The 113708-nt window shown below is 74.2% G+C and carries 99 protein-coding genes (2 of these 99 cut by a window edge); 51 read left to right on the forward strand and 48 right to left on the reverse strand.

All coding sequences use genetic code 11. The annotated features are described in order from the left end of the window. A protein-coding gene (locus tag ABZ576_RS09730; RefSeq protein ID WP_360738070.1) for a VWA domain-containing protein crosses the window boundary here: on the forward strand, positions 1–481 show its final stretch. The gene continues 872 nt to the left of window position 1, outside the view; only the last 481 of its 1353 coding nucleotides appear in the window; its start codon lies off the left edge, out of view; it ends in the stop codon at positions 479–481. Positions 482–538: 57 nt separating this feature from the next. Then, a complete protein-coding gene (locus tag ABZ576_RS09735; RefSeq protein WP_360738072.1) occupies positions 539–1513 on the forward strand; it encodes a pyridoxal-phosphate dependent enzyme in 975 nt (324 codons plus the stop codon). Positions 1514–1783: 270 nt separating this feature from the next. Here the strand turns inward: ABZ576_RS09735 and ABZ576_RS09740 are convergent, their stop codons facing one another. Beyond that, positions 1784–2149 (reverse strand): cupin domain-containing protein, encoded by a 366-nt coding sequence (locus ABZ576_RS09740; RefSeq protein ID WP_360738075.1) that lies wholly within the window; start codon positions 2147–2149, stop codon positions 1784–1786. Between the two features lie 160 nt (positions 2150–2309). Beyond that, complete coding sequence (locus ABZ576_RS09745; RefSeq protein WP_360738078.1) at positions 2310–2945, reverse strand: hypothetical protein; 636 nt, start codon at positions 2943–2945, stop codon at positions 2310–2312. Between the two features lie 53 nt (positions 2946–2998). On the opposite strand from ABZ576_RS09745, the gene ABZ576_RS09750 reads away from it, so the two are divergent. Further along, a complete protein-coding gene (locus ABZ576_RS09750; protein WP_360738080.1) occupies positions 2999–3595 on the forward strand; it encodes an HD domain-containing protein in 597 nt (198 codons plus the stop codon). Positions 3596–3597: 2 nt separating this feature from the next. After that, positions 3598–4164 carry a GNAT family protein gene (locus ABZ576_RS09755; RefSeq protein WP_360738082.1) on the forward strand — a complete coding sequence of 189 codons (567 nt, stop codon included), beginning with the start codon at positions 3598–3600 and terminating at the stop codon, positions 4162–4164. A 280-nt stretch (positions 4165–4444) separates the two neighbouring features. On the opposite strand, the gene ABZ576_RS09760 is transcribed toward ABZ576_RS09755, so the two are convergent. Both ABZ576_RS09760 and ABZ576_RS09765 read right to left on the reverse strand, forming a co-directional pair. Then, positions 4445–4732, reverse strand: coding sequence for an SHOCT domain-containing protein (locus ABZ576_RS09760; RefSeq protein ID WP_360738084.1), 288 nt, complete (start codon positions 4730–4732; stop codon positions 4445–4447). A 157-nt stretch (positions 4733–4889) separates the two neighbouring features. Beyond that, entirely contained in the window at positions 4890–5795 is a 906-nt protein-coding gene (locus tag ABZ576_RS09765; RefSeq protein WP_360738086.1) for a universal stress protein, read from the reverse strand. A 402-nt stretch (positions 5796–6197) separates the two neighbouring features. On the opposite strand from ABZ576_RS09765, the gene ABZ576_RS09770 reads away from it, so the two are divergent. Further along, complete coding sequence (locus ABZ576_RS09770; protein ID WP_360738088.1) at positions 6198–7187, forward strand: nitroreductase; 990 nt, start codon at positions 6198–6200, stop codon at positions 7185–7187. A gap of 259 nt (positions 7188–7446) precedes the next feature. Beyond that, the gene (locus tag ABZ576_RS09775) at positions 7447–8283 is read left to right on the forward strand and encodes a GNAT family N-acetyltransferase (protein WP_360738090.1); all 837 of its coding nucleotides are present in this window, start codon (positions 7447–7449) and stop codon (positions 8281–8283) included. 211 nt (positions 8284–8494) lie between these two features. On the opposite strand, the gene ABZ576_RS09780 is transcribed toward ABZ576_RS09775, so the two are convergent. From ABZ576_RS09780 to ABZ576_RS09790, 3 genes are all read right to left on the reverse strand, one after another. After that, positions 8495–10249, reverse strand: a complete 1755-nt coding sequence (locus tag ABZ576_RS09780; protein ID WP_360738092.1) for a SpoIIE family protein phosphatase — start codon at positions 10247–10249, stop codon at positions 8495–8497. Between the two features lie 424 nt (positions 10250–10673). After that, positions 10674–11291, reverse strand: a complete 618-nt coding sequence (locus ABZ576_RS09785; RefSeq protein ID WP_360738094.1) for a hemerythrin domain-containing protein — start codon at positions 11289–11291, stop codon at positions 10674–10676. Between the two features lie 114 nt (positions 11292–11405). Then, positions 11406–11948, reverse strand: coding sequence for a DUF1360 domain-containing protein (locus tag ABZ576_RS09790; protein ID WP_360738096.1), 543 nt, complete (start codon positions 11946–11948; stop codon positions 11406–11408). 200 nt (positions 11949–12148) lie between these two features. On the opposite strand from ABZ576_RS09790, the gene ABZ576_RS09795 reads away from it, so the two are divergent. The 3 genes from ABZ576_RS09795 (at position 12149) to ABZ576_RS09805 (ending at position 15403) form a co-directional block, all read left to right on the forward strand. Beyond that, the gene (locus ABZ576_RS09795; protein WP_360738098.1) at positions 12149–12637 is read left to right on the forward strand and encodes an SPW repeat protein; all 489 of its coding nucleotides are present in this window, start codon (positions 12149–12151) and stop codon (positions 12635–12637) included. 467 nt (positions 12638–13104) lie between these two features. Next, positions 13105–14319 carry a cytochrome P450 gene (locus ABZ576_RS09800; protein ID WP_360738100.1) on the forward strand — a complete coding sequence of 405 codons (1215 nt, stop codon included), beginning with the start codon at positions 13105–13107 and terminating at the stop codon, positions 14317–14319. A 94-nt stretch (positions 14320–14413) separates the two neighbouring features. Continuing rightward, positions 14414–15403, forward strand: coding sequence for an NAD-dependent epimerase/dehydratase family protein (locus ABZ576_RS09805; protein ID WP_360738102.1), 990 nt, complete (start codon positions 14414–14416; stop codon positions 15401–15403). 6 nt (positions 15404–15409) lie between these two features. Here the strand turns inward: ABZ576_RS09805 and ABZ576_RS09810 are convergent, their stop codons facing one another. Then, positions 15410–16519 carry a HAMP domain-containing sensor histidine kinase gene (locus tag ABZ576_RS09810; protein WP_360738104.1) on the reverse strand — a complete coding sequence of 370 codons (1110 nt, stop codon included), beginning with the start codon at positions 16517–16519 and terminating at the stop codon, positions 15410–15412. Position 16520: 1 nt separating this feature from the next. Then, positions 16521–17201: a response regulator transcription factor gene (locus ABZ576_RS09815; protein WP_360738415.1), complete on the reverse strand. Its 681-nt coding sequence runs from the start codon at positions 17199–17201 to the stop codon at positions 16521–16523. Positions 17202–17743: 542 nt separating this feature from the next. Here ABZ576_RS09815 and ABZ576_RS09820 point away from each other — a divergent pair. Genes ABZ576_RS09820 through ABZ576_RS09830 form a run of 3 tightly spaced genes read left to right on the forward strand, consistent with a single transcriptional unit; the run spans position 17744 to position 19901 of the window. Beyond that, complete coding sequence (locus tag ABZ576_RS09820) at positions 17744–18457, forward strand: glycosyltransferase family 2 protein (protein WP_360738106.1); 714 nt, start codon at positions 17744–17746, stop codon at positions 18455–18457. After that, positions 18454–19077, forward strand: coding sequence for a DUF2064 domain-containing protein (locus tag ABZ576_RS09825; RefSeq protein WP_360738109.1), 624 nt, complete (start codon positions 18454–18456; stop codon positions 19075–19077). The genes ABZ576_RS09820 and ABZ576_RS09825 overlap by 4 nt, the downstream gene beginning before the upstream one ends. Continuing rightward, positions 19074–19901 (forward strand): class I SAM-dependent methyltransferase, encoded by an 828-nt coding sequence (locus ABZ576_RS09830; RefSeq protein WP_360738111.1) that lies wholly within the window; start codon positions 19074–19076, stop codon positions 19899–19901. Before ABZ576_RS09825 ends, ABZ576_RS09830 begins: the two co-directional genes overlap by 4 nt. A 313-nt stretch (positions 19902–20214) precedes the next feature. On the opposite strand, the gene ABZ576_RS09835 is transcribed toward ABZ576_RS09830, so the two are convergent. Next, the gene (locus ABZ576_RS09835) at positions 20215–21450 is read right to left on the reverse strand and encodes a molybdopterin-dependent oxidoreductase (protein ID WP_360738114.1); all 1236 of its coding nucleotides are present in this window, start codon (positions 21448–21450) and stop codon (positions 20215–20217) included. A 114-nt stretch (positions 21451–21564) separates the two neighbouring features. On the opposite strand from ABZ576_RS09835, the gene ABZ576_RS09840 reads away from it, so the two are divergent. Continuing rightward, on the forward strand, positions 21565–23073 hold the full coding sequence (locus ABZ576_RS09840; RefSeq protein WP_360738116.1) for a hypothetical protein: 1509 nt from the start codon (positions 21565–21567) through the stop codon (positions 23071–23073). A 186-nt stretch (positions 23074–23259) separates the two neighbouring features. On the opposite strand, the gene ABZ576_RS09845 is transcribed toward ABZ576_RS09840, so the two are convergent. Beyond that, the gene (locus ABZ576_RS09845; RefSeq protein WP_360738119.1) at positions 23260–24024 is read right to left on the reverse strand and encodes a chaplin; all 765 of its coding nucleotides are present in this window, start codon (positions 24022–24024) and stop codon (positions 23260–23262) included. A 245-nt stretch (positions 24025–24269) separates the two neighbouring features. On the opposite strand from ABZ576_RS09845, the gene ABZ576_RS09850 reads away from it, so the two are divergent. Genes ABZ576_RS09850 through ABZ576_RS09860 form a run of 3 tightly spaced genes read left to right on the forward strand, consistent with a single transcriptional unit; the run spans position 24270 to position 26084 of the window. Continuing rightward, complete coding sequence (locus ABZ576_RS09850; protein ID WP_360738121.1) at positions 24270–24830, forward strand: DUF2243 domain-containing protein; 561 nt, start codon at positions 24270–24272, stop codon at positions 24828–24830. Next, entirely contained in the window at positions 24830–25666 is an 837-nt protein-coding gene (locus ABZ576_RS09855; RefSeq protein WP_360738123.1) for a cytochrome c oxidase assembly protein, read from the forward strand. Before ABZ576_RS09850 ends, ABZ576_RS09855 begins: the two co-directional genes overlap by 1 nt. 58 nt (positions 25667–25724) lie before the next feature. After that, positions 25725–26084, forward strand: a complete 360-nt coding sequence (locus ABZ576_RS09860) for a tetratricopeptide repeat protein (RefSeq protein ID WP_360738126.1) — start codon at positions 25725–25727, stop codon at positions 26082–26084. Between the two features lie 135 nt (positions 26085–26219). Here ABZ576_RS09860 and ABZ576_RS09865 read toward each other — a convergent pair whose 3' ends face one another. Then, complete coding sequence (locus ABZ576_RS09865) at positions 26220–27617, reverse strand: PepSY domain-containing protein (RefSeq protein WP_360738128.1); 1398 nt, start codon at positions 27615–27617, stop codon at positions 26220–26222. Positions 27618–27769: 152 nt separating this feature from the next. Here ABZ576_RS09865 and ABZ576_RS09870 point away from each other — a divergent pair, with 152 nt between their 5' ends. Next, positions 27770–28414 (forward strand): peptide deformylase, encoded by a 645-nt coding sequence (locus tag ABZ576_RS09870; RefSeq protein ID WP_360738130.1) that lies wholly within the window; start codon positions 27770–27772, stop codon positions 28412–28414. Between the two features lie 25 nt (positions 28415–28439). Here ABZ576_RS09870 and ABZ576_RS09875 read toward each other — a convergent pair whose 3' ends face one another. Continuing rightward, entirely contained in the window at positions 28440–29870 is a 1431-nt protein-coding gene (locus tag ABZ576_RS09875) for an NAD(P)/FAD-dependent oxidoreductase (RefSeq protein WP_360738132.1), read from the reverse strand. A gap of 141 nt (positions 29871–30011) precedes the next feature. On the opposite strand from ABZ576_RS09875, the gene ABZ576_RS09880 reads away from it, so the two are divergent. Continuing rightward, the gene (locus ABZ576_RS09880; protein ID WP_360738134.1) at positions 30012–30389 is read left to right on the forward strand and encodes a thioredoxin family protein; all 378 of its coding nucleotides are present in this window, start codon (positions 30012–30014) and stop codon (positions 30387–30389) included. A 25-nt stretch (positions 30390–30414) separates the two neighbouring features. Here the strand turns inward: ABZ576_RS09880 and ABZ576_RS09885 are convergent, their stop codons facing one another. After that, complete coding sequence (locus tag ABZ576_RS09885; protein WP_360738136.1) at positions 30415–31428, reverse strand: LacI family DNA-binding transcriptional regulator; 1014 nt, start codon at positions 31426–31428, stop codon at positions 30415–30417. 279 nt (positions 31429–31707) lie between these two features. Then, positions 31708–32388, reverse strand: a complete 681-nt coding sequence (locus ABZ576_RS09890) for a helix-turn-helix domain-containing protein (RefSeq protein ID WP_360738139.1) — start codon at positions 32386–32388, stop codon at positions 31708–31710. A 101-nt stretch (positions 32389–32489) separates the two neighbouring features. Between ABZ576_RS09890 and ABZ576_RS09895 the strand changes: the two genes are divergently transcribed. From ABZ576_RS09895 to ABZ576_RS09910, 4 genes are all read left to right on the forward strand, one after another. Then, positions 32490–33053 carry an NAD(P)H-dependent oxidoreductase gene (locus ABZ576_RS09895; RefSeq protein WP_360738141.1) on the forward strand — a complete coding sequence of 188 codons (564 nt, stop codon included), beginning with the start codon at positions 32490–32492 and terminating at the stop codon, positions 33051–33053. A gap of 329 nt (positions 33054–33382) precedes the next feature. Then, a complete protein-coding gene (locus ABZ576_RS09900) occupies positions 33383–34345 on the forward strand; it encodes an alpha/beta hydrolase (protein WP_360738143.1) in 963 nt (320 codons plus the stop codon). 107 nt (positions 34346–34452) lie between these two features. Beyond that, positions 34453–35898, forward strand: coding sequence for an amidase (locus ABZ576_RS09905; RefSeq protein WP_360738146.1), 1446 nt, complete (start codon positions 34453–34455; stop codon positions 35896–35898). A 145-nt stretch (positions 35899–36043) separates the two neighbouring features. Continuing rightward, on the forward strand, positions 36044–36490 hold the full coding sequence (locus ABZ576_RS09910; RefSeq protein WP_360738148.1) for a type II toxin-antitoxin system PemK/MazF family toxin: 447 nt from the start codon (positions 36044–36046) through the stop codon (positions 36488–36490). 105 nt (positions 36491–36595) lie between these two features. Here ABZ576_RS09910 and ABZ576_RS09915 read toward each other — a convergent pair whose 3' ends face one another. After that, complete coding sequence (locus ABZ576_RS09915; protein WP_360738418.1) at positions 36596–37438, reverse strand: TIGR02452 family protein; 843 nt, start codon at positions 37436–37438, stop codon at positions 36596–36598. 361 nt (positions 37439–37799) lie between these two features. On the opposite strand from ABZ576_RS09915, the gene egtA reads away from it, so the two are divergent. The 4 genes from egtA to egtD are packed head-to-tail and all read left to right on the forward strand — an operon-like array spanning position 37800 to position 42257. Continuing rightward, entirely contained in the window at positions 37800–39149 is a 1350-nt protein-coding gene (egtA, locus tag ABZ576_RS09920) for an ergothioneine biosynthesis glutamate--cysteine ligase EgtA (RefSeq protein WP_360738151.1), read from the forward strand. Then, positions 39146–40483, forward strand: coding sequence for an ergothioneine biosynthesis protein EgtB (gene egtB, locus ABZ576_RS09925; RefSeq protein WP_360738153.1), 1338 nt, complete (start codon positions 39146–39148; stop codon positions 40481–40483). The genes egtA and egtB overlap by 4 nt, the downstream gene beginning before the upstream one ends. Further along, on the forward strand, positions 40483–41298 hold the full coding sequence (gene egtC, locus ABZ576_RS09930) for an ergothioneine biosynthesis protein EgtC (RefSeq protein ID WP_360738156.1): 816 nt from the start codon (positions 40483–40485) through the stop codon (positions 41296–41298). The genes egtB and egtC overlap by 1 nt, the downstream gene beginning before the upstream one ends. Continuing rightward, a complete protein-coding gene (egtD, locus tag ABZ576_RS09935; RefSeq protein WP_360738158.1) occupies positions 41295–42257 on the forward strand; it encodes an L-histidine N(alpha)-methyltransferase in 963 nt (320 codons plus the stop codon). The genes egtC and egtD overlap by 4 nt, the downstream gene beginning before the upstream one ends. A 36-nt stretch (positions 42258–42293) precedes the next feature. Here the strand turns inward: egtD and ABZ576_RS09940 are convergent, their stop codons facing one another. Continuing rightward, positions 42294–43550 (reverse strand): extracellular solute-binding protein, encoded by a 1257-nt coding sequence (locus tag ABZ576_RS09940; protein WP_360738161.1) that lies wholly within the window; start codon positions 43548–43550, stop codon positions 42294–42296. 211 nt (positions 43551–43761) lie between these two features. On the opposite strand from ABZ576_RS09940, the gene ABZ576_RS09945 reads away from it, so the two are divergent. Further along, positions 43762–43977 (forward strand): dodecin, encoded by a 216-nt coding sequence (locus ABZ576_RS09945; protein ID WP_360738164.1) that lies wholly within the window; start codon positions 43762–43764, stop codon positions 43975–43977. A gap of 34 nt (positions 43978–44011) precedes the next feature. On the opposite strand, the gene ABZ576_RS09950 is transcribed toward ABZ576_RS09945, so the two are convergent. Beyond that, on the reverse strand, positions 44012–44503 hold the full coding sequence (locus tag ABZ576_RS09950; protein ID WP_360738166.1) for a hypothetical protein: 492 nt from the start codon (positions 44501–44503) through the stop codon (positions 44012–44014). Positions 44504–44770: 267 nt separating this feature from the next. On the opposite strand from ABZ576_RS09950, the gene ABZ576_RS09955 reads away from it, so the two are divergent. From ABZ576_RS09955 to ABZ576_RS09990, 8 genes are all read left to right on the forward strand, one after another. Continuing rightward, complete coding sequence (locus ABZ576_RS09955) at positions 44771–45211, forward strand: (2Fe-2S) ferredoxin domain-containing protein (RefSeq protein ID WP_360738169.1); 441 nt, start codon at positions 44771–44773, stop codon at positions 45209–45211. An 88-nt stretch (positions 45212–45299) separates the two neighbouring features. After that, positions 45300–46307, forward strand: a complete 1008-nt coding sequence (locus ABZ576_RS09960) for an LLM class flavin-dependent oxidoreductase (protein ID WP_360738172.1) — start codon at positions 45300–45302, stop codon at positions 46305–46307. Positions 46308–46382: 75 nt separating this feature from the next. Next, the gene (locus ABZ576_RS09965) at positions 46383–46577 is read left to right on the forward strand and encodes an antitoxin (protein ID WP_360738174.1); all 195 of its coding nucleotides are present in this window, start codon (positions 46383–46385) and stop codon (positions 46575–46577) included. A 26-nt stretch (positions 46578–46603) separates the two neighbouring features. Next, entirely contained in the window at positions 46604–48937 is a 2334-nt protein-coding gene (locus ABZ576_RS09970; RefSeq protein WP_360738176.1) for an excinuclease ABC subunit UvrA, read from the forward strand. Between the two features lie 94 nt (positions 48938–49031). Next, positions 49032–49433, forward strand: a complete 402-nt coding sequence (locus tag ABZ576_RS09975; RefSeq protein WP_360738178.1) for a CU044_2847 family protein — start codon at positions 49032–49034, stop codon at positions 49431–49433. Between the two features lie 3 nt (positions 49434–49436). After that, positions 49437–51584 (forward strand): trypsin-like peptidase domain-containing protein, encoded by a 2148-nt coding sequence (locus ABZ576_RS09980; protein WP_360738181.1) that lies wholly within the window; start codon positions 49437–49439, stop codon positions 51582–51584. After that, positions 51581–52525, forward strand: a complete 945-nt coding sequence (locus tag ABZ576_RS09985; protein ID WP_360738184.1) for a MoxR family ATPase — start codon at positions 51581–51583, stop codon at positions 52523–52525. Before ABZ576_RS09980 ends, ABZ576_RS09985 begins: the two co-directional genes overlap by 4 nt. Continuing rightward, complete coding sequence (locus tag ABZ576_RS09990; protein ID WP_360738187.1) at positions 52522–55851, forward strand: SAV_2336 N-terminal domain-related protein; 3330 nt, start codon at positions 52522–52524, stop codon at positions 55849–55851. Before ABZ576_RS09985 ends, ABZ576_RS09990 begins: the two co-directional genes overlap by 4 nt. Here ABZ576_RS09990 and ABZ576_RS09995 read toward each other — a convergent pair. The 5 genes from ABZ576_RS09995 to ABZ576_RS10015 all read right to left on the reverse strand — a co-directional run bounded on the left by ABZ576_RS09995 (position 55765) and on the right by ABZ576_RS10015 (position 61121). After that, positions 55765–56661, reverse strand: coding sequence for a lysophospholipid acyltransferase family protein (locus tag ABZ576_RS09995; protein WP_360738189.1), 897 nt, complete (start codon positions 56659–56661; stop codon positions 55765–55767). The two genes, ABZ576_RS09990 and ABZ576_RS09995, sit on opposite strands and share 87 nt — an antisense overlap. Then, positions 56661–57431 (reverse strand): GNAT family N-acyltransferase, encoded by a 771-nt coding sequence (locus tag ABZ576_RS10000; protein WP_360738192.1) that lies wholly within the window; start codon positions 57429–57431, stop codon positions 56661–56663. The genes ABZ576_RS09995 and ABZ576_RS10000 overlap by 1 nt, the downstream gene beginning before the upstream one ends. A 321-nt stretch (positions 57432–57752) precedes the next feature. Continuing rightward, positions 57753–58502, reverse strand: coding sequence for a succinate dehydrogenase/fumarate reductase iron-sulfur subunit (locus ABZ576_RS10005; RefSeq protein WP_360738194.1), 750 nt, complete (start codon positions 58500–58502; stop codon positions 57753–57755). Beyond that, positions 58499–60448: a fumarate reductase/succinate dehydrogenase flavoprotein subunit gene (locus ABZ576_RS10010; protein ID WP_360738196.1), complete on the reverse strand. Its 1950-nt coding sequence runs from the start codon at positions 60446–60448 to the stop codon at positions 58499–58501. Before ABZ576_RS10010 ends, ABZ576_RS10005 begins: the two co-directional genes overlap by 4 nt. A 1-nt stretch (position 60449) precedes the next feature. Continuing rightward, positions 60450–61121, reverse strand: a complete 672-nt coding sequence (locus ABZ576_RS10015; protein WP_360738421.1) for a succinate dehydrogenase — start codon at positions 61119–61121, stop codon at positions 60450–60452. A gap of 120 nt (positions 61122–61241) precedes the next feature. Here ABZ576_RS10015 and ABZ576_RS10020 point away from each other — a divergent pair, with 120 nt between their 5' ends. Then, the gene (locus tag ABZ576_RS10020) at positions 61242–62126 is read left to right on the forward strand and encodes a LysR substrate-binding domain-containing protein (RefSeq protein ID WP_360738198.1); all 885 of its coding nucleotides are present in this window, start codon (positions 61242–61244) and stop codon (positions 62124–62126) included. 225 nt (positions 62127–62351) lie between these two features. Here the strand turns inward: ABZ576_RS10020 and ABZ576_RS10025 are convergent, their stop codons facing one another. The 4 genes from ABZ576_RS10025 to ABZ576_RS10040 form a co-directional block, all read right to left on the reverse strand. After that, positions 62352–64496 carry an EAL domain-containing protein gene (locus tag ABZ576_RS10025; protein WP_360738201.1) on the reverse strand — a complete coding sequence of 715 codons (2145 nt, stop codon included), beginning with the start codon at positions 64494–64496 and terminating at the stop codon, positions 62352–62354. Beyond that, entirely contained in the window at positions 64493–65305 is an 813-nt protein-coding gene (locus tag ABZ576_RS10030; protein WP_360738204.1) for an SAM-dependent methyltransferase, read from the reverse strand. Before ABZ576_RS10030 ends, ABZ576_RS10025 begins: the two co-directional genes overlap by 4 nt. 273 nt (positions 65306–65578) lie before the next feature. Further along, the gene (locus ABZ576_RS10035) at positions 65579–66544 is read right to left on the reverse strand and encodes an SCO0930 family lipoprotein (protein ID WP_360738423.1); all 966 of its coding nucleotides are present in this window, start codon (positions 66542–66544) and stop codon (positions 65579–65581) included. Positions 66545–66976: 432 nt separating this feature from the next. After that, positions 66977–67162, reverse strand: a complete 186-nt coding sequence (locus ABZ576_RS10040) for a hypothetical protein (protein ID WP_360738206.1) — start codon at positions 67160–67162, stop codon at positions 66977–66979. A 115-nt stretch (positions 67163–67277) separates the two neighbouring features. Between ABZ576_RS10040 and ABZ576_RS10045 the strand changes: the two genes are divergently transcribed. Then, positions 67278–67472 (forward strand): hypothetical protein, encoded by a 195-nt coding sequence (locus ABZ576_RS10045; protein ID WP_360738208.1) that lies wholly within the window; start codon positions 67278–67280, stop codon positions 67470–67472. Between the two features lie 33 nt (positions 67473–67505). After that, positions 67506–68270 (forward strand): hypothetical protein, encoded by a 765-nt coding sequence (locus tag ABZ576_RS10050; protein ID WP_360738211.1) that lies wholly within the window; start codon positions 67506–67508, stop codon positions 68268–68270. Between the two features lie 138 nt (positions 68271–68408). On the opposite strand, the gene ABZ576_RS10055 is transcribed toward ABZ576_RS10050, so the two are convergent. Further along, complete coding sequence (locus tag ABZ576_RS10055; protein ID WP_360738214.1) at positions 68409–69248, reverse strand: hypothetical protein; 840 nt, start codon at positions 69246–69248, stop codon at positions 68409–68411. Between the two features lie 335 nt (positions 69249–69583). Between ABZ576_RS10055 and ABZ576_RS10060 the strand changes: the two genes are divergently transcribed. Then, positions 69584–70255, forward strand: coding sequence for a class F sortase (locus ABZ576_RS10060; RefSeq protein WP_360738216.1), 672 nt, complete (start codon positions 69584–69586; stop codon positions 70253–70255). A 72-nt stretch (positions 70256–70327) separates the two neighbouring features. On the opposite strand, the gene ABZ576_RS10065 is transcribed toward ABZ576_RS10060, so the two are convergent. After that, complete coding sequence (locus ABZ576_RS10065) at positions 70328–71164, reverse strand: polysaccharide deacetylase family protein (RefSeq protein WP_360738219.1); 837 nt, start codon at positions 71162–71164, stop codon at positions 70328–70330. A gap of 541 nt (positions 71165–71705) precedes the next feature. On the opposite strand from ABZ576_RS10065, the gene ABZ576_RS10070 reads away from it, so the two are divergent. Together ABZ576_RS10070 and ABZ576_RS10075 are read left to right on the forward strand one after the other, a co-directional pair. Next, on the forward strand, positions 71706–72182 hold the full coding sequence (locus ABZ576_RS10070; protein ID WP_360738221.1) for a universal stress protein: 477 nt from the start codon (positions 71706–71708) through the stop codon (positions 72180–72182). Between the two features lie 173 nt (positions 72183–72355). Further along, on the forward strand, positions 72356–73780 hold the full coding sequence (locus tag ABZ576_RS10075) for an amino acid permease (RefSeq protein ID WP_360738223.1): 1425 nt from the start codon (positions 72356–72358) through the stop codon (positions 73778–73780). Positions 73781–73791: 11 nt separating this feature from the next. Here the strand turns inward: ABZ576_RS10075 and ABZ576_RS10080 are convergent, their stop codons facing one another. Then, on the reverse strand, positions 73792–74943 hold the full coding sequence (locus ABZ576_RS10080) for a CapA family protein (protein ID WP_360738226.1): 1152 nt from the start codon (positions 74941–74943) through the stop codon (positions 73792–73794). Positions 74944–75159: 216 nt separating this feature from the next. Between ABZ576_RS10080 and ABZ576_RS10085 the strand changes: the two genes are divergently transcribed. From ABZ576_RS10085 to ABZ576_RS10095, 3 genes are all read left to right on the forward strand, one after another. Then, a complete protein-coding gene (locus tag ABZ576_RS10085; RefSeq protein ID WP_360738230.1) occupies positions 75160–75708 on the forward strand; it encodes a sigma-70 family RNA polymerase sigma factor in 549 nt (182 codons plus the stop codon). Between the two features lie 145 nt (positions 75709–75853). Further along, the gene (locus ABZ576_RS10090) at positions 75854–76369 is read left to right on the forward strand and encodes a hypothetical protein (RefSeq protein WP_360738232.1); all 516 of its coding nucleotides are present in this window, start codon (positions 75854–75856) and stop codon (positions 76367–76369) included. Positions 76370–76531: 162 nt separating this feature from the next. Next, entirely contained in the window at positions 76532–77185 is a 654-nt protein-coding gene (locus ABZ576_RS10095; RefSeq protein ID WP_360738234.1) for a zf-HC2 domain-containing protein, read from the forward strand. A 189-nt stretch (positions 77186–77374) separates the two neighbouring features. Here the strand turns inward: ABZ576_RS10095 and ABZ576_RS10100 are convergent, their stop codons facing one another. From ABZ576_RS10100 to ABZ576_RS10110, 3 genes are all read right to left on the reverse strand, one after another. Then, on the reverse strand, positions 77375–78238 hold the full coding sequence (locus tag ABZ576_RS10100) for a DNA-formamidopyrimidine glycosylase family protein (RefSeq protein ID WP_360738237.1): 864 nt from the start codon (positions 78236–78238) through the stop codon (positions 77375–77377). Positions 78239–78293: 55 nt separating this feature from the next. Beyond that, positions 78294–80360, reverse strand: a complete 2067-nt coding sequence (locus tag ABZ576_RS10105) for a SpoIIE family protein phosphatase (RefSeq protein WP_360738240.1) — start codon at positions 80358–80360, stop codon at positions 78294–78296. Between the two features lie 96 nt (positions 80361–80456). Next, positions 80457–81881 carry a DUF6777 domain-containing protein gene (locus ABZ576_RS10110; RefSeq protein WP_360738242.1) on the reverse strand — a complete coding sequence of 475 codons (1425 nt, stop codon included), beginning with the start codon at positions 81879–81881 and terminating at the stop codon, positions 80457–80459. A 126-nt stretch (positions 81882–82007) separates the two neighbouring features. On the opposite strand from ABZ576_RS10110, the gene ABZ576_RS10115 reads away from it, so the two are divergent. Beyond that, positions 82008–83429 carry a lipase maturation factor family protein gene (locus tag ABZ576_RS10115; protein WP_360738245.1) on the forward strand — a complete coding sequence of 474 codons (1422 nt, stop codon included), beginning with the start codon at positions 82008–82010 and terminating at the stop codon, positions 83427–83429. A gap of 30 nt (positions 83430–83459) precedes the next feature. Here the strand turns inward: ABZ576_RS10115 and ABZ576_RS10120 are convergent, their stop codons facing one another. The 3 genes from ABZ576_RS10120 to ABZ576_RS10130 all read right to left on the reverse strand — a co-directional run bounded on the left by ABZ576_RS10120 (position 83460) and on the right by ABZ576_RS10130 (position 87062). Beyond that, positions 83460–84443 carry an aldo/keto reductase gene (locus ABZ576_RS10120; protein WP_360738247.1) on the reverse strand — a complete coding sequence of 328 codons (984 nt, stop codon included), beginning with the start codon at positions 84441–84443 and terminating at the stop codon, positions 83460–83462. Between the two features lie 615 nt (positions 84444–85058). Then, complete coding sequence (gene gap, locus ABZ576_RS10125; RefSeq protein ID WP_360738249.1) at positions 85059–86069, reverse strand: type I glyceraldehyde-3-phosphate dehydrogenase; 1011 nt, start codon at positions 86067–86069, stop codon at positions 85059–85061. Positions 86070–86135: 66 nt separating this feature from the next. Beyond that, positions 86136–87062, reverse strand: a complete 927-nt coding sequence (locus tag ABZ576_RS10130; RefSeq protein WP_360738252.1) for a DMT family transporter — start codon at positions 87060–87062, stop codon at positions 86136–86138. A gap of 142 nt (positions 87063–87204) precedes the next feature. Here ABZ576_RS10130 and ABZ576_RS10135 point away from each other — a divergent pair, with 142 nt between their 5' ends. Next, positions 87205–87738: an ABATE domain-containing protein gene (locus ABZ576_RS10135; RefSeq protein ID WP_360738255.1), complete on the forward strand. Its 534-nt coding sequence runs from the start codon at positions 87205–87207 to the stop codon at positions 87736–87738. A 186-nt stretch (positions 87739–87924) separates the two neighbouring features. Here the strand turns inward: ABZ576_RS10135 and ABZ576_RS10140 are convergent, their stop codons facing one another. From ABZ576_RS10140 to ABZ576_RS10165, 6 genes are read right to left on the reverse strand one after another with little or no spacing between them, the layout of a single operon-like run. Then, the gene (locus tag ABZ576_RS10140; RefSeq protein ID WP_360738258.1) at positions 87925–90942 is read right to left on the reverse strand and encodes a glycoside hydrolase family 38 C-terminal domain-containing protein; all 3018 of its coding nucleotides are present in this window, start codon (positions 90940–90942) and stop codon (positions 87925–87927) included. Between the two features lie 29 nt (positions 90943–90971). Beyond that, the gene (locus ABZ576_RS10145) at positions 90972–93020 is read right to left on the reverse strand and encodes an endo-beta-N-acetylglucosaminidase (RefSeq protein WP_360738261.1); all 2049 of its coding nucleotides are present in this window, start codon (positions 93018–93020) and stop codon (positions 90972–90974) included. Continuing rightward, entirely contained in the window at positions 93017–93736 is a 720-nt protein-coding gene (locus tag ABZ576_RS10150; protein ID WP_360738263.1) for a hypothetical protein, read from the reverse strand. Before ABZ576_RS10150 ends, ABZ576_RS10145 begins: the two co-directional genes overlap by 4 nt. 29 nt (positions 93737–93765) lie before the next feature. After that, entirely contained in the window at positions 93766–94671 is a 906-nt protein-coding gene (locus ABZ576_RS10155) for a carbohydrate ABC transporter permease (RefSeq protein WP_360738265.1), read from the reverse strand. Further along, entirely contained in the window at positions 94668–95555 is an 888-nt protein-coding gene (locus tag ABZ576_RS10160) for a sugar ABC transporter permease (protein WP_360738267.1), read from the reverse strand. The genes ABZ576_RS10155 and ABZ576_RS10160 overlap by 4 nt, the downstream gene beginning before the upstream one ends. 6 nt (positions 95556–95561) lie before the next feature. Further along, on the reverse strand, positions 95562–96848 hold the full coding sequence (locus ABZ576_RS10165) for a sugar ABC transporter substrate-binding protein (protein ID WP_360738270.1): 1287 nt from the start codon (positions 96846–96848) through the stop codon (positions 95562–95564). Between the two features lie 221 nt (positions 96849–97069). Between ABZ576_RS10165 and ABZ576_RS10170 the strand changes: the two genes are divergently transcribed. From ABZ576_RS10170 to ABZ576_RS10185, 4 genes are all read left to right on the forward strand, one after another. After that, complete coding sequence (locus ABZ576_RS10170; RefSeq protein WP_360738272.1) at positions 97070–98137, forward strand: LacI family DNA-binding transcriptional regulator; 1068 nt, start codon at positions 97070–97072, stop codon at positions 98135–98137. Between the two features lie 58 nt (positions 98138–98195). Next, complete coding sequence (locus ABZ576_RS10175) at positions 98196–98552, forward strand: CU044_2847 family protein (protein ID WP_360738274.1); 357 nt, start codon at positions 98196–98198, stop codon at positions 98550–98552. 2 nt (positions 98553–98554) lie between these two features. Continuing rightward, on the forward strand, positions 98555–103276 hold the full coding sequence (locus tag ABZ576_RS10180; protein WP_360738277.1) for a trypsin-like peptidase domain-containing protein: 4722 nt from the start codon (positions 98555–98557) through the stop codon (positions 103274–103276). Between the two features lie 205 nt (positions 103277–103481). Then, entirely contained in the window at positions 103482–104834 is a 1353-nt protein-coding gene (locus tag ABZ576_RS10185) for an amidase family protein (protein WP_360738280.1), read from the forward strand. Positions 104835–105122: 288 nt separating this feature from the next. On the opposite strand, the gene ABZ576_RS10190 is transcribed toward ABZ576_RS10185, so the two are convergent. Further along, positions 105123–105296: a hypothetical protein gene (locus ABZ576_RS10190; RefSeq protein ID WP_107118423.1), complete on the reverse strand. Its 174-nt coding sequence runs from the start codon at positions 105294–105296 to the stop codon at positions 105123–105125. Between the two features lie 494 nt (positions 105297–105790). On the opposite strand from ABZ576_RS10190, the gene ABZ576_RS10195 reads away from it, so the two are divergent. Next, positions 105791–106186, forward strand: coding sequence for a hypothetical protein (locus tag ABZ576_RS10195; protein WP_360738283.1), 396 nt, complete (start codon positions 105791–105793; stop codon positions 106184–106186). A 39-nt stretch (positions 106187–106225) separates the two neighbouring features. Here ABZ576_RS10195 and ABZ576_RS10200 read toward each other — a convergent pair whose 3' ends face one another. The 5 genes from ABZ576_RS10200 to glgA all read right to left on the reverse strand — a co-directional run. After that, positions 106226–107752: an SDR family NAD(P)-dependent oxidoreductase gene (locus ABZ576_RS10200; RefSeq protein WP_360738285.1), complete on the reverse strand. Its 1527-nt coding sequence runs from the start codon at positions 107750–107752 to the stop codon at positions 106226–106228. A gap of 218 nt (positions 107753–107970) precedes the next feature. After that, positions 107971–109302, reverse strand: a complete 1332-nt coding sequence (locus ABZ576_RS10205; RefSeq protein ID WP_360738288.1) for a wax ester/triacylglycerol synthase family O-acyltransferase — start codon at positions 109300–109302, stop codon at positions 107971–107973. A 148-nt stretch (positions 109303–109450) separates the two neighbouring features. After that, on the reverse strand, positions 109451–111772 hold the full coding sequence (locus ABZ576_RS10210; protein ID WP_360738291.1) for a GH92 family glycosyl hydrolase: 2322 nt from the start codon (positions 111770–111772) through the stop codon (positions 109451–109453). Between the two features lie 259 nt (positions 111773–112031). Continuing rightward, positions 112032–113252, reverse strand: a complete 1221-nt coding sequence (glgC, locus tag ABZ576_RS10215) for a glucose-1-phosphate adenylyltransferase (protein ID WP_360738293.1) — start codon at positions 113250–113252, stop codon at positions 112032–112034. 51 nt (positions 113253–113303) lie between these two features. Beyond that, positions 113304–113708, reverse strand: partial view of a glycogen synthase gene (gene glgA, locus ABZ576_RS10220; protein ID WP_360738295.1) — the final stretch only. 747 nt of this gene lie beyond the right edge of the window; only the last 405 of its 1152 coding nucleotides appear in the window; the start codon falls outside the window, past its right edge; it ends in the stop codon at positions 113304–113306.

Here is a 113708-nt window from a genome sequence, read left to right on the forward strand (position 1 = left end):
TTTCTCGGACTTCACCATGCTCCTCGTGCAGGCCCTGCACGACCAGTTCGGCAAGGTCCGCGTGTTCGCCTTCGTCAACCGGCTCGACGAGGTGACCGGCCTGCTCGACCACGGCCGCGCCGACCCGGACGGACTCGGCGCCCGGATCCGGGCCGAGGCCACGCTCACCGGCTGGCACGGCAGCAGCGACTACGGCATGGCGCTGGGCGAGTTCACCGAGCGCTACGGCGGCGCGGTCGGCGCGCGCACCACGGTGTTCGTGCTCGGGGACGCGCGAACCAACATGAGCGACCCCAACCTGCCCGCCGTACGCGACATCGCCCGCCGCGCCCGGCGCGTGTACTGGCTGAACCCCGAGCCGCGCGCCCAGTGGGGCACCGGTGACTCGGCGGCGCCCGCCTACGCCGACGTGGTGGAGATGCACGAGTGCCGGACGGCCCGGCAGCTCGGCGCGCTGATCGCCGGTCTGCTCCCGGTGTGACGCGGGAGGGCCGGCCGTGATCGACTGGTCCGTCGTCCCCGCACCAGGAGGTCCGCGATGAGCCACGCGCCCGTACCGCTCGGCACGTTCCCCACCCCCGTCGAACCGGCGCCCCGGCTGGCCGCCGCGTTGGGGCTCGGCCCGGACGACCTGTGGGTGAAACGGGACGACCTGACCGGCCTGGGCGGCGGCGGGAACAAGATCCGCAAGCTGGAATGGGCGGCGGGCGCGGCCCTCGCCGAGGGCGCCGACACGCTGGTGACGACCGGTGCGCCGCAGAGCAACCACGCCCGGCTGACCGCCGCCGCGGGCGCCCGGCTCGGGCTGGACGTCGTCCTCGTGCTGCGCGGCTCGCCGGGCGTGTCGCGGTCCGGGAACCTCGCCCTGGACGGTCTGCTCGGGGCCCGGCTGCACTGGGCGGGAGAGGTGGACCGGGCGGGCCTGGACGCGGCGGCGGCCGAGGTCTGCGCCCGGTTGCGGGAGCAGGGCTCCCGGCCGGCCCTGATCCCGTTCGGCGGGTCCAGCACGCTGGGTGCGCGGGGGTACGTGCGGTGCGGTGAGGAGCTGCGGGCGCAGGTGCCGCAGGTGCGCACCGCGGTGGTCGCGCTCGGCTCGGGCGGCACCATGGCGGGGCTGGTCGCGGCCCTCGGCACCGGGTCGGTGCTCGGCGTCGACGTGGGCGCGCTGGCCGACCCGGCGGCCGCGGTCGCCCGGTTCGCCGCTCCGCTCACCGCGGAGACGGTCACGGCGGACCGGCTGCGGGTGCGCCGGGACCAGGTGGGCGACGGGTACGCGACGCTGACACCGGCGGCCGCCGAAGCGCTGCGCACGGCTGCGCGCACGGAGGGGATCATCCTGGACCCGGTGTACACGGGCCGCGCCCTGGCCGGTCTGGCCGCCGCCGTCCGGGACGGCGAGGTACGGCCGGGCGAGCGGACCGTGTTCGTGCACACCGGCGGCCTGCCCGGCCTGTTCGGCCACGCGCAGGCCGTCGCGGCGGCCGAGGAGGCGGCCGTCACCGGCACCTGGTGAGGACCGCCGCGCGCCTTCGCAGGACCGGCCGAAGCCCGTGGACGCGGAGGTGCCGGCGCGGGTGAGCGCGCCCGCCGCGGACGTGGCCGGGCGGCCGGGCCGAACGCGTGCGACCGGCACCCCGTGCGCGGCGACCCGGTACCCGGAGGAGGAACACGCGCGCGGCAAGGCCGTCGTCACCGTCCGGCCGGGCGCCGCTCCACCGGCCGGGACCGGCTCACCGCGCGGGTGCCCCGCGGTGGCGCGCACCGCGGGGCACCCGTGCGTGATTCAGCTTCCCCGGGGCTTGGCGTAGTCCTGTGCCATACCTCCCGCGAAGTCGTAGACCACGACCTGCTCGTCACCGACCACCCAGGCGTCGTGACCGGGCGGGCAGACGAAGACGTCACCCGGGCCGACCTCGCTCTCGCCACCGTCGTCCATGCGGATGCGCAGCCGTCCCTGCACCATGAACCCGTTGTGGTGCACCATGCAGCTCTCCGTGCCCGCGAGCGGTGCCACGCACTCCGACCAGCGCCAGCCAGGTTCGAAGGTGGCCACCGCGAAGTCGAGTCCGGTCAGGTGGAGGGCTTCGAGGTGACCGCGGGGGAAGTCGCGCCGTTCGTCCGGCTTTTCGACCGTCTTCACTTCCAGCATGACGGTGTCCTCCCTTCCAGCCGCCGACCGCGGCCGGGGCCGGCCTCCGTCTCCCGGTTGCCTCCGGCGGCACCGGCGCCACGGCGGCGGCCGTACCCTTCGTTCCCATCGTCGGCCCGGCGCGTCGGCCCCGCCAACGCGCCGGGCGCGGACAACGATGTCAGGCCCGGACCTCCGCACGGCGCACGGCGTGCAGGGCGGCGAGATAGGCGAGGTCGAGCAGGAAGCAGGCGCCGTAGAGGTAGTACATGAGGGCGCTTTCGTAGCGGGGCGCCGGATCGGCGGTCGTCAGCATCGCCAGCGAGGCGCAGGCCGTGCCCAGCAGTTTGGCCAGCGCGATGCCGGCCGACTGGCCGCGGGTGCCCCGGCGGGCGGCGAGCATGGCGAGGAACATGGCCGACATCGCCAGGTTGCTGCCGAACGCGGTGATGGTGCCGGCGCCGTCGTCGAACTGCTCGGAGGCGTAGTGCATCCCCGGGTAGGCGAGGGCGAGCAGCACGGCGAGGGCGGGCAGGAAGAACCGGTCGGGCAGGTACGGGAATTCCGGGCGGCCGTGGCGCACGACCGTGTAGCCGATGGCCAGGTCGAAGCAGAACCAGACGATGTTGACGACGTGCATGACGCCGGACGGGGGCCGCACGAACGCGAACATGAACTCCCAGCTGAGGTTGGTGGCGAAGGCGACGACCGGCATCCCGAACGTCCGCTCCCGCACCCCGGTGCGGATGAGCAGCACATAGGCCGCCGTCCAGAACACACCCGTGCCGAGCAGCAGGGCCGTGTGCACCGATTCCATCCGCGCTCCCGTCAGCCGGCCGTCCGCCGTGCGCCGGTGATTACTCTGGCACGGTGACAGCCGGAGACACAGCGTCCTGCGCGACGGACGACACCGACGATCCGCCCCTGCGCCCGCTGCCCCGACGGGCCGCCGTACTGCTGGAACAGGTGGCCGCCCCGCCCCGGCTCGTGGCCCACCTCCGGGCGGTGCACGATGTCGCGGCGCAGCTGGCGGAGTGGGTCCGACAGCATTGCCCGGCGCTGGAGTTCGACGCCGACGCGGTGCTGTTCGGCGCCGCCACGCACGACATCGGCAAGGCACTGCACCCGGCGGAGCTGTCCGGCCCCGGCGCGCGGCACGAGGCGGCCGGGCGGGAGTTGCTGCTGGCCCACGGGGTGCCGGACCGGCTCGCCCGGTTCGCCGGCACCCATGCGTCCTGGTCCGCGGCGGCCGGCGTCGAGGACCTGCTGGTGAGCCTCGCCGACAAGGTCTGGAAGAACAAGCGGGTCCCGGAGCTGGAGGATCTGGTGGTGGCGCGGCTTGCCGGTGCGGACGGGCGGGAGCGCTGGGCGTGGTTCATGGAACTGGACGAGGCCCTCACGGCCATCGGGGAGGGGGCCGACCGTAGGCTGGCGTACCAGATGTCCCACCCCCTCACCCGAAGGTGACCATGTTCGCGACCCCTCTCGGTGACGACGGTGCCGAGCTGTGTCCTCTCCAGCCCTGGCAGGCCGCGGAGTTCCTCGCCCACGTGGACCGGGGCCGGGAGTTCATCGGGCGGTTCAACGGGCTGCCCGACGTGGTCACGGACCTGTCCTCCAGCCGGGCCTTCCTGGAGGCGTACGCCCGGAAGGAGGCGGCCGACGCGGGGCTCATCCGGGCGATCCGGCTCGACGGCACGCTGGTCGGCGCGGTGATCCTGCGCCGACTGGACGTGCCCCAGGGCACGGCGGAGGCGGGCTGCTGGCTGGAGCCCGCCGCGGTGGGCCGGGGTCTGGTGACCCGGGCGGCACGGCTGCTGATCGACTGGGCGATCCGCACGCGGGGCGTCCACCGCGTGGAGTGGTGGGTGTCGGCGGGCAACGCGCCCAGCATCGCCGTCGCCCGCCGGCTCGGCATGCGCAGGGAGGCCGTGCTGCGGGAGAGCCACCTGTACCGGGGCGAGCGGCACGACGAGGAGATCTGGTCGGTGCTGGCCCCGGAGTGGACGCCGGTCCCCGGCACGCCCGCGGCCTGAACGCCCGCGGCCCGAACGGCGGGGCCTGCCCGAACGCCGACCGCACCCACTGCCGGCCCGGGGCCGACCGCACCCGCTGCCGGCCGGCAGCGCCGCTCAAGGCCCGAGAACAGCCGCGCGGGCCCGGGGCCGGCAGCGCCGCCCAAGGCCCGAGAACAGCCGCGGCGGCCCGGGGCCGGCAGCGCTCGGGGCCCGGGGACGGACGGCGCGGCGGCCGTCTCCTGCGGCGCGGCCCACGGCCGGCCCTGCCGTACGGCAGTCGGCCGCCCAGCGCTCCGGCTCAGCGCCGGCCGGGCCCTGGGCCGTCGCGGCTGCCTTCCCGCAGGACGGTCAGCCGGCGCCGGTACTCATCCTCGTCGATCTCGCCGCGGGCGAAGCGTTCGGCGAGTACCTGCTCGGGGGCGGTACCCCGGAGCCCGCTGCCGGCACGGTCGCCGTTCTCGCCCGTCCTGGCCAGTGAGCGGTACAGGAGAACACCGGCGACGATGATCAGGGCCCAGAAGAGGATCATGCCCATGGACATGGCGAACCAGCCCCATCCGCCGACGTCGTGGCCGTACCAGAACATCACGGTGACTCACCTCCCGGAGGCCGCCGGGAGCAGACGGGCCGCCGCCTGTCGCTCCGGGAGTCTCCGCTGCTCACGCTGCCACCGAGCTTCCGGCACGTCATGAGCCGGTCGGGCCAACGCGTGGGGCCGTTGGGCCCCATGGCCGGTCTGCCGGTCAGGCGTGTGCGACGACTGCGACGGGAGCGGCGATGTGGTGGAGGGCGGAGTGGGTGACGTGCCCGATATGGGCCCCGAACGAGCCGGTGCGGACGCGCCGGCCGACGACCACGAGCGAGGCATCACGCGACACGCTGACGAGGACCTGTGCGGCGTTCCCGCAACGGCTCGCCTCCATGACCTCGACATCGGGGAACTTCTCCCGCCAGGGCCGCAGCACCTTGCCCAGGAGCGTGGCCTGCCCGCGTGCGAGTGAGTCGTGGCATGCCGCGTCCGTGGCGAAGCCGTGGAAGGAGGTCGGCGGCTCCACCCAGGCGTGGACCACCCGCAGGGCCGCTCTGCGGCGAGCGGCCGCGTCGAAGGCGAAGCCCAGCAGGGTGTCGTCCGGCTCGCCGACGTCGAGGCCGAGTACGACCGGACGGTAGGGCGCCGCGGCGGACGGCACCCCCGCCGGGTCCATCCGGTGCTCGTCGGCGGCCTGCTCGCCCGCCCGCACCAGCACCACCGGGCGCTCGGCGCGCGCCACGACGCCCAGGCTCACCGAACCGACCAGGAATCCGGCGAGCCCGCCGAGGCCCCGCGAACCCAGCACCAGCAGCTCGGCGAAACCCGCCGCCTCGGCCAGGACGTCGGCCACGGTCCCCGTGAGCTGCTCCGTCGTCACTTCGACGCCCGGGTGGCGGAGCCGGATGCCGTCCGCTGACTCGCGTGCCAGCCGCTCGGCCCAGTGCCGGTAGCCGTCGAGATCCAGCAGGGGGGTGCGGGCCACGTAGCGGGGCGTCGGCTCCTGCACGTGCACGATCCTCAGGGGCAGGCCGCGCAGCAGCGCTTCGCGCGCCGCCCACTCGGCCGCGGCACGGCTCTCGGGCGAGTCGTCGAGGCCCACGGTGACGGTACGGGACATGGTCTCCACCTTCCGGTGCGAAGTGCCCGAGTCCAGCGTGCCGGCGCTGGCGCCGCCCGCATCAGAGGCCACACGGCCCGGTCCGGGGCCGACCGGCCCTCTGTGCTGGTCCGCGGCCGGCACCGGCCGACGTGTACGCGGCGCCGGCACCGACCGACGTGTACGCGGCGCCGGCACCGACCGACGTGTAGGCGGTGCCGGCGCCGACCGACGTGTAGGCGGTGCCGGCGCCGACCGACGTGTAGGCGGTGGGGACGCAGGTCACGGCGCCCGGCCGCGGGCAGGAGGGGGTCGGCCGGCCCGCGCCGTGGGGACCAATGGCCCCTGGCGGTCCGGCGGGGCCGGGCCTTCCATGGAGTTGACGGCGGCGTCCCCCGCGCCGCCCCACGAAGGGACAGCACCGTGACCGCACAGCCCCCCGACGTGGACACCGTCACCGCGCTCGTGGCGGACGCCGCCGCGGCGCCCTCGCTGCACAACGCGCAGCCGTGGACCTTCCGCTACCTGCGGGACGTCGGCGTCCTGCGCCTCTACGCCGATCCGGAGCGCGCACTGCCGCGAACCGACCCGGAGAACCGCGGACTGCACACGGGGTGCGGCGCCGCGCTGCTCAACCTGCGCGTGTCCGCCGCGGCGGCGGGCCTGGCGCCGCTCGTCCGGCTGCTGCCCGAGTCCGCCTACCCGGAACTCCTCGCCGAGGTGCACCTGTGCGGTGGGGGACCGTCCGACGCGGTGCTCGCCCGGTTGGCCCCCGCGATCCGGCGTCGTCACTCCAGCCGTCTGCCCTTCCGCGACGAGGCGGTCCCCGCGGACGTGAGGGAGGGGCTGTGTGAGGCGGCCGGCGGCGAGGGCGCACAGCTGTTGTTCCCCGGTGCCTGGCACGTGCAGTCGATCCTGGACCTGGTGCGGGACGCCGAGGGCAGGGAAGCGGTCGACCCCGGGGTGCGCGGGGAGACGGCGCGGTGGACGCGCCCGGAGCCGTCGGGTACGGCCGGGGCGGGCGAGGGCATCCCCGGCGAGGCGTTCGGCCCGCGACAACGCGGTACCTCCGCCCCGGTACGCGACTTCGCCGTCGGCCGTCCCATGCCGGGGCGCGGTCGGGCACCGTTCGAGACGAACCCGAACATCGCTCTGCTCGGTACGGCCCGCGACGAGCCGGTGGACTGGCTGCGCGCCGGTCAGGCACTGGAGCGGGTCCTGCTCCGGGCCACCGGCGACGGACTCGTCGCTTCGGTCACGTCCCAGCCCCTGGAGTGGCCGGAGACCAGGTGGGCGGTCCGCGACCCCGTCTCGGCCATGGGGCACGTGCAGATGGTGATCCGGCTCGGCTACGGCCCTGAGGGCCCGGCGAGCCCCCGCCGGCCGGTGACCGACCTGCTCGACGTCATCTGACCCGCGTCCACCGCGGCGTTCACGAAGATGCGTCGCACTCCTCCGTCGGAGCGGGCACTCGCTCCGACCCGGTGGGACACCGGCGAGGACGGCCGGGCGGCCGATCTCAAGTCGACGTGATGTGACCTGGCTCGGACACCGGCATCCCGGCCGGGATCAGGCTCCCCCCGCACGGCGCGCCCCTGTCTTCGTGTGGCCGGGTCCTGGACGGGCAGGATCGCACGGACCGCCGCACCGCGACCTCGACAAGGACGGATTCGTGACCACTCCACGCCGTGCGACACCTGCCGACGCCGAAGCCATCGCTCGGCTGCGATCCGAGCTGATCCTCTCCGAACCGCTCGACCCGGCCTGGCTGTCCCTGTGCCGGGACCAGCTGGCCGGACGGCTCCAGCCCGGTGGCGATGCCCGGGCCTACGTCGTGGACGCACCGGGGGACCAAGTCGCCTCGTGCGCCCTGGCCCTGGTCGGCCCCGTCCTGCCCGCACCGCGCTACCCGAAGGGACTGTCCGCACGCGTCCAGGCGGTGGCCACCCGGCCCGGCCACCGACGCCGTGGCTACGCCAGGGCCGCCCTCACCGCACTCCTCGACGATCTGGAGCAGGAGGGCGTCACCCTCTTCGAACTGCACGCCAGTGACGCGTCCAGGCCCCTGTACGAGGAACTGGGGTTCGTCAGCGACCCCGCGCTCATGCGCAGAACCGCGTTGCCCCCGCGAGACCGTGGTCGTCAGGCGCCGGCCGCCACCACCGACGGGTGGGACACGATCCGGCGTCTGGCCGACACGTTCGGCGCTCTCGACACCGAGAACGGACTGCGGCCGGAGGAGCAATGGACCCTGCAAGTCCTCAAGCTCGCCGAGGAGGTGGGCGAGGCCGCACAGGCCGTCATCGGCGCCCGGGGCACGAATCCGCGAAAGGGCCACAGTCACACGTGGGCGGACGTCCAGGACGAGGTGGCCGACGCCGTCATCACCGGCATGGTCACCCTGGCACGACTGCGCCCCGACGCGCGTGAACACTTCACCGCCGTCCTGGCCCGCAAAGCCGCCACGTTCCTCAGCCTGCCCCACTTGGCCGGCGGGACGCCTCACTGACGCGGCCCGCCACCGTGCCTCCCGCGCTCCGGCAGCGCGCAGCCGCCCGCCGGCGGGCTCGACCTCGGTTCATCCGGCGGCGCACTCCCGATGCCCGCACCACGCCCACTGCCCCGTCACCGTCGGGCGCGGCAAGGAGTGACCGTGTCCCAGCGGACCGCTGAACCCGGTCCGCCCACACGTAACGGCCGGACACGTGCGGCGCGCCCGGTCACCGGGCGCGCTCGTGATCCGGCCGTCCGGGCCGGGGGCGAGAGGGTGCCCGCAGGGCGAGGAGGGCGACGTCGTCGTCGTTGTCGACGGGACGGACCCGCCGCAGGAGCTGGTCGGTGAAGGCCGCCAGGGGCCGGTGGGCGAGGGCGGCGGCGTGCCGGCGCAGCCGGTCCAGGCCCTCGTCGAGCGTACGGCCCGGTTCTTCGATCAAGCCGTCGGTGTAGAGGACCAGGGTCGATCCGGGCGGCAGCGTGACGGTGGCGTCGGAGCGGGACGAGCGCACGCCGGCCCCCAGCAGGATGCCGTGGCCGTCCGTCAGGTAGTCGGCCAGGCCGTCCTGGGTGATCAGCAGGGGTGGCGGGTGGCCGGCGTTGGTCCACCACAGTGTCCAGTGGCCGTCGTCGGCCTCCTCCACCCGGGCGAAGATCATGGTCGCCATGGTGACGTCGGTGATGTGCATGACCGCCTCGTCGAGCCGTTCGACGATCCGGCTCGGGGGTTCCTGCTGGGACCACGCGTAGGCGCGCAGCATGTTGCGGACCTGGGCCATGCCGGCCGCGGCCTCCAGGTCGTGACCGACGACGTCCCCGACGGCCAGGGCGGTCGCTCCGTCGCGGAGGGTGAAGGCGTCGTACCAGTCGCCGCCGACCTGCGAGGCGTCGGGGGCCGGCAGGTAGCGCACCGTCATCTGGAGCCCGGCCACGCGCGGCATCTGGGGCAGCAGGTGGTTCTGCATGGTCTCGGCGACCTTGCGCTGGCGCTGGTAGAGACGGGCGTTGTCCAGGGCGAGGCCGGCGCGGCGGGCGATGTCCTCCAGCAGCGGGAGGTCGGCGGTGGCGAAGTCGTCCGGCTGCTCGGCGCGTCCCAGCGTGAGGGCCCCGAGGACCTCGCGGGTGCTGCGGATGGGGGCGATCGCCGCGGAGTGGATGCCGGTGGCGTCGAACAGGCGGCGCTGTTCGACCGCGATGCCGGAATCCGGTGGCCCCTGGTAGGTCTGCGGTCCGGCCAGGGTGGAGGCGACCCCGCGCAGGGCCCGCGACAGCGGCATCGAGGACTCTTCCGGGACCGGTGGCATCGGCCCCTGGAGCTCCTCGTGCTCGACCAGGGTGTTGGTGTCGCCCTCCGCTTGGACGACGACGGTACGCCAGACCTCGTCGCGCTCGGAGATCAGATCGATGACGGCCCAGTCCGCCAGCCGGGGCACGACCAGGGCCACGAGCCGGCGCAGCGCCTCGTCGACGTCCAGGGTGGAGGTCAGCCGCGTGGTGGTCTCCGCCAGCATCGCGAGTCGTTCGAGCTCCGTCAGCCGGGTGGCCGCCGGCCCGGGTCGCGATCCGGTCGCCGACGGGCGCCGGGCGTGGAAGAGGACCAGCGTGCACGGTCCGCGGTCGTCGGCACCGTAGGGGGTGATCAGCCAGGAGACGGGCAGCACGGAGCCGTCCCCGCGTGCGAAGTGGCCGTCGTCCGCCTGGGCGGTGCGCCCGGCGTGGAAAGCATGCCGCATGCTGCATCGCGTCCTCGGTACGGGGTGGCCGTGGGCGTCCCGGTGCAGCAGGTCGTGCGCGTCGCGGCCGAGGAGGTCCCGCGCGGGCCGGGCCAGCAGTTCGGTGGCGCGGGTGTTGGCCCCGACGATGCGGCCCCGCTCGTCCACGAGGTAGGCGCCGGTCCCGATCATCTCGAGCACCCTGGCCGGCCCGTCAGTGGCCGCCGGGGACCTTTCCCCGTCGGTGTCCGGGTGCTCCGGCTCTGCCATCTCCGCGTCTCCTTCGCCTGCCGGCGGCTCGTCCGCCCGGGGAGGGATCATGTCCCGCATGCCCCGGCGCGGGTGAATCGCGCGTCCCCGTCCCGCCCGGATCCCCTTCCTGCGGTGCTCGTCGCTGCCGCACCGACTGCCGACGCGCCGGTGCCGGCCCGCGCGCCCTGCGGCGGCAACGCCATTCCACCGCCTCGCGCCCGCGGCCGCGCCCGCTGTTGGCCCGAGTGCGCGAGCCGGCGGCAGAGCTCAGGGGGCTCAAGCAGCGGGTGGGCGGGCCGGGTGGCGGTGTCGGGAGGGGCCGGACGGCGGGTGAGCCGGAGGCCGCCGCGGCATCGCCTCCCTCATCCGCCGCTGCGTCGTCTCCGGAACCGCCGGCCCGCCCCTGCGGAGACCGTCGCCTCCGGTCGGACGACCGTGGCCGTCACGGGCCGGAACGCCCGCCGCCGCTTCGTCCGGGGCTCGCGCGACCGATCACGTCCCGTATCCGGTCGTAGAGACTCAGAGGCACGCCCAGCAGCGCGTTGACCGGGGGACGCCGGGGAACCACCGGGTGCGGATGCGTGGGCGCGGTGCGGCGGACCGTCTCCCATGCGGCGCCCAGGCGCCGCCGCAGCGCGGCGTCCGTCGCGTCCTGCAGCCGCGGGAGCAGGAGGTCTTCCTCGTCCCTGATGTCCTGCCGGATGAGTGCGAACGCCCGTCGCACCTTCTCCTCGCGTTCCGGGTCACCGGGGGAGAGCCGTTCGACGTCGGCCACGAGATCGTTGATCTGCTGGTGCTCCTCCTCGACCCGGGCGGTCAGCTCCTCGCCGTCCGGTACGAAGCGCCGCACGGCCGGCCACAGCACGGTCTCCTCCGCGAAAGCGTGGCTGAAGACCAGCTGGACGACGTCCTCCCAGGCGTGTTCCCGATCCTGCCCGGTACCGCTCAGGTAGCGCTCCATGAGGCGCTCGATCTCCGCGTGGTCGCGGCGCTGCCGCGCCAGCACGCTCCCCCGACCGCCCAACTGGTCGACCGTCTGATCCCTGATGCTCTTCGGCATGGCTCTTCCCGATGCTCTTCGACGTGGCTCTGCCCGGACCGCTCGGATCACCTCGACGACGTGCCGGACACGTCTGCGGGGGCCGTCGGGACCCGCCCGCCGAGCATCCGCGGATCAGCCGCCCGTCGTCTTGTCCACCAACGCGCTGTGCAGCAGCTGGAGCGCGTCCGCTCCGGCCAGGGCGGCGAGCGTGCCCATGGCGGCGCGGGTCGCGCGCGGCCACAGCAACTGGCCGCCGGTCAGTGTCGAGGCCACCCAGACGCTCATGCAGAAGGGGCAGGTCACCAGCTCGCCCACGGTCTCCTTGCCCGCCTCGGGCTGCGCCTCCTCGTGCAGCTCCGCCGGGCCCTGCGGGCCGACGTAGCGGGTGAAGGGGGCGCGCAGCGGACTGGTCACCGACGCCTTGCTCAGCAGCCGGCTGAGGCGGAAGGTGGCCAGGGACGTCAGCGCCACGTCCCACGGTTCGGGCCGTTCCGGGAGGGGTCGCCCACTGCGCCGTACGGCCGTGGTCCAGAGCGCCGCGTACGCTCCGAAGCCCGCCATGGCCGCGAGGTAGCCGCCCAGGGGCCTGTCGTGGCCGGCCGAGTAGTCCCGGTGCATCCGGCGCAGCAACCCGTTCACACGTCGCGCCAGGCGACTCTCAGTTGCCGTAGTCATCGGCCCCGACCGTTCCTCTCGCGTGCTGTCCCTGGGACGTCGTCCTCGTGCGCCTCGGGTCCCCGTCGGTTCCGATGGCAAACGGCGGGACGGCGCCGATACAAAAAGCCGCTAAACGGGTGAAAGAGCTAAAAAGGGATAAATAACGCGTTAGGGGAACCCGGGTTCCCGTCAGACCTCGCCCCTTGAAGGGAAAGACGATGACAACCTCGCCCAGGCCGTCCATGGAGACGCACCCCGACATCGTCGACATGCGCCTCCGCCACGAGCTGGCGGAACGCACCACGAGCACGCCCCAGGGCCAGGCCATCGAGACGATGGCGCTGCTCACCGGCCTGTACCTGGCGGCATCGCCCTGGATCACCGGCTTCAACAACCTGTCGACACTGGCCATCACCAACCTGGTCACCGGTATCGCCTACGCGGTCCTGATGAGCGGCGGGTTCGGACGCGCCTACGAACGCACCCACAGCATGGCGTGGGCATGCTGCGCCCTGGGTCTGTGGGCCATCATCGCGCCCTGGGTGGTGGCGGGCGACGTCAGTACGACGAAGACGATCGTGAACAACATCATCACCGGCGCGCTGGCCCTCCTGCTGGCCCTGGCCGCCAGCGCGGCCGCCCGCGCGGCCGAGTCGTCCCCGTCGGGCGGCGGCATGGCGACGTCCTACCCGCTCGGCCGCGCCTGACCGGATCGCGTGCCGGCCGGCCGGTCACCCCGGCACCGCCGACCGGGACCCCGGAACGGCCCCGGACCTGCCGGCCGCACCCCGTCCCCACCGCCCCCCACCAGGAGGCACACCCGAACCCCCACCGGGCCCGGAACGCGTCCCAGGACGCCACCGGGCCCGCCTCTCCGTCCGCGCCCCGGAACACCCTCACCCCCACGGCCGACGAGTCGGCCCGCACGACCGATGAACTCCGTCGCGCGGCGCCGCCTCCAGCGCGCGCCCCTACCGACCGACCGGACCAACCGGACCGACCCGGCCCCGGTCGGCCCACGTGCGCCGGCAGGTCGTTGCCTGAGGCTCCTGTTCTGCGCAGTGTGCCGGTCTCCCCCATATTGAGTCATGGTGACCACCCTCAGAAGTGGGGGTGACGCCCTCGCCACGGCTCCTCGGAAGTGACGCGCCCAGCGGCGCACAAAGGAGGCTGTATGTCGTCCCCCGACACGGCAGCGCCCGAATGCCCCTTCGACTTCGCCGACGCGCTGGAATTCGACCCGTCCCTGGCCTCCTTGGCACAGCGCGGGCCGGTCAGCCGGATCCGGCTGCCCTACGGCGAGGCCGAGGCGTGGCTGGTGACCAGTTTCGCCGGCGTGCGTCAGGTGACGTGCGACCCGCGGTTCAGCCGGGCGGCGATCGTCGGGCGCGACTATCCGAGGATGACGCCGGAGCCCATCGTGTCACCCGAGTCGATCAACGTGACGGACCCGCCGCACGTCACCCGGTTGCGGCACGTGACGGCCCAGGCGTTCACCCGGGAGCGGGTGGCGGGCATGCGGCCGGCGGTGGACCGGGTGGTGGCCAGGCTGCTCTCGACGATGGCCGAGGCCGGGGCGCCCGCGGATCTGGTGACCCATCTGTCGGTCCCGTTGCCCCACCTGACGATCTGTGAGCTCCTCGCCGTACCCGAGGCCGACCGCGACGAGCTGCGGGCGTGCACCATGCGGCTGCTGGCCACCTCCCCGGACGCCCGCCAGGACGCGGCCGACGCCAAGGCCCAGCTGCGGGCCTACTTCGCCGGGCTGATCCCCGCCCGGCGGAGCACACCGGGCGAGGACCTGCTCAGCACGATGGCCACCGCCCCGGTGCCGCCGGGCGAGGAACCGCTCAGCGACGACGAGCTGGCGGTCCTGGCCGTCACCCTCATCCTCAGCGGCAACGACACCGCGACCTGCCAGATCAGCAACATCGCCTATGTGCTGCTGAGCCGGCCCGAGGAGTGCGCCGCGTTCGCCCGCGACCCCGGACGGTTCCCGGGCGCGCTGGAGGAGCTGCTGCGGTTCATCCCCTTCCGCAAGGGCGTCGGCATCCCCCGGATCGCCCTGGAGGACGCGGAGATCGAGGGAACGGCGATCAGGGCCGGCGACTACGTGCACGTGTCCTACCTGGCGGCCAACCGCGACCCGGCCGTCTTCCCCGATCCGCACCGGCTCGACCTCGAACGGCCGGTGCGCCCGCACATGACGTTCGGCTGGGGCGGGCACCACTGCCTCGCCGCGCCACTCGCCCGGGCGGAGCTGGAGAGCGCGGTCACCGGCCTGCTGACCCGCTTCCCCCGGCTGCGCCTCGCCGTCTCCCCCGACGACATCGAGTGGGACACCGGAACCATCCGCCGCTTCCCGGTGCGCCTCCCCGTCGCCTGGTAAACACGGGGCGGGCCGCGAACCCGTGTCTTACGGAGTCGTGACGTACCGGCCGCTCCCGCATGGTCCGGCGTCCCGGCGGGCCTAGCGTGGCCGTATGCGTGTACTGGTCACCGGCGGTGCCGGGTTCATCGGCTCTCATGTCGTGGCCGCGCTGGCGGCGCGCGGCCACGAGGCGGTCGTCTTCGACGTGCGTACGGATCCGGGCGCCGACGTGCGCGATCCCGCGGCGGTCGGCCGGGCCGTGGCCGGCGTGGACGCCGTGTGCCACCAGGCCGCGATGGTCGGACTCGGGACGGGCTTCGGGGACGCGGCGGAGTACGTCTCCCGCAACGACCTCGGCACCGCCGTCCTGCTCACCGCCATGGCCGAGGCCGGCGTACGGCACCTCGTGCTGGCCGGGTCGATGGTCGTCTACGGGGAGGGGCGCTACGCCTGCCCGCGCGACGGGGTGGTACGGCCGGGACCGCGGGCCGTGGCCGACCTGGACGCGGGGCGGTTCGAGCCGAGGTGTCCGGTGTGCGGGGACGACCTCGTCCCGGGGCTGGTCGACGAGGACGCGCCGGCCGACCCGCGCAACGTGTACGCCACGACCAAGCTGGCGCAGGAACACCTGGCCGCCGCGTGGGCGCGCGCGACGGGCGGGTCGGCCGTCTCGCTGCGCTACCACAACGTGTACGGCCCCCGGATGCCCCGCGACACCCCTTATGCCGGTGTCGCCTCCTTCTTCCGCTCCGCCCTGGCCCGGGGTGAGGCGCCCCGCGTGTTCGAGGACGGGCGGCAGCGCCGGGACTTCGTGCACGTGCGGGACGTGGCCGCGGCCAACGCGGTGGCGCTGGAGGCGGGATCCGCGCCGGGGGTGCTCACCGCGTACAACACCGGGAGCGGGGAGCCGCACACCGTCGGGGAGATGGCCCGTGCGCTGGCCGACGCCCACGGCGGGCCCGCGCCCGTGGTCACCGGGGAGTACCGGCTCGGGGACGTACGGCACATCACGGCCGACTCCTCGCGGCTGCGGGCCGAGCTGGGCTGGCGGCCGGAGGTCGCCTTCGCCGAGGGCGTGCGGGAGTTCGCCGGCCACGCGTGAGGCCGGCTACGGGACGGCGGGCAGCGTGACCTCGAAGCGGCAGCCGCCGGGGATGTTGCGGACGGTGGCCCGGCCCTGGTGGGCCTCGACGATCCCGCGCACGATGGCGAGGCCGAGGCCCGCCCCGGCCGGCGGGGTGCGGGCGTCGGTGCCGCGCCAGCCGGTGTCGAAGACGCGCGGCAGATCCTCCTCCGGGATGCCGCCGCAGCCGTCCGTCACCGACAGGACCACACGGTCGGCCGACCGCTCGGCGGCGACGGCGACGGTGCCGTCGGCGGGGGTCCGGCGGATGGCGTTGACCAGCAGGTTGCCCAGGACGCGGCTCATCTCCTTGGCGTCGACCTCGACCGGGACGGGCTCCACCCCGTCCCCGACCAGCCGTACGCCGTGGGCGCGGGCGAGCGGGTCGGCGCCGGCCAGGGCGTCGCCGACGAGGTCGTAGAGGGAGATCCGGGACGGGGCCAGGGGGAGGGTGCCGGCGTGGATGCGGGAGAGTTCGAAGAGGTCGCCGACCATGTCGTTGAGGCGCTCCACCTCGGTGCGGATCTGCCGCAGGTAGCGGTCGGGGTCGTCGGCGACGCCGTCCTCCAGCGCCTCCGACATGGCGCGCAGTCCGGCGAGCGGGGTGCGCAGGTCGTGGGAGATCCAGGCGACGAGTTCCCGGCGCGAGGTCTCCAGCACGCGTTCGCGCTCGCGGGATTCGGCGAGTCTCGCACTGGTGGCCGCCAGCTCACGGCTCACCTCGGCGAGTTCGGCGGTGGCGGGGGCGGCCGGGGCGGCGAAGTCGCCGGCCTCGCCGAAGGACCGGGCCGCCATGGCCAGTTCGTGGCTGCGGGCGACGACCCAGCGGCCCAGCAGCAGGGCGGTCGCCAGGGAGACCACCGCGGCCATCGCGACGACCGTCGTCACCACGGTCAGGTCGTGCGGGGACAGGAACATCGCCCAGGCGACCGCGAGGGTGCCCGCGAGGACCCCGGCCACGCCGACCGCCGCGACCACGGTGAGGGAGGCGGTGAGCGAGCGGCGCCGCAGCAGCCGCAGCGCGGCGGCGCCCGCGAGGCCCGTGGCCGCGGCCCCGGCGAAGGCGTACCCGGCGATGAGGAGGATGTCGCGCACGTCAGCCCGCCTCCGCCCGGCCGCCGGGGTCGAAGCGGTAGCCGACACCCCACACCGTCTGGATCAGGCGCGGCCGGCCGGGGTCGTCCTCCACCTTGCCGCGCAGCCGGCGGATGTGCACCGTCACGGTGGAGAGGTCCCCGAAGTCCCAGCCCCACACCTCGCGCATCAGGTCCTCCCTGCCGTACGCCCGCCCCGGGTTCCCCATGAGGAAGGCGAGCAGGTCGAACTCGCGCAGGGTGAGGGCGAGTTCGGCGCCGTTCTTGGTGGCGCGGCGGGCCCCGGGGTCGACGGTGAGACCGGCCGCGGCCAGCGGGCGGGTGCCGGTGCCGGGGCGGGCGCGGCGGAGCACCGACTGGACCCGCAGGACGAGTTCGCGGGGGCTGAACGGCTTGGTCACATAGTCGTCCGCACCGACCTCCAGGCCCAGGATGCGGTCGTCCTCGTCGCCGCGGGCGGTGAGCATGACGACGGGCACCGAGGCGCGGGCGCGCAGCCGCCGGCAGACCTCCAGGCCGTCCATGCCGGGCAGCATCAGGTCGAGCACGACCAGGTCCGGCCAGTGTGCGGCGGCGCGGCCGAGGGCGGAGGGGCCGTCGTCGGCGCGGTCCACGAGGTACCCGGCCCGGCCGAGGTATCCGGCGACGACCTCCGCGACGGTCGCGTCGTCGTCCACGACCAGGACACGGGCGGCACCGGGGCCCGGCCGACCGGGGGCGGGGTGGCCGAGGCCGGACGGGCCGGATGCCGACGGGCCGCGGGCGGACCGCCCGGAGGCGGACCGGCCGGACTCCGACGGGCCGCGGACGGACGGAACCGAGGCGGACGGGCCGGAGACGGACGGAACCGAGACGGACGGACCGGAGACGGACGGAACCGAGGCGGACGGACCGGAGGCGGACGGACCGGAGACGGACGGGCCGGAGACGGACGGACCGGTGACGGACCGGCTGGGGGCCGACGGGGAAGCCGGTCCGGCGGAACCGGAACCGGAACCGGAACCGGAACCGGGGCCGGGACCGGGGCCGGGCGCGGGCGCGTCGAGCGGCTGGGGCCCGGCGGTTCCGTCCATGGCGCTCGCCCTCGTGGGCACGTGCGGCTGCTGCATGTCCACCAGCCTCGCACCGGGCCGTGACGGCTGTCGCTCCCCGGACCGCACCCGGGCCCCGACGTCCGCGTTTCGTAAGGAGCGAGAGTCCGTTATGTCCGCTTCCCGTTCGTAAGGTGAACGGCGTGACCCCCTCGACTCCATCATCACCGGCGGGCGTGGACGTGGTGCTGCCCTGCCTCGACGAGGCCGAGGCCCTGCCCTGGGTACTCGCCCGGATCCCGGCGGGCTGGCGCGCCCTCGTGGTCGACAACGGCTCCACCGACGGCTCGGCGGACATCGCCCGCGCCCACGGTGCGACCGTCGTCCACGAGCCGCGGCGCGGTTTCGGCGCCGCCTGCCACGCCGGGCTGACCGCGGCCACCGCCGACGTCGTCTGCTTCTGCGACTGCGACGCCTCCCTCGACCCCGCGCTCCTCGTCCCGTTCGTGCGTGAAGTGCTCGACGGAGAGGCCGACCTGGTCCTGGGGCGGCGGCGGGCGCGGGGCCGGGGTGCCTGGCCCGCGCACGCCCGGGCCGGCAACCTCGCGCTCGCGCGGCTGCTGCGCCGCCGTACCGGGCTGCGCCTGCACGACCTCGGTCCGCTGCGCGCCGCCCGCCGGGAGCCGCTGCTCGCGCTCGGTCTCAGCGACCGGCGCAGCGGCTATCCGCTCCAGATGGTGGTGCGCGCGGCCGACGCGGGCTGGCGGATCGCGGAGCACGACGTGCCGTACCTGCCGCGCACCGGCGCCTCCAAGGTGACGGGCACCTGGCGGGGCACCTGGCAGGCGGTGCGGGACATGAGCCGTGTCCTGGCCGAGCCTCCGGCCGGCGGCGGGGCCGTACGGTGACCACGCTGCTCGTCATCGCCAAGGAACCGCTGCCGGGTCGGGTCAAGACGCGGCTCACCCCGCCCTTCACCCCCGTCCAGGCGGCGGCGCTCGCGGAGGCGGCGCTCGCCGACACCCTGCACGCCGTGGCGGCCGCGCCCGCCACCCGGCGCGTCCTGGTGCTCGACGGCCGCCCCGGCCCCTGGCTGCCGCCCGGCTTCGACGTCGTACCGCAGTGCACGGGCGGTCTGGACCTGCGGCTGGCCGACGCGTTCGCGCGGTGCGAGGGCCCCGCCCTGCTCATCGGCATGGACACCCCGCAGGTGACCCCGGACCTGCTCACCGTGGACTTCGCCGGGTGCGAGGCGTACTTCGGCCCCGCGGAGGACGGCGGCTTCTGGGCCCTGGGGCTGGCCGCCCCGGACCCGGCGCTGCTGCGGGGCGTGCCCATGTCCACGGCCGGCACGGGCGCGGTGCAGCGGCGGCGGCTGGTGGCCGCCGGGCTGCGGGTGCGCGATCTGCCCCGGCTGCGGGACGTGGACACCGCCGCCGACGCGGTGGCGGTCGCCGCCCTGGCGCCGCACGGCCGGTTCGCCGCCCGGCTGGCCGGGTGCGCCGCGCACACCGGGACCGGACGGTGAGCGCACCCCGGGCCGTCGCCTGGGCCGTGGCCGATCCCTATGCCGCCGCCCTGCGCACCGGGCGCGGCCCGCTGTTCCTGCGCCGCGCCGACGGCTGGCTGCTGCCCCTGGAGGTCGAGCGCTGGTGCGCGCGGGCGGACCCGGCCGACCGGACGGTGCTGGACCGCTGCGAGGGTGCCGTCCTCGACGTCGGCTGCGGTCCGGGCCGACTGGTGGCGGAACTCGCCGCCCGGGGCCGTACCGTCCTCGGCATCGACGTCAGCGAGGCCGCCGTCGACCGTACCGTGCGGCGGCTGGGGTCCGGCCCGCCCGGACCGGACCCGGCCACGGGAGGGGGCCGGGCGCTGCGGCGCTCGGTGTTCGAGCCGCTGCCCGGCGAGGGGCACTGGGGCACCGTCCTGCTCATGGACGGCAACATCGGCATCGGCGGCGACCCGGGCGCCCTGCTGGACCGGGTGGCGCGGCTCCTCAGCCCCGGCGGCCTGCTGATCGCCGAGACGGCCGCGGTGGACGTCGACGAGCTGTCCGAGGTGGAGGTCGTCGACCACACCGGCGCGCGGGCGGGCGGCGGCGCCTTCCCGTGGGCCCGGCTCGGCACCCCGGCCCTGCTGCGGTACGCGGGCCGGGCGGGCTGGCGGAGCGTCGGTCAGTGGGCGGCCGGCGGGCGCCGCTTCGCCGCCCTGCGCAGCCTCCCCGGTGCCCGGCCGCCCGAGCGGGCGACCCGCACGGCCAGCAGCAGCGCCGAGCCGCCGAAGAGGACCGCGGTGATCAGCAGCCAGCGGGCGGGGAAGCCGTCCGCCGGCAGGCCGGTGGCGGACCGGTAGCGCCGGTCCACCATGCCGCTGATCAGCGGGAACCACACGAGCAGCAGCAGCCCGGACAGGGCGGCCGGGACCCGGACGTACATGGCCCACTCCCGGCGGCCGACGGCGCCGAGGCCGCGCAGGGCCGCCCGGTCGGCGAGCGAGTACAGCGGCAGCAGCACGAGGTCGTGCAGCAGCGCCGCCCCCACCAGCCACAGCGCCACGCCGCTCCAGTCGCCGGCGAACAGCCGTAGCCCGGCATAGGCGGCGAGCGCGAACGAGCAGGCCAGCAGGAGGATCTCGAAGGGGTTGCCGAGCGGCGGGCGGGGGCGCATCACAGGTCTCCGAAGGTCAGCCTGGCCACCCACTTGGTGTTGAGCACACCGGGCGCCGCGGGCACGATGATCCGTGCCGGGTAGCCGTGGTCGGGGGACAGTTCCTCGCCGTTGACGTACAGGGCGAGCAGGGAGCGCGGGTCGGCCACCTGGTTCGCGCGCAGGGCGGCACGGCGGAAGGCACCGTGCCGCTGGAGCGACTCCGTGAACAGATCCGGCGGGTCGCCGTCGTGGCCGACCAGCGCGGCGAGGTCGCGCAGCCGCACCCCGCGCCACCACTGGTCGTCGGTCGACCAGCCCTCGACGCAGGCGATGGGCAGCGCCGAGCTGTGCAGCGGCAGCCGGAGCAGATCGGCGCGGGTCAGGCGGACGGTCCCGGCACGTCCGGTGACCACGAGCCGCCACGCCTCCGGCGCGGTCTCCGCCGTGCCGACGCCGGCGTACGCGGCCGTCTTGTTGATCTGGAAGCCGTTCGGCCCGCCGCCGGGGTCGGCTCCGCCGTGCGGGGCGAGGAGGGCGGTACGGCGCCACACGCCCCCGATGCTCTGCCCCACGGTCGTGGCGAGGAGCAGCAGCGAGGCGCCACCGACGAAGCGCAGCGCGCCGCGCCGCGAGACGGTCGGCGCGTCGGGCCGGGGTGACACCAGGCCGCCCTCCTCCCGGCGCCGCCGCCGCACGGCCCGGACGGCGGTCGGCACCTTCAGCACGGCGTGCGCCGTGAACGCGGCGAAGAACACCCAGGCGCCGTAGAAGTGCAGCGGGTAGAAGGAGCCCGGGAAGACGTAGTCGAGCTGGACGTTGAGGACGCCGGTGGTGAACTCGAACAGTCCGCCGCCGACGAGCAGCAGCAGGGAGAGCCGTTCCAGGGCGTGCGCGAGCGAGCGGGCCGGCGGGAGCGTGAACAGCCTCGGCACCACCGACCACAGCTTGGCCAGCAGGACCGGGATCAGGGTGATGCCGAGGGTGACGTGCAGGCCCTGGGTGAGCCGGTACAGCCAGTGCGGGTCCGTCGGCCAGGCGAACAGGTAGAAGCCGAGGACTCCCTTGTCCGGCGTCTGGTCGTTCACCCGTGCCAGGCCCGGGTTGTAGGCGGCGTACGACACCAGGCCGGTCACGAACAGCACCGTGATGCCCACGAGCAGCACGAGGCCGAGGACCGAGGTGAAGCGGGTGCCGCGCAGCGGGCTGCGCCAGAAGCCGGGTGAGGAGGGGAGCCGCGGGTGGTGGTCTCGCATGGTCTGACGGTAGGCCGCGGCGACCCGGTGCGGGGGCGCGCGAGCCATGACGAAACGCTGACGTCGCCCCGCCGGTCCGTTCCTTCCCCCCGGTCGCCGCCCTAGCGTTCCGGTGTGACCCAGGCTCCCCTCCGTGACCGGTACGCCGGACTGCGCGGCGACCTCTGTGCCGCTGCCGCCGCCGCCCTGCTCGTCCTCGTCGCCGTGCTCGTCGGGCGGCACATCCAGGACACCCGCCGCACGCTCTTCGTCCACTGGCCCCCGCTGTTCGCCGACTGGGATCCGCACCTGGGCCCGGGCACGGCGGCCGCCGCCTTGGTGGCCGGCGCGGTGGTGGCCTACGGCCCGGCGGCCGCCGCCCGGCTGCCGTGGCGGGGGCTGCTGCTCGCGGCCTGGGCGTCGGCCCTGGCCTGGACGTGGTCGCTCGCGCTGGTCGACGGCTGGCGGCGGGGCGTGGCCGGCCGGCTCACCACCCGCAACGAGTACCTCACGGTCATCGGCCGCTTCCACGACGTACCGGCCGCCCTGCGCGACTTCACGCAGCACATCGTGAGCGGGTCCCCGGATCCGTGGCCCGCCCACATCGCCGGGCATCCGCCGGCGGCCACGCTCACCTTCGTCCTCCTGGACCGGGCCGGACTGCGCGGCGGCGGCTGGGCCGGCGCCCTGTGCATCACCGTGGGGGCGACCGCCTGCGTGGCGGTGCTGGTGGCGGTGCGGGCGCTGGCCGGCGAGCGCCCGGCCCGGCGGGCGGCGCCGTTCCTGGTGCTGGCCCCGGCCGCCGTGTGGGTGGGTACCTCGGCCGACGGCTACTTCGCGGCGGTCGCCGCCTGGTCCGTGGCCCTGCTGGCCCTCGCGGTGACCGGACGGTCCCCGGCCTGGGCGGCGGGCAGCGGCCTGCTGGCCGGCCTGACCTGCTACCTCTCCTACGGCCTCACGCTCTTCGCGGTCATCGGGGCGGCGGTGCTGGTGGCGGGCCGCCGCCGGGTCCGGGAGCGACCGGCTGTCCCGGCCCTGCTCCTGGCCGGAACGGCGGTGTTCCCTGCGGTGTTCACGCTCGCCGGGTTCGACTGGTGGGAGGGCTACCGGCTGCTGGTCACCCGCTACCACCAGGGCGTCGGCGGCACGCGCCCCTACGGCTACTGGGTGTGGGCCAACCTGGCCTGCGCGGTGCTGATCACCGGCGTGGCCACGGCGGCGGGTCTGCGACGCACCGTCACGGCACTCACCCTCCCCCGGCCGGCCCCCACACCCGTGCCCCGGCCCACGGGCCACCGCACGGCTCCGCCGACCGGGGCCCGGCCCGGCCGCCGGACGTCCTCCGCGACCGAGGCCGGGCCCGCCGGACACCGCGCGGCTCCCCCGCCCGCGACCCGGCCCACCGGCCATCGCACGGCCCCCGCGGCCGAGGTGCGGCTCGCGTTCCTCGTGGCGGCGGCCCTGGCCGCCCTGCTGGTGGCCGATCTGTCCGGCATGAGCAAGGCGGAGACGGAACGGATCTGGCTGCCCTTCGCGCTGTGGCTGCTCCCGGCCTGCGCGCTGCTGCCCCGCCCCCGCGCCTGGCTCGCCGCCCAGGCGGCCCTCGCCCTGGCGCTGAACCACCTGCTGTTCACGGGGTGGTGAGCGGACCGCGCGGGCGGACGCTCACGGTGTCGCGCCGGTTGCCGGCGCCGCCGTGGGGCGGGCGACCGGCCACGGCCCTGGGTGACCGCGGGCCGTGGCCGGCCGGTCGGGGGTGCGTCCCCCGGGCGCGGGGGTGCGTCCCGGGCGCGGGGGTGCGTCCCCCGGGTGCGGACCGGGCGGCCGGGTTCACCCTTCCCGGCTGGGGATCCCGGAGCGGAAGCGCCGGTAGAGCATCGTGCCGCCCATCAGCGAGGCCACGCTCGCCAGGGCGGTCGTCCAGGTGCTGTCCGCCCCGGTGTTCGCGAGCGTGGCGTGCGGGCGCTGCCGTACGACGACGGGGGCCGGCTCGGGCGTGGGGCGGGCCTTGGGCGGGTGGTGCGGCCGGGGCGGAGCCGGCGGCTCGGAGTGGACCGGCGGAGTGACGCGGGTGGGCGGTTCCTCACGGGGCGGGGTGGACCGGCCGGGCTCGTCCGGCCGGTCCGAGGTGTTCACGGACTCGTTGCCGAAGACGGGGTTGCCGATGCCCACCACGTTGACCGTGTTCCCGCTGACGTTCACGGGCAGATCGACCGGGAGCTGGACGCCGTTGCCGGAGATCAGGCCCGGCGAGTCCGTGACCGCGGCGTCGGCCGTGGCCCCTGCCGCCGAGGAGCCGTCCTTGCCGTGGGCGCCGTCCTTGCCGTGGGCGCCGTCCTTGCCGTGGGCGTGCCCGCCCGCGTTGGCGCAGCGGTTGCCCATGGCGGGGTTGAGCAGTCCCGCCACGTTCACGGTGTTCCCGCACACGTTCACCGGGACGTGCACCGGCAACTGGATGCCGTTGCCGGAGATGAGCCCGGGTGAGCCGGCCGCGGCGGCGTCCGCGGCGGAGTCGGCGTGCACCGGTCCCGCGACGGCCATGGCACCGGAGGCGGCGGCGACGGCGATCACACTGTTTCGGGTAACCCGTTTCATCGGTTCCCTGTCCTTCCAGATACGGTCGCGGGCACTCGCCCGCACCCGGTGAAACGCAGCGCAAACCGTGCAAGTTATGGCTTATCAGCCTTTCGCCTGCCAGAACGCGTGTCCGAGCGCACCGCGCACATGGCCGAGCGTGCCGCAGCGGTGGAACCGGGGAACTGGTAGCTCTCGGTACGGCAGCCGCAGCCGGAACCGATCGACTCAGGCACCGACCGAGGAACCGACCGAGACGAGGAGCGATGGCGACCACCGTGCGTGACACCAGGGCCGAGACCGCGCCCGCCAGCCTTCAACTGCCCGGGATCCTGCTGGGAGTGGGGCTCGGCGGGTTCCTGGACGGCATCCTGCTGCACCAGCTCCTGCAATGGCACCACATGCTCACCAGCACCGACCACGACCGCATCGGCGTGAAGTACTACGACCCGCACAGCGTCTCCGGGCTGCGGATGAACACCGTGTGGGACGGCGTCTTCCACACCGTGTGCTGGCTCGCCGTCCTGGCCGGGCTCGCCGTGCTGTACGCCCGGGTGACCACGGGCCGGCGGCGGGTGTGGGCCTCCCGGGTGCTGTGGGGCTGGATCCTGGCCGGCTGGGGCCTGTTCAACCTCGTCGAGGGCGTGCTCGACCACCACGTCCTGGGGATCCACCACGTGCACGGCGGGCCGCAGCAGCTCTGGTGGGACCTCGGCTTCCTGCTCCTCGGCGCGCTGCTGGTGGCCGGCGGCCTGCTCCTGCGGCGCGGCGCGCGGCCCCTGGACCCGGCGGCCCGCGGCGCCGGACGGGACGGGGACGCCGGCTGATGGGCCACCACCACACGCACCAGCAGGGGGACGGAGGTGTGCCGGGGGTGCTGCTGCCGGCGCTGGCGCTGCTGGCGGCCGCGGGGGGCTACCTGCTCCTCGCCCACCGGGCGCGCCGCCGCAACCCGGGCCGGGGCTGGAGCGCCTGGCGGGCCGCCGCCTTCTGCGCGGGTGCGGCCCTGGCGGCGGTGGCACTGCTGCCGCCTCTCGCGCCCTTCGCGCACCGCGACTTCCGCGGCCACATGGCCCAGCACATGCTCATCGGCATGTACGCGCCGCTCGGCCTGGTCCTCGGGGCCCCGGTCACCCTGCTGCTGCGCACCCTTCCCGCGGCCGGTGCCCGCCGCCTCACCGCCGTGCTGCACAGCTCTCCGGCCCGCCTGCTCACCCATCCGGCCGTCGCTCTGGCGCTGTCCGCCGGCAGCCTTCCGGTCCTGTACTTCACCCCGCTGTACGGCGCCGCCGCGGCCCACCCGGCCGGACACTGGCTGCTGCACGCGCACTTCCTGCTGTCGGGCTGCCTGTTCGCGCACTCCATCGCCGGGCCGGACCCGGCCCCGGCCCGGCCGGGTGTGCGGGTCCGGCTGGTCTTCCTGGGGTGTGCCATCGCCGTGCACGCGGTCGTCGCGCAGCTGATGTACGGCGGTTTCTGGCTGGCCGTGCACGCTCCGGTCCCCGAGGTCGAGGGCGGTGCGGAGATCATGTACTACGGCGGCGACATCGCCGAGCTCCTGCTGGCCGCGGCGCTCGTCGCCACCTGGCGCCCCGGACGCCCCGGGATCACGCGGACGGCGGCGTCCCGGATCGCCCTGCGGCAGCGCCCGAACACCTCGTAGCCCAGTAGTGGAATTTTCAATCACCATGCTCCGTTGTGGCCGCCGAAGGAGGTCACGAGTGGAGACGCAGAAGCAGACCACGTACTACGACCACGGCAGCCCCGCCGAGCGCTGGGAGCGCGCGCGCAAGTTCTTCGACGCGAAGGACTACGCGGGCGCGGCCCGGGTGCTGGCCGGGCTGGTCGAGGAGGTGCCGGAGCAGACCGGACCCCGGCTGCTGCTGGCCCGCGCCTACTACCACTCGGCCCAGCTGCGCCGCGCCGAGGCCGAGCTGCGCGTCATCGTGGAGCGCGACCCGGTGGAGCACTACGCCCGGCTGATGCTGGGCCGCACGCTCCAGCGGCAGGCCCGGCACGAGGAGGCGGAGCCGCACCTGCGGATCGCCTCGGCACTCGCGGGCGACTTCCCGCCGGAGTGACACGCCCGGCTCGGGCAGTCCCCGGGCCCGGGGCCCGGCCCTCCGGGTACCGGGCCCGCGCCCCGCGCCGGGCCGCGCTTCACGGCGTCCGGTGCGGGGACCTGGCCTTCTCGGGTGTCGGCCTGCCGTGCCGCGCTACCGCACGCCACCGGCTCCTCCGTAGGTGCGCCGGCCCCGCCGGTGCGCGATCTCGCCGAGGAGGACGTCCACACCGAGGAAAGCGGCCAGCGGGATGCCCAGCAGGGGCAGGAACCAGCCGAGCACGGCGATCGCGGCGAGGGCCGGCACCAGGAAGTGGGGCGGCACCTGCGCCCAGGCGCCGCGCGGGACCGGCCGGCCGAAGGCGGAGCCCCGGCCGCGCTGCCACCACATGCGGTAGCCCCAGACGACGAGCAGGATCAGGGCGACCGCGAGGAGCGCGAGGGCGATCTGGTTGACCAGGCCGAACAGGACACCGGTGTGCAGGTCGATGCCCCAGCGGGTGAGCTTGGCGAGCAACGGGTAGTCGGCGAACCGCAGCTCGTCGGTGACCTGTCCGGTGGCCGGGTCGACGGCGACGGAGTCCGCCTTGGTGGGCCAGGCACGCTGGATCTGCTTGACGACGTAGGCGCTGCCGGCGTCCGCGGGCGGCACGATCTCCACCGGGTCGCCCAGCCCCTCCGCCCGGGCCGCGGCGAGCACCTTGTCCAGACCCACGCCGTGCTCGGCCGTGCCGCCGCCCGCCGCCGCGCCATGCCCTGCGTGTTCACCGCCGGACACGGCCGCCGAGACGGACGGGGTGGCCTGGCCGAGGGAGGTGCGCAACTCGTCGATGTTCGCGCCCGCGTACGCGGACCAGGTCAGGCCGGTAGCGGACAGGAACAGGAAGCCGGCGGCGGTCCAGACGCCGACCGTGCCGTGCAGGCCGAGCGTGCGGCGGCGGCCGCTGGTGCCGCGCACCCCGCGCAGGGCGCGGCGCCGGGAGAACCACAGCACGAGGCCGCCGCCCGCGACGACCCACAGCCAGCTGGCGGCCAGCTCGCTGTAGAGCCGTCCGGTCTCTCCCAGGTGCAGATTGCCGTGCAGCCGGTCGATCCAGGTGCGCAGCGGCAGCGCGCCGGTGGAACCGAACTGTTCCCGCGCCCCGCGGACCGTGCCGGTGTACGGGTCGACGAACACGGCGAGGGTCTGCTCGGGGTCGACGCCCTCGACACCGGCGAGCAGCACCCGCGTGGTGGCACCGGCCTCGGGCGAGGGGCGGACGGCCGCGACGGTGCCCTCGGGGTGGGCCTTGCGGGCGGCGGCCACCTGGGCGGAGAGCGGCAGTTCCCGCTCCCCGGCCGGAACGGTCAGCTCATGGCCGTACACGAGCTTCTCGGCCTGGAAGGAGCCCGCGTACAGCAGGCCGGTGACGGCTGCGACGAGCAGGAACGGCGCGACGAGCACACCGGCGTAGAAGTGCAGGCGCAGCACGAGGGGACGCAGGGGTGCCCAGCGGCTGCGGGCGGCGGGGCGGGACGCCTCGGCCGGGGCGGTCGGGGGAGCGGTGGTCATCGGCGGGCTTCTCCGGGGTTCGGGGCCAGGACGGACCGTCGGCAGGGATGGTGACGGCGCTCCAGTGGTCGGACCGCGAAAGGGCTGAGTTCCCCGGGGTGTTGGTGAGCTGTGCCACAGGGAGCGGTGGGGGCGCGTGGCATGCTGACGCGATGGCACCTCCCCGTGAAGACTCACCGCTCGCCGAGCGCGTCGAGGAACTCCTCGCCGCCGGCGGTCCCTTGCCCATCGTCGCGGCCGGCCGGCCCGTCCTGCGGCGCGGCACCGAGCCGTACGACGGTCAGCTCGGCCCCGCGCTGCTGGCCCGGTTCATCGAGGCCCTGCGCGTCACCATGCGCGCGGCCCCCGGCGTCGGCCTGGCCGCGCCCCAGGTCGGGATCCCGCTGCGGATCGCGGTCATCGAGGACCCGGCACCGGTACCCGAGGAGGTCGCCGTGGTCCGGGGCCGCGTCCCGCAGCCGTTCCGGGTGCTGGTCAACCCGGTGTACGAGCCGGTCGGCGCCGCCCGGGCCGCGTTCTTCGAGGGCTGCCTGAGCGTGCCGGGCTGGCAGGCGGTGGTGGCCCGGCACGCCGAGGTGCGGCTGCGCGGCCAGGACGAGCACGGCCGCGCGCTGGACGAGGTGTTCACCGGCTGGCCGGCCCGGATCGTCCAGCACGAGACCGACCACCTCGACGGCACGCTGTACCTGGACCGCGCGGAGCCGCGCTCCCTGTCGACCAACGAGGCGGTGGCGGCCCTGTGGGCCCAGCCCGCACCGGAGGCGGCGGCCGAGGCCCTCGGCTTCGAACTTCCCTGACCGGTCTGTCGGTTGTCCCGGTCGGTCAGTTGTCCCGGTACGCCTCCAGCAGCCGCAGCCACACCTCGCTCAGCGTGGGGTACGACGGGACCGCGTGCCACAGCCGGCCGACCGGGACCCGGCCCGCGACCGCGATGGTGGCCGAGTGGATGAGCTCGCCGACGCCGGGGCCGACGAAGGTGACCCCGCGCAGGATCTCCTCCTCCAGGTCCACGACCATGCGGGCGCGGCCCTTGTAGCCGTCGCCGTACAGGCCCGCGCCCGCGACGGAGGAGAACTCGACGTCCACGGCGCGGACGCGGTGGCCGGCCTGCTCCGCCTCGGCGAGGGAGAGGCCGACCGCGGCGGCCTCCGGATCGGTGAAGACGACCTGCGGTACGGCGTCGTGGTCGGCGGTGGCCGCGTGCGCGCCCCACGGCTCCTCCAGCAGGGGACCGCCGGCCGCGCGGGCGGCGATCGCGGCACCGGCGACCCGCGCCTGGTACTTGCCCTGGTGGGTGAGGAGGGCCCGGTGGTTGACGTCGCCGACCGCGTACAGCCAGTCGGTGCCGGTGACGCGGAGGCTGTCGTCGACGTCCAGCCAGGAGCCGGGTTCCAGGCCGACGGTCTCCAGGCCGAGGTCGTCGGTGGCCGGGACCCGCCCGGTGGCGAACAGGATCTCGTCGGCCTCGATCCGCTCGCCGGTGCCGGTGACGGCGACGACGGTGCCGTTCTCCCGGGTCACGGACTCGACGGAGGTGCCGGTGCGGATGTCGGCGCCCGCCTCGGTGAGGGCCTCGGCGACCAGTTCGCCGGCGAAGGGTTCCATCCGGTTCAGCAGGCCCTTGCCGCGGACCAGGAGGGTGACCCGGGAGCCGAGCGCCTGCCAGGCCGTGGCCATCTCGGTGGCGACGACCCCGCCGCCGACCACGATCAGCCGGCCGGGCGCCGCCTTGCCGCTGGTGGCCTCACGGCTGGTCCACGGCCTGACCTCGGCGAGGCCGGGCAGGTCGGGCAGCCGGGCGCGGGTGCCGGTGCAGACGGCGACGGCGTGCCGGGCGGTGAGCGTGGTGACGGTGCCGTCCGGGCCGGTGACCGTGACCGTACGGGGTCCGGCCAGCCGGCCGTGGCCGCGGTGGAGCACGGCGCCGGTGCCCTCCAGCCAGGCGACCTGGCCGTCGTCCTTCCAGTGGGAGGTGTAGTCGTCCCGGCGGGCCAGTACGGCCGGGGTGTCGAGCGGGCCCCGCACCGCCTGGGCGAGGCCGGGCAGGCGGCGGGCGTCGGCCTGGGCGATGACCGGCCTGAGCAGGGCCTTGCTGGGCATGCAGGCCCAGTACGAGCATTCGCCGCCGAGCAGTTCGCCCTCCACGAGCGCGGTGCTGAGGCCGGCCGCGCGGGTGCGGTCGGCGACGTTCTCCCCCACGGGCCCGCCCCCGAGCACCACGACGTCGTACGCGTTGGATTCCGTTTCCGTCATGGGGTCAGTGTGGTGGGTGGTGTGGCCCGGGGCCACATGGGTACGCGCGGGGAACACGGGCGCACGCGCGTGGAATAGGCGGCCCGGCGGCTGTGTTTCCGCCGTCGGCACACCACCTACACAGGAAGTGGGAATCAGGCCATGAGCAGCACCGTGGAGCTGACCAAGGAGAACTTCGACCAGACGGTCAGCGAGAACGAGTTCGTTCTCATCGACTTCTGGGCGCCCTGGTGCCCGCCGTGCCGGCAGTTCGCGCCCGTCTACGAGAAGGCCGCGGCGGACAATCCCGACCTGCTGTTCGGAAAGGTGGACACCGAGGCGCAGCCGGAGCTGGCCGCCGCCTTCGGCATCCAGTCGATTCCCACGCTGATGATCGTCCGCGACCAGGTCGCGGTCTTCTCGCAGCCGGGCGCCCTGCCCGCGCCGGTCCTCGCGGACCTCATCGGGCAGGCCCGCCGGCTGGACATGGACGAGGTCCGCAAGGGCATCGCCGCCCAGGAGGGACAGGCACAGCAGTAGTCCGCGCCGGGGCCGCGGGCCGGGGTCAGCTGGACTCCCGCTGGACCACCGTGGCTCCCAGCACGGTGTGCACCTCGGGCTCACCGCCGGGGTCGCGCACGGCGCGGTCGACCAGTCCGGCGAGGTCGCGGCCCGAGGGCAGTTCGATGTGGACGGTGCTGAGCCGGGGCCGCAGCAGCCGGCCGAGCATCAGGTCGTCGGCGCCGATCACGGCGACGTCCTCGGGGACGCGCAGACCCTCGTCCTGCAGCGCGCGCATCAGCAGCATGGCGTACTCGTCGTTGTACGCGAACACCGCGTCCAGGCCCGACTCCGGCCAGCGGGCGGCCAGTTCCGCGGCGGCCTCCTCGGTGGGGGCCAGCGGCAGCCCGGTCGCGGTGGCACCGGTGCCGCGCAGTGCCTCGCGGACGCCGGCGAGCCGCGGCCGTGAGTAGATCTCGAGTCCGGGCTCCTCGGGCATGACGACACCGATCCGGCGCCGGCCCCGGGCGTACAGGTGGGCGCCCGCGCAGCGGCCGACGGCGTCGTGGTCCATGAGCACGGCGTGCGCTCCCTCGACGCGGTCCGGGCCGAGGGTGACGACCGCCCGGGCACCGGACCGCTTGAGGACGGCGACGCCCTGCGGGCCGAGGCCGGCCCCGGGCACCAGGACGGCGACGGGCCTCAACTCCGCCCAGGCGCGGGCGGCTTCGTCGCCGTGGAGGCCGACGCTGCCGTACTGGACGACGGTGTAGTCGAGCCGGCCCAGCGCCCACTGCAGTTCGTTCAGGAACCCGCTGTAGAGGGGGCCCACCGGGATGGCCGGGGCGGGCATGAGCACCATGCGGCTGTGTCCGGCGCGCAGGCTGCGGGCAGCGGCGTGCGGGACGTACCCCAGCTCCCGGGCGGCCTCGTGCACGCGCCGGCGGGTCGCCTCGCTGATCCGAACGGCGCTGGCGTTGTTGAGGACGTAGGAGACGGTCGCGCGCGAGACGCCGGCCAGGCGGGCCACGTCCGCACTCGTGGGCGTGTTCGGTATCTGCACCATGACAGTCGGCATCTTGGCAGAGGGGCGGGGGCCGGGAGCGGGCGGGTCGGCATGGTTCAGCGTTCGACGTTCGCCGAGGGGGCGGGGCCTCCGGCGTGCGGCCTCCGCCGCGCCGACCATGGGCGGGCCCGGCGGGCTCGCGCTCGCCCGCGTGCCGCACGAACCGGGCCTCGCGCCGGCCGCGCACCCCGGCAGGCCCGGCGTCCGCCTCACCGCGGGCGAGCGCGTCCCCGGTACGCCGATGTCTCAGCCGGCCCGGCCGGGGCGGCTGAGACATCGGCGTACCCCGCCTCAGCCGGCCCGTTCCGTGCCCGTCACCCGGGCGACCAGGTCGAGCCAGCCGGCCTCCAGCCGCTCCATCGGCATCCCGCACTGCCGGGTCAGGTGGTGGATCAGCGCGGGGTCGAGCGAGGCCAGCAGGGTGTGGGCCAGCAGGTCGCAGTCGGCGTGCGGCAGGATCTGCCGGAGCAGCATCGTGATGTGCGTGCGCAGGGAGCCGAGCGCCGGGTGGGAGAACCGGCGGGTCGGCTCCGGCTGGGCGGCCAGCTGGAGGTCCAGCTGCTCGGCCTGGCGGTAGAGCACCGCCACGCCGAACGCCCGCAGCCGCTCCAGCGGCGGCGCCCCCGGCCCCAGCGGCGGCGGCCCGCTCAGGAAATCGGCTTGCAGCTGCTTCGCCGAGTGGTCGAGGAGCGCCATCAGCAGCCCGGTGCGGTCGCCGAAGCGCCGGAAGACGGTGCCCTTGCCGACCCGGGCCGCGGCGGCCACCGCCTCCATGGTGACCCCGGCCACGCCGTGCTCCGCGATCAGCCGGGCGGCGGCCTCCAGCAGCCGGGCCCGGTTCCGCGCCGCGTCGGCGCGCAGGCAGGGCTCGTCGGAGGCCGGGCCGACCTCCAGCAACGGAGGGGTGTCGAGGGACTCCTGAGGCTTGGGGAAGGGCGGCAGGGCGCTGGACATGAAGACAGCGTAAAGCATCGGGAAGAAAACTGGACTGCGGTCCGTTTAGGGTGCTAGAAAACATAAGCGGACCCCGGTCCGGATCGTGACAAGCGATGATTCAGCCCCTTGGAGTTCCCATGTCTGTTCGCATCCTCGCGCTCGTCGGCAGCCTTCGCGCCGGTTCGCACAACCGCCAGCTCGCCGAGGCGGCCGTGAAGCTCGCGCCGGAGGGCGCCGAGGTCGAGCTCTTCGAGGGCCTGGCCGACGTCCCCTTCTACAACGAGGACATCGACGTCGAGGGCGGCGTCCCGGCCGCCGCCGTCAAGCTGCGCGAGGCCGCCCTGGCCGCCGACGCGTTCCTGTTCTTCTCCCCCGAGTACAACGGCACCATCCCGGCCGTCCTGAAGAACGCCATCGACTGGCTGTCCCGCCCGTACGGCGCCGGTGCCTTCGGCGGCAAGCCGGTCGCCGTGATCGGCACCGCCTTCGGCCAGTACGGCGGTGTGTGGGCCCAGGACGACACCCGCAAGGCCGTGGGCATCGCCGGCGGCAAGGTGATCGAGGAGATCAAGCTGGCCATCCCCGGCTCCGTGACCCGCTTCGCCGAGACGCACCCGGCCGACGACGCCGAGGTCGCCGCCCAGCTGACCGAGGTCGTGGCGCGCCTGCACGGCAACGTGGGCGAGGGCGCGGCCGCCTGAGCCGCCGGTATCCCCGGAGGGGGCCGGAGCCGTCGAGGCTCCGGCCCCCTCGGCGTCTCCGGCTGATCGGTCCGCGCCCGACCATTGCCCCGGGGGATCACTACCCGGCTGCTCCACTCCCCGGCTGCTCACTCTCCGGCTGCCCCACTCCCCGGCTGGTCACTCTCCCGGTGATTCTCCGGCTGACCGCTCCCCGCGTGATCGCCCTCCGGCCCGCACGGGGTAGACGGCTCGTGACGGCGCACGGAGCGCCGGCACGGCGCGGGTGTCCGGCCACGGCGACGCCGGAGCGGCGCGCCACGGCCGGACGAGTCACGGAAGGAGCACCCATGTCCCTGGTTCCGCCGCCGTTCGACCGGGAACTGGCCGCCGCGCTGGAGCGGTACGGGGACGCTCTCTCGCCCGGCTTCTCGCCGGCCGACCTGGATGCCGTCCGGCAGCAGGGCGCGGCCGTGGCGGCGCTCGGCCTGCCCCTGGACGGCGCCTTCGAGACGGAGGACCGTACGGTGCCCGGCCCGGCCGGCGCCCCCGACGTCTCCCTCCTGGTCTGCCGCCCCACGGCCGCCCCGGCCCCGCTGCCGGTGATCTACCACGTGCACGGCGGCGGCCTGGTGGCCGGCACCAACCGGGCCGGGGTGACGGAGCCCCTGGCCTGGGCACGGGAACTCGGCGCGGTGGTGGTGTCGGTGGAGTACCGGCTCGCCCCCGAGCACCCGCACCCGGCGCCCGTCGAGGACGCGTACGCCGGTCTGCTGTGGACCGCGCGGCACGCGCGGGAGATCGGCGGCGACCCGGACCGCATCGTGGTCGCGGGCGCCAGCGCGGGCGGCGGTCTCACCGCGGCGCTCGCGCTGCTCACCCGCGACCGGCGGGGCCCGCGCCCGCTCGGCCAGCTGCTGATGTGCCCGATGCTGGACGACCGCAACGACACCGTCTCCAGCCGCCAGATGGCCGGCGTCGGCGTGTGGGACCGTACGGCCAACGAGACCGCCTGGACGGCGCTGCTCGGCGACCGCCGCGGCGGCCCCGGGGTCTCCCCCTACGCCGCCCCCGCCCGCGCCACCGACCTGGCCGGGCTGCCCCCGGCCTTCCTGGACGTCGGTTCCGCGGAGACCTTCCGGGACGAGGTGGTCGCGTACGCGTCCCGCATCTGGCAGGCCGGCGGGGTGGCCGAGCTGCACGTCTGGCCGGGCGGCTGCCACGGCTTCGACGCCCTGGTGCCGGAGGCGACCCTGTCCCGCACGGCCCGCGCGGCCCGGGTGGAGTGGCTGCGGCGGCTGCTGGCGGGATGAGGCGACACCGGCCCGGGGTCCCCCGTGCCAAAGCCGTACGTCGTCCCCCCATCGACGTTACCGTTCGGTAGACATCGTCACCGGAGTCTCCCGGAGGTGCTCCCCCCATGACACCCGACCGCCCCCCAGGACTCGTGGAGACCCGGCGCGCCCTCGCCGACGGCGAGGTGACCTCGCGCGCGCTGGTGGCGGAGGCGCTGGCCCGGATCGAGGCCACGCAGCCGACCCTGAACGCCTTCCGGATCGTGCGGGCCGAGGCCGCGCTCGCCGAAGCGGACGCGGCCGACCGGGCGTTGGCCGCCGGGACTCGGCGCCCGCTGCTCGGGGTGCCGGTGGCGGTGAAGGACGACATGGACGTGGCCGGCGAGCCGACCGCGTTCGGCTGCCGGGGCGAGTTCCCGCCGGTGGCCACGGACGGGGAGGCGGTACGGCGGCTGCGCGCGGCCGGCGCGGTGATCGTCGGCAAGACGAACACGTGCGAGCTGGGGCAGTGGCCGTTCACCGAGGGGCCGGCGTTCGGCGCGACCCGCAACCCCTGGGACACCGAGTACACGCCCGGCGGGTCCTCCGGCGGTTCGGCCGCCGCCGTCGCCGCCGGACTCGTCCCGGCCGCGCTCGGTTCCGACGGCGCCGGCTCGGTGCGCATCCCGGCCTCCTGGACCCACCTGATCGGCATCAAGCCGCAGCGCGGGCGGATCTCGACCTGGCCCTGGGGCGAGTCCTTCCAGGGCATCACGGTCAACGGCACCCTCGCCCGGACGGTCGCCGACGCGGCCGTGCTGCTGGACGCGGCGAGCGGCAACCACGACCGCGACCCGCACCGGCCGCCCGCGCTGACCGTGACGGACGCGGTCGGCCGCGATCCGGGCCGGCTGCGCGTCGCCCTGTCCCTGAAGCCGCCGTTCACCGCCGTACCCGCGCGGCTGGACCCGGAGATCCGCGTCCGGGTCACCGAACTCGCCGCGAGACTCGCCGCGGCGGGGCACGTCGTCGAGGAGGCCGATCCGCCGTACGGGCAGATCGGGCTGGCCTTCGTGCCCCGGGCGACCGCCGGGATCGCCGAGCGGGTCCGCGAGGCTCCCGACCTCGCGCTGCTCGACCCGCGCACCCGGGGCGCGGCACGGCTCGGCCGGCTGCTCGGCGGGGCGGCGCTCAGCGCGGCGCGGCGCGCGGAGGCGGTGCTGCACCGGCGGATCGGGGCGTTCTTCCGGTCGTACGACGTGATCCTCGCGCCGACGACGGCCACGCCGCCGCCCCGGATCGGCGCCCTGGCCCGGCTGGGCGGGCTGGCGACCGACCGCGCGATCATCGCCGCCTGCCCGTACGCCTGGCCGTGGAACGTGCTCGGCTGGCCGGGCGTGAACGTGCCCGCCGGGTTCACCGGCTCCGGGCTGCCGGTGGGCGCGCAGTTGCTCGGCACGGCCAACAGCGAACCCCTCCTGGTCTCCCTCGCCGCCCAGCTGGAGGCGGAGCTGCGCTGGCACGAGCTGTGGCCGCCGGAGCACCGGACGGACCCCGCCCGGGCCGGCCGGGAGGCCGACCCGCCGCACTGAGGCGCCGGCACGCCACCGCACCGCACCGCTGCGGTCGCCCGGCACCGCACCCGCACACCGGCAGCGCGCCGCTCCTGCGAACGCGGCGCATCGCCGTGCCGTACGGGGGAGGACGTGGGGAGGCGCGGCCCACTAGGGTGCCCGCGTGAGCACGTCGACCGAAGAGAACACCCCCGGCCGTCACGGCCCCCACGCCACCACCGAGGCCGACCCGCGCGAGGTCGGCCGGGTGCGCACCGAGTACTCACCGGCGCACGACGGCGATCCCGACCCCGGCGAGATCGTGTGGACCTGGGTGCCGTTCGAGGAGAACGACGGCCGGGGCAAGGACCGCCCGGTCCTGGTCGTGGCCCGGGAGGCGGCGGGCACCTTCCTCGCCGTGCAGCTGTCCAGCAAGCGGCACGACGGCGACCGGGAGTGGGTGCCGATCGGCGGCGGGCCGTGGGACCGGTCCGGCCGGGACTCGTGGGTGGCCGTGGACCGGGTGCTGCGGCTGCACGAGCGGGGCATGCGGCGCGAGGCGTGCGCGCTGGACCGGATGCGGTTCGACCTGGTCCGGCAGCGACTGCGCGAACGCCACGGCTGGACGTGACCGTCCGGCGCCCGCCGCACGGGCGTCGCACCGCGGCCCGCCACCGCCGCCGCCCGCCACCGCCGCGGGCGGCACCACGCCTCGGGCCGGCCGCCCGCGTGAGCCTCAGCCCCGGGACCGGTCCCCACCGGCCGGGCCCTGCCGGACGGCACCGCCGCTTGCCGGGAACGCCCGGGCGAACGCCTGCCGTACGGTCGCCTGCGGAGTCCGGTCCAGTACCCCGAACACCACGTGCTCGAAGGAGCGGGCGAAGCGGCCGCCGGGGCCCAGGAGCGCCCGGAAGGCGCCCGCGACCCGCGCCGGGTCGTTCTGGAAGACGCCGCAGCCCCAGGCGCCGAGCACCAGCAGCCGGTAGCCGTGGGCCACGGCCGTCTCCAGCACGCGCTCGGCCCGTACCGCCAGGACGCCGGGCAGTTCGGCGGCCCGCTCCGGCACCGTACGCCGGACCGCGCCCGCGTTGGGTGCAGCGGCCGTCAGGAAGCCCACGAGGTACGGCTCGGCCAGCAGCCGGCCGCGGTCGTCGCGGAAGACCGGGACGGCCGGGGAGTGGATGACCCGGTCGGTGTAGAACGGGTCGCGGTCGGCGCGGTGGTGGTCGTAGAACGCGCGGGCCGTCAGCAGGCAGGTGTGCAGCGCGGAGGCGCGGCACAGGGCTTCCTCCTGGGCCTGCGCGCCGCTCAGGTAGCCGCCGCCCGGGTTGCGGGCGGAGGCGAAGTTCAGGACGGCGACGGGTGCGCCGGCCAGCCGGCGGGCCGCCTCCAGGCTGCTCTCGCCGGTGACCTCGAAGACGGTGTCCGCCACGGGCGCCGGCGGACCCGGCACGGGCCCGGGGCCGTACATCCGGGTGCCCGCCCGGGCGGCCGCGATCGCTTCCGCGACCGGCACCTCCCGGCCGTCCGGCGCCCGGTAACGGCCCGCGGCGACGATCCGTTCCGTCTCCGCGGCGATGCGCTGCCGTTCCGCGCGCCCCCGGGCCGCTCCGGCCGGTGCCGGGGCACCGGCCGGTCCCTGCGGCCGGCCGGCGGGCAGGCGCGCGCTCACGGCGCCACCCCCGTGGGCGCCGCGACCGCGGCCTGCTCGGTCCTCGCCGTCGTGCTCATGGACGCATCCTGGGCGATGCTGGTGAGCGGTGCAACGGAGTTTTCCCGCGCCCGGAACGGCCCGGGAACGCGCAAGGAAACGGATGTGATCGATCCGGAACGTCCGGGTGGGCACCCTTGTGCGAAGGGGCATAAGGGTTTTGGGTGGGACGAGTGCCCGCCCGGCCCTCCTGCCGGGAGGGCATCGCGGAACCTCAGGAGGACCCGACATGTCCGATATTCGGAGTGACGGCGGCGACTGTACCGAGCACCGCACCGCCGTCACGGAGGCCGAAGTGGAGGCCCTCGTCCGGGGCATCTGCTTCAAGACCGGACCACCCCGCACACTCGGTGTCGAGCTGGAATGGCTCGTCCACACGCTGGAGCTGCCACAGCTCCCGGTCACACCCGAACGGCTCGAAGCGGCCTACGCCGCCTTGCGGGCCGTTCCCCTCGGGTCGGCGCTCACCGTCGAACCCGGCGGCCAGCTGGAGCTGAGCTCGCCACCCGCCGCCTCCCTGATGGAGTGCGTCGACACCGTCTCCGCCGACCTGGACGCCGTCCGGGCCGTGCTGGCCGAAGACGGTCTCGGCCTCGCCGGCATCGGCCACGATCCCTGGCACGCACCGCGCCGGTTCCTGCACGAGCCGCGCTACGACGCCATGGAGAGGTGCCTGGACCGCACCGGCCCGGCCGGCCGCCACATGATGTGCACCTCGGCCTCCGTCCAGGTCTGTGTGGACGCCGGTCACGAGGAGCCCGGCCCGCTGGGGCACACCCGGCGCTGGTGGCTGGCGCACCAGCTGGGCGCCGTCCTGGCGGCCGCGTTCGCCAACTCGCCGCTGGTCGGCCTGCGGCCCACCGGCTGGCGGTCCACCCGGCAGCAGCTGTGGATGGAGATCGGCGCGGGCCGGGCCGGCGCTCCCCCGCTGACCGGCGAACCCCGCACCGCCTGGGCCCGGCACGTGCTGGACTCGCCCGTGATGTGCGTCCGCCGGGAAAGCGGGCCGTGGGAGGTGCCCGAGGGGCTCACCTTCCGGGAGTGGACCCGCTCGCGCTCACCCCGGCCGCCCACCCGGGCGGACCTCGACTACCACCTGACCACCCTGTTCCCGCCCGTCCGGCCGCGCGGCCACCTGGAACTGCGGATGATCGACGCGCAGCCCGGCGAGGACGGCTGGATCGTGCCGCTCGCGGTGACGGCGGCGCTGTTCGACGATCCGCAGGCCGCCGAGACCGCCTACCGGACCGTGAAGCCGCTCGCCGAACGGGCCCTGAACCTGCCCGCCCCGCACAACCCCCTGTGGGTCGACGCGGCCCGGCACGGGCTCGCCGACCCGGAACTGCGCGAGGCCGCCGCCGGCTGCTTCGAGGCGGCCCTGGAGGCCCTGCCCCGGATCGGCGCCACCCCCCGGGTCACCGAGGCCGTGGCGGCCTACCGGGACCGCCATGTCGCCCGGGGCCGCTGCCCGGCCGACGACCTGCTCGACCGGCTGCCCGCCTCGGAGCCGCCCCGGTCCAGGCCCGGCCCGCCCGGGCACACCCCCACCGCCCACGGGAGGAAGGACATCCGCACATGACCGCCCCCGAGACCGGCACCGAGGCCGCCGAGACGGACACGGAGGCGCTGCGGAAGCGCGCGCTGGCCTCCCTGACGGCCGCCCGTGACCGCACCACGCTGCTGACCACCTGCGTCGACGAACCGGACCTCACCGCCCAGCACTCCCCGCTGATGTCGCCGCTCGTGTGGGACCTGGCGCACATCGGCAACCAGGAGGAGCTGTGGCTGCTGCGGACGGTCGGCGGCCGGGAGGCGATACGGCCCGAGATCGACAACCTCTACGACGCCTTCGAGCACCCGCGCGCCGAGCGCCCCTCGCTGCCGCTGCTGCCGCCCGACGAGGCCCGCCGGTACGCGGCCGAGGTGCGCGGCCGGGCACTGGACCTGCTGGAGACGGCGGACTTCCACGGGACCCGGCTGACCGAGGCCGGTTTCGCCTTCGGGATGATCGCCCAGCACGAGCAGCAGCACGACGAGACGATGCTGATCACGCATCAGCTGCGCAAGGGCCCCCGGGCCCTGACCGCCCCGGACCCGGACGAGGTCCCGCCGTACACCGGCCCGGCCGAAGTCCTCGTCCCGGGCGGCCCGTTCACCATGGGCACCTCCGGCGAGCCCTGGGCGCTGGACAACGAACGCCCGGCGCACCCGCGGGAGGTGGCGCCGTTCTGGATCGACACCACCCCGGTCACCAATGCGGCGTACCAGGCGTTCATCGAGGACGGCGGGTACGACAGCGAGCGCTGGTGGGCGCCGGAGGGCTGGGCGCACATCAGGCGGCACGGCATCACCGCCCCGCTGTTCTGGCGGCGCGACGGCGCCCGGTGGCTCAGGCGCCGGTTCGGCGTGACCGAGCCGGTCCCGGCGGACGAGCCGGTGCTGCACGTGTGCTGGTACGAGGCGGACGCCTACGCCCGCTGGGCCGGGCGGCGGCTGCCCACCGAGGCGGAGTGGGAGAAGGCGGCCCGCTTCGACCCCGTGACGGGCCGCTCCCGGCGCTACCCCTGGGGTGACGCCGACCCGGCGCCCGAGCACGCCAACCTCGGCCAGCGGCATCTCGGGCCCGCCCCGGCCGGCAGCTACCCGGCCGGGGCGTCACCGCTGGGCGTACGCCAGCTGATCGGTGACGTGTGGGAGTGGACGGCGAGCGACTTCCTGCCGTACCCGGGTTTCCGGGCGTTCCCCTACAAGGAGTACTCGGAGGTCTTCTTCGGCCGGGACCACAAGGTGCTGCGCGGTGGTTCGTTCGCCGTGGACCCGGTCGCCTGCCGGGGCACGTTCCGCAACTGGGACTACCCGATCCGGCGGCAGATCTTCTCCGGGTTCCGCACCGCCCGCTCGGAGGCGCTCTGATGTGCCGCCACCTCGCCTACCTGGGACCGCGCGAGCCGCTCGGCCGGATCCTGCTGGAGCCCCCGCACAGCCTGTTCCGCCAGTCGTGGGCGCCGCGCCGGCAGCGGCACGGGACGGTCAACGCCGACGGCTTCGGCGTCGGCTGGTACGCGCCCGAGGACCCGGTACCGGCGCGCTACCGGCGGGCCGGGCCGATCTGGGCCGACCTGTCCTTCGCCGACCTGGCCCGGGTGGTGCGTTCGGGTGCCGTGCTCGCGGCCGTCCGGGACGCCACCCTGGCGGGGGCGGACGCCGAGGCCGCGGCGGCGCCGTTCGCGGCGGGGCGGTGGCTGTTCAGCCACAACGGGGCGATCGCGGGCTGGCCGGACTCGGCGGCCGCGCTGGTGCCCGCACTGCCCCCGGTCGACCTGCTGTCGCTCCAGGCCCGCACCGACTCGGCGTTCATCTGGGCGCTGGTCCTGCACCGGCTGCGCACGGGCGCGGAACCGGCGCAGGCGCTCGGTGCGACGGTGCGCGAGCTGGCGCGGGCGGCCCCCGCCTCCCGGCTCAACCTGCTGCTGACGGACGGGGACACGATCGCCGCCACCGCCTGGGGCGACTCGCTCTGGTACCGCGCGGAGCCCGGCGGGTCCACCGTCGTCGCCTCCGAGCCGTACGACGACGACCCGCTCTGGCGTGAGGTCCCCGACCACACCGTCCTCACCGCGAGCCGCGCCGGGGTGCGGCTCTCCCCGCCGGCGGATCCGGCGGCCTCCCCCACCCCCGACTCCGCTCGGGCGGGGGCGCCCGAATCACCGAAGGAGCCCTGCCGTTGAGTCCCCTGCACGTCACCCGTACCCTCCCCGAGGACGCTTCGGGCGCCGCGCTGCGCGCCGACGTCCTGCACGGCCTCACCGTCACGCCCAAGTGGCTGCCGCCCAAGTGGTTCTACGACGCCCGCGGCAGCGAGCTGTTCGAGCGGATCACCGAACTGCCCGAGTACTACCCGACGCGCGCCGAGCGGGAGATCCTCGCCGCCCGGTCCGGTGAGATCGCCGCCGCCAGCGGTGCCCGCACCCTGGTCGAACTGGGTTCGGGGTCCTCGGAGAAGACCCGCTTCCTGATCGACGCCCTGCCCGCGCTCGCCGCCTACGTGCCGGTCGACGTCAGCGAGAGCGCCCTCACCCAGGCCGGACGGGCCCTCGTCGAGGAGCGTCCGGACCTGGACGTGCACGCCCTGATCGCCGACTTCACCGCCCCGCTGGCGCTGCCGGCCACGCCCGGTCCGCGGCTGGTGGCGTTCCTCGGCGGCACGATCGGCAATCTGCTGCCCGCCGAGCGCGCGAAGTTCCTGGCATCCGTGCGCTCGCTGCTCGCCCCGGGCGACGGGCTGCTGCTCGGCACGGACCTGGTCAAGGACGAGCGGGTGCTGGTCCGCGCGTACGACGACGCGGCCGGGGTGACGGCCGCGTTCAACAAGAACGTGCTGGCCGTCGTCGACCGGGAGCTGGGGGCCGACTTCGATCCGGACGCGTTCGACCACGTGGCCCTGTGGGACGCCGAGCGGGAGTGGATCGAGATGCGGCTGCGCTCCCGTACCGACCAGACCGTGAAGGTGCCCGCGCTGGATCTCGCCGTCGAGTTCGCGGCGGGCGAGGAGTTGCGCACCGAGGTGTCGGCCAAGTTCCGCAAGGCCGGTGTGACCGGCGAACTGGCCGACGCGGGACTGGAGCTGACGCACTGGTGGACGGACGCCGAGGACCGTTTCGCGCTGTCGCTGAGCGTGGTGCGGTGAGCCGGGCGCCGTGGCGGGCGCCCGGGCCGCCCGCGCTCAGCCGACGTTCGGGGCGAGTGCCTCGGTGATCTTCCGGGAGGCGCGGCGGGCCTCGGTCGCGGGGTCCGCGCCTCCCAGCACCCGGGTCATGTACTCCTTGATCGGGTTGTCGGCCTCGACGTCGGCCCACTGGGGGCTGTGGGGGGTCGCCCGGCCGTGTGCCGCTCCGGCGGCCATGGCGGCGGCCCCCTCCTCGCCCGCGACGGCTTCGGCCAGGGTGGTCTTGTTGGGCACGTAGTTCATGGTGCGGGCGAGTTCGGTGTCCCACTCGGCGCCGGTGAGCGCCCCGACGACGGCGGTCGCGGCGAACTGGTCGTCGGTGTTGCCCGCGACGACCAGGTCGGAGCCGCCGGTGAAGACCGCGCCGGGCCGTCCGGCGGTCCTGCCGGGCACGGGGAAGAAGCCGAGCTTGTCCTTCAGTCCGGGGTTCTGCCGCACGATGGACTGGGCGAGCCCGGGTACGGCGATGATCTGCGCAACCTCGCCGCCGGCGAACACCCCGGCCTGGGGCGGGTGTTCCTCGTCGGCGTCGACGGGCCCCTTGCCCAGGGCCTGGAGCCGGCGGTAGAAGTCCATGCCGCGCAGCGCGGCCGGCGTGTCCAGGGTGCCCTCCCAGGTGTGGTCCTTCTCCCGTGCGAGGTCGCCGCCCTCGTCCCAGATGAAGCCGGAGAGCGTGTACCAGTCCTGCCCGGCGAGGTAGATGCCCTGGCGGTCGCCGGAGTTGAGCTTCCCGGTGTCGGCCAGCCACTCGTCGCGGGTCTTCGGCGGGCGGGCGATGCCGGCCTGCGCGAAGAGGTCCTTGCGGTAGATGACCACGCGGTTGGCCGCGTACCAGGGGATGCCGTACTGCTTGTTGCCGTCCCGGCCGGGCTGGGCCAGGCCGGGCAGCCACTCGTCCTTGTCCCAGTCCCGCATCGACTCCAGGGTGAGGTCCACGAGCCGGCCGCCGTCCGCGTACAGCGGGACCTGGGTGTTGCCGACCTCGATGACGTCCGGGCCGTCGCCGGAGTCCGCTTCCAGCGCGGTGCGCACCTTCTCGACGATGCCGGTCCACTCCTGGATGCGGATGTCGAGCTCCAGGTCCTCGTGGTCGCGTTCGAAGTCCTCGGTGAACCGCTGGAGGAACTCCCGGGAGGCGCTGTCCTTCATCAGCCACACGGTCACGGTCGTCCGCTCCTGGCCGTCGGAGAGCAGTCCGCAGCCGCTGACGAGGGAGCCGGTGACACACATGAGGGCGAGCAGACGACGTCTCACGAGGGGTCCTGTTCTGTCTGGCAGGCGGTGCGGACAGGGGTGGGGGCCCGGCGTGGGGGGACGAGCCGACGGCTCGTACGGGTGGGGTGGATTTTGGTATGGACCAATGCGGAGGTCAAGGGGCGGCGGCCGGCAACCCGTGACGCCGTGCGGGCGCGGCGGTGATGCGGCACGGTGGAGTACGGCGTGACCCCGCCGAGAGGAGATCCTCATGTCGAACCACACCTACCGCGTCACCGAGATCGTCGGCACCTCGCACGACGGCGTCGACCAGGCCATCCGCAACGGCATCGCCCGCGCCGACCAGACCCTGCGCAACCTCGACTGGTTCGAGGTGACCCAGATCCGCGGCCAGATCGAGAACGGGCGGATCGAGCACTACCAGGTGGGCCTGAAGGTCGGCTTCCGCCTGGAGGACGGCGACTGACCCGGCCCGGTCCCCCACCCCCGCGGCCCGCGCCTCAGGTACGCCCCTCCCGCTCCTGCGCGTCCTCCAGCGCGGCCGACCTGCCGGCCCAGCGGGCCCGGACGACCGTGAACCCGGCGCGTTCGGCGTCGTCGCACACCAGTTCGTCGTCGTCCACGAGCACCCGGACCTCGCGGTCCCGGGCGAGCCGGCGCAGGATCTCCAGCTTGGTGAACCGCGCCGGCCTGCGGTCCGCGTTGCTCCGCATGAACACGCGCCCCTCGGGCAGCCCGTGGGCGGCGAGCCACTCGACCGTGTCCCGGCGGCACCGCTCGGGACGGCCGGTGAGGTAGACGATCTCGCACTCCCCGGCGCTCTCCACGGCCAGCGCGACGCCCTCGGCCAGCGGTGGATCCTGCGGCGCGGCGGCGAAGAACCCGTTCCAGTCGCGCGGCCGGTTCTCCAGGAAGTGCTGGCGGTGCGCGGTGTCGGCAACCGTGTTGTCGAGATCGAACACGGCGAGCGGGCGTGTGCTGCGGTCTGTCACACCGGCCACCCTAGCCAGCGCGAGGACTCCGGCAACCGGTCGGCCCGTAGACGCCTTCAACCGGTCGGCCCGAAGGCTCCGGCGACCGGTCGGCCCGAGCGCGCCGGCGGCCCGCGTGCGCCGAGCGGCACCGGGGTCCGGGCGGGTGTCCGGCCGCCGGCGTCACGCCGGCGCGGCGCGCCGGTGCCGCGGTGACCCCACCCGCCCTCAACTCGCCCCCGGCGGTGCCTTCATGCTTCTCCCATGCCTTCTTCCATGCCTTCTCCCATGCCTTCTTCCTGCACGCCACCCACCCGGACGCCGGCTCCCGCCACGCCGTCGCCGCCCGCCGCCGTCGCCCGCCCCTGCACGCTCGTCGTGTGCCGGGGGTGCTGCTGCGGCGATCCGGCCAAGCATCCCGGCACCGATCACGCCGGCCAGCTGGAGCGGTTGCGGGAGGCCGCCGCCGAGGGGGACTTCGAGGTGCGGGTCACCGACTGCCTCGGGCCGTGCGACCAGGCCAACGTGATCGTCGTACGGCCGTCCGCCGCGGGCCGGGCCGCGGGCGGCCGGCCGGCGTGGATCGGGTTCGCCCTGGACGACGCCGGCACGGCGGAGGCAGCGGAGTGGGCGCGGGCGGGCGGCCCCGGCCTCGTGGCGCCCCCGGCGGCGCTGGAGCTCCAGATGATCCAGGCTCCGCGCGGCGCCAGGGCGCGGTCCGGCCGCTGACGGTCGCCCCCCCCCCCCGCAAGTCGACAGGGGGACCCACTTCCATGATTCCTGGGAATCCCGGGCGCGCCAGGGCGTTGAACCCTGCGTGAGCAGCTCAGTGATCGCCCGGACCCGGTTCTCCGTCCTCGACCGCTCCCGCATCCGCGAGGGCCGTCCGCCCGCCGAGGCACTGCGGGACACGGTCGCGCTGGCCCGGGAGGCGGAGGCCCTCGGCTACCACCGGTTCTGGGTGTCCGAGCACCACGGGGTCCCCGGGGTGGCCGGCTCCGCGCCGACCGTGCTAGCCGCGGCGGTCGCCGCGGCCACCCGCGGCATCCGGGTCGGCACCGGCGGGGTCATGCTGCCCAACCACCGGCCCCTGGTCGTCGCCGAACAGTTCGGAGTGCTGGAAGCCCTCTTCCCGGGGCGTGTCGACATGGGGCTCGGCCGGTCGGTCGGCTTCACGGACGGGGTGCGCAGAGCGCTCGGCCGCGACAAGGAGGACGCCGAGGACTTTGCGGCGCAACTCGGCGAACTGCTGGAGTGGTTCACCGGCGGCTCGCCGACCGGTGTGCACGCCCGCCCCGCGGAGGGCCTGACCGTGCCGCCGTTCGTGCTGGCCATGGGCGAGGGAGCGGCGATCGCGGCCCGCGCGGGCCTGCCCCTGGTCATCGGCGACCTGCGCGACCGCGACAGGATGCTCCGCGGCATCGACCGGTACCGCTCCCTGTTCCGCCCCTCCCGCTGGGCCGCCGCACCCTACGTGGTGATCTCCGGCACCGTCGCGGTCGCCGGCACCGGGGCCGAGGCACGGCGGCTGCTGGTCCCGGAGGCCTGGTCGACGGCGTACTCCCGGACGCACGGCACCTTCCCGCCGCTCGCCCCCGCCGAGTCGGTCGAGGCCCGCACCATGACCGCGAAGGAACGCGGCTTGTACGAGTCCGCCCTCGCCGGGCACATCGCCGGCACCGCGGACCAGGTCGGCCACGAACTGGAGACGGTGCTGAAGGAGACGGGCGCCGACGAGGTGCTGGTCACCACCAGCACGTACGACCGTACGGCCCTGCTGGACTCCTACCGGCGGCTCGCCGCGCTGTTCGCGCCGGGCCGGTGACCGGCCCGAGATGCGGTCCCGGCCCCCGCCGGTGACCCTGGGAGAGCACGACCTCAAGCGACGAGGAGGGCTGCCATGTCCTTCATGGACAAGATCAAGGGCATGCTCAAGGGCCATGAGGGCATGGCCGACAAGGGCATCGACAGGGGCGGGGACCACATCGACCAGCGCACCGGCAACAAGTACCAGTCGCAGGTCGACACCGGGCAGGACAAGCTGAGGGACGAGTTCGGCACCCGGCGGGACCGGGACAACCCCCCGCAGTCGTAGCGCACGGGGGCGGCTAAAGTACCCCGATGCACCACCCCCACGACCCGTACGTCCGCGTCCGCGGCGCCCGTGAGCACAACCTCAGGGGCGTCGACGTGGACATCCCCCGGGACGTACTGGCCGTGTTCACCGGTGTCTCCGGCTCGGGCAAGTCGTCGCTGGCCTTCGGCACGGTCTACGCCGAAGCCCAGCGGCGGTACTTCGAGTCGGTCGCCCCGTACGCGCGCAGGCTCATCCACCAGGTCGGAGCGCCCAAGGTCGGCGAGATCACCGGGCTGCCGCCCGCGGTCTCGCTCCAGCAGCGCCGCTCGGCCCCCACCTCGCGCTCCTCGGTGGGCACGGTCACCAACCTCTCCAACTCGCTGCGCATGCTGTTCTCGCGCGCCGGCGCGTACCCGCCCGGCGCCGAACGGCTCGACTCGGACGCGTTCTCGCCGAACACCGCGGCCGGCGCCTGCCCCCGGTGCCACGGCCTCGGGCAGGTGCACGAGACCAGCGAGGAGCTGCTGGTCCCGGATCCCTCGCTGTCCATCCGCGAGGGCGCCATCGCGGCCTGGCCGGGCGCCTGGCAGGGCAAGAACCTGCGGGACATCCTCGACACGCTCGGCCACGACGTGGACCGGCCCTGGCGCGAACTGCCCGCCGAAGAGCGCGAGTGGATCCTGTTCACCGACGAGCAGCCGGTCGTCACCGTGCACCCGGTCCGGGACGCGGACCGCATCCAACGGCCCTACCAGGGCACGTACACGAGCGCCCGCCGGTACGTGCTGAAGACCTTCTCGGAGACCAAGTCGGCCACCCTGCGGGCGAAGGCCGAGCGGTTCCTGGCCACCGCGCCCTGCCGGGCGTGCGGCGGCAGCCGGCTGCGGCCCGAGGCGCTCGCGGTGACCTTCGGCGGCCGGACCATCGCCGAGCTGGCCGCGCTGCCGCTGACCGATCTCGCGGGGCTGCTCGACGACGCCGCCACGGAAACCGCGCGGGTGCTCACCGCCGACCTGAAGTCCCGTATCGCGCCCGTGGTCGAGCTGGGCCTCGGCTACCTCAGTCTGGACCGGGCCACCCCCACGCTGTCGGCGGGCGAGCTGCAGCGGCTGCGGCTCGCCACCCAGCTGCGCTCCGGGCTGTTCGGTGTCGTGTACGTGCTGGACGAGCCGTCCGCCGGGCTGCACCCGGCGGACACCGAGGCGCTGCTGACCGTGCTGGACCGGCTCAAGGCCGCCGGGAACTCGGTGTTCGTGGTGGAGCACCACCTGGAGGTGGTGCGTGGCGCCGACTGGCTGGTGGACGTCGGCCCCGGCGCCGGCGAGCACGGCGGCCGTGTGCTCTACAGCGGGCCGCCCGCCGAACTGGCCTCGGTCGAGGAGTCGGCGACGGCCGCGTACCTGTTCGACGAGTCGCCCGGACCGGCGCGCGCGGTACGTGAGCCGCGCGGCTGGCTGACGGTGGGACCGGTGACCCGGCACAACCTGCGCGCGGTGACGGCCGGCTTCCCGCTCGGCGCGTTCACCGCCGTCACCGGTGTCTCCGGGTCCGGGAAGTCCACGCTCATCGCCGAGCTGACGGAGGACGTGGCGGGGGTCGGGCGGCTGGTGCGGGTCGACCAGCGGCCCATCGGACGCACCCCCCGGTCCAACCTGGCCACCTACACCGGCCTGTTCGACGTCGTCCGGAAGGTGTTCGCCGGCACCGAGGAGGCGCGGGCGCGGGGGTACGGCGTCGGGCGGTTCTCCTTCAACGTGGCCGGGGGACGCTGCGAGACCTGCCAGGGCGAGGGGTTCGTCCGTGTGGAACTGCTCTTCCTGCCCAGCACGTACGCGCCCTGCCCGGACTGCGGCGGCGCCCGGTACAACCCCGAGACGCTGGGGGTGACGTACCGGGGGCGGAGCATCGCCGAGGTGCTCGACCTGACGGTGGAGGCGGCCGCGGAGTTCTTCGCGGCCACCCCGGCCGCCGCCCGGAGCCTGCGCACCCTGCTCGACGTCGGCCTCGGCTACCTGCGGCTCGGCCAGCCGGCGACCGAGCTGTCCGGTGGGGAGGCCCAGCGGATCAAACTGGCGAGCGAGCTCCAGCGCGGACGCCGGGGGCACACCGTGTACCTGCTGGACGAGCCGACCACCGGTCTGCACCCGGCCGACGTGGAGGTGCTGATGGACCGGCTGCACGGACTGGTCGACGCCGGGCACACGGTCGTGGTGGTGGAGCACGACATGACGGTGGTCGCGGGCGCCGACTGGGTGATCGACCTCGGTCCGGGCGGCGGCGACCGGGGCGGCCGGATCGTGGCGGCCGGGCCGCCGGAGCGGGTGGCCCGGGCCGGGGGCAGCGCGACTGCGCCGTATCTGGCCCGTGTCATGCCGTGAGCGGCGGGGCGCGCGGAGCGCCCAAGGCATCGATGCGGTAACCGAGTTGCGCAAGACCAGCGGCTCGCGGGGGCTTCCCGCCGATAATACGGCCGTGTCCACTGCTTCTGGTTCTTCCGACATCACGCTCGACGACGGCACCCCGGTCCGGTTCCTGCTCGGGCCCGGCACGGTACCGGTGCCCTTACCGGACGACGACCTGCCGGAAGGCATGGGCCGGGCGGTACCGGTCGGCGCGGCCGGCCGGGCGGTCGCGGACTTCGCGACCGGGGCGCTGCGCGGCGCGCTGCGGCCGATCGGCCCGCTGCTCCAGGAGGTCCACGACGCCGCCACGGCGGTGCCCGAGCCGCCCGCCGAGCTGACGGTGACCTTCGGCGTGCAGGTCGGCCAGGACCTCAAGTTCGGCATCGTCGGGGCGGCCGGGCAGGCGCACCTCACCGTCACCGCCAGCTGGCGGCCCGTCCCGGACGCCGGTGCGACGTCCGCCGCGGAGTGACGCGTGGGATGGTTCCGTGACCGGTGGGACGGCTACGACGATCCCTCCCGGTACGTCGTGTCCATCCGGCGCGTCGAAGACGGCAGGACCGCGGGGGCCGGCTTCGTACTTGGCCCCGACACGGTGCTGACCTGCGCCCACGTCGTCAACGCCGCGCTGGGCAGGGAGATGTTCGACGCGCGCGTACCGGGCGTGGCGGAGGTTCCCGTCCAGGCGCACGGCCGGCAGCCGGCGGCCGGCCGGGTGTATCCGGCACGCGTGGCCCACTGGATCCCGCCCCGCGCCCGGGGCGGCGGAGCGGTGGGCGCGGGCAGCCACGAGTGGTGGGGCGACCTCGCCGTCCTCCGTGTCGACGCCCCGGCCGGCGGCCTGCCGCCCGTTCCCCGCCAGACGGCCATGGCGGTCGGCCAGACGGTCGACGCCTGGCACGGCTCGGGCCGCGCCTCCACCGTGGCCCGGCTCTCCGTCGCCGCCCTCCCGGGCCCCCTCGCCTATGTGGACGGCGCGCCCACCGGCATGGCCGTCGGCCCCGGCTACAGCGGCAGCCCGCTGTGGTGCCAGGAGGAACAGGGTGTGGTCGGAATCCTCGTCGGCCACTTCATGCCCGTGGCCGCCACCGGCGCACCGCTCGCCCTCGCCTTCCAGGGCGTCATCCGGCGCAGCTGGGCCCTGCCCTGGCAGGCCGTCGAGGCGGAGCTGCGCCCCCTCGGCGTGCTGGACGACCTGCGGCCCGCACCGGTCGATGCCGGTGACCCCGCCTTCACCTTGCTGGTGGAGGCGATCGAGGACACGCTCTCCTCCCCCAGCGCGCGCGTCGACTGCGCCCGCAAGCTGGCCCGGCTGTGCGGTCTGGAGCCGGGCAGCGATGTCGTACCCCCCTCCCCCGAGGAGTTCGCCGCGTTCCTGCTGACGCACCCCCGGGCCCTGGCGGCGCTGGCCGGGATCCTGCGCCGGGACAATCCGCCTGCGGCCGACCGGATCCTGGCCGCGGGATCCTTGTCCCGCACGCCCCGGCTGCTGACCGCGGCGGAGTTCACGGAGCTGCGCGGCCATCTGCGCGCCATCGCTCCGGCCGTGCTCGGCCGCTTCCCCGAGGCGGTCCGGGGCGCGTTGCCGCACCTGTCGGCCCGGCCGGGCGGCGACACCGTGGACGCGCTGCTCGATCAGCTGGAGGGTCTGTCGGGAGACGGCCACGCGACCGGCGACGAGCGCCGGGTGCCGGCGCTGCTGCGGGTGATGGAGTACGTCGGCGCGCTGTGCCCCGACACCCAGCGGGCGCGGTTGCGGCTGTGGGCGGACGGGGTGGCACGGCGCCTGGGCATCGAGCGGTCGGCGCTGGCCGAACGCCGGTTCGACGCGCAGGAGTGGGCGCGTGCGGTGCGTGCGCGGGCCACCCGGGTCCGGGTGCTGGTGCAGGTGACCAAGGCCGGACGCAACCGGCACCGGCTGCGGATCTGGTGCGACGAGGGCACGGGGCCGCGGCAGGTCTCCGCGGAGAGCGTGAAGTCGTACTCGGCGTCGGAGGCGGCGCGCGAGGTGCTGCGCGCGCTGGACTCGCTCACACCCGCGGCGGAGGACGAGCGTCCGCCGCTGGTGGAGGTGCTCGTGGACCGGGGCGGCCTGAACCTGCCCGTGGACGAGTGGGCGGTCAGGGACCCGGCCGAGCTGGTGCCCGGCGTGCTCGGGGTGGAGTTCCCGCTGGTCGTCCACTGCCCCGAACTGCTGCGCCGCAACGGGCGGTTCGTCTCCCGCTGGCGCACCCGGTGGAGCCGCCTGGACTCGGGCAAGGCGCTCGTCGTCTCCGAACCCACCGACCGGGACACCCTCTACTCCCGGCTGGTCAACCAACTCGACACCGTGCGCGTCTCCGTGGACGTACCGCCCGGTCCTCCCCGGGACCGCATCGTGCAGACCTGCCTGGCGCTGGGCATACCTGTGGTGATGTGGGACCGCCGGGAGGACGGCTCCTCGCACAGCGTCCGGCACATGGCGCAGGTGGCCACCCGGGAGCTGCCCGACGGCGTCCACAGCTACCGGGCGAACGCCCAGGCCAATCCGCCCGAGTTCCCCGGCCGGCCGGTCCTCGCCTGGGCCGACGCCGACCGTACCGTCCCCCGTCTGCATCTGGCCGAACCCCAGGAGGGCCCATGACTTCCGCCGCCGGCTGGCGCCTGTTCCGAGGCGACGGCGTGCCCCGGGCCGTCGGCCTGCCTGCCGCCCCGCCCTGGCGGCGCTTCACCCCGGCCCGCGCCACGCGACCCGAGCTGCCGTACGTGATCGATCCACGGCACGCCGACATCGTCAACGCGGCGCTGCACCTGCGCCGTCCGCTGCTGGTGACCGGTCCCGCCGGTACCGGCAAGTCGTCCCTGGCCCGGGCCGTCGCGCACGAGCTGTGCCTGGGCGACCTGCTGCGCTGGTCGGTCACCAGCCGCTCCACGGTGCCGGACGCGCTTTACGTGTACGACGCCATCGGCCGGCTGCGGGAGACCACACTGAGCCGGGACCGGGGTGAAGGGGAGCCGTCCATCGGGCAGTTCATCCGGCTCGGGCCGCTCGGTACGGCGCTGGTGGCGTCGGCCGCCCCGCGCTGCCTGCTGGTGGACGAGATGGACAAGGGCGACGTGGACCTGCCCAACGACCTGCTCACCGTGTTCGAGGAGGGCTATTTCGAGATCAAGGAGCTGGTCCGGCTGCCCGAGGACACGGCCGACGTGGAGGTGCAGACCTCCGACCACCGGGGGACCGTGCGGGTGCACCAGGGGGTGGTGCAGTGCGCCGAGTTCCCGGTGGTGATCATCACCAGCAACGGTGAGCGGGACTTCCCGCCCGCGTTCCTGCGCCGGTGTCTGCGGCTGGAACTGCCGGTGCCCGACGAGGAGCGGCTGCGCACCATCGTCGCCGCCCACCTGGGCCAGGAGGCACTGCGGGAGGCGGACGACCTGATCGACGCCTTCCTGCGCCGCCGCGCCCTGGGCGAGCTGGCCACCGACCAGCTGCTGAACGCCGTGTTCCTGCGCACCGGGGGCGTCGACCTGGACGCGGACGGTCTGCTGGACGCCGTGCTGCACCAGCTCACCGGGGCGATGTGACGGTGGCCGGCGGGGGCGAACGGCTGGCCGAGGTGCTGCGGGTCCTGGCGGCGTGCGGCCACGACCTGGACGCGGACCAGGTCCTCGACGTGCTGTGGCTCGCCCGCCGGCTGCCGGCGGACGCCGCCGCCCCGCTGCTGCGCGAGCCCTCGCCGCCGCCGGCCCGCCCGGCGCCGGAGCCCGCCCCCGAGCCCGACCGGGCCGTCCCTCAGCATCCGGCGCCGGAGCCCGACGACCCGGACCTGCCCGATCTCACCGCCCCCTCGCTGTACGCCGCGGCCCGGCAGACCGCGGTGGCCGAGGTGCGCGTCGCCCCGGCGGCCCCCGAGCCGCGGCGGGCGATGCCGGTGCGGGTGCCGGAGGACAAGGCCCTCGCCGACGAGCTCGAACTGGGCCGGGCGCTGCGGCCGTTGCGCCGCCGGCTCGACAGCCGCCACCGCACGGAGATCGACGAGGAGCGCACCGCCGCCCAGCTCGCCGAGACGAATCTGCCCGACGTGGTGGAGCGGCCGGTGCGCGAGCGCTGGCTGAATCTCGCGCTGCTGGTGGACGACGGCCTGTCGATGCTGCTGTGGCACCGGCTCGGCGCCGAACTGCGCACGCTGCTGGAGCGGTTGGGGGCCTTCGCGGTCACCCGGGTGTTCGGTCTTGACACCCGCGGTGCCCGCGAACCGTGCCTGCGTGCCCGCCCGTTCCGGCCCGAGAGCGGCGCGCTGCCGCTGAGCACGGTCAGCGATCCCTCGGGCCGTACCCTCGTCCTCGTCGTCAGCGACGGCATGGGCGCCGCCTGGCGGTCCGGGGCGCTGCACCGGCTGCTGGCGGAGTGGGCCGCCCGTGGCCCGGTCGCGGTGCTCCAGACGCTGCCGCCGGACATGTGGGAGGCGTCCGGCATCGACGCGGAGCGCTGGCAGTGCACGACCCGGCGGATCGGCGGTGCCAACGCCGCCTGGGAGGTGGGCGATCCGGTGCTGCCGCCGGAGCTGTCCGCCTTCGACGGGGTGCCGGTGCCCGTGCTGGAGCCGACCCCGGCGTCGCTGCGGGACTGGGCGCGGCTGCTGGCCTCGCCCGGCACGACCGTGGAGCTGCCGCTGCTGGCCCGCCCCGACCCGTACGGCAGCGTGGCCGCCGCGCGGGACCTGACCAGCGCCCAGCACTTCCGGGACGCGGCCACCCCGGAGGCGTACCGGCTGGCGGCGCACCTGGCGGCGGTCTCCCCGCTGTCGGTGCCGGTGATGCGGCTGGTGCGGTCGGCGGTGCCGTGGCCGGCGACGACCTCGCACCTTGCGGAGGTGTTCCTGGGCGGTCTGGTCCGTCCGCATCCGGCGCCGGTGCCGGGCCCGCTGCCCGCCAAGCACCGGGTGTTCGACTTCACCGAGGAGTCCAAGGCGGTCCTGCTGGACTCGGTCCCGCAGGCCGAGCTGCTGCTGACCAGCCGGCGCATCGGCCGCCACCTGGAGGAACTCGCGGGCAACTCACCGGACTTCCCCGCCTGGCTGGCCCATCCGGACGGCTCCGCCCAGCTGCCCGGTTCGCACCAGCCGTTCACCAGCGTCGAACGGCGGCTGCTCGCCCGGTTCGGGATGTCCTTCGACCGGGTGCCCGGCCTGCCCCGCACGGAGCCGGACCGCCCCGCCGCACCCGCCGACGGCTGGGAGCCGCTGACCGGCGCCGATCCGGCGCGGCTTGGCGGGTACACGCTGCGCGACCGGCGCCGGGGCCGCCGCACGGTGCTGTACCGGGGGGTGGACGCCGGGGGCACCGAGGCGGTGCTGCGCGTTCCGCGGCCCGATCTGCCCGCGGCCACCGCCCAGTTGATCGCGGTGGAGGCGGAGGTGCTGGGCCGGCTCCAGGCCCAGTACGCGCCGGCGCTGCTCGCCACCGGACTGGACGACTCCCCGCCGTGGCTGGCGATGTCCCCGATGCGGGACCAGGACGCCCCGGACGGGCAGCCGCCACGGCTGTCGGAGGTGTTCGCCCGGTCCCTGGAGCGCGGCAGGACCCCCTTCGACCTGGTGCGCGGTCTGCTGGTCTCCTGGCACCTGGCGAACGCGCTCGCGCTGTGCCACGCCGGCGGGCTGGTGCCGGCCGACTTCGGCATGGACAGCGTGTACGTGCTGCGCCGCACCATCGTGCTCGGCGACCTGTCCGACTGCGCGGTCGACGGCCGGTACCTGGGGCCCGGCCCGGTGCCGACCGTCGCGGACAGCATGCGCGCGCTGGGGGCGATGCTCCAGCTGATCAGCAGCAAGGTGCCGAGCCAGCCGGAGGGCATGCACCTGTGGCAGGGCGACGGCTGGGAGCAGTTGCGGCGTCTGGTGCTGCGCTGCCTGGACGACGACCCGGCCCGCCGCCCCACCGCCAGCGAGGTCGCCGACGCCCTCGCCAAGTACATCGCGCTGGCCCGGCTGCGGCACGGCGAGGACGTGCCGCAGCCGGTGCCACCGGCCGGCGGCTGGTCGCCGGCTCCCGTGCCGCTCACCCCGCCCGCCCCGGCCGAGCCGGCCCCGCCGGCCGACCGGCTGCTGCGGCTGCGCCTGCGTCCGTCGCGCCAGGAGTTCCGCGCGCGTCTGGCGCGGGTGCGCGGGGAGCTGCGGCACAGCAGGCGGGTGACGCTGGTCAGCGCCTTCCACTACAGCGGCCGGGCCACCACCACGATCGCCCTGGGTTCCCTGCTGGCCGCCGTCCGGGCCGAACCCGTCCTCGCCCTCGACGGCGCCTCCACCGAGGGCGCGCTCGGCTCCTTCCTGCCGCCCGACCGCAACCAGGCCGTGCCGCGGGATCTGGCCGCGCTGCCGCTGGGACCGTCCTACGAGGAGGTCCGGGCCCTCACCACGCGCCTGCCCTCGGGGCTGGAGGTGATCGCACACCGCTCGGGGCGCTCCGGGCCCAACTCGGCGCACGCGCAGGTGTACCTGCGGGCGCTGGCGCACACCGCGCCGTACTACTCCCTCGTCCTGACCGACTGGGCGCCGATGCGGCTGGACCGGACGGCGGACGTGGTCCTGGACCACACCGACCAGCTGGTGGTGTGCTGCAGCACCGCCGACTGGTTCCTGGACGCGGCGGCGAGCACGCTCGGCCGGATCCGGCGGGAGCGGCCCGCGCTGGCGGACCGTGCGGTGCTGGTGGCCGCCCGGACCGACGGCTCGCACCGCCGCGGTCTGCCCGGTGACCCGCACCGGACGCTGGGCATCGGGCCGGATCAGGTCGTCCAGGTGCCGTTCGACCCCGCGCTCCAGTCAGCGCGCTGGCAGCTGAAGGACCTCCGTCCGGCCACCGTGGACGCCTACCTGCGGCTGGCGGAGCTGGCCGTGCGGCCCCTCTAGGACGCCCGCGACCAGCGCCGCGTGGGTCCAGGCCGGCTGGGAGGCGGCCGGCTGGGCCGCGTGGGCGAGGGCACGGCGGTCGGGGTGGGCGCCCGACGGGATCACCGGCCGCACCTCCACCTCGGCGACCAGGCCGCGGGCCCGCGCCACCCGCCACAGGGAGGACAGCAGGGTGTCCTCGCCGACGAAGGCCGCGGCGGTGCCGGGACCACCGTCCCGGTGCCGGTAGCGCAGCCTGACCGGCTGGACCGGTACGCCCGCGTCGAGCGCGGCCTGGAAGACGGCCCGGCGGAACCGGCCCTGGGCGCGCCCGCACCAGGTGCTGCCCTCGGGGAAGGCGGTCACGGCCGCGCCCGCGCGCAGCGCGTCGCCGATGCGGGCGACCGTGCCGGGCAGGGCGCGCAGCCGGTCCCGTTCGATGAACAGGGCCCCGCCGCGGGCGGCCAGCGCGCCCGCCACGGGCCACCGCCGGACCTCGGTCTTGGCGAGCATCCTGGCCGGGCGTACGGCGGTGAGCAGGGGGATGTCCAGCCAGGAGACGTGGTTGGCGACCATGAGCAGGCCGCCGGCCGGTGCGCTGGCGCCGGTGACCCGGACCCGGACCCCGATGGCCCGGACGATCATCCGGCACCACCGCCTGACCCACTCGGCGGGGATCCGCCCGCCGAGCGGGGACAGCGCGATCCCGGCGAGCACCAGGATCACGACCGCGGTCAGCCGCAGCACGGCACGGGGTACGGCCGCGGCGGCGCGGACCGGTTCCACGCAGGCGCCCGGGGTGCAGGGCGCGAGGGGCAGCCAGCCGCTCATCAGGCCGGCACGAGGGAGAGGAAGTGCCGCAGATAGCGCGGGTCGACCCGGCGCATCGACAGCAGGACGTACAGGTCGGCGACGCCGAACTGGGGGTCGTGCGCGGGTTCGCCGCACACCTGGGCGCCCAGGCGGAGGTAGCCGCGCAGCAGGGCGGGGAGCTCCTGGCGGGTGGCCGGGGCCTCGGCGTTCGGGACCCAGGGCAGCAGCGGCCGTACCCGGAACCCGTCGGGCGCCAGGTGCTTGGCGCGGACCCGCTGCCAGGTGGCGGTGGCGAGGGCTCCGCCGTCGGCGAGCGGCACGGAGCAGCAGCCCGCCAGCCACTCGTGGCCCCGGTCGGTCATGTAGCGGGCTATGCCGGCCCAGATCAGGCCGATGACGGCGCCGTCGCGGTGGTCGGGGTGGACGCAGGAGCGGCCGACCTCGACCAGGCCGGGCCGGATCGCGTCGAGCGCGCTCAGGTCGAACTCGCCCTCGGAGTAGAGCCGGCCGGCGACCGCGGCCCGCTCCGGTGGCAGCAGCCGGTAGGTGCCGACGACCTGCCCGGTCTGCGTGTCGTGCACGAGGAGGTGGTCGCAGTAGGCGTCGAAGGCGTCGACGTCGTGACCGGGCTCCGTGGTGGCCAGCAGGGCCCCCATCTCACCGGCGAAGACGTCGTGCCGCAGCCGCTGCGCGGCGCGCACGTCGGCCTCGTCGCGGGCGAGGGTGACGGTGTAGCGGGTGGGTACCGCGGGCTGCGCGGGGCGGTCGAGGGTGGGAACGCCGGTCATGGCTCTCTCCTGGTCACGGGCCGGTTCGGCGACGGCGGGCCTGCCGCGCAGACCCGCCGCTCCAGTTCTTCCGACGCCGGTTGGCCGGCGCGTGACAGGTGCCGGGAGAGCGGATGTGGGGGTGGTGAACGAAAACCAGACGGGGCCGGGGGAGCACCGCCCCGGCCCCGCCCGCCCGCCTCTTGATCGGCGAACGCTCATCGCGGCGCCCCGGAAGGGGCGCGGGGAACCGCCGGCGGCCATGACGTGCGCGCTCGTGGCGTCCCGGAAGGGCGCGGGGCGGCGCGAGCGGCCCGGACGCGCTCGCGGCCCCGCGCGCCGCTACCTCTTCCCCGCCTTCCGGGTGGCTCGCAGCCACTCCCTGTTCATACCGGTGATCGACACCAGCGGGATGCCCTTCGGGCAGGCGGTCGCGCACTCACCCGCGAGCGTGCACCCGCCGAAGCCCTCGGCGTCCATCTGCGCCACCATGTCCAGCACCCGTGTCTCCCGCTCGGGCGATCCCTGGGGCAGGACGTTGAGGTGGTTGACCTTGGCGGAGGTGAACAGCATGGCCGCCCCGTTGGGGCACGCGGCCACGCACGCCCCGCACCCGATGCACTCGGCGTGCTCGAAGGCGAAGTCGGCGTCGGCCTTGGGCACCGGTGTGGCGTGGGCCTCGGGCGCGGATCCGGTCGGTGCGGTGATGTAGCCGCCGGCCTGGATGATCCGGTCGAACGCCGACCGGTCCACCACCAGGTCCTTGATCACCGGGAAGGCGGCCGCCCGCCACGGCTCGATGTCGATCGTGTCGCCGTCCCGGAAGGACCGCATGTGCAGCTGGCAGGTGGTGGTGCGCTCCGGCCCGTGCGCGTCGCCGTTGATGACGAGCGAGCAGGCGCCGCAGATGCCCTCGCGGCAGTCGTGGTCGAAGGCGACCGGCTCCTCGCCGGAGAGGATGAGCTGTTCGTTGAGGACGTCCAGCATCTCCAGGAAGGACATGTCGGGCGAGATGCCGTCCACCTCGTAGGTGGACATCGCTCCTTCGGCGTCGGCGTTCTTCTGCCGCCAGACGCGCAGGGTGAGCTTCATGCGTAGCTCCGCTGGGTGGGGTGGACGTACTCGAAGACCAGGTCTTCCTTGTGCAGGACGGGGGCCTCGCCGGTGCCGGTGAACTCCCAGGCCGCCGCGTAGGCGAACTCGTCGTCCTTGCGGGCCGCCTCGCCGTCGGGGGTCTGCGACTCCTCGCGGAAGTGGCCGCCGCAGGACTCGGTGCGGTGCAGCGCGTCGAGGCACATCAGCTCGGCGAGCTCCAGGTAGTCGACGATCCGGTTGGCCTTCTCCAGGGACTGGTTGAACTCCTCGCCGGTGCCGGGGACCTTGATGCGCCGCCAGAACTCCTCGCGGATCTGCGGGATGCGCTCCAGGGCCTTGCGCAGGCCCGCGTCGGTGCGGGCCATGCCGCAGAACTCCCACATCAGCTCGCCGAGTTCGCGGTGGAAGGAGTCCGGGGTGCGGTCGCCGTCCACCGCCAGCAGCAGGTTGATCCGGTCCTCGGTCTCGGCCAGCACCTCCTGCACGACCGGGTGTCCGGCGGTGACGGGCTCCTGGTGCGGGGTGCGCGCCAGGTAGTCGTTGATGGTGGCCGGCAGCACGAAGTAGCCGTCGGCCAGGCCCTGCATCAGCGCGGACGCGCCGAGCCGGTTGGCGCCGTGGTCGGAGAAGTTGGCCTCGCCGATCGCGAACAGGCCGGGGACGGTGGTCTGGAGGTCGTAGTCGACCCACAGGCCGCCCATCGTGTAGTGCACGGCGGGGTAGATCCGCATCGGCACCTCGTACGGATCCTCGTCGGTGATCCGCTGGTACATGTCGAAGAGGTTGCCGTACCTGGCCTCGACCGCCTTGCGGCCCATGCGCTGGATGGCGTCGGCGAAGTCCAGGTAGACGCCCTGCCCGCCGGGGCCCACTCCCCTGCCCTCGTCGCAGACGTTCTTGGCGGCGCGGGAGGCGATGTCGCGGGGCACGAGGTTGCCGAAGGAGGGGTAGATGCGCTCCAGGTAGTAGTCGCGCTCGTCCTCGGGGATCTCGTTGGGCGGGCGGGTGTCGCCCTGGGCCTTCGGCACCCAGATCCGGCCGTCGTTGCGCAGCGACTCGCTCATCAGCGTCAGCTTGGACTGGTGGTCGCCGGTGCGCGGGATGCAGGTGGGGTGGATCTGGGTGAAGCAGGGGTTGGCGAAGTAGGCGCCGCGCCGGTGCGCCCGCCAGACGGCGGTCGCGTTGGAGTTCATCGCGTTGGTCGACAGGTAGAAGACGTTGCCGTAGCCGCCGGAGGCGAGGACGACGGCGTCCGCGAAGTAGGTGTCGATCTTGCCGGTGACCAGGTCCCGCGCGACGATCCCGCGTGCCCGGCCGTCGACGACGATCAGGTCCAGCATCTCGGTGCGCGGGTGCATCTCCACGTTCCCGGCGGCGATCTGCCGGGACAGTGCCTGGTAGGCGCCGAGCAGCAGCTGCTGGCCCGTCTGGCCGCGGGCGTAGAAGGTGCGGGAGACCTGGACGCCGCCGAAGGAGCGGGTGTCGAGCAGGCCGCCGTATTCGCGGGCGAACGGCACGCCCTGGGCCACGCACTGGTCGATGATCTCGACGGAGATCTGTGCGAGGCGGTGCACGTTGGACTCGCGGGCCCGGAAGTCGCCGCCCTTGACGGTGTCGTAGAACAGCCGGTGGACGGAGTCGCCGTCGTTGCGGTAGTTCTTCGCCGCGTTGATACCGCCCTGCGCGGCGATGGAGTGGGCCCGGCGCGGGGAGTCCTGGTAGCAGAACTGGACGACGTGGTAGCCCTGTTCGGCGAGCGTGGCGCCCGCGGAGCCGCCGGCGAGTCCGGTGCCGACGACGATGATCGTGTGCTTGCGGCGGTTGGCGGGGTTGACCAGCTTGGCCTCGAAGCGGCGCGTGTCCCAGCGCTCGTGGACCGGTCCCGCCGGGGCCTTGGTGTCGGTGACCGGGGCGCCGGTCGCGTAGTCGGCGTAGGTAGTCATGTCAGCTCACCACTCCGGTCATGACGCCCACGGGTACGGCGACGAAGCCGGCCGTGAGCAGCAGCGCGAGGACGTTCGCGAGGGTCTTCAGGGCGCGGTCGCGGGTGCGGCTGCCGGCGCCGAGGGTCTGGGCGGCGCTCCAGAAGCCGTGCCGGACGTGCAGGCCGAGGGCCAGCATCGCGGCGATGTAGACGACGTTGCCGTACCAGGTGGAGAAGGTGTCCACGACGTTCTGGTACGGGTGGCCCTCCTGGAAGCCGCCGGGGTGCACGGTGCCGGTGGTCAGGTCGAGGACGTGCCAGACGATGAAGAGTCCGAGGATGACGCCGCCCCAGCGCATGGTGCGGGTCGCGTAGCTCGCCCGTGGCTTCTTGTGCACGTACTTGTTCGGGCGTGCCTTGATGTCGCGGCGGCTGAGCTGGTACGCGGACGTGGCGTGGGCGACCACGGCGACGAGGAGGACGATCCGGACGAGCCAGAGCGTCCACTCGTAGTGCATGAACGGTTCGCCGACCGTGCGCAGCCAGTGTCCGTAGTGGTTGAACTCCTCCGGGCCGAAGAAGATCTTCAGATTGCCGATGACGTGGGCGACCAGGTACAGCAGCATGATCAGGCCGCTGACGGCCATCACCGTCTTCTTGCCGACGGAGGAGTCCCACAACGTGCGCGCCATGGACGGCCGTCGGTCCGTCCGCGTTGCCAGAGCCATGGGACAAGACGCTAGGGCCGAACAGGCCAATCGGTCCAAGACATGGTCCGCCTTGTTTCCATAGCCGGAAGCTATCGTGTCACCATGCAGTTCCAGCAGCTCCAGTACTTCGTGGCCGTCGCCGAGACCCGGCACTTCACCCGGGCCGCCGAGCGGGTCCATGTTGCCCAGCCGTCCCTCTCGCAGCAGATCAAGGCGTTGGAGCGGGAGCTGGGCGCCGACCTCTTCCTGCGCGCCCGGGGCAACATCTCGCTCACCGACGCCGGCGAGGCGCTGCTGCCGCTGGCCCGGCGCATCCTGGCCGACGCGGACACCGCACGGCACGAAGTGCAGGAGCTGGTCCAGCTGCGGCGCGGGCGGGTGCGGCTGGGGGCGACACCGAGCCTGTGCACGGGCCTGCTGCCGGATGTGCTGCGGGCCTTCCACGACCGCTACCCGGGGATCCGGCTGCTGATCGAGGAGGGCGGCTCGCACGACCTGGTCCGGGGGCTGGCGCGGGGGGCCCTCGACCTGGCGCTGATCGTGCTGCCGCTGCCGACGCCGGCCCCGGCGCTGACGACCGTGGAGCTGCTGCGGGAGGACCTGGTGGTGGTGTCCTCACCGGAGGCGCCGGGGCCCGGCGGGGGCGGGCGAGCGGTGGAGATCGGCGACCTGGAGGGAGAGCGGCTGGTGATGTTCCGGCACGGGTACGACCTCAGGGAGCTGACCGTCGCCGCGTGCCGCTCCGCCGGGTTCGAGCCGGACTTCGCGGTGGAGGGGGGCGAGATGGACGCGGTGCTGGGGTTCGTGCGGGCGGGCCTCGGCGTCGCCGTGGTGCCGCGGATGGTGGCCACCCGGGCGGGGCGGGGGCTGCGGGTCACTCCGCTGGCCCGGCCGGGGCTGCACCGGACGATCGCGCTGGCTCACCGCAGTGACGTGGCCCCGCCCCGGGCGGCGCGGGAGCTGCAGCGCATGCTGCTGGAGCGGTGAGGGACGGCCGGTCCGGAGGCGTCCGCCGGGTACCGGCCGGTCCGGGGCGCGGGCCGTCCGCGGACGCTCTCGCTCACGCGGCACAGCCGCGAGTCCGGCACAGCCGCGAGTCCGGCACAGCCGCGAGTCCGGCACAGCCGCGAGTCCGGCACAGCCGCGAGTCCGGCACAGCCGCGAGTGCGGCACGGCCGCGTGTTGGCGCGCCCCCGCGCCCCTGCGGTGCGCTCACCCGGAGGCGTCCACCAGTGCCAGGTCGTGGAGTCTCTCCGGGGGGCCGGGGCGGGCGTAGTACCAGCCCTGGGCCGTGTCGCAGCCCAGTATCCGCAGTTGTTCGGCCTGGGCACCGGTCTCCACGCCCTCCACGGTGACCGCCAGGTCGAGGCTGTGGGCGAGGGAGACGATCCCCTCCACGATCTTCAGGTCGACGGGGTCGGCCGGGAACTGCTGCATGCCCCGCGTGAAGGAGCGGTCGAGTTTGAGGATGCTCACCGGCAGCCGGCGCAGGTTGGCGAGGTTGGAGTACCCGGTGCCGAAGTCGTCCAGGGCGATGTCCACGCCCATCTCGGCCAGCCGGCGCAGGGGTTTGAGCAGGTCGTCGTCGGCGCCGATGAGGGCCGACTCGGTGACCTCCAGGCAGAGGGCGTCGGGGGTGACGCCCGCGCGTTCCAGGATGTCGACCGTGTCCTGGACCAGACCGGGATGGCTGAGCTGGCACGGCGAGAGGTTGACGTTGATGCGCAGGGGGCCGGCGGCGTCCTGTTCGCCGTTGCGTTCGCGCCAGGCGCGGGCCTGGCGGATCGACTCCTCCAGGACCCAGCGCCCCAGCGGGACGATCAGTCCGGTGTGCTCGGCGAGCGGGATGAAACGGTCGGGGCCCAGCACCCCGTGCTGCGGGTGCAGCCAGCGCACCAGGGCCTCGGCGCCGCGCACGCTGCCGTCGCCGAGGTGCACCAGCGGCTGGTACTCGATGAAGAACTCGCCGCGCTCCAGGGCGGTCGGCAGGGCCGTGGTGAGGCCGTGCCGGGTGATGGCGCGGGCGTCGGCCTCCGGGTCGGCGAGTTCGGACCGGTTGCCGCCGGCCGACTTGGCCCGGTACATGGTGATGTCGGCGCTGCGCAGGACCTCGGCGGCGGTGCGTTCGCCGGCCGGGCCCTCGACGATGCCGAGGCTGCCGCGCACCAGGAGGTCGCGGCCGTCGATGCTGATGGGCGTCACGAGCGCGTTCATGATGCGCTCGGCGAGTTCGTCGACCTTGCGGTCGGTGCCGGGGCCGGTGGTCAGGGCCACGAATTCGTCGCCGCCGAGCCGGGCCACCATCTCGCCGGGCGCGGTCGCGCAGGACTGGAGCCGGTCGGCGACCTCCACCAGCAGCCGGTCGCCGGCCGCGTGGCCGAGGCTGTCGTTGATGGTCTTGAATCCGTCCAGGTCCAGGTAGCACAGCCCGAAGCGCTGGCCCTCCCCCGCGTTCAGGGCCTTCTCCAGCCGTTCGAAGAACAGCGTGCGGTTGGGCAGTCCGGTGAGGGCGTCGTGCGTGGCCTCGTAGCGCAGCCGGAGGTTGAGCAGCCTGCGCTCGGTGGTGTCCTCCATGAGGGCGAGCTGGTACTGCGGCCGGCCGTCGGCGTCGCGCAGCAGGGACACCGTCAGGTTGGTCCACAGCACCGTGCCGTCGGGGCGGTTGAAGGCCTTCTCCACGTGGTAGTGCTCACGCTCGCCGCGCACAAGTTCGTCGTAGAGCCGCCAGGTGTGCGGGGCGTCCTCCGGGTGGACCCACTCCTGGACGCTCCGGCCGCGCAGCGTCTGCTCGGAGAGGCCGAACATGCGCAGCAGCGCCTCGTTCACCTGGAGGACGTTGCCGTCCAGGTCGGCGATGCCGATCCCTATGGCGGCGCCCTCGAAGACCGCCCGGAAGCGGGCCTCGCTGGCGTGCAGCGCCTGGGCCACCACGCCCTGGGCGCGCAGCGCGGCCTGGGCGATGGCCTGCTGCTCGGCGAGGGTGCGCTCGCGCAGCGCCTGGGCGTAGCCGGCGGCCATCGCGTGCTGCAACCGCGAGGAACGCATGCGCAGTTCGTCCTGCGGGCCGTCCTCGCCGCAGTACAGGACCAGATAGGCGTCGACGCAGTCCAGGGTGCGGCTGAGCGCCTCGGGGTCGGTGCAGTGGGCCCCGACCAGGGCGGCGCCGACGGCCTTCGCCGCCTCCGCGTCGAAGGCACGGGCGCGCAGCAGCTCACTCAGCCGGCGCGCCAGGGGCAGCAGTCGCTCTTCGAACTCGGCGCGGGTCAGCGACGTCGAGGTCACCGGGAAGACCGCCCGGCTCCAGATCGTCGTCAGCCGGCGCAGTCTGTCCTCCGGCCCGTCCGGCTCCGCGGTCACGCCGTACGCCCCACGCCGGCGAATCCCGAGAAGGCGTACGGATCCTCGTCCCCCGGCTCCGACTCCGGTCGCCAGTGCGGCATCGGCACCAGTCCGGGTTCCACCATGTCGTACCCCTCGAAGAACCGCGCGATCTCCTCGCGCGAGCGCATGATCAGCGGGTTGCGAATGTCCTTGTACACGTCCACCGCACCCTCGGCCCGCTCGGCGGGCACCGGGATTCCCTCGTACGAGGCATGGGTGAGGATCAGCATGCTGCCGGGCGCGAGTGCCTCGCGCAGCTCGGCCACCGCAGCGTACGGGTCGTCCGCGTCTTCCACGAAGTGCAGTATGGCAACGAGGAGGAGGGCCACTGGCCGATTCAGGTCGATCAGCCGGTCCAGTCGGGGACTGGCGAGGATCTCCTGGGGCTTGCGCAGATCGGCGGCGATCACGTCCGTGTCCTCGTTGCCCGCCAGGACCGCCTCGCTGTGGGCGACGGCCACCGGATCGTGGTCGACGTAGACGACGTGGGCACCCGGTACGGCCGCCTGGGCCACCTCGTGGACGTTGCCGAACGTGGGGATGCCCGAGCCGATGTCGAGGAACTGGGTGATGCCCTCCCCGGCCGCGAACCGCACGGCCCGGCGCATGAACGCCCGGTTGGCCTGCATGATCTTCGGCAGACCCGGCATGAACTTCATCGCCTTGCGGGCCGCTTCCCGGTCGACCTCGAAGTTGTGCGAACCGCCCAGGTAGTAGTCGTAGATCCGCGAGACGCTGGGCACCGAGATGTCGATGCTCCGTGGGGCCCAGGCGGGACGCTCCATGTATCTCTCCAAGGCGTGGACAGGTGTAGGCGATCCGGTGTTCGAGCTGAGGCTACTGATCGCCCGCCAAAGGAGCGACCTGAACCGGAAATTGACCATCCGTTCCCGGTCACTGCCTGCGACAAGTGCCCGTATGACCCCGCTGTGTGACGGCTGCGCGGTCTGCCTCGCCCGTCCCGTACACAACGATCCGCCCCCTCCGTGCGGTGCGGAGGGGGCGGATCTTCGGTCGTGCGCCGGGTCGGGCGGGGCGATCGACCCTGGGGAGGTGATCTATTCGCCCGGCGCGCCGACCGGCTTGCCGTCGGGCGAGACGGCGTACCACGTGCCGCCCACGCCCTGACCGTTGGTGTCCCCGGGGGCCTTGTCCCCGGAGAAGGTGTAGATGGGCCAGCAGTTGACCGACATCTGCTTGACGCCGTCGGGCCGGGTGAAGGGCATCAGGCCCTTCTTCTTCACGCCCTCGGTGTCGCCGGAGGCGACCGGTGCGACGGCCGGCCACTTCTCCAGGCAGGCCCCGGTGCAGTTGGAGACGGACTTCGGCCAGGCCTCGTCCTTCATGAAGCGGTAGACCGTCATGCCGTTGCGGTCGACGACGATCTCGCCGAGCTCGGGGTCCTTGCGGACGGAGAGGCCGGGCAGGTCGGACAGCTTGGCCTTCTTGCCGTCGGGGGCGAGCGCGAACCATTTGCCGCCCACGCCCTGGCCGTTGACGTCACCGGCGTTGACGTCCTTGGCGTAACGGTAGGCGGGCCAGCCGCCGATGGTGAGCTGCTTGCCGCCGTCGGCCCGGGTGACCTCGCCGAGCAGTGCCTTGTCGATGCCCTCGCCGGCGGTGGCGTCGTCGGCGGGGACCGGCGGCCAGGTGGTGGCGCAGTCACCGTCGCAGTTCGACTTGGGCGGGTTGGCGGTGTCCTTGTCGAACCGGTAGAGGGTGAGGCCGGAGCCGTCGGTCAGCACATTGCCGAGCTCGGGGTTGGCGGCCACGGACAGCTTGCCCGCGGGGGACTCCGGGGCCGCGGAGGCGGAACTCTGGCTGCCGTCGGCGCCGTAGCCGTTGCCCGTTCCGGTCGCGGTCCCGGTGCCCGGGTTGCCGTAGTCGCCGGCCGCGGCCGTGGCTCCGACGTTCTGGGCCGCCGACGCGGGAGTGGTCGCACTGTCCTGCCCGCACGCCGTCGTCAGCACCAGCACCGCAGCGGCCGAGGCCACCAGTGAGGCGGTCCGCCAGGTGGTCTTCATCGTCAACTCCCCATCATCGCCCGGATATCGCAGCGCCTGCCGCGCCGCCGCACGGCCATGGGTACGCACCGAGGGGGCCGGGGCGTTCAACGGCGGCCGGCTTTTCTTTCCGGACCCGGTGCCGGCGCGGCCCGCCAGGGGTGCGGACGCCTGCGCGTGTCACGCCCGATCCGGCTCCCCGGCCCGTCAAACCCCTGTTCGCACCATCTCCCTCTTTCGGAGCAATCTCGGCGCACTACCGGCGCACAGCCGGGTCACGCCCCTCATGATCTTCGTCGTGCATGGACCCGAAGTGACCCGATGCGCGCCCGCCACACGAGTGTTGGCCCTGTTGACGCTGACCTGGACCCTGGTGGGCTGTCCGGCCGGCAGCGCGTCGGCCGAAGCCTGTGCGTCCGCCTCGACGGGCCCGGACGGCACGGTGGCGGTGGCCTACGCGGGGAGCCACCACCACTGGCCGCCTCCCCCGCCCTGCCCGAAGCCGCCACCGCCGTGCCCGCCGACACCCACACCCACGCCGACACCCACACCCACGCCACCGCCGCCGAAGCCGACGCCGACGCCGCCCGAGCCCACGCCCACGCCCACGCCGCATCCGACGCCGACGCCGAAACCCACGCCCACACCCACACCCCCGCCGAAGCCCCCGCCCCGGCCGGAGCCACCCGCCCGGCCCGCTCCCGCGCCCCCGGCGGCCCGGCCCACGCCCCCGCCGGCCCCCACCCCGACGCCGGTGCCCAGGCCCAAGCCCCCGCCGAAGCCCACGCCCACACCGACCCCGCGGCCCTCCGTGAAACCGGTGGGCTACCCGGCGTACCACCCCCACGCCATCAGCCACCCCCGGCGCGGTCACACCAAGCCCGTCACCTATGTCCTGCTCATCACCGTCCCCGCGATCGTCGCCGTCGCGGCACTGCGCCCGCGCTGACGCGCCGGCCCCCCTCACCCCTGGAGGCACCAGTTGTCGGATTGGCTTGTTCTCGTCCTCGCCATGCTGGGGGCGTGTGGCGTGGTGGTCGTCATCACGCTGCTGCGGCACCGGACGGCGTCCGAGGACGAGGATCCAAGCGAGACCCCGGACGTCATCGAGTACATGACGATGTGGATCGGTGTCATCTACGCCATCGTCCTGGGCCTGGCCATCGCGGGCGTGTGGGAGGCCCGCAGCTCCGCGCAGGACTACGTGCAGTCGGAGGCGCAGGCGCTGCACGAGATCTCGGAGCGGGTCCGGGTCTACCCGCCGGACGTCCGTGACCGCATCCGCGACGACGTGGACGCCTACGTCGGTTACGTCGTGCACACAGAGTGGACGAGGATGGCGGAGGACGAGCAGGTCACGGACCGCGGTGCCGAACTGCTGCACCGGATCCGGGAGGACGTCACCGACTACCGCCCGAAGGACGACTTCGAGGCACAGGCGTACCAGCCGCTGCTGGACCAGCTGGCCGCCGCCGACCAGGCGCGCAACGCCCGTGCCGACTCCACCGGGGCCACCATGCCGCCGGTGGTGTGGTGGGGCCTGATCAGCGGCGGGCTGATCACCATCGCCATGGTGTTCGCCCTCCAGATCCGGCGCACCCGGCGGGAGTTGCTGCTGGCCGGGGTGTTCTCCGCGACCATCGCGTTCATGCTGTTCCTGATCTGGGACTTCGACGCGCCCTACAGCCGGGGCATCGCAGTGACCGCGGAGCCGTTCCTGAACCTGTTCCCCGGCGCCGGCGGATAACCGTCCGGCCGCGGCCCCGGTCCGCGCCGGACCACGACGGACCTTCGCCCCCGCTCCCGCGAGGACCGGGGGCGAAGGCCTGTCGAGGCGCGCGGTGCCCGCCCGCGGGGCCGTCCCCGGGGCTCGCGGTACCGGGGCTCAGGCGCGCTTCTCGTGCCGGCGGCGCAGCCAGAGGACACCCCCTCCGACCACGGCGGACGCCACCAGACCGCCGCCGATGGCCATGTCGGTGGGCGTCGCGCCGCCCGTCCTGCTGCCGCCGACACCGCCGTTGACACCGCCGATCACGGTGAAGGCGTTCCGGCGGGTCAGGGTGCGGCCGTCGCAGCGGACGGTGACGTCGTACTGGCCGCGCCGGGCGTCGCGGTCGACGACGGCCACGCCTCGCGCGGTGTCGTCGGACGCCTCCAGCCGGATGGTGCCGAACGCCTCGGAACTCGCCGTTCCGCCCCGGCAGCCGTTCACGATGACGGTGAGGCGGCCCCCGGCGGGCAGGACGTCGGGCGTGACGAAGATGTCGCGCCCGTTGTTGTTGCCCTCGCCGTGCCCTCCCTCGCCGCGGCCCCCCTCGCCGCGGCCTCCCTCGCCGCGGCCTCCCTCGCCCCGGTTCCCGGAGCCGTCCCCGCGGCCGAAGTCGTTGCCCCGGTTGCCGCCCTCGCCGCCACGGCCGTTCCCGAAGCCCTCGCCCCCGCGGCCGTTGCCGTTGCCGTTGCCGTTGAAGTTCCCGTTGCCGTTGCCGTTGCCGTTGAAGTGGCCGTTGCCGTTGAAGTTCCCGTTGCCGTTGAAGTTGCCGTTGCCGGGGAGTACGCCGCCCCCGCTGACGGCGCCGATGTTGCCGGTCCCGGGGACGATGACGGTGGTGTCGGTGCTGCTCGGCCCGCCCCCGTTGCCCATGCCGTCCGCGACGGCCACGGGGGCTGCGAGCCCGAGGACGGCGAGCGTGGTGCACGCCGCCGCCAGGGCACGTTGGTTGCGCATGTGTTCCTCCGCGGGAGGTCACCGGGTCCCGTCCCCGGTGGATCGGCGAGAAGACACCTCCCGGGACGACCCTCGGACGCGCGGAACACGCCCGCATGTCGAGAATGGTCCGTCCTGGTGATCCGACACACCGGCGGAAAAGCACACGATCGTACATTGCCGCAGGTCACGGACCGTCAGAAAATATCTGGGAACGGCAACTCGGATGGCGCACCGAACGGGCACCGGGCCACCCGTTCGCCGATCGCCCCGTCGCCCGCCGCGCGCGCGGGACTTAGCTTTTTCCCATGTGTACGGGCGCGGCCGGCCGCGACCGCGTCGAGAGGGGATGGCGAATGTCTGCGTCCGAGCTGTCCGAGCTCGCCGAAGAGGAGGAGCGGCGCAGGAGGCGTGCTCCATGGGGCGTCATAGCGCTCGTCCTGCTGACCGGCCTGGCACTCATCCGGAACGGATCGGGAGAGTTCGACGTCGGCCCGCCGCAGCCCGCGTCGGCGGCGGCCGAGGACGTCGGCGCGACGCCGGGCACCCTCGCCCCCGCGCCCGCCTCGCTGCCGTTCGCCGTCGCGGACCGGGTCCGTATCCCCGCCATCCAGGTGGACGCGGCGGTCGTGCCGGTCGGGCTGGACGCGGACGGCTGGGTCGCCGCGCCCCCGCCGGACCGCCCCGACCTGGCCGGCTGGTTCACCGGCGCGGTCGCCCCCGGCGAGAAGGGCACCGCGGTCGTCGTCGGCCACGTCGACAACAAGCAGGGGCCCGCCGTGTTCTACGGACTGGGGGCGCTGAAGAAGGGCGACCAGGTCGAGGTCCTGCGCCGGGACGGACGGACCGCCGTCTTCGAGATCTACGGGGTCGAGGTGTTCGAGAAGAACAACTTCCCCGGCAACCGGGTGTACGGCTCGAAGGGGACACCGGAACTCCGGGTCATCACCTGCGGGGGCGGATTCTCGAAGCAGAACGGCTACGACGGGAACGTCGTCGTCTTCGCCCGCATGGTCGCGGCCGTGTGAGACACCGCGACCGTGTGAGACACCGCGACCGGGCGGGCGAGATCCGGCCGTCGTCCGGGAAGTGAGGAACCGTCACAGGCGCCGGCGCGGCACGGTGAGGTGATATCCGGAGTCGATCAGATGGGGAAGCCATTCCCTGATCGCCCGGACGGTCTGCGAGCGGTCGCCCCCCGCGTCGTGCGAGAGCACCACGACGCCGGGGGCGGCGCCGCTCTCCACCCGGTCGACGATGGTGCTCGTGCCGGGCTCCTCCCAGTCGGTCGTGTCGACGGTCCAGCCCATGGGCTCCATGCCCATCTCGGCGCCCAGCTGGAAGGCGGCGCGGTTCCAGGCGCCGTAGGGGGCGCGGAACCACTCCGGGGGCCGTCCGTAGGCGTCCTCGATGGCGTCGCTGGTGCTCTCCATCTCGGAGCGGACGGCCCCGCGGCTCAGGGTCGTCAGCAGCGGGTGCGTCCAGGTGTGGTTGCCCACGACATGGCCCTCCTCCGCCATCCGGGCCAGCAGTTCCCGGTTCTCGACGACACACTCGCCGCACACGAAGAACATCGCCCGGACGTCGTACTTGGCGAGGGTGTCCAGGATGTGCGGGGTGTACTCCGGGTGGGGGCCGTCGTCGAAGGTCAGCACCATGTTCCGGCCGCGTCCGGAGACGTGGAGGATGGGTTCCGTGCGCACCTTGAGCCTGCGCGGCGCGGCGGGCGGCGGTCCGTATCCGGTGAGCGGCTGGAGCCGGAAGGCCGAGGGCCGGAGCGCCTGTCGGGCCTGCGGGCCGCCGGCGGGCGCCGCGGCGGTGCCGGCGGTCTCCTCACCGCCGACGGCCAGGACGGCTCCCGCGGTGCCCGCGGCTCCCAGGGCGGCGGCGCCGGACAGGAGCAACCGGCGCCGCGTGAACGACTGATCCTTCTGCATGACTCATCAGTCGCCCCACCGGACTCCGGCGCACCACAACGGCACCGGTGCGGCGGCGGTATTGCACCCGGACGGCGGAGCCGGCCGACTCCGTCCGACGGACCGTCAGGCCGGCGGGGAGCGTGACGCGCACGGTGCCGGACGCGGACCTGCCGGGCAGGCCCGCGTCCGGGGCGCTGGGCCCGGCCTCCTCCCCTCCGGCGAGGCCGGGCACCGGCCGAACGGCGCCCACCGTCCGGTGACGGGCCGCCGTCCGCCCTCCGGGTGCCCCGTTCGCCGGAGTTTGCGCAGTGCCGGTACGGCTTTCGGGGGGAAGGCGGCACAACCCCTGTCCGCAGGCGACCCGGTCACGGCGCATCAGGTCCGGGAGACGCCTCGCCTCCCCGGGGCACGACGGGAGGCGGCGCGTCCCGTGCGGTGGCCGCCGGGGCGCGTCCCGTGCGGCGGCCACCGGGGCGTCCCATACGGCGGCCGCCGGGCGTCCCGTGCTCGGGAACCCCGCCCCTCGGTGGGAACCGCCGGTTCCGATAGCCTCGGCCTTGTGACGGAGCAGCACGAGCAGCACGCGCGACCGCACCGGTTCGAACGGGGCACGGACGGTCCGAAGGTGATTCTGGTCGGGGTGGACGGCTCCGAGTCCTCGCTGCGCGCCGCCGCGTACGCGGGCGGTCTGGCCCGGCGCCAGCACGCGCTGCTGGCCGTGGTGTACGTGCAGCCGGTGCTCGCGGCCGGGGCGGCCCTCGGAGCACCGGTGGCGGACACGACCGAGGAGATCGCCGAGGACCTGATCCGGCAGATCCGGGAGGCGGCCGAGCGGGTCAAGGGCATCTTCGAGGTGCGCTGGGAGTTCCACACCTTCCGCGGGGACCCCTACAACGGCCTGGTGCGGGCCGCCGGCGAGCTGAAGGCGGACGCGGTGGTGGTGGGCGCCTCGGAGCAGGCCGGGCACCGCATCGTCGGCTCGGTGGCGGTCCGGCTGGTGAAGGCGGGGCGCTGGCCGGTGACCGTCGTTCCCTGAGGCGCCGCGGCGTCCATCGAGGGGCCGGCCGGCCGGGAGCCGGGGGGTGCGCCGGAGGACGGTCACGGCGAGCGTTCCGGAAGCAACGGTTGTACGGTGATCTCGTTCGCCCCTCCGGGGCTCACCGAGGGATCCGCCGTCAGCCGTTTGCCACCGGCGAAGAGGTGAGGCGCATGGACAGGCTCCGCGCGGGTGAGGGGATCCTCCGCCGCAAGCCCATCGAACACATCGAGGAAACCGAGGTCGGCGAGGGCACCCGGCTGGACAAGTCGCTGGGGCTCTGGCAGCTCACCGCGATCGGCGTGGGCGGCATCATCGGCGCGGGCATCTTCACGCTGGCCGGCACGGTGGCCAACAAGACGGCCGGTCCGGCGGTGCTGGTGTCCTTCCTGATCGCCGGTGTCGCCAGCGCCTGCGCGGCCCTGTCGTACGCGGAGTTCGCCGGGCTGATCCCGAAGGCGGGATCGGCCTACACCTACGGCTACGCGGTGCTCGGCGAGTTCGCGGGCTGGTTCATCGGCTGGGACCTGCTGCTGGAGTACACGGCGATCGTCGCCGTGGTCGCGATCGGCATCTCCGGCTACTTCGGCTTCCTGGTGGAGGCGACGGGCGCCGACCTGCCCGCCTGGATGCTGGGCGCGCCCGGCACCGGCCAGGGACACCGGGTGGACCTGTTCGCGGCCGTGCTCTGCCTGCTGATCGCCTGGCTGCTGAACCTCGGCATCCGCAGCGCGGCCCGCTTCGAGACGTTCGTGGTGGCGCTGAAGGTCCTGGTGGTGCTGCTGGTGATCGCGGTGGGCATGTTCCACATCAGCTCGGACAACTACCAGCCGTTCTTCCCCTTCGGCATCGGCGGTGCGTTCACCGGAGCGGCGACGGTGTTCTTCGCCGTGTTCGGCTACGACGCCATGTCGACGGCGGCGGAGGAGTCGAAGGACGCCCAGCGGCACATGCCGAAGGCGATCATCTACTCGCTGGCGATCTCGATGGTGCTGTACGTGGCGGCCTGCCTGGTGCTGACCGGCATGCAGAACTACAAGGACATCGACCCGGAGAGCGGCTTCTCCACGGCGTTCGAGTCGGTGGGCCTGAGCGCGCTCGCGGACGTGATCGCGGTGGGCGCGATCATCGGCATCCTCACGGTGATGTTCACGTTCATGCTGGGCGTGACACGCGTGTGGTTCTCGATGTCCCGCGACGGGCTGCTGCCCACCTGGTTCGCCAAGACGCACCCGACGCGGCACGTGCCGACGCGGGTGACCTGGATCGTCGGGGTGGCGTCGGCCGTCATCGCCGGGTTCGTCCCGATCGGCGAGGCCGCGGAGCTCACCAACATCGGCATCCTGCTGGCGTTCGTGGTGGTGTGCGTGGCGGTGATCGTGCTGCGCTACCGGCAGCCCGATCTGCCGCGCACCTTCCGGACGCCGTGGATGCCGTTCGTGCCCGCTCTGGGTGTCGTCTTCTCGGTCTGGCTGATCACGTTCCTCCAGTGGCAGACCTGGGTGCGGTTCGCGATCTGGTTCGCGCTCGGGTGCGTGATCTATTTCGGTTACTCCTACCGGCGCTCGGTGCTGGCCACCCGGCGGCCCCCCGGGTGAGGACCGGCTCTTCACTCCGCCATGGTCAGACCGTCCTGGGCGGCCCCGCGGCTGAGCACCACCCGTCTGATCCGGTCGCGGACCGCCTCCAGGTCGGCGCCCTGGGCGATGGCCTGGTTGAGGTCGAGCACCCGGCCGGCGTCGAGGTCGTAGAGCTGCGGGACGAACTCGGCCCTGGTGACCTGCCAGCGCTCGCCGGGGCGGGCCGGCGGTGCGAACGTGAAGCGGCCGAGCGTGGACTCGTTGCCGCGCGGGTCCTGGGCGCCGTCGTCGTTGTACATCTCCCCGGCGATCTGGTCGCCCATCCCGTAGATCACCCAGGTGTCGTTGACCTTCTCGTACGCCTGGGGGACGTGGGCGTGGGTGCCGAGGATCAGGTCGATGTCCGGGCGGCCGTCCGCGGCCGAGGCGGTCAGGCGCCGGGCGAGGGTGAGCTGGACCTGGTCGGGTTCGTCCTGCCATTCGGTGCCCCAGTGCACGGAGACCACGACCACGTCGGCGCCGGCCCCGCGGGCGGCGCGGGCGTCGGCGATCATCCGGTCGGCGTCGATCAGGTTGACCGCCCAGGGCTGTCCGGGCGGCATCGCCATGCCGTTGGTGCCGAAGGTGTACGACAGGTGAGCGACCTTGGCCGAGCCCGCCCGGAGGATCGTGACCGTCCGGGCCTCCGCCTCGGTGCGGGCGGTGCCGGCGTGCCGCAGACCGGCCCGGTCCATGGCGTCCAGGGTGCGCCGGACCCCGGCGGCACCGTCGTCCAGGGCGTGGTTGGAGGCGGTGGAGCAGCCGTCGTAGCCGGTGGCGGCCAGGCCGTCGGCGATCTGCGGCGGCGACTTGAACAGCGGGTAGCCGGCGTAGTCGCCGTCGGCGCCGTAGACGGTCTCCATGTGGCACAGTGCCACGTCGGCGCGGGAGACGACCGGCTGGACGCCGGCGAGCATGGGGCGGAAGTCGTGGCCGTCGCCGTCGGCGTCGTAGGAGGCCCGTTCGATCACGGAGGTGTGCGGCAGGACGTCCCCGGAGGCGACGAGGGTGAAGCCGCCGGCCACGGACGGCGCCGCGCGTCCCTGTGAGCCGGACTCCTGACGGTTCTGGTTCTGGCAGGCGGCTCCGGCCGCGAGGACGGCGGTCAGGGCCAGAGCCACCTGCTGTCTGCGTCCGAACATCGATTCACCCCAGGTTTGTCGTATATACAGACCAAGCCGTGACGGGCATATGGGTATGAATCTGATGTGCCGGATAAACGGCCCGGGCGGCCTCTTTAACCCGTCCGGTGTCCTGGCGTACCGCTCGTCCGACCGTTCGCCGACGCGTTCGACCGTCCGTCGCAGAACCCGGTCCGCACCCTGTCCGCCGGCCGCGCCCTGCGCTGGCATACGGCCATGACGGCCGGAACCTCACTCACCCCCGGGACGACGACCGCCGAGCACGAGCTGGCCGCGCTCCAGCGCGAGCACGGCGGCCCCCTGTTCGCCCTGCTGTTCAGGCTCTGCGACGGCGACCGGCAGCGCGCCGAGGACCTCGTCCAGGAGACCCTGGTACGCGCCTGGCAGCATCCGGAGGCGCTGCACGCCGACGACTTCGACTCGGTACGGCCCTGGCTGCTCACCGTGGCCCGGCGGCTCGCGATCGACGCCCGGCGGGCCCGGCAGGCACGGCCGCCGGAGAGCGGCGACGAGGTGCCCGAGAACGCGCGGGTGACCGCCGACCACGCCGAGCGGGCCGCGGCGATGCTCGATGTCCGGGAGGCTGTGAAGACACTCACGCCGGAGCACCGTGACGTACTGGTCCTCGTGTACTTCCTCGGGGCCAGTGTGACGGAAGCGGCGACAACCCTGGGGATTCCACCCGGTACGGTGAAATCCCGCGCGTACTACGCGCTGCGCGCCCTGCGCCGGGTCCTTCCGGGTTATGCGGCCGACCTGCGGTGAAACCGGAAACCTGGTCAAACCTCGGTAAAGCGCCTTGCTGTGGCCCCCGTCCGGGCAATGGGCTGTCCTCATCCGCGTTCCGGCGCGAGGGCGTAGCCCGGGGGCCGGGCCGCGCGCACGCACCTGGAGGAAGGGCAGGGAAGGGATGCTGCACAGAGGGCACGAGAGCACGGACGGCACCGGCGGTGGTGAACTGGTCGTCCCCATGGCGTGGTTGTACGCCGAGTACATCGCCGACGAGGTGCTGCGCACCGGCGATCTGATGCCACCGACGTCCTTCGAGTTCCGGGCCGGCCGGGACGCGCTGGCGCTGACCGTCTTCCTGTCCGACACCGACGGGGAGCTCTCCGGTATCCGGGTGATCTCGCAGCTGGAGAACTGGCTGTCGCTGACCGCCTACGACCAGCCATGGCGGGACTGGGTGCGGGAGCGGATGGCGGAGCTGACCGAGCGGGCGGCCCGCTCGGGCGCCACCTCCCCCGACCTTGCGCTGGCGGCGGACGCCTGGCGCTGGCTGGAGGAGACCGAGCTGCTCGCGCCGGACCTGGACGCGGTGCCGGGCGGCCCGGCGGTGTTCGGCGAGGACGACGGGCCGAAGGTGTGGACGCCGGCCTGGCGGCTCGGGCTCCCCCTCGGGCACCTCGCGATCCACCTCTTCTGAGGCTCTTCTGAAGCTTCCGTAATTCACACCAATCCGCGAGCCCGGCCGCTCCGAATCTCTTCCGCGTGATTCTGTGCGCGCCTTGAGTCATTCGGCTGTCGGCTGCGTACGGGTGGGAGCAAGGAGTCACCCCACCCGCACCCATCGGCACGAGGATTCGGCATGAGGTCCCTGGAACGGCATCGCGACGCCGGCGCTTACGCGCTGGGCGTGCTCGACGAGGCGGAGGCCTTCCGCTTCGAGGACCACCTCATGGAGTGCCCCGAGTGCGCGGCACGCGTGACCGAGTTCGGGCCCACCACCCGGCAGCTGATGCTCTACCGCCGGGCCACGCCGCGCTTCGTGCACCCCGTGGCGCAGCCCGGTCCCCGGCTGCTGGACCGGCTGCTCGGCGACCTGGCGCGGGGGCGGCGTGCGCGGCGGCGCCGGCTGCTGTACGGCCTGGCCGCCTCGGTCGTGCTCGCCGTGGCCGGCCCCGGGATCGTGGCCTTCTCCGGCCACGCGGAACCGGCCGCCGAGGTCAGGGCGGCGACCGATCCGCGGACCGGGGTGTGGGCGCGGGTCACCTCCGCCGACATGGACTGGGGCAGCGATCTGCGCCTGGAGGTGAAGGACGGCTCCGGGGCGCACACCTGCCGGCTGGTCGCGGTCGGCGGCGACGGCACGGAACAGGTCGTCGCGGGCTGGACCAGCCCCGGCGACGGCACCCGGTCCACCACCACGATGGGCGCCGCCTCGATGCACCCGGACCAGATCCTGCGCTACGAGGTCCGCACCGCGGACGGCAGGCGGCTGGTCACGGTGGCGGCACGGTGAGCACACCGGGCTGCGCGGCACGCCGCATCCGTCCCGGTCTCACGTCGGCGGCCGGGACGACCGGCGGCCTCGGGTCGGCGGCCGGGACGACCCGCGGCCTCACGTCACCAGCCCAGACGACCCGCGGCCTCACGTCACCAGCCCAGACGACCCGCGGCCTCACGTCACCAGCCGGGACAGCCGGCGGTCTCACTTCAGCAGCCGGGACAGCCGGCGGTCGGCGAGGGGCTTGCCGCCCGTCTGGCAGGTCGGACAGTACTGCAGCGAGGAATCGCTGAAGGAGACCTCGCGGACGGTGTCGCCGCACACCGGGCAGGGTTCGCCGGTGCGGCCGTGCACGCGCAGCCCGGTCTTCTTCTCCGACTTCAGCCGGCCGGCGGCGACCCCCCGGGAACGCTCGACCGCCTCGGCGAGCGTCCCGCGCAGCGCCTCGTACAGACGGTGGGTCTCCTGCGGGGTGAGGGACGCGGCGAGCTTGAAGGGGGACATCTTCGCGGCGTGCAGGATCTCGTCGCTGTAGGCGTTGCCGACACCCGCGATCAGCGACTGGTCCCGCAGCGCGCCCTTCAGCTGCCGTCTCTCGTCCTTCAGCAGCGCGGCGAAGCGCTCCTCGTCGAAGTCGGCGGCGAGCGGGTCGGGGCCGAGGCGGGCGATGCCGGGCACCTCCCGCGGGTCGCGGACGACGTACACGGCGAGGCGTTTCTGGGTGCCTGCCTCGGTGAGTTCGAAGCCCTCGCCGGTCTCCAGGGCGACGCGCAGGGCGAGCGGGCCCCTGCCGGGCTTCGGCGGACCGTCCGGCAGCCGGTCCCTCCAGTGCAGCCAGCCCGCCCGGGCCAGGTGGGCCACCAGGTGCAGCCCGCCGTCCGTCTCGACGTCCAGGAACTTGCCGTGCCGGCGCACGGCCGTCACCCGGCCGCCCTCCAGGGCGGTGACCGGCGGGTCGTACGTCTTCAGGACGCTGACGGCGACCGGCAGCACACGCACCATCCGGCGGCCGGCCAGGTGCTCAGTGAGGAAGTCCGTGAGCGCTTCCACCTCGGGCAGTTCCGGCATACGTCCAGGGTGCCATCCGGCGCCGACGACGCCACGCGGCGGCCGCGGCGCGCCCCTACGCCGACCGGAACTCGCACCACACCGCCTTGCCGCCGCCGCGCGCCTCCACGCCCCAGCTGTCGGCGAGCCGTTCCACGAGGAGCAGCCCGCGCCCGGAGACCCCGCTCTCCCCGGCGTCCCGGCGGCGCGGCAGGGCGCTGGAGCAGTCCTCGACCTCGATGCGCAGCCTGTGGTCGCGGCCGTCCAGGGCCCGCAGGGTGACGATCGCGGAGCCCTCGGTGTGCATGAGCGCGTTGGTGATCAGCTCGTCGGCGACCAGTTCGATCTCGTCGGCACGGTCGCCGGCGCCCCAGGAGCGGACCGCCGCGCGGATCATGTGGCGGGCCTGGGTGAGGGCCTCCGGGTCGCCGGGCGCCACGTGCTGCTGGAGCCGGCCGCCGTGCCGCGCGGTCTCCCGGGCGCGGCGGCGCAGCAGGAGCAGGGCCACGTCGTCGTCGCCGCCCCGCGCCTCGGCCTCCTGGATCAGCCGGTCGGCGAGGTCCCGCACCTCCTCGGGCCCCGCGCAGACGAGTGATGTGAGACCGCGCATCCCGTCGTCCAGGTCGGCGCCGGGCTGCTCGACCAGCCCGTCGGTGCACAGCAGCAGGGTGTGGCCCGGGTCCAGTTCCAGGGTGGCGACGGGGTACTCCAGCCGGCCGAACTCGGCGGACAGGCCGAGCGGCAGCCCGCCCTCGACGGGGATCCGGGTGCAGCTGCCGTCGCTGCCGCGGATCAGCGGGTCGATGTGCCCGGCGCGGACCACCTGGACGACACCGGTGGACAGGTCGGCCTCGGCGTACAGGCAGGTGGCGAAGCGGTCGGTGTCGAGTTCGTGGAGGAAGACGGAGGCGCGGGCCATCACGGTGGCCGGGGTGTGGCCCTCGGCGGCGTAGGCGCGCAGCACGATCCGCAGCTGGCCCATGACCGCCGCCGCGTGTGTGTCGTGACCCTGGACGTCCCCGATGACCGCGCCGACCCGGCCGCCGGGGAGCGGGATGAGGTCGTACCAGTCGCCGCCGATGTCCCGCCCGAGGGCGGCCGAGCGGTAGCGGACCGCGACGTCGGCGCCGCGCACGCTGGGGATGGTGCGCGGCAGCATGGCCTGCTGGAGTCCCTGGGCGAGGTCCTTCTCCTGCTCGTAGAGCATGGCCCGCTGGAGGCTCTGCGCGATGCTGCTGCCCAGCGCGACCAGCACGGCGCGCTCCTCGGCGGAGAAGCCGCGCCGGTCGTCGTAGAGCAGCCCCATCGCGCCGATCGGGCGGGCCTGGGCGATCAGCGGCAGGTAGGCCGCCGAGGTGATGCGCAGGCCGGTGAGGTGGGGCCAGAGGATCGGGTAGTGGGCGGCGAAGTCCTCGGGGGACTCGATGAACCGCGGGACGAGGGTGCGGACGACCTCGCTCATCGGGTACGGCTCGTCGATCCGGGTGACACGGGTGCCGGGCACGAAGCTGCCCGCGGGGCCCTCGGCCACCAGCCGGATCCGGTTCGCCTCCACCAGCCCCATCACGAGGCTAGCCGCGCCCAGATGGCGGACGCCGTGGGTGTCCTTGAGGACGTCGATGACGTCCTGGACGTTGCGGGCGTGGGCGAGGGCGGCGGAGATGACCTGGACGACGCTGGTCTGCTGCCGGAACGCCTCGTCCTGGGCGGCCCGGAGGCTGCGGGCCGCGCTGTCGGCGAGTTCCTGGGTGGCGTCGCGGACGATGCCGACGACCCGGCGCGGCCGGCCGGAGTCGTCGCGCCGGATGTAGCCCTGGGTGTGCGTCCAGCGCAGGGTGCCGTCGCGGCAGCGGATACGGAAGTAGGCGCCGTAGTTCTCGCTGCCCTCCTTGATCGCGCGGGCGACCGCCGCGTCGAGCCGGGCGGCCTCCGGCGGCGGCACCCGTACGGTCAGGGACTCGGGACGGCCGTCGTACTCCTCGGGAAGCAGGTCGAACACCTCGAAGGCCTGGGCGTCCATGTCCATCAGACCGGCGTCCAGGTCCCAGTCGAAGCTGCCCATGCGGTTGAGCGCGAGGATCGGGTCCGGGTGTGCGGGCCAGTCCTCCGGGAGTGACAGGGCACTCGCTCCCCGATCGGCCATGGGGCCAACCTTGCCAGCATCCGGGCGATTCTTCGACTTCATCGGGGGGTGCGGTCACGGGCGGGCCGGACGGCCGGCACGGCGGGGGCCGCCCGGTCAGCCACCGGCCCGGCCGGCCGGACCACCGGGGCCCGAGCCGGGAGTGGCGGGAGTACCGGAGGCGGTGGACGCGTGGGCGTCGGGCGGGTCCGCCGGGACCGGGCCGCCACCGTCGGGCAGGCCGAGGGCATCGGGCGGACCGCCACCGTCGGACAGGCCGAGGGCATCGGGGACACCGTCTCCGTCGGGCAGGCCGAGGGCATCGGGCGGACCGCCACCGTCGGACAGGCCGAGGGCACCTTGCGGACCGCCGCCGTCAGGCCGGCCGAGGGCATCGGGAACACCGTCTCCGTCGGGCGGACCAGGGACGTCGGGAAGACCGCCGTCGTCGGGCAGGCCAGGGACGTCGGGCAGGCCGAGGGTGTCGGGCAGGCCGGTCGCGTCGAACGGGTCCGGGGAGGGCGAGAGGAAGGGATCGGTGTACGGCGGCTCCCCCGCCTCGTTCGTGGGGTGCCGGTCCGCCAGGCTGGTGGCGCTCTCCGGGTAGTCCGTGCCGCCGTCCGGGGTGAGGGGGCCGGCCGGGGACGGTGGCCTGCCGGTGCGGCCCGGGGAGAGCGGCGTCCGGCTCTCGCGTGGGGCCGGCGGCCGGGTGGACGCCGGTGTGGTGCCGGCCGGGTCCGCATCGGGCGGGCTCGTCGTGGCCCGCCCGGCCGCCGGCACGACACGGTCCCGGCGGACGTCGTGACCGGTCCTGCGCTCGATCCAGGTCATCGTCTCGGTCTCCACGATGGTGATGCTGGTGACGGCCCGCGGCGCGGGGGTCACCACGATCACCTGGTTCGGCCGGTAGCCGGGCCAGGCCGTACCACGGGTGCCGGCGCCGCCGTAGGACGGGGCGGGCGGGCTCAGCGGGTTGCCGCACGCGCAGCGCATCCGCGGCACGCCCCGGTCGTCCACGAGGACGGCGGTGCCGGCCTGGAGCACGGCCTGGAACCCGGCCGCCCGGCGGTCCCGGTAGGCGTGGCTGGTGACGCGGGTGTCGGCGCGCAGCGCGACCGGAGTCAGACCACGCAGGTAGCCGGGCAACGCGGCCCGGCCGACGTCGGCCGCGTGGGCGAACGCCTCGGCCTTCGCCTCGTCCGCGGCGAGATAGCCGATGTGCCGCTCGACGTCGCAGCCGGCCACGTGCGGGGTACCGCGGTACAGGCCCGGCGTGGCGCCGGACAGGGTGCGGGCCGCGTGCAGGGGCAGCACCGCCGGGCCGGACGGCACGACCGCGGGCACCCGGGCGGTGGCGGGCGCGGAGACCGCGGTGGCGGTGGAGGCGGTGAAGGGCTCCGGCCCCTGGTCGGCGGCGGGCTGGAGGAAGACCTGTTCCCCGGTGCGGGCGGTCGGCTTGATACCGGAGCCCGCACAGCCGACGGCGAGGGACGCCACCGCGAGCGCACAGGCCCCGACCAGGGCCCGGATGGGTATCCGCACCGTACACTCCGCATCACTTCGGGTAATGACGCCCTATTGTTGGCATTACACGCGTTCGGCAGGCAACTCGGGGAGCGTCGCTGCGAGCGCGGCGCCGGACGGCCGCACAGGAGGGCGCGCACCGCCGTGGACTGGTTCACCGCACCCGACTACTGGCTCAGCCGGCTGGTCTTCCAGCGGGCCCTGGCGGCCGTGTACCTGGTCGCGTTCCTGACGGCCGCGCTCCAGTTCCGGGCGCTGCTGGGCGAGCGCGGCATGCTGCCCATCCCCCGTTTCACGGCCCGGGTGGGGTTCCGGCGCGCCCCGAGCCTGTTCCAGCTGCACTACTCCGACCGCTTCTTCGCGGGCTGCGCCTGGACGGGCTGCGCGGTGTCGGCGGCGCTGCTCGCCGGGGCGGACTCCGCGCTGCCGCTGTGGGCCGGGATCCTGCTGTGGCTGGTGCCGTGGGCGCTGTACCTGTCGATCGTCAACGTGGGCCAGACGTGGTACGCGTTCGGCTGGGAGTCGCTGCTGCTGGAGACGGGGTTCCTCGCCGCGTTCCTCGGCAACGGCGAGGTGGCGCCGCCGATCGTCGTCCTGTTCCTGCTGCGCTGGATCCTGTTCCGGGTCGAGTTCGGCGCCGGGCTGATCAAACTGCGGGGCGACGCCTGCTGGCGGAAGCTGACCTGTCTGCACTACCACCACGAGACCCAGCCGATGCCGGGCCCGCTGAGCTGGTTCTTCCACCACCTTCCCGGACCGCTGCACCGGGTGGAGGTGGCCGCCAACCACGTCACCCAACTGGTCGTACCGGTCCTGCTGTTCACCCCGCAGCCGATCGCCTCGGGGGCCGCCGCCCTGATGATCGTCACCCAGCTGTGGCTGGTGCTCTCGGGCAACTTCTCCTGGCTCAACTGGATCACCATCGTGCTGGCCCTGTCCGCGCTCCGGCTGCCGGCGTCGGCGCCGTCCGTACCGCCGGCACCGCTGTGGTACGAGGTCGTGGTGCTCGCGGTCGCGGCGCTGCTGCTCTTCCTGAGCCACCGCCCGGTGGTGAACATGCTCTCCCGCCGTCAGGTCATGAACCGCTCCTTCGACCCGCTGCACCTGGTCAACACCTACGGCGCGTTCGGCAGCGTCAGCCGGGTGCGCTACGAGGTGGTGGTCGAGGGCACGCTGGACGACACCCCGCGCGCGGACGCCGACTGGCGGGAGTACGCGTTCAAGGGCAAGCCCGGCGACCCCCGGCGCTGGCCCCGCCAGTTCGCCCCCTACCACCTGCGCCTGGACTGGCTGATGTGGTTCGCGGCGCTGTCTCCCGGTTACGCCGGGCAATGGTTCGGCGCCCTGGTGGAACGCCTCCTGGAGAACGACCGGGACACCCTGCGGCTGCTCCGCCGCTCCCCGTTCCCGCCGGACACCCCGCCCCGCTACGTGCGGGCCCGGCTGTTCCGGTACCGCTACACGAGCTGGCGGGAGCTGCGGGAGACGGGGGCGTGCTGGGAGCGGACGTTCGTGCGGGAGTACCTGCCGCCGACCCGGCTCGCCGGGGCCGCGCAGAGGTCGTAGGCAGGGCCGGCCGGGGCCGGCCGGAGACCGTCACGGCAGCCCGCGTACGACGGGCAGGGCGGGCGGCAGCAGGCCGCTCCCGCGCAGCTCCTGCCAGCAGGCGTCCGGCACCGCCGTCGCGAACTGATCGGCGCAGTCGTGCACTTCGGCCGCGGAACGGGGGCCGACCAGGACGCTGGCCACGGCCGGGTGCGCGGCGCAGAAGGCCAGGGCGGCGGCGCGCAGGGGGGTGCCGTGGCGTTCGGCCACCGCTCGGACGCGCAGCGCCCGGTCGAGCAGCTCCCGCGGTGCGCGCCTGTAGTCGTAGGTCGCCCGGGGCGTCGGGTCGGCCAGCAGGCCGGAGTTGAAGGGACCGCCGACGACCACCGAGACGCCCCGCCGCAGCGCCTCGGGCAGCAGGTCGGTCGCCGCGCTCTGGTCGAGCAGGGTGTACCGCCCCGCGCAGAGCACCACGTCGACATCCGTGTCGCGGAGGAAGCGGGTGAGCATCCCGGTCTGGTTCATGCCCGCGCCGATGGCGCCCACCACCCCCTCCGAGCGGAGTCTCTCCAGGGCCGGGTAGCCCTCGCGGAAGGCCTGCTCGGCGTGGTCGTCGGGGTCGTGGAGGTAGACGACGTCGACCCGGTCGAGGCCGAGGCGGTCCAGGGCGGCGTCGAGGGTGCGGCGGATGCCGTCGGCGGTGAAGTCCCACACCCGGCGGTGGGTGGCGGGTACGGCGAAGCCGTCGGCCAGGTCGTCGCCGGTGCCGCCGGCCGGCTCCAGGCGGCGGCCCACCTTGGTGGAGACCGTGTAGCGGGAGCGGTCGTACTCCCGCAGGGCCGCGCCGAGGCGGCGTTCGGACAGGCCGAGCCCGTAGTGGGGGGCGGTGTCGAAGTAGCGGATGCCACGCTCCCAGGCGGCCCGGACCGCCGCGTGCGCCTGCTCGTCGTCCACCGGGGTGTAGAGGTTGCCTAGGGCGGCGGCGCCGAAGCCCAGCGGGGTGACCTCGACACCGCTGCGGCCCAGGGCGGTCACCGGTCCCCCGCCGGCCGGGGCCGGACGGCGGACCGGCGGGCCTGCGGGACCCTGGGGTCCGTGAAGTCGCGCATACGGCTTCTCCCTTGCGGGTGTCGGGGTCGGCGGCCCGGTGACCGCCTCGACAGGTGTAGCGCGCGATGGACTCCGGGCGCACGACGACCGGGGCCGGGGCGTCGGCCGGCGCGTCACCGGCCGGCGCGCGGCCTGGTCCCGGGGCGGGCGGACACGCACGAGGCGGCCCTGCCCGGGACCGATGGGGGACGGTCGACGGACAGGGCCGCGGTTGGCCTGCCGGCAGCCGATGGGGGCCGGATACCGGACAGGGCCAGGGGTGGCCTGCCCGGCACCCGACGGGGGGTTGGTGGTGCCGGACAGGTCCGCGGGTGGCCTGCCCCGTACCCGACGGGGGACGGGTGCGGAGCAGGGCCGCGGGTGGCCTGTCCGGCGACCGGTGGTGTACGGACGCCGGGACAGGGCCGGGGATGGCCTGCCCGGCACCCGACGGGGGGTTTGTGGGTGCCGGGCAGGTCCGCGGGTGTGCTGCCCCGCACCCGACGGGGGGCGGCTGCGGGACAGGTCCGCGGGTGGCCGGCGGGACCGGCCGGTCTGGGGTCAGGCCCGGGCGCCCAGCAGACGTACGACGTCCACGACGCGGTGGGAGAAGCCCGACTCGTTGTCGTACCAGCCGAAGATCTTCACGTGGCGCCCTTCGCCGGTGACCGTCGTCAGCTGGGAGTCGAAGATGCAGGACGCCGGGTCGCCGATGATGTCGGTGGAGACCAGCGGGGCGTCCGTGTACCGCAGCACGCCGGCGAGCGGTCCGGCCGCCGCCTCGGCGAAGAGCGCGTTGACCTCTTCCACGGTGGTGGGCCGGGCGACGTACGCCGACAGGTCGGTCAGCGAGCCGACCGGCACCGGCACGCGCAGCGACAGACCCGCCAGCCGGCCGTTGAGCTCGGGCAGGACGAGGCCGATCGCGGTCGCCGCGCCCGTCGAGGTGGGAACGATGTTGAGCGCCGCCGAGCGGGCGCGCCGGGGGTCCCGGTGGGGGCCGTCCTGGAGGTTCTGGTCCTGGGTGTAGGCGTGCACGGTGGTCATCACGCCGTGCTCGAGGCCGAGCCCGTCGTGGAGCACCTTGGCCAGCGGCGCCAGGCAGTTCGTCGTGCAGGAGGCGTTCGAGACGATGTGGTGGACGTCCGGGTCGTAGCTCGTGTGGTTGATGCCGTACGCCAGGGTGAGGTCCTCGTTCTTCGCGGGAGCGGAGATGAGGACCTTGCGCGCGCCGGCGTCCAGGTGCGCGGCGGCCTTCTTGGCGTCGGTGAAGATGCCGGTGGACTCCACGACCACGTCGACGCCCAGTTCGCCCCACGGCAGCTTGCCCGGCTCGCGCTCCGCGTGGACGGCGATCCTGTGCCCGTCCACGTAGAGGGCGTCGCCCTCGGCGACCACCTCCGCGTCCAGGCGGCCCATCGTGCTGTCGTAGGCCAGCAGGAGCCCGAGTGTCTCCGCGTCGGTGAGGTCGTTCACCGCGACGATGTCCAGGTCGGCCCCCTGGGCCAGCGCGGCCCGCAGGAAGCCGCGGCCGATGCGGCCGAATCCGTTGATGGCGACCTTGATGCTCATGTGTCCTGTCCTTCTGTGTTCGTCAAAGGCGTCGGGGCGGCGCTCCGGCCGGTGGGGCGGCGGGCGCTACTTGCGCGCCGCGAGGAGGACACCGGCCCCGCCGAGGACGAGCCCGATGATCGCGGACAGCCCCAGCGTCTGGTCGATGACCAGCCAGGCCAGTACGGCGGTGACCGCAGGGGTGAGGAAGAAGAGGGTGCCCACGCGGCTCGCGGCCTGCTTCTTGAGCATGAAGTTGAGGAGCAGGAACGTCCCCACCGAGTTGATCAGGACGATCCAGGCCAGCGAGCCGCCGAACCCGGCCCAGTCGGTGACCTCCGGGTCCTCCAGCGCCAGGGTCATCACCAGCATCACCGGCGCACTGGCGAGGAAGTGCACCGCGGTGCTGCTGCGTACGTCCGCGCCCTGGGTGAAGCGCTTCTGGTAGACCGTGCCCACGCTCAGGCCGAGCAGGCCGACGAAGGACAGCACGATGCCGCTGACGGAGGAGTCGAGCGCCCCGCCCACCGCGATCGCGACGCCGACGCCGCCGACGGCGAAGCCGAGCCACTGCTGCCGGCTGATCGTCTCACCGGCGACGAAGCCGGCCATCAGGGCGATCAGCACGGGGTTGAAGCCCTGGATCAGCGCGACGAGGCCGCCGGGCAGACCCGCGCCGATGGCCGTGTAGAAGGCACCGAACTGGACGGCCTGCATCAGCAGTCCGGTGACGATCACGTGCAGCAGCAGCCGGCCCTTGGGCCAGGGGGCCTTGGTCACCACCACGACGCCGGCGAGCAGGATGCCGGCGACCGCGAAGCGGCAGAAGGTCAGCAGGAGCGGCGGCGCGGCGTCCGTGCCGATCACGGCGGCGATGAACGCGCTGCTCCACAGGACCACGAAGACGGCGGGGATCGACGCGGAGACCCACGCCGGGGCCCCGGTCCTCGGCGCCGGGGCGGCCGGCGCTGCGGCCTCCGCCTCGGCGAGTTTCAGGTCGTCGCGTTCTGCCACTGAGGGGACCTCTCACTCATGAATAACCACCCAATGAGGTTACGGGCGGAACCATACCGACCGCGAGAGCAACCGGTCAATGTGGTTACCCGCCGCCGATCAACCCCCGTGGACAACCTGCTGGTGGGGTTACTCTTGCCGAATGAAGTTCGCATTCGTCAGTGGCAGCGTGGCCCTTGACTTCGTCGGTACCGTGCAGAGCCGACGCGACGAGGCACTGGATCTGCTCATCGCCCCGGCCGACCTGTCCGCGTGGACCACCGCCTCGGGCATGCTGACCGAGCCGGCCCGGGCGACCGCGGCCGACCTGTCCGCGGCCCTTGATCTGCGCGAGGCGATCTACCGCCTGACGCTGGCCTCGACGACCGGATCGCCCTTCGACCCCGCGGACTGCGCCGTCGTCAACCGGGCCGGCACCCGGGCCCCGGTGCGGGGCGAACTGCGGCCGGACGGCACCCTGCTGCGGCACGGCACGATCGGGGCCGTCCTGTCGACGCTGGCCCGCGACGCCATGGAACTGCTCACCGAGCCGCCCGGCCAGGTGAAGGAGTGCGCGGCCCCGCGCTGCACCCGGCTCTACGTCGACCGCTCCCACCGCGGCTCGCGCCGCTGGTGCGACATGGCCCGCTGCGGCAACCGGGCCAAGGCCGCGCTCTACCGCTCCCGCCACGCCTGACGCGCGGGCCGCCGCGCCCCGGGGGCCGGAACCGGGCGAGCCGAGGGAGCCGGGCGAGCGCGAGGGAGCCGGGTGTGCCCGAGGGAGCCGGGTGTGCCCGAGGGAGCCGGGTGTGCCCGAGGGAGCCGGGTGTGCCCGAGGGAGCCGGGTGTGCCGGGCGTGGGCCGGGCGAGCCGGTGAGCGCCGCTACGCCCGGCGCAGCCGCAGTGTCACCAGCTCGAACGGCCGCAGCCGTACGGTGATCCGGTCGCCCTCCCGCACCGGTGCCGCATCACCGCCCGGCCGTTCCAGCAGGTCCGTCGCGGTGACGTCCGCGACCGCGAAACCCGCGGTCAGGGTCGCCCGGACACGGCCGCCGTGGGCCTCGTGGAACCGGACGACCACGTCCCCGCTGCCGTCGTCGGCGAGCTTCACCGCCGTGACCACGACCGCGTCGTCGTCCACCGTGACCAGCGGGGCGACCTCACGGGCGCCGGTCACGTGCCGCTCCGGCAGATTGATCCGCCAGCCCTCGCGGACCGCGTCGGCGATCGAGGCGCCCGGCACCAGGGCGTGCCGGAAGCGGTGGACGCCCTGGTCGGTCTCGGGGTCGGGGAAGCGCGGGGCGCGCAGCAGCGACACCCGGACCGTCGTGGTCGTACCGCGGTCGCCGTCGGCGCGCACCGTGCGGGTCACGTCGTGGCCGTACGTGGAGTCGTTGACGACGGCGACACCCCAGCCGGGCTCCGCCAGGTGGACGAAGCGGTGGTTGCACGCCTCGAACTTGGCCGCCTCCCAGGAGGTGTTGGTGTGGGTGGGACGGAAGGCGTGCCCGAACTGGGTCTCGGAGGCGTAGCGTTCGGCGTGCAGGTCGAGCGGGAAGGCCAGCTTCAGGAACTTCTCGGTCTCGTGCCAGTCGACCTCGGTGTCGATGACCAGCCGCCGTTCCCCCGGCGGCAGCGTCAGCACCTGGGTGACCCGGGAGGCGCCGAAGCTGCGTGTGATCCGCACCGAGGCGCCGTCCTCCCCGGCCGTGACCGACTCCGCGCCGGTGAGGTCGGTGACGGTGTTGCGGTAGAAGGAGTCGACGTCCCAGGCGTCCCACATGTTCGGGAAGTCCGGGTGGAGCTGCAGGAGGTTCGCGGCCGCGCCGGGGGCGACGGTCTCGCGGTCGGCGGCGGGGTCGTGGACGGAGACGACCAGGCCGCGGTCGTCGACGGTGATCCGCAGCAGGCCGTTGTCCAGCGTGAACCCGCCGTCCTCGCGCGCCGCGAGCGTGGTGCCGCCGGGCGCGGCCGGGCCGGCGGCACCGCCGGCCGGGACGCCGTGGCGGGCGTGCGGGGCGGCGTTGAAGAGCAGCGGGGTGGTGCCCTCCCCGGCCAGCGCGCGCTGGGCGCCCTCGATGATCGCGGTCAGCTCGGCGGCCAGGCGCTCGTAGGTCGCCCGGGCCTCCCGGTGCACCCAGGCGATGGACGAGCCGGGCAGGATGTCGTGGAACTGGTGCAGCAGGACCGTCTTCCAGATGCGGTCGAGCTCCTCGTACGGGTAGCGGAACCCGGTGCGTACGGCAGCGGTGGCCGCCCACAGCTCGGCCTCGCGGAGCAGGTGTTCGCTGCGCCGGTTGCCCTGCTTGGTCTTCGCCTGGCTGGTCAGGGTGGCGCGGTGCAGTTCGAGGTACAGCTCGCCGACCCAGACGGGAGGATCGGGGTACTCGGCCTCGGCCTTCTCGAAGAACGCGCGCGGCGTCTCCCAGACCACGGTCGCGGAGCCTTCGAGGTCCCGCAGCCGGGCCGCCTTGGCGACCATCTCCCGGGTGGTGCCGCCGCCCCCGTCGCCCCAGCCGGTGGGCGCGAGGGAGTGCCGGGCCCGTCCCTTGTCGCGGAAGTTGCGGACCGCGTGGGCGATCTCGCCGCCCGTCATCGAGCAGTTGTAGGTGTCGACGGGCGGGAAGTGCGTGAAGATCCGGGTCCCGTCGATGCCCTCCCACTGGAAGGTGTGGTGGGGGAACTTGTTCGTCTGCGACCAGGAGATCTTCTGTGTCAGCAGCCACTTGGAGCCGGCCGCCCGGATGATCTGCGGCAGGCCCGCGGCGAAACCGAAGGTGTCCGGCAGCCACGCCTCCTCGTTCTCGATGCCGAACTCGTCGAGGAAGAACCGTTTGCCGTGCACGAACTGGCGGGCCATCGCCTCCGAGCCGGGCATGTTGGTGTCCGACTCCACCCACATCCCGCCGGCCGGCACGAACCGCCCGTCCGCCACCGCCTTCTTCACCCGCGCCCACACCTCGGGACGGTGTTCCTTCACCCACGCCCACTGCTGGGCCTGGGACATGGCGAACACGAACTCCGGCTCGTCCTCGATGAGCGCGGTCATGTTGGACGCCGTACGGGCCACCTTGCGCACGGTCTCGCGCAGCGGCCACAGCCACGCCGAGTCGATGTGCGCGTGGCCGACGGCGCTGATCCGGTGGGCGGACGGCACGGCGGGCGCCGACAGCACCCGTGTCAGCGCCGCCCGCGCCCGGTCCGCGGTGCCCGCGACGTCCTGGATGTCGAGGGCGTCCAGACACCGTTCGACCGCGCGCAGCAGGTCCCAGCGGCGCGGGGAGTCCACGGGCAGCTCGGCCATCAGCTCGCCGAGCACCTCCAGGTCCATCGCCAGCTGCCAGACGCCCTCGTCGAAGACGGCGAGGTCCATGCGGGTGAGCGTGTACTGCGGCTCCCGCCCGGCGGTGTCCTTGTCGCCGAGCCAGGTGGGCCGGAAGGGCCGGTAGTCCAGCACGACCGGGTTGGAGGCCGCCTCGATGTGCAGGCGGACCTCCTCGCCGCCCGCGACGGGCGCGCCGACCCGCACCCACTGGTTGCGCGGGTTGAGGCCCTTCACCGGGGTGCCGTCGGCCCGGTAGACCAGGCCCTCGCACTGGAAGCCGGGCATGTTCTCGTCGAAGCCCAGGTCCAGCAGTGCCTCGACGGTCCTCCCGGCCCAGGCCGCGGGCACGGCCCCGGTCACCCGGAACCAGCTGGTACCCCAGGGAGCACCCCAGCGGGTGCCCACCTCGATCGGCTCGGGCTCGGCGGCGAGCCCCTCCTCGACGGGCACGGGCTCGCCCGGCGCGTGCCACACCGCGACGTCGAGCGGCACGGACTCGGGGTACACGGCGGGGCGGACGCGTTCCTCGAGGACGCGCCTGAGGCGGGCTTCCACCAGCGTGCGGTCGTCATGCATGCGGGGTGCTCCCTGCGGGTTCCGGGCGGTTACCAGGTGTGGGTGACGGTCACGGGGGTCGAGGCGTTGTAGAGCTCCCCCACCGCGCGCACTTCGAACCGCGCGGCCCTCTCACCCTGCTCGGGCCGCAGGCCGGAGAGGAAGAAGGCACGCTGGCCGGTGGCGCCGAGGAAACGGCGCGTGCCGTCGGACAGGAGGCGGTGGAGCGTGTAGTGGCGGACGGGGCCGGGAGAGGCGTTCCAGGCGAGGCGGAGGTCGCCGCCGCCCGCCGCGGTGACGCGGGCGCCGCGCGGGGCGGCGGGCGGGGCCGGGGTGCCGGCACGGCGGACGGCGAGTCCGCCCAGCCGCCAGCGCAGCGGGCCCCGCCCGGTGGTGAGCCGGACACCGAGGGAGTGCACGGTCCCGCAGAGCCCGGTGAGCGGGGCGGTCACGGTCCGCCAGCCGTTGACCGACCGCACCCGGGTGCGCCGGCCGGCCGGGTGCACGGCCAGGTACCTGTACGGCGGTGCCGCTCCCGGCGCGTCCGGCTCGGCCGTCGCCACCGCCAGCTCGACGTTCACCTCCCCAGCCTCGCTCCGGCTCGTCAGTTCGACAACGGTGTCCGCGCCGATCGGCAGCCGGGTCGCGTACAGGTCCACCACCACCGGCTGGTCCGGTTCCCCCGCCACCAGCACACTGCTCCCGCCCCGCCAGGCGTCGGCGAAGTCGAAGGAGACCGCCGGCCGCTTCCCCGCCGTGCGCACCACCCACCGCCGCGACGGCAGCCGGTCCTGCAGCCCGAGGTGGTTCCAGGGCGTCGTGGAGGTGACCGCGCCCTCCTCGTACCACCGCAGCCCGTGCCCGGTGTTGAACACGCTCGCGAACGGCACGCGGGTGACCGTCGACCGGTCCGCCACGGACAGCGCCGGGGCCCGCCACGGGTCGCTCGGGTCGGGCCGTGCCGGGTCCGGCGACCGCCCGGTCCAGAACCGGTCGTCGGCCGCGTGGAAGTCCTCCGGTGCGCGCCGGTCCGCGGGCAGGTGGTTGCGGGTCCACTCCGGCCGGTGAAGACCGATCGAGGTCACGTGCGGCTCGCCCGCCGGCACGATCGCGTCCCAGTCCACGGACGTACCGGGCCCGCTCGACTCCACGTCGACGCCCGCCCACAGTTCGTACCGGCCGCGCCCCAGCCGCCGCGCCTCCCTGCCGGACTCCGCGAGGCCGGACGCGTTCCACCGGAAGTCCACGAACATGTCGTCGGCGGCCTGGAAGAACGCCTGGTTCCGGCCGTTCAGGGCGCCCTGCCAGCCGACCGTGCCGTCCACGGTCATCGCGTCGTACCAGGTCACCCGCTGTCCGCCGGCCGCGGCGAGCGCCTTGAGCTCCTTGACGAAGCCCAGCACGGCCGTGCCCAGCGCGCTGTCGCCGCCCTCCGTCTCGGCGTTCAGGAACCAGCCGTCGAAGCCGTACGCCGCCGCCACCGCGACGAGTCGCCCGGCGAGCGGGTAGCGGCCGGCGGCGTCCTTCCGCACCAGGTCCCGGGTCCACCGGAGCTGTCCGCCGTAGGCCACCGGTGGCAGGAAGACGGTCCCGAGGACCGGGACGCCGTGCCGGTGGGCGGCGTCCACCAGGGGCGCGTTCGGCGCGAGGATCAGGCCCTCGCCGGCCGAGCCGCCCCAGAACACCAGCTCGTCCAGGTAGGCCCAGTGGGTCAGGGCGTAGGTGTCGGCGGTGGCCGAGCCCTGGGAGGGGTTGCCGGAGGTGGGCCCGAAGGAGACCAGTGCCTGGACGCGGGCCTGGCCCCGGCGGGCGGTGGTGTTGGCGGGGGTGGGGGTGAAGCGGGGCGCGAGCGGCACGGACGCGGTGTTGAAGGCGAGGTCGGGGTCGTCGGCCGGGCGCCAGGTCCGCAGGCTGCGCCAGGTGATGCCGGGGCCGGGGCGGCCGGCGGGCAGCGAGTCCGGGTACCAGTAGGAGGCGTACGGCGGGGTCGCGGCGGGCGGGCGCCGGGCCGCCGCGGCGGGCGGCGCGGGGGCCAGGGCGGCGCCGGCGGAGGCGGTGGCGGTGGCGGCGATCAGGACCGTGCGTCGGGTGGGATTCACGAGCGGGTGCCTCCTCGCGGGGTGGACAGTACCTGGCCGGGAGTGACGACGCCGGTGATGCCGCGCGCGGCGAGGTGGTCGCCGTCCCCGGCGCGTGTGTCGAGCACGGTGGTGGGGCCGGCGCCGTCGGCGACGAGCCGGAAGAAGGCGTCGAAGACCTCGCCGCCGGGCGCGCAGCGGGAGCGGCGGGCCGGCGCGGCGGGTACGACGAGGGCCGTGCCGCGCACCGCCGGGGCGCGGTGGGTCCGGCGGGCCGCCTCGGCCAGCACCCGGGCGATGTCCTTCGGCCGCCGCTCGCCGGTGAACAGGCCGAGGGAGTATTCCAGTTCGGGGAAGTCGGCGAGAGCGCGCGGCACGTCGTGGGAGCACCACCAGGTGACGCCCCACAGGTCCGGGCAGTCCAGGACGTGGGTGATCGTCGCCTCGGCGAAGGCGGCGGCGTGCTCGGCGGGCACCAGGGGCGCGGGGGCGCCGACCTCCTGGAGCCAGACCGGCCGGTGCGGTTCGTCCGCGGCGGTGACGTCCGGATCGGTGAACAGGTTGCGCCGGTGCCAGGTGCGGGTCCAGGCGGGCAGGAAGTCGAAGCTGCCGAGGTGGCCCTGGAGTCCGTCCACGGTGACGTCCAGGCCGCGTTCGGCGGCCGCGTCGGCCAGGGCCACGAGCTGTTCGACGGCGCGTGGCCTGTAGTTGACGCCGAAGCGCACGGCAGGAGGCATGGCTGTCCCTTGCAGGAGGTGGACGTCGTTCAGCCCTTGACCGCGCCCTCGCCGACCCCGCGGAAGAAGTAGCGCTGGAGGCAGGCGAAGAGGGCGATGAGCGGTGCGACGGCGATGACGGTGCCCGCCGCGACGAGGCGTTCGTCGTCGGCGAAGGTGCCGTGCAGGTGGTTGAGTCCGATGGTCAGGGTGAACTTGGCGGGGTCGCTGAGGACGATCAGCGGCCACAGGAAGTCGTCCCAGGCGCTCATGAAGGCGAAGATCGCGACGACGGCGAGGGTGCCTCTCACCGAGGGCAGCGCCACGCGCCAGAACCGCTGCCAGACGTCGGCGCCGTCGACGCGGGCCGCCTCCTCGGTCTCGTAGGGCAGGTTGCGGAAGGCGCCCCGCATCAGCAGCACGTTCATCGCGCCGACGGCGCCGGGCAGGACGACCCCGATCAGCGTGTTGTTGAGGCCGAGTTCGCGCATGGTGGTGAACTGGGCGATGACGATGCCCTCGACGGGCACGAGCATGGCCAGCACGAAGACGACCGTGGTCCCGCGCCGGCCGCGGTAGCGCAGCCGGGCCAGGGCGTACCCGGCGAGGGCCGATCCGACGCAGTTGGTCACGACACTGGCGGTGGCGACCTTCAGGGAGTTGAGGGCGTAGTCCCAGACCGGGACGGTGTCGGCGACGCGCGCGTAGTTGTGCAGGGTGGGGTGCGCGGGAAGGAAGCCGGGCGGTGAGCCGTAGATGTCCTCGGTGGGTCCTTTGAGGGAGGTGGACAGCTGCCAGAGGAACGGGCCGAGGGTCAGGGCGAGGACGGCGAGGAGCAGCAGGTAGCGCCAGACCAGCTCGCCGGCCCGGATCCGGCGGCCGTGCTCGTCGGTGACGCGCGGCTCCCGGGCCGCGGTGGCCGGCCGTCGGGGCCGTGCCTCCTCCGGGGCGCTCACGGCTCCTCCCTCCGGTCGGCGCGCAGCACGAGCAGCATCAGGGCGACGGTGACGGCGAACACGACGACGGAGAGCGCGGAGGCGTAGCCGACCCGGCCGGTGAGGCCGGTGCCGGTGCGCTGGACCAGCATGACGAGGGTGGTGTCCTCGCCGGCGGGACCGCCGCTGGGGCCGGCCATCAGGTAGACCTCGGAGAACACCTTGAAGGCGGCGACCGAGGAGAGCGCGGCGACCAGCACCATCGTGGACCGTACGGCGGGCACGGTGACGGACAGGAAGCGGCGCACCGGTCCGGCTCCGTCCACGGCCGCGGCCTCGTGCAGCTCGCGCGGGACGTTCGCCAAAGCCGCGAGGTAGATGATCATGTAGTAGCCGAGGCCCTTCCACACCGTGACGGCCATCGCGCTCAGCAGGAGCAGCCACTGGTCGCCGAGGAAGCCGATCCGGCCGATGCCCACGGTCTCCAGCAGCGAGTTGACCAGTCCGCGTTCGTCCAGCAGCCACACCCAGATCAGCCCTACGGCCACGATCGAGGCGACGACCGGGGTGTAGAAGGCGGAGCGGAAGAAGGTGATCCCGGGGATGTTCCTGCGCACCAGGAGGGCGAGCAGCAGCGGCAGCACGACCAGCGCCGGGACGACGCCCAGGACGTAGAGGGTGCTGTTGCGCAGGCCGGTCCAGAACATGTCGTCGTGGAGCAGCTCGCGGTAGTTGGCGAGTCCGACGAACCGGCCGGGGACCAGGGTGCGGCGGTCGGTGAGGGAGTTCACCAGGGTGGAGACGAAGGGGTAGAGCACGAAGGCGCCGGTGATCACCAGGCCGGGGGCGGCGAACAGCCAGGGGCTGAAGGCGCGTTGACGCTTGACGCGCAGGGGCGCGGCCATGGCCGGTCAGTCCCGCGCGAGCAGCCGGTCGGCGGCCTCGACAGCGTTGTCGAGGGCTTCCCGGGGGCTCTGTCTGCCCTGGAGCGCCTTGGCGACCTCGTTGCGCAGCGCGGTCTTCATCTGGTCGCTGAACAGGACGGGGGTGTAGTTGACGGCGTTCTTCAGCGACTTGGCGGCGGCGACGCGCACCCGGGTCTCGTCGGTGCCGTCCTCCTCGGTGAAGTACGGGTCGTCCAGGGAGCCGGCGGTGCTCGGGAAGATCGCGACCTTCCTGGCGAAGGACATCTGGTGCCGCGCGTCGGTCACGAAGTGCGCGAAGGCGACCGCGGCCGGGGTGTGCCGGGTGCGGGAGTTGACCATCACGCCCATCACGTACATGTTGACGTGCCCGGTGCTGGTGATCTGGTCGGTGATGCCGATGTTCCGGTACAGGCCGGGCGCGTTCTTCTTGAAGTTGCCGAGGTCCAGGGCGCTGCCGGGGTTCATGGCGACGGCCCCGGTGAGGAACTTCTTGCCGGTGGACTGCGGGGTGGCGGTCAGCGCCTGCGGATCGAGGGCCCCGGCGTCGTACAGCTCCTTGTACCGGGTGAGGAGCTCGACTCCCTTGGCGTCGTTGAAGGTGAAGCCGGTGCCGTCCTCGTTCATGAGCGGGACGCCGTAGCGGCCGAAGTCCTCGATGGTGGGGACGTTGGCGAGGGTGGCGACCTCGCCGTCGGTCCGCTTCGCCATCCGCAGGGCGTCGGCGAAGAGTTCGCCGTAGGTCCTCGGCGGCCGGCCGGGGTCGAGGCCGGCCTTCTCGAACAGGGCCTTGTTGTAGAAGAGCGGGCCGGTGTTCAGGTACCACGGGAAGGCGTACGTGCCGCCCGTGCCCGGTATCCGGTGGCTGGCCCATGCCCCCTGGAGGTACTCCGGCCGGTACGTCGCCGCCGCCTTGTCGAGATCGAGGGCGAGGCCGGCCTCGGCGAGCGGGGCGACCAGGTCCGGGGAGACGTTGACGACGTCGGGCAGGGTGCCGCCGGCCGCATCGGCGCCGAGCTTGTCGGGGTAGCCCTCGGCGGGCTGGTCGATCCATTTCACCCGGGTGCCGGGGTGCTTCTCCTCGAATTCGGCGATCAAATCCTCGAAGTACTGCTTGAAGCCGGCGCGCAGATTCCAGGTCTGGAAGGTGATGTCGCCCTCCACCTCGCCGGAGGCGTCGGCCGTGCCGCCGTCGTCGGCGCCCGAGCCGCAGGCGCTCAGCGGCAGGAGGAGGGCGGCAGCGGCGGCGGCGAGGGCTCTGCGGGACATGGGCACGGTGACACGGCTCCCTTGCCGGGGTCGGCGGTCGCTGGCGCCAGTGACCTTGCACGCGGCTTTCGCGGAAAGTCAATGCACTCGTCCGAACTAAAGAAAAAGGGGGTTCATCAGTGCTGGTCACGAGATTCTGACCGAAAACCGGCCGCAGTTCGCTAATGCGCTTTAGAGTCTTGACACTCAAGCGCTTTAGCTCACCGTCGGGAAGGAAGGGGGGCGACGTGCCGACCAGACGGTCCCCCGCACGCCGGCCGACCATGAAGGACATCGCGCGTCGCGCCGGGGTCTCCGAGAGCGCCGTGTCGTTCGCGCTCAACGGACGCCCCGGCGTCTCGGAGGCGACCCGTGCCCGGATCCGGGGGGTCGCCGAGCAGCTCGGCTGGCGCCCCAGCACGGCCGCGCGCGCCCTGTCGGGCGAGGGCGCGGCCACGGTCGGTCTCGTCCTCGCCCGACCCGCGCACACGCTGGGCGTCGACTCCTTCTTCCTCCAGCTCGTCTCCGGCATCCAGGAAGTCCTGGCCGAGCGGCACCTCGGGCTCCTGTTCCAGGTGGCGCGGGACGTGGCCGACGAGTGCGCGGTGTACCGGCGCTGGTGGGCGGAGCACCGGGTGGACGGCGTCCTGGTGGCCGATCCCCGTGCCGCGGATCCCCGGCCCGACCTGCTGGACGAACTCGGGCTGCCCGCCGTGGTGATCGGCGGCGCACCCGGCGCGGGCCACTCCGGGCTGTCCACGGTCTGGGCGGACGACGCGGGCGCGATGGCCTCCGTGGTGGACGAGCTGACGGCCCTCGGACACCGGCGGATCGTCCACATCGCCGGCCTGCCCGATCTGGCCCACACCCGGCGGCGTATCGCCACGCTGCGCGCGGAGGCGCGGCGGCGCGCCCTGACCGAGGTCCGCTCGGTGACCACCGACTACTCCGACACGGAGGGCGCCGCGGTGACCCGCCGGGTGCTGGGCACCGCCCCGCCCCCGACGGCCCTCATCTACGACAACGACGTGATGGCCGTCGCGGGCGTGGCCGCCGCCGCCGAACTGGGCTTCCGTGTCCCGCGGGACGTGTCGGTCGTCTCCTGGGAGGACTCGGCGCTGTGCCGCATGGTCACGCCGCGGCTGTCGGCGCTGTCCCGCGACAGCGCCGGGTTCGGCCGCACCGCGGCCCGGGAGCTGCTGGCCCTGCTCGACGGCCACGCGGCACGCGCGGTGGGCGTGCCCGTGCCCCGGCTCACGGGCCGGGGCAGCACGGCGCCGGTTCCGGCCAACCAGCCCGCCGCTCCGTCCACTTGAGGCACCGTCCGCCGCTACGATGAGCCCTCCGGACGCGGCGGGGAAGAGGAGAGCGGGCTTGGACCAGGAACGGGACGCGGGCGGCGAGACGGTCGTACCGGTCGAGATCGACGGCCAGAAGGTGCTGTTGGCGATCGGGCCGGGCGGCGGCAAGGCGGCTTTGGCCCTCGGCGAGGAGCAGGAGATCGGCTGGCGCAGGCCCCGCCTGGAGCCCGTGCTGGACGGCCTGACCGCGGTCGCCCGCGCCATGGGCACGCGGCTGCGGCAGACCGGGGCGTCCAGGGCGACCGTCGAGTTCGGCTGCGACGTCTCCTTCGACACGGGTCAGTTCCTGGCCGTGGTGGGCAAGGCGTCGTCCAGGTCCACCTGGAAGGTCACCCTGGAGTGGACCGCCCCGGAGCCTCCCGGGGACTAGGAGTGCACGACTGGACAGAGCACCTGAAGGCGGCCACCGTCGCCCTCGAACTCCCGGACGGCGACGGGTACGGGACCGGCTTCGTCATCGCCCCCGGAGTCGTGGTGACCTGTGCCCATGTCGTGGCGGGCGCGCGGAGCGTCCGGGCGCGGATCGTCGGAACGGGCCTGGAGCTCGCGGTCACGCTGTCGGACGGGGAACAGCACAAGGCCGCAGGCGGACTGGACCTGGCGTTCCTGCGGTTCGACGCGGCCGCCGCCCGCACCGGCGTGGTCCTCACGGCCCCCGCCCTGTCGCCCGGTGACCGCATGCGGGCCCACGGCCACCCGCAGGGGCACTACCGGCCGGGCCAGTGGGCCGCGCTGGAATACCTCGGCGACTCCCGGCTGAGCTTCGACGACCCGATGCCCATGCCGCGCGGCTACGGCACACCGGTCGGCGAGGGCTACAGCGGCAGCCCCGTGGTCAACGAGCGCACCGGTGCGGTCTGCGGCATGCTGGCCCGCTCCGACCTGGCCGGCAGCGCCCACCTGGTGCCCGTCGCGGAGATCCTCGCGCGCTGCACGGCACCGGAGCCGCCGGTCGCCTGGCTGCGGACACTGAGCGACGAACAGCTGCGGGCGGGCGGCTTCCGCCACCCGGGCCCCGGCCTGCGGGACTACCTGGAGGCGGCACGGGCCGAAGCGGACGAGCACCCCTACGCGGTGCTGCTCAGCGGCACCCGGGACATCCCGCTGTCCACGGTGTACGTCCAGCAGGACGCGTCCGACACCAAGGACGCGCCGGAGCGGCAGCCGGGCGAGCGGAAACAGCCCGCCGCCGAGAGCGTGCTCGGCAGCCACCGCCATGTGCTGTTCACCGGCGGCGCGGGCGCCGGGAAGTCCAGTCTGCTGCGCCGGCTGACGTACACGGCCGCCGACGCCTGGCTGGAGGACCCGGGGGCCGCACCGTCGTACATACCCGTGCGCGTGGCCGCGGACCAGCTCGGCGACCGCCCCGTCCCCGAGGCGCTGGCCGAGGCCGTACGGCGGGACCTCCCGGGCCTGCGCCGGTCGCCGTCCGCCGAGCTGTTCGCCTCCGCTCCGCTGCCGGGCGTGGACTGGCTCGTCTGCGTCGACAGCCTGGACGAGGTGCTGGACACGAACAAGCGGAACAAGGTCATCCAGCACATACAGGTCTGGGCGGCGCGCGAGCCGCACATGCGGTTCGTGGTGGCCAGCCGTTCGCTGGTCACCTCGGAGATGCACAAGCTGAAGTCGCTCCAGCGGTACACCCTGCTCGAGTTCGGGGACGAGGAGATCCGGAAGGTCGCACGGGCCTGGTTCGAGGCGCTGGAGGTGACGGACCCGGCACGGCGGGCGCAGTGGCTGATCGCCGACCTGCGCCACGGGCGGCTCAGCGAGGTCGCCAAGAACCCGCTGTACCTGACCATGATCTGCATCGTCACGGCCACGGGTGACCTGCCGCGCAACCCGGCGGAGCTGTACGCGCGGTTCATCGAGCTGCTCCGGCGCAAGGGCGCACAGCACCTCGGGAACGGCGGAGCCGGCGGGTACGGCATCACCCCCGCGCTGCTGTCCCGGGTGCACGACGTGCTGAGCCCGGTGGCCGAGCGGCGGCAGGCCGGGGACACGCGCCCCCTGCTGGACCAGGTACTCGACCTGCTGTCCGCCGACGGCCGGGGCGAACCTCCGGAACGGGACGTCGTCCTGCGCGCGCTGACCTTCACCGGGCTGGTCACGCAGCGGTCGGGCAGCCTGTCCTTCCTGCACCACACGATCCAGGAGTACCTGGCCGGCCAGGCCATCGCCGGACGGCTGGACCCGGGCGATCCGGAGGCACTGCGCACCCTGCGCGAGGCGATCGACACCGAACGGCCGAACGTCATCCTCTTCATGGCCGCGGCGTGGCGCGCCCGGGGACACGCGCTCCACGATTTCCTGCGCACCGCCGTACGGGCGGGCGGCTGGCGGGAGCTGCTCCTGTGCGCGACCATCCTGAGCGACGAGGCGAGCACCGAGCGGGAACTGGTGGCGTGGTTCGCGCGGGCCGTGATCAAGCTGCACGGGCGGGAGGTGTCGGCCGGTGGGGACCTGCGGGACAGCACGGTCCTGGCCCGGCTGTACGCGGTGCTCCACGAGGAGGACCTGCGGGACATCGTGCGTGACCGCACCATCCCCCACCAGCCGCGTCTCGATGCCCTGGACACGTACGTGCGGCGCGTGGGCCGCAAGGCGTCCGACCTGGCCGGCGCGTTGGCCGGTGAGACGGACCTCCCCGTGCGGCAGCGCATCACCGCCGCCAGGCTGGCCGCCACGGCGGGCGATCCCTCCACCGCCCTCGACCGGCTGTCGGCCCTCACGCGGGACCCCTGCCAACCGCCTGGTGGCCGGCTGCTGGCTGCCACGGCGGCGCTGCGCCTGGACGGCACCGCCGCAACGGAGCCGCTCGCCGGCCTGTTGGCCACGGCCACGGACCTCGACGAGACCGACATCTTCTCCGTGGTGGGGACCATCGGGTACGCCACGGACCGGGACACGGTGACGAGACTGGGCGAAGCCCTGGCGGCCAACCCGGTCCACGACCGGATCAGTTCGCACCGGTTCCGGCACATGCTGGGGTCCTTGCTCCGGAACACGTCACCCGAGGTACTGGAAGGCCTGGCCGAGGACGCCTCCGCGCCCCCGTACCTCCGCGTCAGAGCACTCTCGGCGCACGGCCCCCTCGCACACACGGTGCTGGACGACCTGCTCCGTGACGCGACCGCATCGGATTCACTCATCCAGTCCGTCCTTCACAGGTGCGATGATCCGCGCCTCGTCGCCGAGGCCGCACGCGACAGCAGGCTGGGCCACTTCACCCGCCGGACCGCCGTCGAGCGGCTAATGGAACTCGGCCGACTCGACACAGCACGCTCCTGTGTCGATGCGTTGTTGTCCGACGCGCCGGATCAGGCCGACGCCATCCGGCTCTCCGGCACTCTTCTCGACCTGGGAGAGGTGGCCAGGGAAAGGGAGCTCATGCTCTCCGCCTTGACCGACGCGAAGCGAACCGTGAGCGATCGGCTGACCTGCGCCGCACGTCTTCTTCAGGCCGGAGAGGTCACGGAGGTGCGTGGCACGCTGACGGCACTGGTCACCGACCCCGACGTGGCAGCCTCCGATCGGTGGTCGGCCGTCCAGCTCCTGCACAAGGACACCGCCGAGCACGAGCCCTTCTCCCGCCTGGCAGCCGACGGCACTCTGCCCACCTCGGTACGCCGCCGGGTCGCGGAGCACCTCCTGGCCACAGGGCGGCGGGACGCTGCCGCAAGCGTGCTGCGCGCGCTGGCCGACGACGTCCTGTCCGGCACGGTGGGCCGCATCGAAGCCCTCGCCGAACTGGCCGAGATCGATCTCCGCACGGCCTCCGAGACACTCCACCGGATGCTGGACGAGCCCGGGATCCTGGACGAGCAGCTGGGGCAACTGCTGGAACTCGCCGACGCCTGCCTGCCGGACACCCCGCTCCGCGGCCGCATCGAGGCACTCCTGGACGACGAGACCGTCCCCGCGGCTTCCCTCCTGGCCATCGAAAGGCACCACACCGAGTACCGGGCTGCCATGGTCCCGCTGATGCGGCGTGCGCTCGCGCGGATCGCGGACGACCCTGACATCGACCCCGGTCCCCGATACCAGGCCCTCGCGTACTCCATCGGCTGGATGCCCTACGCGCAGTGGAGACAGCGCATGGCCACGCAGGGCGGCGCCGATCCCTTGCTCCGCCTCAGCATGCACGTCGACCAGGCCTCGGTCGCTTCCTACATTCCTTCACCGGGGTTCTGGGAGCTCTTGAGCTTCGGCAGGAGGGGGCAGGACGAGTTCGACACCCCGACGGGTGTCCTTGCGGGCGTGGACCCCGGAGCGGCTCTGGCCCAATGGCTCGAACTGTTGAGAGCGCGCGAGGTGTCAGCCGTCACCACGCTCCGCCCCCTGTACCGGTTGTTCCGCGAGGAAGGCCCGCAGCGTGAGGTGGACGCCCTCCTGCTCGGTTGGGCCGAGGACCCGCAGGCGCCCCTGACCGACCGGATCGCCGCGGTCGAGACCGGCGACGGCACGCCGACGGAACTCTGGTACCCCCTCGCCGCCGACCCCACCACCCCACCCGAACTCAGCGTCCGCATCTGCGAGTCGCTGCCCACCAGCGGTGCCCACAACCGCATCCCCCTCACCCGCGCCCTGGCCGCCGGCCCGGCCGCTTCCCTGTCCGTCAGGGCGAAGGCCGCCGCGCTGCTGGCCGAGGACCTCGGCGAGGAGGGCCGCGCCCTCCTCCGTGCCCTCTCCAACCCGCGCACCACGGACCCGGAGGCGCACCTCGCCGCGGCGGCCGCCTGGGAGAGCCTGGACGTGGGCAACGAGGTGGTGGCCGCCTGCCGCCGGGTGCTGGACGCCGGGGGCGCGACGGCCGGGCAGCGGGTGCGGGCGGCGCAGGCGCTGGCGCGCTACCGTCCGGTGCGGCACCTCGCCGTGCGCGCCTTGCGGGACACGCTCGCGGACCCGGCCGCCCCCGTGGCCGCCCGCGTCGAGGCCGCGGAGGCGCTCCTCACCCTCCGGGCGACCGCCGACGCCCACCTCGGGCTGTTCCGCCTCGCCCGGGAGACGGGTCCGGGCGAGGCCCTGCGGGGACGGATGCTGGAACTGCTCCCGCCGGACCTGCGAGCCTGCGTCGAAGCGCCGGCCACGTGAGGTCGCGTCCGAGCGCCGGCCCCGTGAGCCCGCGGCGACGCGCGGGACAGCGGCCTCGGACGTTCCGGGTCGCGGGCGGGAGAGGCCGGGTCGTCGAACGGACGAGCGGCCGGGTGTGCCGTGCCCGCCCCCTCGACGCGCGGCCCGCGACCGGGCACAGTTCTCCCTGCCCGTCTTCCGTACCCATGAGTAACGAGGAGCGCCTGTGAGCAGTTGGGCCGGCCGGAGCGCCGCCGAGATCGCCGCCGCCGTCCGCGAGAAGCGGGTCACGCCCCGGGAGGTGGTGGCCGGGCACCTCGCGCGCATCGAGCGGCTCGACGGCCGGATCGGGGCGTTCCGGAAGGTCCGGGCGGAGGCGGCGCTCGCCGAGGCGGACGAGGTGGCCGCCCGGACCGACCTGACCGAACTGCCGCTCGCGGGCGTGCCGTTGGCGGTCAAGGACAATCTGGCGGTGCGCGGCGAGTCGTGCCGCAACGGTTCCGCCGCCACCCTGGACGTGGCGGCCGCCGAGGACCACGTGACGGTGGCCCGGCTGCGGGCGGCCGGTGCGGTGGTCGTCGGCCTGACGAACGTGCCCGAGCTCTGTGTCTTCGGCACCACGGAGGGCCCGTACGGCACCGCCCGCAATCCGTGGGACCTCTCCCGCTCCGCGGGCGGCTCCTCCGGCGGCAGTGCGGCGGCGGTGGCCGCGGGACTGGTCCCGCTGGCGCTCGGCAACGACGGGATGGGCTCGCTGCGCATCCCGGCCGCCAACTGCGGGCTGGTCACGCTGAAACCGGGCCGCGGGGTGGTGCCGGCGGGGATCGGCGAGGGCGACTGGTTCGGCATGTCGGAGAACGGTCCGCTGGCCACGACGGTGGAGGATCTGCGCCTGATGCTGGCGGTCCTCGCGGACACGGACTTCGCGCGCCAGGAGTCGCGGACGACCTGGCGGATCGCCGCCTCCCCGCGCAGCCCGATCGCCGGGGTGAGCGTGAGCCGGCCGTATACGACCGCGGTCCGGCAGGCGGCCGGTGTGCTGGCACGGGCCGGACACCGGGTGCGGCGGGCCGAGCCGCCGTACCCGCTCTCCCTGGGCGTGACCGCGCTGCGGCACTGGACGGCGGGTACGGCGGTGGACTCGGCGGGTCTGGACCCGGCGCTGCTGGCCCGCCGGACCCGGGTGCACGCGGCTCTGGGCCGCCGTTTCGTCCGCCAGGTGCGCACCGGCCGGGCCCGCGATGCGCTGCGCGCCCGGCTGACGCCGTTCTTCGACGACCACGACGTGCTGCTCACGCCGGCCCTGGCCCGCCGCTCCCCGCAGGCCGGCCCGTGGCACGAGCGCGGCTGGCTGCGGAACATCCTCGCCGACACGGCGTACGCGCCGTTCACCCCGCTGTGGAACCTGACCGGCTGGCCCGCGATGGCCGTCCCCTTCGGCGCCCTGCCCTCGGGCGCGCCGTGCGCCGTCCAGCTCGTGGGCCGGCCGGGAACGGAGGGCGTGCTGCTGAGCGTGGCGGAGGAGCTGGAACGGCTGAGCCCGTGGCCGCGGACGGCACCGGTGGCCGGTGAGCGCTAGGGAGCGTCCCGTCGGCCGGGCCGGATGAGGTGGCGTCGCCGGGGCGCGTACATCGCCTGGATGGTCGGCGGTGGCGAAGTTCCGGTGCCGGGAGGGCCGGCTCCGCGGCCGGTTCCTCGGGGCAGCCCTTCGGCCGGTTCCTCGGGGCAGCCCTTCGGCCGGTTCCTCGGGGCAGCCCTTCGGCCGGTCCTTCGGCCGGTCCTCGGCCGGGGTTTCTCCGGCCGGCATGGGCGTGAGTCCGTCACGCCCATGCGTGCGGCGATCGCGGCGGATCCGACCCTGGGGGGGTCAGTCCACGCTCGGCAGGATGTGGGGCTCGGCGAGGTCGTCCTCGTACCCCGCCAGGCGGATCGGGGCGGACCGGGCCCACACGTCGAGGCTGCCGAGTTCTCCGGGCCTTCGGCCCCTGCGCTCCGTACGTTCCTTGGGGCGCTCGTCGCGATTCGTCTTCTCCGGTGTCACCGCGCACTCCTTATGTGTCGGGTCACCCTCGGGGCGGACCGGACATTACGCGCTCCGGCGCTCGACGCCCGCTCGGGTCTGGATGGAAGGCCAGTTCGGACGCGGTGGCGCCGGCACCTCATAGGCAGAGCAGACCGTGGTCAACCGGCTAGCCCCAGAACGGACGGTGGGTGTGGGTGGGACCCCTGACTGCTGTCCGTCCGCTCCAGGTTAACCAAATGAGCAGGCATCCGCTCGATAGGGAGTGCAAACAAGCTGTAACCAATACGCTTCCGGAGCACTCCAATACCCCTAAATATGGCGCTTTTTGGAACAAGACGCTCACTCGTACGACTTCGTCAATCACCCACTCGGCCTACACTGCCGAACGCCTCTTCGATCCCATACGGCAACTACCGGCCGCACCCGGCGCAGTTCAGGCGCCGTTGGCCGGGCGTCAAGCTCCTCATGGTCGGCTGACGCGGCAACGGCTGTCTCGCGGGAAGGACTGACGCATGGAGCTGCGCAGTGTCGAGGAGCTGATGGATCTGCTGAACGCCGGCCGGCACCAGCACGCGCTGCGCACCGCGGCACTGCTGCGCCGCAGCCGTCCTGCCGACAAGGAGCTTCAAGTGGCGGGGCTGGTGCAGGGGATCGGGCCGGTGCTGAGCCCTGGTGACGCGGCGGCGGGGGCCCGCGCCGCGGCCGAGGCGGTGCGCGCCCTGCTCGGGGAACGGGTGTTCCGGCTGGTGCGCGGGGACGCGGGCCCCGCCGACGACGATGTGCTGCGGCTGCGCCAGGCCGAGGAGGAGGGCCGCACGGCCGGTACCGGCGCGGGCGTGCTGGAGGACTGGCGCACGGTGCTGGAGCTGGTGGCGGCCCGGCACGCGCGCCTCGGCACGGTCGACTGAGGCCCCGCGTCCCGCCGGGTGTGTCACCCGCCCGGCGGCTCACCACTTGCCGGGCGCGTAGTCCTTCAGGAAGACGCCGTACAGGTCCTCGCCCGCCTCGCCCCGCACGACCGGGTCGTAGACGCGGGCGGCGCCGTCGACCAGGTCGAGCGGTGCGTGGAAACCGGCCTCGGCGAGGCGCAGCTTGTCGTAGTGCGGGCGCTCGTCGGTGATCCAGCCGGTGTCGACCGAGGTCATCAGGATGCCGTCGGACCGGAACATCTCCTCCGCGCTGGTCCGGGTGACCATGTTCATGGCGGCCTTGGCGGCATTGGTGTTCGGGTGGCCCGCGCCCTTGTACCCGCGGTCGAAGACGCCTTCCATCGCCGAGACGTTCACGACGTAGGCCCGGCCGCTCGCCGCCTTCTTCGCCGCGTCGGCCATGGCCGGGCGGAGCTTGCTGATCAGGATGAACGGCGAGGTGTAGTTGCACAGCTGGGTTTCGAGCAGCTCCACCGGGGAGATCTGGTCGATCGTCTGCACCCAGGTGTTGGTGTCGACGACGTCCGGCAGCAGGCCGCCCGCGTCGATGGCGGTTCCGTCGAGGTGCCGGGCGACGCTGGCGTTGCCCGCGACCAGGGCGAGGTCGGCGACCTGCTGTGCGTCGAGGCTGCCGGCGCCGGCGGGCAGCGCGGCCGACCCGCCGAGTTCACCGACCGCGCCGGAGTTGAAGGCGCCGATGACGTGGTGCGCGGGCAGCTCGCCGGCGGGCAGCGGGGCGCTCTCGCCCTCGACCAGGGCGGCGTAGGCGGAGGGCAGGCGGCGCACGGTCTGCGTGGCGTTGTTGATCAGGATGTCCAGCGGGCCCGCCTCGGCGACCTGGTCGGCCAGTGCGACGGCCTGGGCCGGGTCGCGCAGGTCGATCCCGACGACCTCCAGACGGTGCATCCAGTCCGCGGAGTCCTCCATCGCCTTGAACCGGCGGATGGCGTCCTTGGGGAAGCGCGTCGTGATCGTGGTGTGCGCGCCGTCGCGCAGCAGGCGCAGCGCGATGTACATGCCGATCTTGGCGCGGCCGCCGGTGAGCAGGGCGCGCTTGCCGGTCAGGTCGGCGCGGGCCTCCCGCTTGGCGCGGTTCTCGGCGGCGCACTTCTGGCAGAGCTGGTGGTAGAAGTAGTCGACCTCGACGTAGCGGGTCTTGCAGATGTAGCAGGAGCGCGGGCGCTGGAGTATGCCCGCGATGCGGCCGTCCTCGACCTTGGAGGAGGGCAGGATGCCCTCGGTCTCGTCGTCGATGCGCTCGGCGGAGCCGGTCGCGGTGGTCTCGGTGACCTTGCGGTCGTGGGCGGTCTTGGCGGCCCGGCGCTCCTGGCGGCGGCGCTGCTTGACCGTGCGGTAGATGTGCGAGGTCGCCCGGCGCACCTTGATCGCGTCGGGGTGGTCGACCTCCAGCCGGTCCAGTTCCTCCAGCACGCTCAGACAGACGGCCAGCCGCTCGGGGTCGATCCCTGGCCCGTACACCATTTCGTCCATGGAGGCGTCCGTGGGCACGTCCATGGACGCCGAGCCGTCCTCTGTCACCGTCATCGCGCTGCCGCTTCCCTGATCACCCGCGCAGCGCTCCGACTCGCGCCCGCTTTCGAACGGGGAATTTTACGGAGCCCCGGCCCACGCGCCAAACCGCTTCCGTGAGCCCTCTGCCACACCCGCTCCCGCGCCACTCCGGGCGCGCTCGGCCGACGCGGACGGCCCCGGCCCACCGGCCCGCCGGGGCCCCCACCCGGTCCGGCCCGTCGAAGGCCGGCTCAGTACGCGCAGGCCGCCAGCAGCGTCTCCACCTCGGCCGACACCGCGGACGCGAACCGGTCCAGGTCCGGCACCGCCTGCGCGTCGGCGACGAGCCCGTAGTGCACGCGCCCGCGATACGTGGAGATCGCGACCGCCAGCGCCTGTCCGGGGGCCAGCGGGGCCAGCGGATAGACCTCGGTCAGCTCGTGGCCGCCGAGCCGGAGCCCGAGGCCGGGCAGTGGCACGCTGGTGACGAGGATGTCGTACCAGAGCCGGGCGGCCTGGCCGACCAGCGGCCCGCCGAGCCGGTGGCCGAGGGCCGGGACGTGGTCGGCCAGCAGGGCCACCGCGCCGGCGCCCCGGTTGGGGCCGGCGTCCTTGTTGCGGACCATCGCGGTGCGCACGGCGTGCAGGCGGCCCAGCGGGTCGGGCTCACCGACCGGAAGCCGTATCAGATAGCCGGAGAGCCGGTTTCCCTGCGGCTGGGCGGCGTGCGGGCGGCGCCGGGAGACGGGGATCAGGGCGCGCGGCGCGACGCCCCTGCTGCCGTCACCGCGTTCGTCCAGCCAGCGGCGCAGGGCGCCGGCGACGACGGCGATGAGGACGTCGTTCACGGTTCCGCCGGCGCTCTTGCGCACGCGGTGCACGTCGTCGATGTCGAGGACGACCCCGGCGGTGCGGCGGGTGCCGCTGGGCGCGGAGGTGAGCGCGGGGCAGGGGCGCATGCCGAGCGTGGACCGGGCCAGCGAGGCGCCGATGTCCAGCGCCCGGCCCATGTCGGACAGCGCGCCCCTGACCAGCCCGGGGACCAGTGCGGGCAGCCGGCGCACGTCGGACAGCAGGCTGCGCGGCGGCTCGATGGCGCGGGGCCCGCGCTCGGGCAGGTCGACGGGGTCCAGGACGCCGGCGGCGAGCTTCAGCGCGCGCAGCCCGTCGGCGAGGGCGTGGTGGAACTTGAACAGCACCGCGAAGGACACGCCGTCCTCGCCGGGCAGTACGTGCGCCTCCCACGGGGGCCGGCCGCGTTCCAGCGGGCGCTCCATCAGCCGGCCGGCGACCGCCTGGAAGTCGTTCGTCGGAGCGTGCAGCCGTACGTGGTTCAGCGGGTCGAAGTCCGGGTCCGTCTCGCGGGCGGCGCCGCCGAAGGCGAGCGGCTGCCACAGGTCGCGGATGCGCAGCCGCAGGCCGGGGACGGCGGCTGCGCGCGCGGCGAGCAGGTCGGCGGCGTGGGCCCCGGCGGTGGGCGAGTGCGCGGCGAAGACGCCGAGGGCCCCGAGGTGCATCGGGTGCCGGTCGGACTCCATGTTCCAGAAGGCCAGGTCGAGTGGAGCGAGCAGGTCGGAAGTCAAGGGCTTGCCTCACGCGTCGACGACGGGTGGACCAGAGCAGTCAATCCCCGGCGACCGATTACGGTCAAGTACGATCAAGCTACGCACAGTTAACGCCAGATTAAGTCCCGCCCCTGCGGAAGGGGCGGGGTGCGGGAGACGGCCGGGGTCACCGCAGGACGGGCGGCGCCGAGGCGGGCGACGTACCCCACTCCGACGGGCGCGGGCCGACCGTGAACGCCAGCGAGCGCAGGGAGCGCAGCGAACCGGTGGTCAGGTAGGTCCGGCCGTGCGGCTTCCCGTCCAGGTGCACGGCCTGGACGTAGCGGTCGGTGGCCGAGGTGCCGGGCGCGGTCACCGTCAGCCGGCCGCCGGGCCAGTAGCGGCGGTCCAGGGCGAGGTCGACGCGGTCGAAGACCGGGGTGGTCAGGCCCCAGGTGTCCCAGCCGGGCTGGACCGGGAAGATCCCGATGGACGACAGCACGTTCCAGGCGGACATGGTCCCGAGGTCGTCGTTGCCGGTCATGCCGGTGGGCCCGTCGGTGAACAGGGTCAGCGCCGCGTGCACCACGTCCGTGGTCTTCCAGGGCTGGCCGGTGGAGAGGTAGGTGTAGGGCGCGATGAGGTCGGGCTCGTTCATCGGGTTGTAGACGGCGGCGTTGTAGTACGCGTACGGATCGCCGTGCACCCAGACCTCGCGGGCCGTCCTCGCCGGGTCGGCGAGCAGCCGGTCGTAGGCGAAGAAGGCGTCCAGGCGGGCGTTGGCCGCGCGCGTGCCGCCGATCAGGTCGACCATGCCCGGGACGTCCTGCGGGACGAGCCACTGGTACTGCCAGGCCGTGCCCTCGTGGAAGCCGGTGCCGAGGGCCGGGTCGGGCGAGCCGGTGAAGGCGCCGGAGGCGTCACGCGCGCGGAAGAAACCGGTGGCGGGGTCGAAGACGTTGCGGTAGTTCCGCGAGCGGGCGGCATAGCGGGCGGCATCGTCGTGGTGTCCGAGGCCGCGGGCCATCTGGGCGAGCATCGCGTCGGCGAGCGCGTACTCCAGGGTGACCGAGGCGCCGTGGTGGTAGTCGGAGTCGCCCATCTTGGCGTACGGGCGGCCCTTGACGTAGGGCGCGAACCCGTGGGCGATGAACTCGGCGTTGGCCTCCCGGCCGATGCCCGGGTACGCGGCGGGCGGCACACCGTCGGCGTTCTTCCTCAGCGCACGGTAGGCGCGCTCCTCGAAGCCCTTCAGCAGACCGGCCTGGTAGGCGGTGGTCAGGAACGGGGTGACCGGGTCGCCGCTCATGACGTTCGTCTCGACCGGGCCGTAACCCCACTTGGGCAGCCACCCGCCGTCCTCGTCGACCGCGACCACCGACCGCGCCATGTCCCGCGCCTCGCGCGGTGCGAGCAGGGCGAGCAGCTGGGCCTGGGTGCGGTAGGTGTCCCACAGCGACCAGTTCTGGTAGTAGGTGAACCCCCGGGCGCGGTGGGTGCGGCGGTCCCAGCCGAAGTAGCGGCCGTCGGCGTCGCTGCCGATGTTGGGTGCGAGGTACGACCGGTACAGCGAGGAGTAGAAGGTGCGGCGGAGCGTGGGCGTGCCGCCCGCCACCCGGACGGCGGCGAGCCGCCGCTCCCACGCCTCGCGCGCGCGGTGGCGTACGGCGTCGAAGGGCCGGCCGCCCTCGGCGCGCAGGTTGGCCGCCGCACCGGCCGCGTCGACGTACGACAGGGCGGTGGTCGCCTCGACCGTGCGGTCCTTCGTGGTGTCGAAGCGGAGGTAGGCCCCGCCGGGCCCGCTGCGGGCGCCCGGGGTGACGGTCCGCCCGTTCCAGGTGCCGTAGGCGGTGAAGGGCCGGCTGAAGCGGGTGATCGTGTAGACCGTGTACGGGCCGGTGTCCCGGCAGAAGCCGTGGCCGGTGATCTCGGTGCGCACGGTGCGGTCGTCGAGGACCTCCACCGCGCTGCTCACCGGTTTGTGCAGCGCCTGGGCCGCGTTGAGCAGGACGTTGGCCTTGTCGGTGGCCGGGAAGGTGTAGCGCTGCACGCCGGTGCGGGCGGACGCGGTCAGTTCGGCGCGGATGCCGGAGGCCAGGCCGACGCGGTAGTAGCCGGGGCTCGCCTCTTCGTCGTCGTGCGAGAAGGCCGCCGCGTACCGGGCGTAGTCCGTCTGCGTGACCTCGCCGGTGGTGGGCAGCACGGGCAGATCGCCGCCGATGCGGCAGCCGACGCCCGAGAGGTGGACCAGGGAGAAGCCGCGGATACGGTTCTGCGTGTAGTCGTAGCCGGTGCTGTGCCCGGTGTCCGGGGAGAGCTGCACCATGCCGAAGGGCACGGCCGCGCCGGGGAAGGTGTTGCCCTCGTTCTGGCTCCCGATGAACGGGTTCACCAGGTCGGTGAGGTGGCCGTCGGTCCGCTCGGCGGCCCGGGCGGCGGGGGTGGCGATCAGCGCCGACGCTGCCATCACCCCGGCCAGGCAGAGCCGCGTGCGCCGGGTCCCTCTCATGTCGGATGACCTCCGCAGGTTGGACATCGTTGCCTGCATCCTGAGGGGCGAAGGCCGCAAACCCGGGCATCCTTGGTGTTTTATCCGGAACGCGTCGCGCGCGGGGCCGAGCCGGGCCGTCCGGTGACGCGCGGCCGGCAAGCCGGTCCGAAGCCTCCCGGCCGGGGGCGGGCCGGGTGTCGCGGGCCGGACACGAGTACGGCGGCGGACGGGGCGCGGGACCGGCCCGGCCGCCGTGACCCGCCGTCCCGCTCCCCGGTCACGGGACCCGCTGGCCCTTGCCCAGCGCGATGACCCCGCCCCTGGAGACCGTGTACAGCTCGGCGTCCCGCTCCGGGTTGACTCCGATCGTGGCTCCCGGCGGCACCTCCACGTTCTTGTCCAGGACGGCGCCGCGGACCACCGCGCCCCGGCCGACGTGGACGTTGTCGTGCAGGACCGAGCCCTGGACGACCGCGCCCGGGTCGACGCGGACGCCCGGCGAGAGCACCGACCGGGTGACCTGCCCGCGGATCAGGCAGCCCGCGCTGATGATGGACTCGCTCGCGATGCCGCCCGCGGCGAACCGGGCCGGGGAGAGCTGGTTGGAGTGGGTGTAGATGGGCCACTGACGGTTGTACAGGTTGAACGCGGGGCGCTCGGCGATCAGGTCCATGTGCGCGTCGTAGTAGGCGTCCAGGGTGCCCACGTCCCGCCAGTAGCCCTGGTCGCGGGTGGTCTCGCCGGGCACGTGGTTGTCACCGAAGTCGTACAGCTGGGCCTCGCCGCGCGCGGTGAGCCGGGGCAGGATCGAACCGCCCATGTCGTGCACGGACCCCTCGTCCTCGGCGTCCCGCTGGAGCGCCTCGATCAGGGCCTTGGTGGTGAAGATGTAGTTGCCCATGGAGGCGAACACGCACTCGGGGTCGTCGGCCAGTCCCGGCGGGTCGGCGGGCTTCTCCAGGAAGCGCTCGACGGCACGGCCGTCCGGGCCCGGCGTGATCACCCCGAAGGACGAGGACTCCGCGCGCGGCACCCGGATGCCGGCCACCGTCACGCCCGCGCCGCCCTCGATGTGCTCCTGGAGCATCTGCCGCGGGTCCATGCGGTAGACGTGGTCGGCGCCGAACACCGCCACGTACTCGGGCTGTTCGTCGTGGACGAGGTTCAGCGACTGGAGTATCGCGTCGGCGCTGCCCAGGTACCAGCGCGGGCCGAGCCGCTGCTGGGCGGGGACCGGGGTGACGTAGTTGCCGAGCAGGCTGGACATCCGCCAGGTCGTGGTGATGTGCCGGTCCAGCGAGTGCGACTTGTACTGGGTCAGCACACAGATGCGCAGCACGTCGGCGTTGACCAGATTGGACAGGACGAAGTCGACGAGCCGGTAGGTGCCGCCGAAGGTGACGGCCGGTTTGGCCCGGTCCGCCGTCAGCGGCATCAGGCGCTTGCCCTCGCCGCCCGCCAGCACGATCCCGAGTACGGAAGGTCCTCCACGACGCATGGCCGCTCCCCTCACCGTGGTTGACACCATGGCTGCCCCGAGCCGGCCGGACTAAGCCTGCTTCAGGATCTCCTCGTACAGCCCGGCCGTGCGCCGGGCCACCGCGTCCCACCCGAACTCCCCCACCGCGCGCGCCCGTCCGGCCTCCCCCATCCGCCGGGCCGTCCGCGGATCGGCGAGCACGGTGTCCAGCGCCCGGGCGAGCCGGGACTCGAAGTCGTCGCCCACGTCGACCAGGAGACCGGTACGGCCGTCCGCGACGACCTCGGGAATTCCGCCCACCCGGGACGCCACCACGGGCGTGCCGCAGGCCATCGCCTCCAGGTTGACGATCCCCAGCGGCTCGTAGACCGAGGGGCAGACGAACACGGCCGCGTGGGTGAGGAGTTGCACGACCTCCGGGCGCGGCAGCATCTGCGGGATCCAGAACACGCCCGCCCGGACCCGGCGCAGCTC

Origin of the sequence: Streptomyces sp. NPDC013455, from assembly GCF_040632975.1 — a bacterium.
Taxonomy (GTDB): domain Bacteria; phylum Actinomycetota; class Actinomycetes; order Streptomycetales; family Streptomycetaceae; genus Streptomyces.

Coding starts and splice junctions, on each gene's coding strand:
- egtA (WP_360738151.1), top strand. CDS start 37,800: ATGTCCGATATTCGGAGTGACGGCGGCGACTGTACCGAGCACCGCACC.
- ABZ576_RS09850 (WP_360738121.1), top strand. CDS start 24,270: ATGGCGACCACCGTGCGTGACACCAGGGCCGAGACCGCGCCCGCCAGC.
- ABZ576_RS09805 (WP_360738102.1), top strand. CDS start 14,414: ATGCGTGTACTGGTCACCGGCGGTGCCGGGTTCATCGGCTCTCATGTC.
- ABZ576_RS10095 (WP_360738234.1), top strand. CDS start 76,532: ATGAGGTCCCTGGAACGGCATCGCGACGCCGGCGCTTACGCGCTGGGC.
- egtB (WP_360738153.1), top strand. CDS start 39,146: ATGACCGCCCCCGAGACCGGCACCGAGGCCGCCGAGACGGACACGGAG.
- ABZ576_RS09890 (WP_360738139.1), bottom strand. CDS start 32,388: ATGCTTTACGCTGTCTTCATGTCCAGCGCCCTGCCGCCCTTCCCCAAG.
- ABZ576_RS10090 (WP_360738232.1), top strand. CDS start 75,854: ATGCTGCACAGAGGGCACGAGAGCACGGACGGCACCGGCGGTGGTGAA.
- gap (WP_360738249.1), bottom strand. CDS start 86,069: ATGAGCATCAAGGTCGCCATCAACGGATTCGGCCGCATCGGCCGCGGC.
- ABZ576_RS09885 (WP_360738136.1), bottom strand. CDS start 31,428: ATGCCGACTGTCATGGTGCAGATACCGAACACGCCCACGAGTGCGGAC.
- ABZ576_RS09765 (WP_360738086.1), bottom strand. CDS start 5,795: ATGTCCCGTACCGTCACCGTGGGCCTCGACGACTCGCCCGAGAGCCGT.
- ABZ576_RS10105 (WP_360738240.1), bottom strand. CDS start 80,360: ATGGCCGATCGGGGAGCGAGTGCCCTGTCACTCCCGGAGGACTGGCCC.
- ABZ576_RS09965 (WP_360738174.1), top strand. CDS start 46,383: ATGTCCTTCATGGACAAGATCAAGGGCATGCTCAAGGGCCATGAGGGC.
- ABZ576_RS10080 (WP_360738226.1), bottom strand. CDS start 74,943: ATGTTCGGACGCAGACAGCAGGTGGCTCTGGCCCTGACCGCCGTCCTC.
- ABZ576_RS09790 (WP_360738096.1), bottom strand. CDS start 11,948: ATGACTACGGCAACTGAGAGTCGCCTGGCGCGACGTGTGAACGGGTTG.
- ABZ576_RS10150 (WP_360738263.1), bottom strand. CDS start 93,736: ATGCCTCCTGCCGTGCGCTTCGGCGTCAACTACAGGCCACGCGCCGTC.
- ABZ576_RS10085 (WP_360738230.1), top strand. CDS start 75,160: ATGACGGCCGGAACCTCACTCACCCCCGGGACGACGACCGCCGAGCAC.
- ABZ576_RS09835 (WP_360738114.1), bottom strand. CDS start 21,450: ATGCGAGACCACCACCCGCGGCTCCCCTCCTCACCCGGCTTCTGGCGC.
- ABZ576_RS10160 (WP_360738267.1), bottom strand. CDS start 95,555: ATGGCCGCGCCCCTGCGCGTCAAGCGTCAACGCGCCTTCAGCCCCTGG.
- ABZ576_RS09895 (WP_360738141.1), top strand. CDS start 32,490: ATGTCTGTTCGCATCCTCGCGCTCGTCGGCAGCCTTCGCGCCGGTTCG.
- ABZ576_RS09995 (WP_360738189.1), bottom strand. CDS start 56,661: ATGAGCGGCTGGCTGCCCCTCGCGCCCTGCACCCCGGGCGCCTGCGTG.
- ABZ576_RS10055 (WP_360738214.1), bottom strand. CDS start 69,248: ATGCGCAACCAACGTGCCCTGGCGGCGGCGTGCACCACGCTCGCCGTC.
- ABZ576_RS10010 (WP_360738196.1), bottom strand. CDS start 60,448: ATGACTACCTACGCCGACTACGCGACCGGCGCCCCGGTCACCGACACC.
- ABZ576_RS09745 (WP_360738078.1), bottom strand. CDS start 2,945: ATGGAATCGGTGCACACGGCCCTGCTGCTCGGCACGGGTGTGTTCTGG.
- ABZ576_RS10000 (WP_360738192.1), bottom strand. CDS start 57,431: ATGACCGGCGTTCCCACCCTCGACCGCCCCGCGCAGCCCGCGGTACCC.
- ABZ576_RS09845 (WP_360738119.1), bottom strand. CDS start 24,024: ATGAAACGGGTTACCCGAAACAGTGTGATCGCCGTCGCCGCCGCCTCC.
- ABZ576_RS09755 (WP_360738082.1), top strand. CDS start 3,598: ATGTTCGCGACCCCTCTCGGTGACGACGGTGCCGAGCTGTGTCCTCTC.
- ABZ576_RS09800 (WP_360738100.1), top strand. CDS start 13,105: ATGTCGTCCCCCGACACGGCAGCGCCCGAATGCCCCTTCGACTTCGCC.
- ABZ576_RS09945 (WP_360738164.1), top strand. CDS start 43,762: ATGTCGAACCACACCTACCGCGTCACCGAGATCGTCGGCACCTCGCAC.
- ABZ576_RS10140 (WP_360738258.1), bottom strand. CDS start 90,942: ATGCATGACGACCGCACGCTGGTGGAAGCCCGCCTCAGGCGCGTCCTC.
- ABZ576_RS09900 (WP_360738143.1), top strand. CDS start 33,383: ATGTCCCTGGTTCCGCCGCCGTTCGACCGGGAACTGGCCGCCGCGCTG.
- ABZ576_RS09880 (WP_360738134.1), top strand. CDS start 30,012: ATGAGCAGCACCGTGGAGCTGACCAAGGAGAACTTCGACCAGACGGTC.
- ABZ576_RS09780 (WP_360738092.1), bottom strand. CDS start 10,249: ATGGCAGAGCCGGAGCACCCGGACACCGACGGGGAAAGGTCCCCGGCG.
- ABZ576_RS09875 (WP_360738132.1), bottom strand. CDS start 29,870: ATGACGGAAACGGAATCCAACGCGTACGACGTCGTGGTGCTCGGGGGC.
- ABZ576_RS09855 (WP_360738123.1), top strand. CDS start 24,830: ATGGGCCACCACCACACGCACCAGCAGGGGGACGGAGGTGTGCCGGGG.
- ABZ576_RS09970 (WP_360738176.1), top strand. CDS start 46,604: ATGCACCACCCCCACGACCCGTACGTCCGCGTCCGCGGCGCCCGTGAG.
- ABZ576_RS09870 (WP_360738130.1), top strand. CDS start 27,770: ATGGCACCTCCCCGTGAAGACTCACCGCTCGCCGAGCGCGTCGAGGAA.
- ABZ576_RS09795 (WP_360738098.1), top strand. CDS start 12,149: ATGACAACCTCGCCCAGGCCGTCCATGGAGACGCACCCCGACATCGTC.
- ABZ576_RS09985 (WP_360738184.1), top strand. CDS start 51,581: ATGACTTCCGCCGCCGGCTGGCGCCTGTTCCGAGGCGACGGCGTGCCC.
- ABZ576_RS09785 (WP_360738094.1), bottom strand. CDS start 11,291: ATGCCGAAGAGCATCAGGGATCAGACGGTCGACCAGTTGGGCGGTCGG.
- ABZ576_RS09740 (WP_360738075.1), bottom strand. CDS start 2,149: ATGCTGGAAGTGAAGACGGTCGAAAAGCCGGACGAACGGCGCGACTTC.
- ABZ576_RS10075 (WP_360738223.1), top strand. CDS start 72,356: ATGGACAGGCTCCGCGCGGGTGAGGGGATCCTCCGCCGCAAGCCCATC.
- ABZ576_RS10210 (WP_360738291.1), bottom strand. CDS start 111,772: ATGAGAGGGACCCGGCGCACGCGGCTCTGCCTGGCCGGGGTGATGGCA.
- egtC (WP_360738156.1), top strand. CDS start 40,483: ATGTGCCGCCACCTCGCCTACCTGGGACCGCGCGAGCCGCTCGGCCGG.
- ABZ576_RS09865 (WP_360738128.1), bottom strand. CDS start 27,617: ATGACCACCGCTCCCCCGACCGCCCCGGCCGAGGCGTCCCGCCCCGCC.
- ABZ576_RS09955 (WP_360738169.1), top strand. CDS start 44,771: ATGCCTTCTTCCTGCACGCCACCCACCCGGACGCCGGCTCCCGCCACG.
- ABZ576_RS10005 (WP_360738194.1), bottom strand. CDS start 58,502: ATGAAGCTCACCCTGCGCGTCTGGCGGCAGAAGAACGCCGACGCCGAA.
- glgC (WP_360738293.1), bottom strand. CDS start 113,252: ATGCGTCGTGGAGGACCTTCCGTACTCGGGATCGTGCTGGCGGGCGGC.
- ABZ576_RS10065 (WP_360738219.1), bottom strand. CDS start 71,164: ATGCAGAAGGATCAGTCGTTCACGCGGCGCCGGTTGCTCCTGTCCGGC.
- ABZ576_RS09735 (WP_360738072.1), top strand. CDS start 539: ATGAGCCACGCGCCCGTACCGCTCGGCACGTTCCCCACCCCCGTCGAA.
- ABZ576_RS10020 (WP_360738198.1), top strand. CDS start 61,242: ATGCAGTTCCAGCAGCTCCAGTACTTCGTGGCCGTCGCCGAGACCCGG.
- ABZ576_RS10060 (WP_360738216.1), top strand. CDS start 69,584: ATGTCTGCGTCCGAGCTGTCCGAGCTCGCCGAAGAGGAGGAGCGGCGC.
- ABZ576_RS10015 (WP_360738421.1), bottom strand. CDS start 61,121: ATGGCGCGCACGTTGTGGGACTCCTCCGTCGGCAAGAAGACGGTGATG.
- ABZ576_RS10030 (WP_360738204.1), bottom strand. CDS start 65,305: ATGGAGCGTCCCGCCTGGGCCCCACGGAGCATCGACATCTCGGTGCCC.
- ABZ576_RS10035 (WP_360738423.1), bottom strand. CDS start 66,544: ATGAAGACCACCTGGCGGACCGCCTCACTGGTGGCCTCGGCCGCTGCG.
- ABZ576_RS10195 (WP_360738283.1), top strand. CDS start 105,791: ATGGAGCTGCGCAGTGTCGAGGAGCTGATGGATCTGCTGAACGCCGGC.
- ABZ576_RS09905 (WP_360738146.1), top strand. CDS start 34,453: ATGACACCCGACCGCCCCCCAGGACTCGTGGAGACCCGGCGCGCCCTC.
- ABZ576_RS10100 (WP_360738237.1), bottom strand. CDS start 78,238: ATGCCGGAACTGCCCGAGGTGGAAGCGCTCACGGACTTCCTCACTGAG.
- ABZ576_RS09760 (WP_360738084.1), bottom strand. CDS start 4,732: ATGTTCTGGTACGGCCACGACGTCGGCGGATGGGGCTGGTTCGCCATG.
- ABZ576_RS10200 (WP_360738285.1), bottom strand. CDS start 107,752: ATGACGGTGACAGAGGACGGCTCGGCGTCCATGGACGTGCCCACGGAC.
- ABZ576_RS10135 (WP_360738255.1), top strand. CDS start 87,205: ATGAAGTTCGCATTCGTCAGTGGCAGCGTGGCCCTTGACTTCGTCGGT.